Here is a 115,343-nt window from a genome sequence, read left to right as displayed (position 1 = left end):
CGGGCCGCGGTGGGTGCGTTTTCTGTCGCTCGGGCGACAAGAAACGCACCCACTACCGACAGCGGTCAGCAGACCGCGGCCAGGGCGTCGACGGCCTTGCGGGCGGCGATCAGCACCGGATCCCAGACCGGCGCGTACGGCGGTGCGTAGCCGAGGTCGAGCGCGCTCATCTCGTCCACCGTCATGCCGTTCCAGAGCGCGACCGCCAGCGTGTCGATCCGCTTGGCCGCCTCGGACCAGCCGACGATCTGCGCTCCGAGCAGCCGCCCGCTCGGTCGCTCCGCGATCAGCTTGACGGTCATGGGGCGGGCCCCGGGGTAGTAGCCGGCCCGGCTGGTGGACTCCGCGATCACCGACACGAACTCGTAGCCTGCGGCGGTGGCGTCGCGCTCCCGCAGGCCGGTGCGGCCGACCTCCAGGTCGCAGACCTTCGTGACGGCCGTGCCGATCACGCCCGCGAAGGTCGCGTAGCCGCCGCCGATGTTGATGCCGGCGACCCGGCCCTGCTTGTTGGCGTGCGTGCCGAGCGGAATGTGCACCGGCATCCCGCTCACCCGGTGCAGCGTCTCGACGCAGTCGCCGGCCGCCCAGAACCCGGGCAGCCCGGGCACCCGCATCCGCCGGTCCACCCGGATCGCGCCGGTCGGCCCGAGCGGCAGGCCGGCCGCTTCGGCGAGCGCGGTGTTGGGGCGTACGCCCAGGCCGAGCACCACGACGTCGGCCGGGATCGGCCCCTCGGCGGTGACCACGGCGTGGACCCGCCCGTTCCGTTCCTCCAGCCCGGTGACCCGCAACCCGGCGCGGGTCTGGATGCCGATGCCGGTCATCGCGTCGACGACCAGCTCGGCCATGTCGGCGTCCACCGTGGACATCGGCTGGTCGGCCTGCTCGATCAGGGTGACTTTGAGGCCCCGCACCATGAGCGCCTCGGCCATCTCCACCCCGATGTAGCCGCCGCCGACCACGACGGCGTGACGCGGCCGCGGGTCGCTCTCCAGCCAGTCGCGCAGCGCGGCGCCGTCGTCCAGGGTCTGCATCCCGAACACCCCGTCGGTGTCGTCCCGCGCCCACTCGGGTCGGACCGGCACCGCGCCGGTGGCGTACACCAGCTCGTCGAAGCGTTCCCGCACCTCGCCGCCGCCGATCAGGTCCCGGGCCATCACCTCGCGACGCTCGACGTCGATCGCGGTCACCTCGTGCCGCATCCGGACGTCCATCTGGTAGGTGGTGCGGAACGTCTCCGGTTCGCGTACGACCAGGGCGTCCGGCTCCGGGACCAGGCCGCTGATCCAGTAGGGGATGCCGCAGGCGGAGTAGGACGTGAAGTGCCCCCGCTCGAAGACGACGATCTCCAGATCGGCCCGGTCGCGGCGGCGGCGCGCCTGGGACGCCGCCGCCATCCCGGCGGCGTCGCCACCGACGACGATCAGACGTTGCGCCACGTCGTCATCCTGTCACGCCGCGCTCATCCGCGGGTCTGTCGCGCCACGTCCTGCACCACGTCCGAGAGTCGGCCACCGCGGCCGAACACCGCCCGCTGCCGCGCCGCGCCGCTGCCGTGTCGGCGCAGCCCGCTCAGCAGGTCGTTCACCTCGTCCCAGTCCCCGTGCTGCTCGATCGCCGGGCGGACCCGCTCGACGAACCCGTCCAGCAGCTCCCAGGCCGACCGCACCTCGCCCGTGGTCAGGTCCACCCCGCTGCCCTCCAGCCCGTCGTGCGCGGCCCGCCAGTGCGCGGCGACCAGCAGGTGGTGGTCGGTGCGGATCGCCGGACGCCCGGCGGCGATGTCGTCGATCGCGGTGGCGACCAGGGCCCGGACGAGGGCGGCGACCAGGACGGCGTCGTCCACCGACGGGCAGACGTCGCCGATGCGCAGCTCCACGGTCGGGTACTTGGCGGAGAGCCGGGCGTACCAGTAGAGCATCCCCTCGTCGAGCATCACGCCGCTGGAGATCAACTGGCGGATCAGCCGCTGGTAGTGCTCGTGCGACTCCAGGTACGGCGTCGGGGCGACCGAGGGCCAGCGCTCCCACTCGATCGACCGCCAGCTCGCGTAACCGGTGTCCTCGCCCTTGGCGAACGGGGAGTTCGCGGTCACCGCGTGCAGGATGGGCAGCCACGGCCGGACGTGGTTGAGCACCTGGACGCCGGTCTCCGGGTCGGGAATGCCCACGTGGACGTGCATGCCGTTGTTGCCGGGGCCGGGCACCAGCAGCCGGAACCGCTCGATCATCCGGTCGAAGCGGGGCTTGTCGACCACCGGGGGGACGGGGCCGTCCACGGGTCCGGTGCCGATCGCGAGCAGCCGTACGCCGGCCCGCTCGGCGGCGTCGGCGAGCGCACCCCGCAGCACCCCGAGCGAGTGCCGGATCGAGCGCAGCTCCAGGCCGGGCGGGGTGCCGATCTCGATCTGGCTGGTCTGGAACTCCCGCTCCACCTGCCCGCGCAGCTCGGCCGGCACCTGCTCCAGGACCAGGTCGACGGCGGGCACCGCGGCGCCGGTGTGCGGGTCGACGAGCAGGAACTCCTCCTCGACACCCACCGTGAGCAGGTTCGTCCCGTCGGCCGTCCCGCCTGGCGCCTCCACCAGCTGGCCGGTCATCACCATCACCGTCCGTTCCTCCCGGCCGCGGCCCGTCCGCGCCGGTCGAGCCGGTGGTTACCCAGGGTGGCGATGGCCGGAAACCCGACGCGGGCGCGTCGGCGGCGTGTCGCGCTCGCCCGAGCGGCGTGACAGCGGGTTCTAGCGTGGGACCCGTGCCGGGACCGTGGGGGATCGCGTTGGGGCTGTGGGCGTACGCCCTCACCCAGTTGGCCGCCGACCGGCCGGCCGTGCTCCTCGCGGGCGCCGCGCTCGGCGTGGCCGCTCTGCTCGCCGCCGTGCTCGCGGCGCGGGCGCTGGTCCTCGGCACCGCGCCGGGCGTGGCCCGGCGGGCGACGGGCCTGCGGGCACGGGCTCGTGACCGCCGTGTGCCGCGCCACGTCGACCCGGACGCGTCCGGGCGACCACGTCCTCGCGCACCGGGCGGCCGTCTCTCGGCCGCCTAGCACCGATCCACGCCGGTCCTCCGGCCGGTGCCGTGCGGCCGATTCCGCCGTTCTCCGTCCCGCCGGGCCGCCGTGCCCGGCCGGGACACCATCCGGAATCGGACCGAGGGACGTCCCATGCTCGCTTTCGCACCTCTGCACGACGCGGTCGGCGCCGCCGGCACCGCGCTCTCCGCCTTGACCACCCTGCTCGAACCGGTCGCCGGTGGCGCTGCCGCTGCCGCGGCCATCGTGCTGCTCACCGTCGTGGTCCGGCTGCTGATCTCCCCGCTCACCGTGGCGCAGGTCCGCGGCGAGCGCCGCCGGACCGCCCTCGCGCCGCGGGTGCGTGAGCTCCAGCGGCGGTACGCCGACGACCCGACGCGGCTCCAGTCCGAGCTCTTCGCGCTCTACCGGTCGGCGGGCGCCAATCCGCTCGCCGGCTGCCTGCCGCTGCTGGTCCAGGCGCCCTTCCTGATCGTGCTGTACCGGCTGTTCGCGACCGACGAGGGCGGCACCGGGCTGCTCGACGAGCGGTTGGCCGGGGTCCCGCTCGGTCACCACCTGGGCGACGGGCTGAGCGGGTCGGCCGGTCCGGTCTTCGCCGTCCTGCTGGCCGCGCTGGTCGCGCTCGCGTTCTGGTCATTCCGCCGAGCCCGGCGGGCAACGGCCGGCACGGGCGCGCCCGCCGAACCGACCGGGGGGCCGCGGACCGGCGCGCTCGCGGGTGCGACCCCCGGAGGGCCGGCGGCCGGGAACGGTGCGCCGGCCGAGGCGTCCGCGGTCGCCGCGCTCGGCCGGCTGCTGCCGCTGCTGCCCTTCACGACGGTGCTGGCAGCCCTGGTGCTGCCGCTGGCCGCAGTGCTCTACCTGGTGACCACCACGGCCTGGTCGGCGCTGGAGCAGGCGGTGCTCCGGCGGCACCGGCCGGTGCCGGTCGAGGCCGATATCGATCGACGTTGAGTTGGTGCCGGTCAGCGGCCGGCGGTCACCGACCGCCGGTCGCGCCGCGCACGCCGGCGGCGGGCCTTCTTCACCACCCACAACGCGATCATCACCACGAAGATCGCGATGATGCCGTAGTCGAACCAGTTGCTGTAGCGCTCGACCTGGTGCCACCGCGAGCCGAGCGCGTAACCGCCGCCGACGAAGATCGCGTTCCAGACGCCGCTGCCCAGTGTCGTCAACAGGACGAACTCGGGCAGCGGCATGCGGTTCGTGCCGGCGGGGACGGAGACCAGGCTGCGGACGACCGGCATCATCCGGCCGAAGAACACGGCCCAGCGACCGTAGCGCTCGAACCAGCGGTCGGCCCGCTCCAGGTCGTCCAGGTCCACGAGGGGCAGCCGGTCCAGCCATCGTTTGAGCCGGTCCTCGCCGATCACCGCACCCAACCAGTAGAGGATCAGCGCGCCGGCCAGGGAACCCGCGGTGGCGGCCAGCGCCACCACCACGACGGGGAACCGGCCCTCGCCGGCCAGGTAGCCGGCCATCGCCAGGACGATCTCGCTGGGGATCGGCGGGATGACGCTCTCCAGCGCGACCAGCAGCGCGACGCCGAGTATCCCGGCCGCATCGATCACCCCGGCCACCCAGCCGGTCAGCCCGCCGAGCTGGGCCGGGTCGACGTCCTGGGCGTACGACATGAGGATCCTTTCCGCGGGGGAGGGGATCGTCCACCTGTACCCCGCGGTCGGGCGCTCACACCTCGCGGTTCACTCCTCGGGATGCAGGGCCACGTCGGCCGGGCCACGCCGCCAGCCGGTGAACCGGACGGTCAGCCCGCCTCGCGTCGGGGAGCAGCAGAAGGGGCCCGCCAGGGTCGGGGCGTCCGGGGCGAGCGGCGCGACGCGGACGAGCCGCCACGGCTCACCGGCGACCCGGGCGCGGACCGTCAGCGCGTCACCGGAGCGGCTGGCGCGTACGGTCACCTCCCGCCCGGTCCACTCCGGCACCGGGGCCACCGACCAGTCCGAGAACTCCCGGGTCACCACCGCGCCGACCTGGGGCTGCCCGTCGCTGATCTCCACGCCGGCCTTGATCCAGGTGCGCTCGTCCACCCGGACCAGCACACCCGCCTGGTCGAACTGCTCGGTCCACTCCAGCCGGAAGCTCACCTCGACCGCCGCGCCGGTGGGAAACGGCGCGAGCAGGGCGGGCCCGTCGTCGTGGACGAAGCCGTAGCTCGTGTGCCGCCAGAAGTCGCTGCCCTCCGCCGGCTCCACCAGAAGGTCGCCCTCCGGGGTGTGCTCCGTCCGCACCGGCTGGTGCAGCCAACTCCCGGCGGACCAGTCGACCGGCTCCGTCCCGCTCCCGTCACGCATGCCGGCACGGTACCGCCCCGCGGCCGCGGGGTTTGCCGGGACGCCCGAGCGGAGAAGGGGTACGGGCATGGGTGACAGGTGGTATTCCGAGGCCGTCGTCTACTGCCTCGACATCGACACGTTCGCCGACTCGAACGGAGACGGGGTCGGCGACATCCGAGGGCTCATCGGCCGGCTGGACTATCTGGCCCGGCTCGGGGTGACCTGCCTGTGGCTGCACCCCGTCCACCCGTCGCCGGACAAGGACGACGGCTACGACGCGACCGACTTCTACAACGTCGACCCGCGCTTCGGCACCCTGGGCGACTTCGCCGAGCTGCTGCACCAGGCCCGCAACCGGGGCATCCGGGTGATCATCGACCTGGTGGTGAACCACACCTCCGACCAGCACCCGTGGTTCCAGTCCGCGCGGTCGTCGCCGGACTCGCCGTACCGGGACTGGTACGTCTGGTCCGACCACGAGCCCGCGGACCGCCACCAGGGCATGGTGTTCCCCGGCGAGCAGCACGAGACCTGGACGTACGACCGCACCGCGAAGGCCTGGTTCTACCACCGCTTCTACAAGTTCCAGCCCGACCTCAACATGGCCAACCCCGAGGTCCGCGCCGAGGTCAAGAAGATCATGTCCTTCTGGCTCCAGCTCGGTGTCTCCGGCTTCCGGATGGACGCGGTGCCGTTCATCATCGAGCTGACCGAGCCGGGCAACCCGGACTCGCCGAAGGACTTCGAGTTCCTCACCGAGCTGCGCCAGCACGTGCAGTGGCGCAGCGGCGACGCCGTCCTGCTGGCCGAGGCGAACGTCGAGCCCGACCAACTGCCCACGTTCTTCGGCGACGGCGGCGGGTCGGGCAACCGGCTGCACATGCTCTTCGACTTCATGCTCAACGGCCGGCTCATGCTCGCGCTCGCCCGGCAGGACCCGGAGCCGGTGATCGAGGCGCTACGGGACACCCCGACGCTGCCGGTCGGTGGCCAGTGGGCGACCTTCCTGCGCAACCACGACGAGATCGACCTGTCGCGGCTCACCGCCGAGCAGCGCAACGAGGTGTACGCGCAGTTCGGCCCGGACGAGGACATGCGCATCTACGACCGGGGCATCCGGCGCCGGCTAGCCCCGATGCTCGGCGGCGACCGGCGTCGCGTCGAGCTGGCGTACGCGTTGCAGTTCTCGCTGCGCGGCACGCCGGTGCTGCGTTACGGCGAGGAGATCGGCATGGGGGAGGACCTGTCGCTGCCCGGCCGGCAGTCGATCCGTACCCCGATGCAGTGGTCGTACCAGGAGAACGCCGGCTTCTCGACGGCCGAGCCGGAGAAGCTGGTCCGGCCGGTGATCGACAAGGGCGACTACGGCTACCAGAAGGTCAACGTCACCGCCCAGCGCGGCGACCCCCGGTCGCTGCTCGCCTGGTTCGAGCGCATGATCCGGACGCTGCGCGAGGCGCCGGAGATCGGGTCCGGCTCGACCACCCACATCGACGTGGCGACGCCGCCCGGGGTGCTGGCGCACCGGGCCGACGGGCACACCGGCACCATGGTCTTCCTGCACAACCTGGGCACCGAGGACGTTGAGGTGGACCTCAGCACGCTGGAGCCGGAGGCGGAGCTGCCGATCGACGTGCTGACCGACCGGGGCTACGGGGACGTCGGCAAGCTGAACGCGCTGAAGCTCGGCGGGTACGGCTACCGCTGGATCCGGCTGCGCCGGCGCGGCTGACGACGTGACGACGGGGGGCCACGGCGTGTGCCGTGGCCCCCCGTGATGGTGCGGGTGTTTCGTGTCGGTCAGCGCACGCCGAACGCGCGGATCACGGTCTGCGCGACCGAGTTGCCCGAACCGTCGGCGGCCCTGGCCCGCAGCGACACGAACGACGCGCCCTTCGGCGCCTTCAGCCGCGCCGTCCAGGAGCCGTCCTTCGTCCGGTCCACGGACTGCTTCTGCCAGGTCCGGCCGTCGTCGTACGAGACCTCCAGCTCGACGGTGCCGACGCTGCCGCCGCCGGTGACCCCGGCCAGGTGCGCGGCGGAGACGGTCAGGTCGGTGTTGCGCTTCGCGGTGCCGGCGGTGTCGGTGTCGACCGCGTAGTCGAGCTGGAGCAGCGGCAGGACGCTCGACTCCACGCCGGCGGCCGGCGCCTTCGACCGGAACCGCCACTCCGACTCGGTGCTCGCGGAGTACGGACCGGCCGTCGGATCCTGGGCGGTCCGGACCACCAGCCGGTACGGCAGGTCGCCCGGGCTCGGGGCGGTGCCGCTGATCCAGGTGCTGCTGCCCTCCGCGAGCAGCGTGTCCCCCTGGTAGAGCTGGTTGGTCTGGGTGGCGCCGTTGACCGCCATGCCGACGTGGTCGGCGCCGCCCCAGCCGGGCACGTCCATGCTGAGCGTGTCCCCGGCGCGGGTGGGTGCCTTGAAGTTGTTGTTCAGGTGCGGCCGCTCGATCGGCTCGAAGAACTCCTCCGCGCCGCTGCTGCCCGGCTGGTAGCTGGTCCGCGCGTCGATCTGGTACGTGCCCGCCTCGGCGTACGCCTCCTGGCCCCACTGGTAGAGGCCGCCGGTGGAGACCCAGTCGGTGCGTACCGGGGCGAGCGGCCGGTTGCTGGTGGCGCCGATGCCCCAGTCGGAGTAGGACGGCCAGTCGAACCGGAACTCGCCACCCCGCGTCTGGCCGGGCGGGAACGCGAAGCCGACGTCGACGCGGGCCAGGGTCTTCTTCGTCTCGGTGCGGGACAGCTCGCGGGGGATCCGGTTGTGGTGCGTCTGCATCACGTCGTACACGTAGTCGGCGACCGGTTGCGAGGTCACCTCGACCGTCGTCGTCTCCCGTTGGATCTGTCGGATCAGCGCCGCACCCTCGTCGGCGCTGAGCAGCGCCACCTCGATTGGCGTGGGGGTGGCCCAGCCGACCGAGTAGTCGCGGACCTCACGCCACGGGTGGTCGTTCACCACCAGCATCAGCTTCGCCCCGGCGGCGGTCGCCGCGGCCGCCTGCTCCGCGTCGGACACCTCCTCGACGTGGCGGACGACGACGACCTTGCCCCGGGCGTCCAACTTCGCGTAGTCGCCCGCCGCGCCGTTGCCGGCGTACACGGCGGGCAGCTTCCAGGTGCCCTTCGGCAGCTGCGTGGTGCCCTGCTGGCGGACCACGTCGTCGAAGTCGACGGCGCCGGTGCCGACGGCGAGCTCCGGCTGCTCCTTGCGCCAGCGGGCGGCGACGTAGAAGTCGCCGTGCTCGACCTGGCGGGTGCTCGGCGCCGCCCAGAAGCTGTCGTAGAAGACGCCGCCCTCGATGAAGGTGCGCCAGCGGCCCTCGCCCTGGGACCGGAAGTAGTCCAGGCGGGCGTACGTGTCGCTGGTCCGCTGCGGAACCAGCGACTCGATCCGGCGTACGGCGGTCCCGTCCAACCGGATCGTGGTGTCGGCGCGCAGGTCGATGTCGGGGTCGCCGAGCAGGGCCAGGCCGAGGGAGTTGGGCCCGTGCGCCCCGGTGATGTTCAGGAAGCTCATCGCCGAGTAGACGCCCTCGGGCAGGTAGACCTGCGCGACGCCGTGCTCGTCGGTGTTGAGGAAGCCCGGCCCGTACGCGCCGGGCTCGCCCAACTCGATCTGGGCGGGAGTCGGCCGGCCCTCCCGGTCGGTCACCTCGAAGCGCAGCCAGTGGTACGGCCGGAAGGTGCCGACGGCGATCGCGGTGCGGGCCAGCGCGGACCGGTCCGGCGCGGTGGCGACGATCTGCCCGGTGTACCGGCTGCCGATCGCTGCCCGGGTGGTGTCGGTGGTCAGCGTCACCGTGGCGCTGCCGTGCGCGGGCACGGTGACCCGCGGCGTGGAGAGGGTGAACAGGCCGCTGGGCGCGGTCGGCGCGTCGATCGTCAGCTCCAGGGCGATCGGCGCTCCGGTGGTGTTGGTGTACGTCACCGGGTGCGCCTCACCGCCCGCCCTGACGGTCTCGGGGCGCATCACGGTGTGGACGGTGCCGGTGGCGAAGATCGGGGCCTTCACCGCGTTGGCGACGTCGACCCGGCCGGTGCCGGCCTGGTACACGTCGTACTGCGGGGTGGCCTTCGTGGTGCTGACCAGCGCGTCCTTGAGCTGCTGGCCGGTCCAGTCCGGGTGTTTCGCGGCGAGCAGGGCGGCGGCGCCGGCCACGTGCGGTGCGGCCATCGAGGTGCCGTCCATGCTGCGGTAGGGACCGTCACCGGCCACGTACTGCGACCGGGCGGCGATCACCCCGAAGCCGGGGGCGGTCAGCTCCGGCTTGATGCCCTCGTCGCTGATCCGCGGACCCTGGCTGGAAAAGTACGCGAGTTCGTCGTCGCCCTCGACGGCGCCGACGGTCAGCGCCGCGTCCGCCGCGCCGGGCGCCGTGACGCTGTTCGGCGCGCCCCGGTTGCCGGCGGACACGACGAAGAGGGCGCCGGTCTCGGCGCTGAGCGTGTTGACCGCCTGGCTGAGGACATCGGTGCCGTCGCTGGGCTCGTTCGATCCGAGGCTCATGTTGATGACGCGGGCGTCGGCCTCGCGGGCCGCCCACTCCATGCCCGCGATGATCCAGGAGTTCTGGCCCTCGCCGTTGTCGCCGAGCACCTTGCCGACGAGGAGCCGGGCACCGGGCGCGACGCCCTTCTCCCGTCCGTCGGAGGCGGCACCGGTGCCGGCGATGGTCGAGGCGACGTGGGTGCCGTGGCCGGCGCGGTCGGTCACCTCCTCACCGGGCACGAAGGAGGCCGTGTCGGCGATCTGGCCGGCGAAGTCCGGGTGCGCGGCGTCGATGCCGGTGTCCAGCACGGCCACGCGCACGCCCGCGCCGGTGTCGCCGCCCGCCCAGACCTCGGGCGCGCCGATCTGCGCGGTGGTGTCCGCGAGCGCGGCGTGCACCCGCCCGTCCAGCCAGATCTTGGCGATGCCGCCGCCGAAGCGACCCGGGTCGCCGGCCGATTCGGCGGTCCTGCGGGTGGGGTCTGCCGTGATCGTGGCCCAGAACTCGTCGGCCCGGTCGCGCTCCTCGTGCAGAGCGGCGCCGGAGATGCTGCTCAGCGTGCGGGTGCGGGTCGCCCCGCTGGGCGCGGCGGCGCGCAGTCCGGCCGCGTCGGCGTAGGACACGATCAGCGGCAGGTGGTCGATGTGCGCGTCGTCGTACCCGTCGGCGATCAGGCGGGTGACGTTGAACAGTTGCTTGTCGAGGGTGTCCGCGGCCACGTAGGGGAGCACGGACTGGGGGTAGACGTACAGGTCGTCGCCGGCCGCCACGACCCGCGCCTGCGTGCGGCCACCGTCGGGCCGCCGGACGTCCAGCGTTCCGCCGTTCGCGGTGCGGCGGGTGGTGACCACGTCACCGGTGATCAGGGTGACCGAGTGGGCGCCGGGCGGGGTGGGCAGGTCGGTCGTCGGCGGGTCGGTGGGGCCGGGATCCGCCGGTCCGCCGGGGGCGGCCAGGGCGGGTGAGCCGCCGGCCGCCACGGCCGCGGCGAGCGCGGCGGCGAGCCACGCTCCGCGGGCACGGGAGAACTTCACCTGATGGGTTCCTTGTCTCGTTGTCTGCACCGGCCGCTGCGGACGGCAGCGGCCTCTCCGGCTGCGTGTCCCGGCACGGCCGAGCGCTGTGCACATGTCGGAGGGCGGAACGAGACGCTACGCGTGGAAGATCATTTCGTATAGGCGCGCAATGTAAAACGATGATCATCTCTGACGCCCGCCGGTCGGCGGGGGTTAAGCTCCTTCGATCGAGCTCAAGTTACCGGGAGGTAAGCATGTCGGAGGAGTCCCGCGTCGCCATCGTCACCGGCGCCGCGCGCGGCATCGGCGCGGCCACCGCACGCCGGCTCGCCGCCGACGGCCTGGCGGTCGCCGTGGTCGACATCGAGGAGTCGGCGACGAAGGAGACCGTCGACGCGATCGCCGCCGCCGGTGGCCGCGCCCTCGGTGTGGGCGCCGACGTCGCCGACCGTACGCAGGTGGAGGCCGCCGTCGAGCGCGTCGCGGCCGAGCTGGGCGCGCCGACCGTGCTGGTCAACAACGCGGGCGTGCTCCGCGACAACCTGCTGTTCAAGATGAGCGACGCCGACTGGGACACCGTCCTGGGCGTGCACCTGCGCGGTGCCTTCCTGTTCAGCCAGGCGACGCAGAAGCACATGGTCGAGCGGAAGTGGGGCCGGATCGTCAACCTGTCCAGCACGTCGGCGCTCGGCAACCGCGGCCAGGCCAACTACTCGGCCGCCAAGGCGGGCCTCCAGGGCTTCACCAAGACCCTCGCCATCGAGCTGGGCCCGTTCGGCGTCACCGTCAACGCGGTCGCGCCCGGCTTCATCGTCACCGACATGACGGCGGCCACCGCCGCCCGGATGAAGGTCGACTTCGAGGCGCTGCAGCAGCACGCCGCCGCCGAGATCCCGGTCCGCCGCGCCGGGCGGCCGGAGGACGTCGCACACACCATCTCGTTCCTGGCCAGCGAGGGCGCGTCCTTCGTGTCCGGCCAGGTCATCTACGTCGCCGGCGGCCCGAAGGACTGACCGGCCCCCGGACCGGGCGGGTGGCCGTCGCGCAGCCGGCGGCCACCCGACGCCCGTTTCAGCGCGCGGCCGTGCGGGTGCGCCAGAGCCAGAAGAGGCCGAGCAGCGGGAGCAGCAGCGGGATGTAGCCGTACCCGCTGCCGAACTGGGACCACACCGTCTCGTCCGGGAAGAGCTGCTTGTCGACGAGGCTCAGGACGCCCACCACGACCACCCCGACCAGCTCGACCGAGCAGCATGCCAGGGCCAACCGGCGTCCGGTGTGACCGGCCCGGGCCAACCCCACCGCCGCCACGATGTAGATCAGCGCGGCGAGCGCGGAGAGCAGGTACGCCACCGGCGCCTCGTCGAACTTCGTGGCGAGCTGCAGACCGGCCCGCGACGTCGCCGCGATCGCGAACAGGATGTAGACGGCGATCAGCAGCCGGCCGGGGCCGGCGTTCGTGGCCCGCCGCCGGGGCGCGGTCTCAACCACCGAGCACCTCCCAGGTCTGCTGGAGCCGCACCACGACCACCGGGGTCACCAGGCAGACCGCGCAGACGATCCCCGAACCCCAGCGGGTCGGCTCCATCCGGGCCAGCACGGCCGCCAGCGGCGGCAGGCACACCAGCGTCACCAGGTAGCCGAAGAAGGCCCCGGGCTCACCTGGCCGCTCGCCGCCGGCGACGGCGACGATCGCCACCACGGCCAGGGCGAGCAGCGCCAGCTCCAGCACGGCCAGCCCGATCAACTGCCCGCGGTCCGGCGGCCGGTTGCGCGCCGCGGCCACCAGCGCCCACAGCGCGGTTACGAGCGACAGCACGATCGACGCGGTGGCGAGGACTCCGTCCACCGGCGATCCCGCGGCGGCGGCACCGGTCATCGGGGCCACCCGGTCCTTGGCTCGGTCACCGGCACAGCCTACTAACCGTTGTAGTAACCGCCCCCGGACCCCGCCCCGCGACACCTGCCGGCGCCGGTCCACGGTGACGTCGGGCCCCGCCGCCACCAGCAACCGGGCCGTCGTACTAGCGTGGATCACGGGTCGCGGCGCCGCCGCGGCGTACGACGACGGCGGGAGTTCTCGTGCTGCGGTTCGGCTTGTTCGGCACCGGTCACTGGGCGACGGAGACGCACGCGGCAGCGCTCGATGCGCATCCGCGGGCCCAGCTGGTCGGCGTCTGGGGTCGCAACCCCGAGCGGGCCGCCGCCCTGGCCAACCGGTACGACGTGCCCGCCTTCGACGACGTCGACGCGCTCCTCGACGCGTGCGACGCCGTCGCCGTCGCCCTTCCGCCGGACGTGCAGGCGGACATCGCCGTCCGGGCCGCCACCGCCGGCCGGCATCTGCTGCTGGACAAGCCGCTGGCGCTCACCCTGGAGGACGCCGACCGGGTGGTCGAGGCCGCGCAGAGCGCCGGTGTCGCCTCGGTGGTCTTCTTCACCCAGCGCTACCAGCCGAACGTGACCGCGTTCCTCGCGGCGACCGCGGCGGCGGGCGGCTGGCAGCACGCCCGGGCGACCATGTTCACGTCGATCTACCAGCCGGGCAACCCGTACGGGGAGTCACAGTGGCGCCGTGACCACGGCGCGCTCTGGGACATCGGCCCGCACGCGCTGTCGATCATCCTGCCGGTGATGGGCCGGGTCACCCACGTCGCCGCGATGAACGGCCCGAGCGGAATCGTGCACCTGCTGCTCACCCACGACGGCGGCGCGACCAGCAGCGCCTCGCTGACCCTGGACGCGCCCCCCGAGGCCGCCGCCCGCGAGATCGTGTTCTTCGGCGAGAACGGCATCGAGGGCGCGCCGGCGCCGCAGACCGGCCCGGCGACCGCCTTCACCGTGGCGATCGACCAGCTGCTGGAGGAGGTCGAGGCCGGTACCCGGGACCACCGCTGCGACGTACGCTTCGGCCGCGAGGTGGTGGCCATCCTGTCCGCCGCCGAGACCGCCCGCGCCGAGTCCCGCACGGTCCCGCTCCCCGCCTGACCTCCGCCAGCCGCGCCCGTTCCCGGGCCTCCGCACGCCGCCCCCACCCCCGTTGATCATGACGTTGTTGCCGCCCGCCTCGGGTGGGGTGGGGGTAATTGGGTCGCGGGAGGGTGGGGGGCTGGTTAGCGTGCGGGCATGTTCACGCACGCCCTGATCGAGGTGGCCGGCACGCCGGCCGCCCGGGGCCCCCTGTTGGCGTCCCGTCCGCGAGTCCGGCGTCCGGCCCTGGCCGGCTTGGACGAGACCCGCGACTGACCGCAGGCGCACGTCCGCGCCGTCCCCAGGGCCGTCCGAGTCCCCGATCCTCTCGGACAGGCCCCACTTCGGGCTGCCTGTCCGCCCCGTCGCCGCACCGGCGACAGACAGGACGACGACACGTGGCGCCCCGCCGTACCCGAGCAACCGAACGCGACCGGTCCCGTCGCGTACTCTCCCAGAACTTCCTCGCCGACCCGGCCGCCGTCGCCCGGGTCGTCCGGTCGGCCAGACCGGATCCGCACGGCCTCGTCCTGGAGGTCGGGGCCGGTCGCGGCCAGCTGACCCGACCACTCGCCGCCGCGTGCGGGCGGCTGGTGGCGTACGAGGTCGACCCCGTTGCCGCCGCCGAGTTGGCCACGGTCTGCGCCGCGCTGCCGAACGTCCGGCTCCGGCAGGCCGACTTCCTCGCCACCGATCCGCCCGACGAGCCGTTCACCGTGGTCGGCAACATTCCCTGGTCGTTGACCTCGGCGGTGGTGCGCTGGTGCCTGGCCGCCCCGGGGCTGCGCGCGGCCACGCTGCTCACCCAACTGGAGTACGCGCGCCGGCGCGGCGGCGACTACGGCCGGTGGACGCGGCTGACCGTGCTGACCTGGCCCGAGTTCTCCTGGCGGCTGGCCGGTCGGGTGTCCCGCACCGCGTTCCGCCCGGTGCCCCGGGTCGACGCCGGGATCCTGCGCGTCGACCGGCGGCCGGAGCCGCTGCTGTCCCCGGCCGCGCTGCCCGCGTACCGGGGGATGGTGGAGCTGGGCTTCGGCGGCGTCGGCGGTTCGCTCGCGGCCTCGCTGCGGCGGCGTTACCCGCCGGCGCGGGTCGCGGCGGCGCTGCGGGCGACGCGGCTGGACCCGGGCACCCCGGTCGGCTACGTCTGGCCGGAGCAGTGGCTGGTCCTCTTCCGCCTGCTGCACGCCCGCTGAGCGACCGGGCGCGCCGACACGGGGTGCGCCGACGTCGGGCGCGCCGGCCTGCGGCGCGGGTGGGTATCGTCCCGCCCGCGCCGTCCGGCCGTCAGGTCACGGTGCCGAGCGCGTCCTGCAACTCGGCGGGGGATTCGAACTCCTCCACCGGCAACGCGCGCAACATCTGCAACATCTGCGTGCTCGCCCCGTTCTCCTGACCCCAGCGGACAAGGTCCTCGCGGGAGACCGGGTAGTCGAGCCCGGCCAGGTACTCCTGCCACTGCACCCCGGTGACGGTCATGTGCGGCGGCTACCCGTTCCGTCCGGCGACACACCGCCTGCGGTGCCTCGGGGGCGGCGGCTCCGGGCGGCGTGTCGGGGGCGGCACGCCGACGGTTTGCCCGCCGAGCCGCCGGGTAGCCGCGGGCATGCTGGTACAGCGGCTCGGCGCGCCGAGCGACTTCGACCCCCTGTTGGAGCGCGTCCGGAACGCCCGGGTGGTGATGATCGGCGAGTCGACGCACGGCAGCTACGACTACTACCGGCTGCGGGAACAGCTCACCCGACGGTTGATCGCCGAGTACGGCTTCTCGTTCGTGGCCGTCGAGGGGGACTGGCCGGACTGCGACCGGGTGCACCGGTCGGTGACCGGTGCCCCGGACGGGATCCCCGACCCGCAGGTCGCGTTGGAGCGCTTCGAACGGTGGCCGACGTGGATGTGGGCGAACGCGGAGGTGTCCCGGTTCTGCCGCTGGCTGCGCGCCTGGAACCTGGAGCGCCCGGAGGGGGAGCGCGCCGGCTTCCACGGGCTGGACGTCTACAGCCTGTGGGAGTCGATGCAGGCGATCTTCGACTACCTGGGCGAGGAGGACCCGGCGTCGCTGGAGCTGGCGCAGGACGCGTACCGCTGCTTCGAGCCGTACGGCAAGCGGGTGGAGGAGTACGGCGCCGCGAGTCGCTTCGTCTCCGCCCGCTGCGAGGAGGAGGTGGTCCGGCTGCTGGCCCGGACCCGGGAACAGGCCCTCGGCGACGGGCCGGGCTGCTTCTCGGCCTGGCAGAACGCCGAGGTGGTCGCGGGTGCGGAGCGGTACTACCGGGCGATGGTGGCCGGCGGCCCGGAGTCCTGGAACATCCGGGACATCCACATGCAGGACACCCTGGACCGGCTCCTCGACCGGTACGGCCCGGACGCGCGGGGCGTCGTGTGGGCCCACAACACCCACGTCGGCGACGCGCGGGCCACCGACATGGCCGGCGACGGGATGGTGAACATCGGCCAGTTGGCCCGGGAGCGGCACGGCGCGGACGCGGTCACGCTGGTCGGTTTCGGCAGCTACCGGGGCACGGCGGTCGCCGCGCCGCGCTGGGGTTCGCCGGCCGAGGCGATGGTGATGCCGCCGGCCCGGGAGGGTTCGATCGAGCGGCGGTTGCACGAGCTGCTGCCCGAGCGGGCGGTGCTGGTCTTCGGCGGCGACGACCAGCCCGGGTGGGTCACCGAGACCGTCGACCACCGGGCGATCGGGGTGGTGTACGACCCGACGTTCGAGTCGTGGGGCAACTACGTGCCGACCCGGCTGGGCGAGCGCTATGACGCGTTCATCTGGTGCGACGAGACCACGGCCCTGCATCCCCTGCCCGCACCCTCGATGACGGGCGAGTTGGAGACCTACCCGGCGGGCGTGTGACCCGCCGGGCAGGTGCTCGCGTCAGACCGGCGTCGGCGTCAGTCCGGCGTCGGCTCAGACCGACGTCGGCTCAGACCGGCGTCGGCGTCCGGTCGGCCAGGTGGGCGCGCAGGCCCTCGCCCTCGATGTCGACGTTCGGCAGGGCCTTCCCGAGCCAGCGGGGCAGCCACCAGGCGCGGGATCCGAGCAGGGACATCACGGCCGGCACGATCGTCATCCGGACCACGAAGGCGTCGATCGCCACACCCACGGCGAGCGCGAACCCGATCGACTTGATCACCGGGTCGTGCAGGAAGAACACGAAGCCGCCGAACACCGAGATCATGATCAGCGCGGCCGCGGTGACCACCCGCGCACCGTGCCCCATGCCGTTGATCGTCGCCTGCTGGGCCGTGTCGCCGTGGACGAAGTCCTCCCGCATCCGGGAGACCAGGAAGACCTCGTAGTCCATGGCCAGGCCGAACAGGATGCCGATGAGCAGGATCGGCAGGAAGCTGATCAGCGGACCCGGGTCGTCCAGGCCGACCAGGTCGGCCAGGTGGCCCTGCTGGAAGACCGCCACCGTGATGCCGAACGTGGCCGCGACGGTGAGCAGGAAGCCCAGCGCCGCCTTGACCGGCACGAGCAGCGAGCGGAACACCAGCATCAGCAGCAGGACCGAGAGCCCTACCACCAGCAGCAGGTAGACCGGCAGCGCGTCGGCGAGCTTCTCGGACACGTCGATGCCGATGGCGGTCGCCCCGGTCAGCAGGACGTCCGCGTCGCGGATCCCGGCCACCGAGTCGCGGATGTCGTGCACCAGCGTCTCCGTGTCGGCGTCCGTGGGGCCGGTCTTCGGCACCACGCCGAGCAGGGCGGTCCGCCCGTCCGGGCTGAGCTGCGGCGGTGCCACGGCGAGCACGTTCTCGGTGCGCTGGACCAGCGCGGTCACCTGGGGCACGGCAGCGGCGGTGGCCTGTGGGTTGTCGCCGGCCACGACGACGGCGAGCCGCCCGGTGAAGCCCGGGCCGAAGCCCTCGCTGATCAGGTCGTGGGACACCCGGGCCGACGAGCCGGCGGGCGCGGTACCGGCGTCGGGCAGGGCCAGCCGCATGTCCGGGGCGGGCACCGCGAGCAGCCCCAGGCCGAGCAGCCCGACCAGGATCACGGGTACGCGCAGCCGGGTGACCAGACGCGCCCAGCGGAAGCCGAAGCCGGACCGGTCCTCGGCCGCCGCGCCGTGGCCCGACTCCTCGCCCGCCGGGGTGTCGGTGACCGGCGCGGCCGGGACCGCGGAGCGCAGCCGGCGCGGGAGCACCCGGCGACCGGCGAAGCCGAGCAGCGCCGGCTGGAGGGTGAGCGCGACCAGCACGGCCACGGTGACGGTGCCCGCCGCGGCGAGACCCATCACGGTCAGGAACGGGATGTCGACCACGGCCAGACCGGCCAGCGCGATGACCACGGTCGCGCCGGCGAAGAGGACGGCGGAGCCGGCGGTGCCGACCGCCCGGCCGACCGCCTCGTCGGCCGGCAGCCCTTCGAGCAGGTTCTGCCGATAGCGGGACGTGATGAACAACGAGTAGTCGATGCCGACCGCCAGGCCGAGCATCAGCGCGAGGATGGGTGCGGTGCTGGTCAACTCGACGACGCTGCTGAGCGCGAACAGGCCGGCCATGCCGACGCCCACGCCGATCAGCGCGTTGAGCATGGTCATGCCGGCGGCCACGAGCGAGCCGAACGTGATGACCAGCACGACCGCGGCGACGAGCACACCGATCGCCTCGGTCGAGCCGACCTCCGGCTCGGCGTTGAGCACCTCACCACCGGAGGCGACCTGCCAGCCCTGCGCCTCGGCTGACGCGCCGACCCGCTCGTACGCGGTGCGCTGCGCGTCGTCCACCTCGTCCGCGCCGGTGGCGAACTGGACCTGCACCAGGGCGTACCGGCCGTCGGGGGAGACCGCGCCGACGGTGAACGGGTCGACCGCCCCGACCACGCCGGGCAGTGTGCTCGCCTCCTGGACGACCTCCTTGACCACGGCCTGGCCCTGTGGGGTGGTCAACTGGCCGTCGGCGGGCGCCTTCAGCGCGATGGTGCCGGTGGCGCCGCTGGCGGCCGGGAACTGTTCGGCGAGCAGGTCGAGTGCGCGCTGGGACTCGGTGCCGGGCATGGTGAAGTTGCTGGCCGTCGGACCGCGCAGGGTCGCCGCGGCCAGACCGAGGCCGACGAGCACGACGAGCCAGACCGCGACGACGAGTCGCCGGCGGCGCAACGAGCCCCGGCCGAGCCGGTAGAGCAGGGTCGCCATCAGGTGTCCTTGTCCTGGGTCGGGGATGGGTCGGGAACGGGTTCGAGGGCCCGCCGGGTGAGGGCGAGCAGGGCCGGGCGGAGCTCCTCCTCGGGGACGTCGACGAACTCGGCGCAGCCCTCGGAGATGCCGGCGAGCAGCACCAGCGCGGCGATCCGCGCGGCGGGGCGGTCGGTGTGCCCGGCGAGCGCGTCCAGCAGGCGTTCCGAGATCTGCTGGATGTGCGCGAAGGCGGGCTGCTGCAGCAGTTCGGGGAACTCGCCGCGGAGCAGGGCGATCTCCCGCCGGAAGCGGACCGCCAGGTCGACGAAGCCCTCGGCCGCGGCCTGCTGCGCTGCCGCGCCGGTGAGCGCCGCGAGCCGCTCGTCGAGCGCCCGCAGCACGGCGATGGCGGGGGCCATCAGCTCGGTGAGCAGGGCCTCCTTGTTGGCGAAGTGGTACAGCACGGTCGCCTTGGAGCAGCCCACCTCGGTGGCGATGTCCTGCAGCGACGTACCCCGGTAGCCGGTCGCCCCGAACAGTCGCGCCGCCGCCGCCAGGATCTCCCCGCGTGTCTCCGGTTCCGCCCGCCGCATCGTCGGTCACCTCCCGACGAACAAGCATGCCTGACCGATCGGTCAGACCCTGACCGATCGGTCAGATGAAGAGCGTGGCATTCCCCACAGGGTTGGGAGGTTTGAAAGCTCCGCGCGGGTCAGGCGGCGCCGCGGGCCGCCCGCTGAGCCTCGTCGTACGCGGCCCGGGCTGCGGCGATCGCGTTGCGGTGCCGCTCGGCCCAGTCGGTGAGGGCGACGAGTGACTCGTAGAGCTCCCGCGCGATCGGGGTGGCGACGTACTCGACCTTCGGCGGCACGGTCGGATACACGGTGCGGTGCAGCAGGCCGTCCCGCTCCAGGTTGCGCAGGGTCAGCGTGAGCATGCGGCGGCTGATGCCCTCGATGCTCCGCTCCAGCTCGGTGAAGCGCACCGGGCCCTGGGAGGCGGCCACCAGGATGCCGATGCTCCACTTGCCGCCCACCCGGTCGAGGACCTGTCGGACGGTGCAGGCCTGGGCCTGGGCCTGGCCGGGGGCGAGGGGCAGGTCGTCCGCGTCGCCGCAGTCGTCCACCCCGCCGAGGTCCTCGAACGCGTCGCTGTTCCCCTGGGACATCACCGTGCCTCCTCCCGCCCCCTCGGATGGTCACAGACGATGCCGTCGATAACAAAGTGTGCACCAAAGGAGGCGTCAGTTCAGGTCAGCTCTCACCGTTCTCCACCCAGATGTCGACCCTTCGCCACCTTCGTGCCCTACCGAACCGAGGACCTCGCCGGCGCGGGTCCTCGGTTCGGCGCATGGGGAGTCGGGAGCCACCCGAGACCGTCCTGTCGGTCAGCCGGCAGCCTCAAGGGCGGTGACCGTGTCTGCACCGCGGTTGGTCGTCCGCTCCCGCAGCAGGTCGACGATGGCCTGGTGCTCACCCCGAGCCGCGTCGACCGCCGGAGTGCCACCCCAACGGTCGACCGGAGCCGGATCCACGCCCTGGTCGAGGAGGTACTCGACGATATCGGTGTGCCCCTCGGAGGCGGCCAGGTGCAGCGCGGTGCGGCCGTCGTAATCGCCGTTGTTCGGATCGACGCCACCGGCGACGAGGGACCGGACTTCGTCCAGGTCACCCTGGCTGGCCGCCCAGCAGAGCCGGACCATGTCGTTCAGCGCGGACTCGTGCCTCCGCTTGCGCGGATCACGCTTGCCCGTGTTCTCGTTGTCCACCAGCCCGTCGAAGACGTGGAAGTTGTACTTCGACACCAGGCTGCGGCTGAACTCGATCCCGCGTACGGAGTTGCCGAGTGGGTCGAGCCGCGGTGACCAGATGCAGATCCCCATGACCTGGGGGATCACCAACATCAGCGCCCCGGAGACTCCGCTCTTGGCCGGAAGCCCGATGGAGAAGGCGAATTCTCCGGAGTAGTCGTACATGCCGCACGAGGACATCAACGACAGGCAGTGCTGGACGGTGTCGGTCGAGAAGATGCGACCGCCGCCCAGCGGCGAGACACCGCCGCCGGCGAGCGACGCCGCCACCACGGCCATCGACTCGGCATCGATCTCCAGGGAACAGCACTGGAAGTAGAACTCGAGTGTGTCGAGCAGGTCGGTGCCCGGCGGAAATGCATTGCTCTCCCGCATCGAGTAGCCCAGTGCGAAGTTCCGGTCGGCAGTCTGCCGCTCAGAAAGGTAGACCGCGTTGTTGAAGCCGATCCGCCCACCACCGGACAGTTTCCGCCAGGCGTTGGTGTAGTAGTCGAACCGGTCGGCGGAGGCGAGCCCGGGTTGAATGAGCGAGCAGCACATGATGGCACCCGAATTGATCATCGGGTTGTGCGGAAGGCCGTCGTTGTTGAGCGTCAGCTCGTTGAAGCCCCGCCCGCTCGGCTCCCGGCCGACGTGACGGTGGACGGTCTCGGCACCATGCTCCTCCAGCGCCAGACAGTAATTGATCGGCTTGCAGACCGACTCCACACAGAACCCGGTCCCCGAGTCGCCGAGGGCGAACCGCTGACCGTCGACCGTGCAGACCGCGATGGCCAGCTGGTCGGGGTTGACCCGGGCAAGCTGTGGGATGTAATCGGCGACCGCTCCCCGGTCGTCGTCGAGCAGGGACTTGTACATGTCGACCAGATCATCGGTGAAGCTGGCGAAGTCCGGGATCACCAGTTCACCGCGGAGGGCACGGGCGATGAGATCGTTGTCGCGCTGGCAGATGGTGACAAAGGTGTCCAGGTTCAGGCCGCGGGTGTCCCCGGACTCGGACCGGGCGTGGTTCAGTGTCGCCTGCAGACGGGGATCTGCCGTCGAGATCCCCGTCTGGCTGATCCGGTTGATCAGCTCCAGTTGCGAGATCGTCCCGTCCGCGGCGTGGCTGAACGAGTCGTACAGCTTCTGATAGGCGCCAGTCCTGTCCAGGGCCCTCGGATCAGTCGGCCGTGCGCTCGTCGAGGGACTTCTGTGCGCAATGGATGCGTTGGCCGTCCCGCTGACGGTCGACACGCCACTCCTGGTGGCCTTCCCTGCCATCGTTCTCTCCTCGTCCCGTGCCCCTCTCGGCTCAGCAGTCGTAGTACATGGCGAACTCGTGCGGGGTCGGGCGCAGACGCACCGGGTCGACCTCGTTGGCCCGCTTCCAGTCCACCCACGTCGAGATCAGGTCCGGCGTGAAGACGCCGCCCTCGAGCAGGTAGTCGTGGTCGGCCTCCAGCCGGTCGAGCACCTCCGGCAGCGAGCCCGGAACCTGCTTGACGTCGCCCCACTCCTCCGGCGGGAGGTCGTAGAGGTCCTTGTCGATCGGCGCGGGGGGTTCGATCTTGTTCTTGATGCCGTCGAGGCCGGCCATCAGCATGGCGGAGAAGGCGAGGTAGACGTTCGCGGACGGGTCGGGGACGCGGAACTCGACGCGCTTGGCCTTCGGGTTGCTGCCGGTGACCGGGATACGGGTGCAGGCGGAGCGGTTGCGCTGGGAGTAGACCAGGTTGACCGGGGCCTCGAAGCCGGGCACGAGGCGGCGGTAGGAGTTGACCGTCGGGTTGGTGAACGCCAGCAGCGACGGGGCGTGGTGCAGCAGGCCGCCGATGTACCAGCGGGCGGTGTCGGACAGGCCGGCGTAGCCGGTCTCGTCGTAGAACAGCGGCTCCCCGTTGAGCCAGAGGCTCTGGTGGGTGTGCATGCCGGAGCCGTTGTCGCCGAAGAGGGGCTTGGGCATGAAGGTGGCGGTCTTGCCGTTGGCCCAGGCTTCGTTCTTGACGATGTACTTGAACAGCTGCAGCTGGTCACCGGCGTGCAGCAGTGTGGAGAACTTGTAGTTGATCTCGGCCTGGCCGGCGGTGCCGACCTCGTGGTGGGACCGCTCGACGGTGAAGCCGGTGTCGACGAGCCGGCGCACGATCTTGTCGCGCAGGTCGGCGTAGTGGTCGACCGGTGGGACGGGGAAGTAGCCGCCCTTGTAGGCGGTCTTGTAGCCGCGGTTGCCGCCTTCTTCCTCGCGGCCGGTGTTCCAGGCGCCCTCGATCGAGTCGATGTAGTAGAAGGCCTGGTTCGCGGCGGTCTCGTGGCGGATCGAGTCGAAGATGTAGAACTCCGCCTCGGGGCCGAAGTAGGCGGTGTCGGCGATGCCGCTGGCGGCGAGGTAGGCCTCGGCCTTCTTCGCCACGTTACGCGGGTCGCGGGAGTACGCCTCACGGGTGAACGGGTCGTGGATGAAGAAGTTCAACGCGAGGGTCTTCTGCGCCCGGAACGGGTCGATGAACGCGGTGGCGACGTCCGGGAGCAGGAGCATGTCCGACTCGTGGATCGCCTGGAAACCGCGGATCGACGAACCGTCGAACGCGAGGCCGTCGGTGAACAGATCGTCGCTGACGGACTCCACCGGCAGGTTGAAGTGCTGCATCACGCCGGGCAGGTCACAGAAACGTACGTCGACGAACTTCACGTCCTCGTTCTTGAGGTATCGCAGGAACTCGTCACCGCTGGTGAACAAAACATTCTCCCTAGTGAGGATGGGTGCTGCCTCCAGGGATAACGCTGACGCGGTGTCGTTGTTCAAACTGCGGTCCGGAAAGTTGAGTCGGCATAATCGGCCACTTATGGGATCGCGAGGCCGAAAGACGGCAGAAACGATGTCTCGGCTCATCCAAGAATTCGAATCAATTTCGAGGGGTGCCCGACCTGTTTCTCGGCAGGGTCACGAACGCCCCGGGAAACAGGACATCGATCAGTCCAAGCATTGTGAGGGCGTCAGCGTCGTCATTCCTGCGGGACCGTCATGGGACCCGTTGTCCGTCGAGTGGGCGCCGGCAGCGACACCGAGGCGTTCGCGCTGCGGACAGCCGCGCGCCGGGGAGGCTTCCGGGCGCGGTGTGGGGTGTCCTGGGTCTCACACGCCTCGTCGCCGGTGCGGGTCGGGCGGCCCTCTCCGGCACACACGATAAAGGCCGCTGACCGGGTTCCCCTGGTCAGCGGCCTTTCCTGCTGGTCGAATCTGGTGCCCCCGGCAGGATTCGAACCTGCGCCCCCGCCTCCGGAGGGCGGTGCTCTATCCCCTGAGCTACGGGGGCTCAGCGACTTGAGAAGACTAGCAAACGTCCTCCCGGAACGCCGAATCGGTATCGCGCGTCGCCCTTCGCCCGGATCGCTGGCGGCCGAGCTGCTCGGCACGCCGGCCGCGTGATCTCTGGGCCGCGCCGACCGTGCCCTGGCACGCGACGGCGCGGCCGTGCGACCGGTCGTCAGGCGGCGACGGCGCGGCCGCAGCTGGGCAGCGGGTGGAGCACGATGCGTCGGGGCAGCCGGCGCGGCCACTCGTTGCGGGCCCAGGAGCCGTCCACGATCAGGTGCACCGTGCGCTGCTCCTCGCCGCTGAGCCGCAGCACGAAGTCGCGGGGGAGCGGCGGGTCGACGGTCGGCGTGGTGATCATGAACCGCACCCGTCCCCGGGACGAGACGGCGGAGATCACGTCGGCGGCCGGCATCGTGCCGCGCAGCCGGACCCGGCCGATCCAGTAGACCTCCGCGAGGTGCTCCTGCGCGGCCCGCGTGATCGCCGGGTACTCGCTGCGTACCCAGCGCTCGACCGCGCCGACGCAGAGCCCGCACGCGCGCTCTCGGGGCTCCCGCGGACCCAACCCCCAGGCCCGCAGGTACGCCCCGACGGCGCCGGCGTCCAGCGGCACGTCGAAGCGGCTCTGGATGAGGGCGGTGAGGCTCTGCCGCGTCCACAGCTCCTCGTCCAGGCCGAACTCGTCCGGGTGGACACCCCGCATCGCGTCGATCAGTTCGAGCTCCTGTTCGCGGCTGAGCATTCCCGGCTCGCCCTGCCGCTGTCCGCGACGGACGGCTGCCACCGCCCCGTCACCGCCGATGGTGTGGCGCCGGCACCAGCTGGTGACGGAACGCCGTGCGTCTCTGAGTGCAACCCCCACGTCCTGCGCAACGAGCCCGAATCGCATCTGGTCACGATATGTGTGGAGAAAACTCTCCAAGCCGCTCAATGGGTCACACCGGCCAAATCGCCCAAAGCCCCTTGGCGTCGGTCAGCGACCCCGGAACTCGCCCGACGTCGCCGTGCCGCGGACGCACGAGAGGCCCGCGTCCGCCGGTGTTCCGGCGACGACGCGGGCCTCTCGCAGAGGTGCGGCGGGCGGTGCCCGGGCTCAGCCGCCCAGGCGCTTGAGCGCGTTGCGCAGGTTGGTCAGGTCGGTCTGCTGGGTGTTCTTCATCGTCTGCGCCGTCCGGACCACGTCCGGTTCGTCGCTGGCGTCGAGCACCCCGTCGATCATGTGGATGCCGCCCAGGTGGTGCTTGATCATCATGTTGAGGAACAGCACGTCGAACTCCCGCCCCTGGGCGGCGCGCAACTGCTCCATCTCGGCCGGGGTGGCCATCCCCGGCATCAGCCCGTCCTTGACGGTGGCCATGCCCTCGGGCATCCAGGCCATCCGGGGCTGCGAGCCGGTCGGGTCGAGGCCCCACGACCGCAGCCAGGTCTGCATGGTGCCGATCTCGCCCTGCTGGCCGGTGGCGATGTCGCCGCCCATGCCACGGACCTCCGGGTCGGTGGCCCGCTGGAACGCCATCAGCCCCATCTCGACCGCCTGGGCGTGGTGCGCGCTCATGTCCCGGGCGAAGCCGGCCTCGACCGAGGCGTCACCCGGCCGGGTCAGCCGGGGCGTCAACAGGCCCCCGGCGTAACCCAGCAGGAGACCGACCACGACGGCGACGGCCACCAGGCCGTAGCGTCGGCCGGCGCCCCGGCCGCCGTCGGCGGCCGGGGTCTCGGGCGTGCTGTCCAGCGTCGCGGGAGCCGTCATGGCGAATCCTTACTGGGTGGGCATCTGCTGCTGGAGATCGTCACGCGGCGTCGTGCCGGTGGCGGTGATGCCCTGGTTGCAGAGCGCCGTCGGGCCCTCGATCGAGGCGTTGACGCGCAGGGTCTTGATGAACTCGTCGATCCGGCTGTCGTCGGCGTTGTCGACCTTGAGCTGGAAGCCCCAGGCCTGCAGCGAGATCGGCTTGTCGAGGCCCTCGAACGGGCTCATGAACGTCTTCTCGTTGCCGCGGACCTTCTCGGCGAGCTTGCTCACCTGGTCGGCCGGCAGGTCGGGGCGGTAGGTGATCCAGACCGCGCCGTGCTCGAGGCTGTGCACCGCGTGCTCGTTGGCGATCGGGGCGTCGTAGACGTCACCCATGCAGTTCTGCCAGGCCTGGTTGTGCGGGCCGGCCACCGGCGGAAGGATGTCGTACTTGATCTGGCCGGGCTGGTGGTTGCTGCCCTTGACCAGCTCCTTGTCCTTCTCGCGGTAGTTCACGATGCCGCTGATCGAGTCGGCCCGCTCCTCCCACGGCTTGGAGCCCTGGAACGCCGCCCAGCCGCCGTAGCCGATGATGCCCACGGCGAGCACGCCGACGGCGACGAAGAGCGCGATCGGGCCCCAGGAGCGACCCTGGCTCACCTTGACCGGGGTGACCGGCTTGCGGGGGCCCTTGCCGCCGCCGCGCGGGCCGCCCGCCGGCTTGCCTGCTCCGGCCTTGGCACCGGCCGCGGGCCGGCCGGCCGCCGGCTTCTTGCCCGTGCTGACCACGGTCGGGCGGCGCTGCTCGCCGCCCGGGGTGCTGATGCTCATCGTGCCTCGTCAGGTCGGTCGGTCAGGGGCGCCGGCGGGCCTCGTCCACATCCCGGGTCGCCGCCGCGGGCACCGAGTCTACCCCCGATAACATGGTTCGGTGACTCCCGCAGAACTCGCCGAGGTCGTCCTCGCCGCAGCCCACGCCGTGCTCACCGATCGGGGCCTGGACAGCTCCGTGCTGCCGGAGCGGACGACGGTCGAGCGACCCCGCAACCCCGAGCACGGTGACTACGCCTCGACGCTGGCCCTGCAGCTCAGCAAGAAGGTGGGGGTGCCGCCGCGCGACCTGGCCGGAGCGCTCGCCGAGCAGCTCAGCAAGGCGCCGGGGGTCAAGTCGGTCGAGATCGCGGGTCCCGGGTTCCTCAACATCCGGCTCGACGCGGCCGCCGCCGGGCAGCTGGCCCGCACCATCGTCGAGGCCGGCGCCGACTACGGCCGCAGCGAGCGGCTGGCCGGGCAGCGGATCAACCTGGAGTTCGTCTCGGCCAACCCGACCGGGCCGGTGCACATCGGCGGGGTCCGGTGGGCCGCGGTCGGCGACGCGCTGAGCCGGCTGCTGCGGGCCACCGGCGCCGACGTCGGCACGGAGTACTACTTCAACGACGCCGGCTCGCAGATCGACCGGTTCGCGCGTTCGCTGCTCGCCGCCGCCAAGGGTGAGCCGGCGCCGGAGGACGGCTACGGCGGGGCGTACATCGCGGAGATCGCCGCGGAGGTCCAGGCCCGCCGGCCGGACGTGCTGTCGCTCGACGACGCGGCGGCCCAGGAGGTCTTCCGGGTCGAGGGCGTGACGCTGATGTTCGACGAGATCCGCTCGTCGCTGCGCGACTTCGGGGTCGAGTTCGACACCTACTTCAACGAGAAGGACCTGCACGACCGGGGCGAGCTCGACCTCGCCCTGGCCCGGCTGCGGGAGCAGGGTCACATCTTCGAGGCCGACGGCGCGACCTGGCTGCGCACCACCGAGTTCGGCGACGACAAGGACCGGGTGCTGCGCAAGTCCAACGGCGAGTGGACCTACTTCGCCGCCGACTGCGCCTACTACCTCGACAAGCGCGAGCGGGGCTTCGAGCGGGTCGTGATCATGCTCGGCGCGGACCACCACGGCTACATCGGCCGGATGAAGGCGATGGCCGCGTGCTTCGGCGACGACCCGGAGCACAACCTGGAGATCCTCATCGGCCAGCTGGTCAACCTGGTCCGCGACGGCGCCCCGGTGCGGATGAGCAAGCGGGCCGGCACGGTGGTCACGCTGGAGGACCTGGTCGAGGCCATCGGCGTCGACGCGTCCCGCTACGCGCTGGCCCGCTACTCCAGCGACTCGCCCATCGACCTCGACGTCGAACTGTGGACGAAGGCCGGCAACGAGAACCCGGTCTACTACGTGCAGTACGTAGCGGCTCGGACGGCGAATCTGAGCCGCAACGCCGCCGATGTCGGGTTCACCCGTGGCGACGCTGCGGGCTTCCGGCCGGAGCTGCTCGACCACGAGAAGGAGAACGAGCTGCTCAAGGCGCTCGCCGAGTTCCCCGCCGTGGTCGCGGCCGCCGCCGAGCTGCGGGCGCCGCATCGGGTGGCGCGCTACCTGGAGGAGACGGCCGGGGCCTACCACCGGTTCTACGACAGCTGCCGGATCATCCCGCGGGGTGACGAGGAGATCACCGACCTGCACCGGGCCCGGCTCTGGCTGAACGACGCGACCCGCACCGTGGTCGCCAACGGTCTGCGCCTGCTCGGGGTCTCCGCCCCGGAGAGGATGTGACGGGTCATGCGGGCTCATGAGGCGGGTGCGCTGCACGGCGACATCGGTCACCGGGGTCCGGCGTGGCTGCGTACGCCGGTCGACGTCAACGCGCTGGTGCCGCAGCTGTGGCCGCGCAACGTCCAGCGGGGCGCGGACGGCGCGCTGACCGTCGCCGGGCTCGGCGTCCGCGAGCTGGCCGCCGAGTTCGGCACGCCGGTCTACGTGCTGGACGAGGACGACCTGCGCTCGCGCTGCCGCGACTTCCGGGCCGCCTTCGACGGCGTGGACGTCTACTACGCCGGCAAGGCGTTCCTCTGCCGCGCCGTGGTCCGCATGATCGACGAGGAGGGCCTGCACCTCGACGTGTGCAGCGGCGGTGAGCTGGCCACCGCGCTCGCGGCCGGGATGCCGCCGGAGCGGATCGGGTTCCACGGCAACAACAAGTCGATCGCCGAGCTGACCCGGGCGGTCGACGCCGGGGTGGGCCGGATCATCGTGGACTCGTTCACCGAGATCGATCGGCTCACCGCGCTGGCGCGCGAGCGGGGCGTCCGCCCCCGGGTGCTGGTCCGGGTGACGGTGGGCGTCGAGGCGCACACCCATGAGTTCATCGCGACCGCGCACGAGGACCAGAAGTTCGGCTTCTCGCTCGCCGGTGGCGCGGCGGCGGCCGCCGCGTTCAAGATCCTCGACGAGGACGTGCTGGAGCTGCGGGGCCTGCACTCGCACATCGGTTCGCAGATCTTCGACGCCAGCGGCTTCGAGGTCTCCGCCCGCCGGGTGCTCGGGCTCCAGGCGCAGATCCGCGACGCGCGCGGGGTGGAGCTGCCGGAGCTGGACCTGGGCGGCGGCTTCGGCATCGCGTACACGACGCAGGACGACCCGGCCGCGCCGCACGACCTGGCGAAGCGGCTCCGCAAGATCGTCGACTCGGAGTGCGAGGCCGAGCGGCTGGCCGTGCCGCACCTGTCCATCGAGCCCGGCCGCGCGATCGTCGGCCCGGCGGTGTTCACCCTCTACGAGGTGGGCACGGTCAAGGACGTGGACGGCATCCGCACGTACGTCAGCGTGGACGGCGGGATGAGCGACAACATCCGCACCGCGCTCTACGGGGCGTCGTACTCCGCCACCGTGGCGAACCGGACGTCGGCCGCCGAGCCGATGCTCGCCCGCGTGGTGGGAAAGCATTGTGAGTCCGGGGACATCGTGGTGAAGGATGAATTCCTGCCCGCCGACGTGCAGCCCGGAGATCTTGTCGCGGTGCCCGGCACCGGCGCCTACTGCCGGAGCATGGCCAGCAACTACAACCACGTGCCGCGCCCGCCGGTCGTCGCCGTGCGCGGCGGCCAGGCGCGCCTGATCGTCCGGCGGGAGACCGAAGAGGACCTGCTCGCATTGGATGTCGGATGACCTCACCTGTGCGCCTGGCGCTGCTCGGCTGCGGCACGGTCGGGAGCGAGGTGGTGCGGCTGCTGCACGAGCAGTCGGCCGACCTCGCCGCCCGGGTCGGTGCCCCGCTGGAGCTCGCCGGCATCGCCGTACGCCGGCTCGGCCGGGACCGCGGCGACCTGCCCGTCGACCCCGCGCTGTTCACCACCGACGCGCTCGGCCTGATCAAGCGGGACGACGTGGACGTGGTGGTGGAGGTGGTCGGCGGGATCGAGCCGGCCCGGGGCTGGCTCGTCGAGGCGCTGCGCGCCGGCAAGAGCGTCGTCACCGCCAACAAGGCGCTGCTGGCCGAGGACGGCGGCGCGCTGCACGACGCGGCCGCGGAGGGCGGCGGCGACCTCTACTACGAGGCGGCGGTGGCCGGGGCGATCCCGCTGCTGCGCCCGCTGCGCGAGTCGCTGCACGGTGACCGGATCAACCGGGTCACCGGCATCGTCAACGGCACCACCAACTTCATCCTCTCCGCCATGGACGCCACCGGCGCCGGTTTCGCCGAGGCCCTCGACGAGGCGACCGAGTTGGGCTACGCCGAGGCCGATCCCACGGCGGACGTGGAGGGCTTCGACGCGGCGGCCAAGGCGGCGATCCTCGCCTCACTCGCCTTCCACACCCGGGTCGGCGCGGCCGACGTGCACCGGGAGGGCATCACCGAGGTGACCGCCGCCGACGTGGCCAGCGCCAAGGCGATGGGCTGCACGATCAAGCTCCTCTGCATCGCCGCGCGCGGCGTCGACGCCGCCGGCGGGGAGACGGTCAACGTCCGCGTCCACCCGGCGATGATCCCGCTGACCCACCCGCTGGCCAGCGTCGGCGACGCGTTCAACGCGGTGTTCGTCGAGGCGGAGGCCGCCGGGCAGCTGATGTTCTACGGCCGGGGCGCCGGTGGGGCGCCGACCGCCAGCGCGGTGCTCGGCGACGTGGTCGCGGTCGCCCGCAACCGGCTCGCCGGGGTGCGCGCGGCCAGCGAGAGCGCGTACGCGGACCTGCCGGTGCGCCCCATGGGTGAGGCGCTCACCCGCTACCACGTCAGCCTGGACGTGGCCGACCGGCCGGGTGTGCTGGCCGCGGTCGCCGGGGTGTTCGCCCGGCACGACGTGTCGATCGCGACGGTGCGGCAGGGCTCGGCGGCCGGCACGACGGGCCGGGCCGCGGACGCGGAGCTGGTCATCGTCACCCACGTGGCACCGGACGCCGCGCTCGCCGCGACCGTCGGGGAGCTGCGCGGGCTGGACATCGTCCGGTCGGTGACCAGCGTGCTGAGGGTCGAGGGCGGGCTCTGAGTCGTTGAACCGGTGACGGCGGCGGCGACCACGGTGTCGCGGGCCGGGCTCGCGGCGGCGACCGGGAGATCGGTGGCCGCGACCGTGGCGCGGCCGGGCGGGGCGTCCCGCCAGGTGGTTACGCCGGCGCGCGGGCGACCGTGTTCCGGCAGGGTGGTCCACGCTGGGCGTGGTCCCGGCCCAGGGGCGACAGAGGCGAGGAGAGCGACATGTGGCGGGGTCTGATCGAGGCGTACCGGGACCGGCTGCCGGTCACCGCCAGCACGCCCGTCGTCACCCTGCACGAGGGGAACACGCCGCTGCTGCCGGCGCCGGTGCTCTCCGCGCGGCTCGGCTGCGACGTCTACCTCAAGGTCGAGGGCGCCAACCCGACCGGCTCGTTCAAGGACCGGGGCATGACGCTCGCGGTCTCCAAGGCGGTCGAGGCGGGCAACAAGGCGATCATCTGCGCGTCCACCGGCAACACCAGCGCCTCCGCCGCGGCGTACGCGGCCCGGGCCGGGTTGACCTGCGCCGTCCTGGTGCCCCAGGGCAAGATCGCACTGGGCAAGCTGGCTCAGGCGCTGGTGCACGGCGCGAGGCTGCTCCAGGTCAACGGCAACTTCGACGACTGCCTCGCGATGGCCTCCAAGCTCGCCCAGGACTACCCGGTGGCGCTGGTCAACTCCGTCAACATCGACCGGCTGCACGGTCAGAAGACCGCCGCGTTCGAGATCGTGGAGGCGCTCGGCGACGCGCCGGACATCCACTGCCTTCCGGTCGGCAACGCCGGCAACATCTCCGCCTACTGGATGGGCTACGCCGAGGACCTGGCCGACGGCCGGAGCACCCGGGCCCCGAAGATGTACGGCTTCCAGGCCTCCGGCGCGGCGCCGCTGGTGACCGGTGAGGTGGTACGCGAGCCGTCCACCATCGCCACCGCGATCCGCATCGGCAACCCGGCCAGTTGGACGCGGGCGATCGACGCCCGGGACGCCTCCGGCGGGTTGATCGCGGCGGTGACCGACCGGGAGATCCTGTCCGCGTACCGGCTGCTGGCCCGTGAGGTCGGCGCCTTCGTCGAGCTGGGCAGCGCGGCGAGCGTCGCCGGGCTGCTCCAGCAGGCGGCGGCGGGTCGGGTTCCGGCCGGCTCGCGGGTGGTCTGCACGGTCACCGGCCACGGCCTCAAGGACCCGGAGTGGGCGATCTCCACGGCGCCGTCCCCGACGACCATCGCCAACGATCCGCTGGCCGCCGCCCGCGCCCTCGACCTGGCCTGACCGGTAGCCGGGCTCTGGGCGGCCCAGGGCGTGTCCAGGGTGGGTTCAGGCGGGTTTCAGGTGCGGTGCGGGGCCCGCACCCGGCGGGGGCGGGCTTGATCGGGTCGGGCACACTCTCCTCCTGCCCCGCATTCTTTTCTAGGAGTGAGCCAGGCCGATGTCGCTGCTCGCCAGATTCAGTCTCGCCAACCGAGGGCTCGTCGCCCTCATCGCGGTGGTGACCACGGCGTTCGGACTGTTCGCCGTGCCGTCGCTGAAGCAGCAACTGCTGCCGTCGCTGGAGTTCCCGGCCGCGTTCATCGTGGCCCCGTACCCCGGTGCCGCGCCGGAGATCGTCGAGTCGCAGGTCGCCGAGCCGATCGAGAACAGCCTCCAGGGGATCCCCGGGCTGGACAAGGTCAGCTCGACCTCGCGGGAGGGCATGGCGACCGTCCAGGTCCAGTACGAGTTCGGCATCGACCTGGACGACGTCGTCAACAAGATGCAGACCGCGCTGAACCGGATCGACGCGCAGCTGCCCGCGAACGTGGACCCGCAGGTCATCGCCGGTAGCACCGACGACCTGCCCGCGGTCGTGCTGGCCGCGTCCGGCGGCGGCGACCAGCGTGCGCTGGCGGACAAGCTGCGCGGCAGCGTCCTGCCCGAGCTGGAGAGCATCGAGGGCGTACGCACCGTCGAGCTGACCGGCACCCGCGACGACGTCGTCACCGTCACGCCGGACCCGGCGAAGCTGGCCGCCGCGAAGCTGGACCCGAGCGCGATCGGCGCCGCCCTGCGGAGCAACGGCGTCGCGATCCCGGCCGGCACGGTCGCCGACGGCTCGCAGGCGCTCCCGGTGCAGGTCGGCACCCCGGTCGCCGGCCTCGACGACCTGCGCGGCATCGTGGTAGCCACCGGGCCGAACCCGGTCCGCCTGGCGGACGTCGCGACCGTCGAGCAGGACGTCGCCCCGGCGACCGCCATCACCCGGACCAACGGTCAGGACAGCCTCGGCATCGCGGTCACCGCCTCGCCGGACGGCAACGCGGTGGAGATCTCGCACGAGATCCGGGACCGCCTCGACGCCCTCACCGACGCCTCCGGCGCCGCGTTGACCGTGGTCTTCGACCAGGCGCCGTTCGTGGAGAAGTCCATCGAGAGCCTGACCACCGAGGGTCTCCTGGGCCTGGTCATGGCGGTCATCGTCATCCTGGTCTTCCTGCTGTCGGTGCGCTCCACGATCGTCACGGCGGTCTCCATCCCGCTGTCGGTGCTGGTCGCGCTGATCGCCCTCTGGATCGGTGACTACTCCCTGAACCTGCTGACCCTCGGCGCGCTGACCATCGCGGTGGGCCGGGTGGTCGACGACTCGATCGTGGTGCTGGAGAACATCAAACGGCACCTGGGGTACGGCGAGGCGAAGCGGGACGCGATCCTCGCCGCCGTCCGCGAGGTGGCCGGCGCGGTCACCGCGTCCACCCTCACCACGGTCGCCGTGTTCGCGCCGATCGCGCTGGTCGGCGGCTTCGTGGGGCAGCTGTTCGCGCCGTTCGCGATCACCGTGACGGTGGCGCTGCTCGCCTCCCTGCTGGTCTCGCTGACCGTCATCCCGGTGCTGGCGTACTGGTTCCTGAAGCCGTCGGGCGGCACGCCGGACGACGAGGCGGTGCGCCGGGCCGCGGAGGAGAAGGAGCTGCGCAGCCCGCTGCAGCGGGGCTACCTGCCGGTCATCGGGTTCGCGACCCGCGACCGGCGTACCCGCTGGATCACGCTGGGGCTCGGTGTCCTGGTGCTGTTCGGCACGTTCGGCCTGTCCCGGCAGTTGGAGACGAACTTCCTGGACGACTCCGGTCAGGACACCCTGAGCATCAGCCAGGAGCTGCCGGCCGGCACCAGCCTGGCCGCGACTGACGCGGCGGCCCGCAAGGTCGAGGCGGTGCTGGAGCGCACCGACGGCGTCGAGACGTACCAGGTGACGGCCGGCGGCGGCGACATGCCGTGGATGGGCGGCGGTGGCAACAACGTCGCCAGCTGGTCGCTCGCGTTGGGCGGTGACACCGACGCGAAGCAGATGCGGGAGCGCCTGCGTACGGAGTTCGCCAAGCTGGGCTCCGACGCCGGCGAGTTCACCTTCGGCGGTGGTCAGGACGCGGCGGCCAGCCAGCTGGAGGTGGTCGTCCAGGCCACCGACCCGGAGGTGCTGAGCCGGGCCGCGAAGGCCGCCCAGGACGCCCTGGCCGGTACGCCGGAGGTGGCGGACGTGACCAGCAGCCTGGCCGAGCAGGTGCCGCGAGTCGACGTCGCCGTGGACCGGGTCAAGGCGGGCCGGGCGGGCCTCACCGAGGCGGCGGTCGGTCAGCTGGTGGCGCAGGTGTTCCGGGGCGCCCCGCTCGGCCAGGTGACCGTCGACGGCGGTCAGCAGGACGTGGTGCTGCGGTTGGCCGCGACCGCCCCGGTCAGCGTCGACGAGCTGCGTGCGCTGCCGATCGGCCCGGTGAAGCTGGGTGACATCGCGACGGTGACCCGCGCCGAGGGCCCGCAGCAGGTGACCCGCATCGACGGCGAGCGCAGCGTCTCGGTGACCGGCACGGCCACCGGCTCGAACCTCGGTGCCACCACGAAGGAGCTGCGGGAGCGGCTCGACGCGATCGACGTTCCGGGTGCGACGTTCACCGTCGGCGGCGTCAGCGCCGATCAGGAGGACGCCTTCGCGGACCTGGGCCTCGCGGTCCTCGTCGCCATCGCGATCGTCTTCCTGATCATGGTGGCCACCTTCCGGAGCCTGACCCAGGCGCTGATCCTGCTGATCTCCATCCCGTTCGCGGCGACCGGCGCGATCGGCCTGCTGCTGGCCACCGGCACCCCGCTCGGCGTGCCGGCGCTGATCGGCGTGCTGATGCTGGTCGGCATCGTGGTGACCAACGCGATCGTGTTGCTGGACCTCGTCAACCAGTACCGGGCGCAGGGCATGGACGTCCGGGAGGCGGTGGTCGAGGGCGGCCGGCGACGGCTGCGGCCGATCCTGATGACCGCGGTCGCGACGATCTTCGCGCTGCTGCCGATGGCGTTCGGGCTGACCGGCGAGGGCGGCTTCATCTCGCAGCCGCTGGCGGTGGTGGTGATCGGTGGTCTGCTCAGCTCCACGCTGCTGACGCTGATCCTGGTGCCGACGCTCTACACGATGGTGGAGAACACGAAGGGGTCGCTGCGGGAGCGGCGAGAGCAGCGGCGGGGCGCGACGCCCACCCCGCCGGAGGCCACCGAGGCGCCGGCCGAGCCGGTCCTGGTGGGGGCGGGTGCCCCGGCGGCCGGGGCCACCGCGGACGCTCCCGCGCCGGCCGCGCGGCCCAAGCCGTCCGCCGCCCTGGTCGACGGCACGGACCAGTTCGAGGTGCTGCGCCTGCCCCGCAGCCGCACGTCGCCGCTGCCACCCAACGAGTAGGCACGTCGCCTCCGAACGCCCCCGGCGGGTTCCGACCCGCCGGGGGCGTTCCGCGTCCGGCGTCCGCGTCGGATCGCCGACGGAACGTGAGCGGTCGTGCGCCCATACTCGGGACGTCGGTGACAGGGGGCGGAGCAGGTGATGGCCAGGGGGCGGGGGATAGGGTCCTCCTCCGTGGCGTCCACCCTGTCCGTCCTCACCCGCAACCGGAACTTCCGCAACCTCTTCCTCGCCGAGCTGGTGGTCTTCGGCTCGGACTGGTTCGTCATGGTGCCGTTGCTGGTGCTGTTGCCGAAGCTGACCGGCAGCGGCGTGTGGGGGGCGCTGGTGCTGGCGGTGGACACCGGCATCGTGGCGCTGCTGCTGCCGTACACGGGCACGATCGCCGACCGGTTCGACCGGCGCAAGATCATGATGATCGCGAACATCGCCGCGCTCGTCGGGGTGCTGCTGCTGTTGGGCGTACGCGGTCCGGGCACCGCCTGGCTGGCCATGGTGGCGATCGGGGTGGTCGCCGTCGCCAAGGGCTTCTACTCACCGGCCGCCCAGGCCGCCCTGCCCAACGTGCTGGACCCGCACGAGCTGGCCGCGGGCAACGCGGTGGCAGGCTCCGCCTGGGGCACCATGACGGTGGTCGGCGCCTCGCTCGGCGGCGTGCTCAGCGCGCACGTCGGGCCGTACGCCTGCTTCTGGATCGCCGTGGTCGGCCTGGCGCTCGCCGCGGGCCTGGCCGCGACGATCCGCCGGCCGCTGCAGGCGCCCCGGGACCGGGACGCGCCGCCGCAGCGCGCCTTCGCGGCGGTGGCCGAGGCGCTGCGCTACATCGGGCACCGGCCGCGGGTGCTGGCGCTGGTCACGGTCAAGTCGGCGGTGGGTCTGGGCAACGGGGTGCTGACGGTCTTCCCGCTGCTGGCCGGCGTCTACGGCGCCGGGCCCGCGGGCGCCGGCCTGCTCTTCGCGGTACGCGGGGCGGGCGCCCTGGTGGGGCCGATCCTCATGCGTCGGGTGCTGACCAACCGGGCCTGGCTGCTGCCCGGGCTGGCGCTGTCGATGTCGCTGTACGGGCTCGCCTATCTCGGCACCTCGGCGGTGGGCTGGTTCCCGCTGGTACTGCTGCTGGTCTTCGTGGCCCACTTCGCGGGCGGCAGCAACTGGGTGATGTCGAACTTCGCCCTGCAGGGTGAGGTACCGGACCGGCTGCGCGGGCGGGTCTTCGCCACCGACATGATGCTGGCGACGCTGGCCATCTCGGTCAGCCAGCTCGCGGTGGCCGCGGTGGTCGACATCGTGGACGAGCGGGTGGTGCTGGCCGGCTGCGGGCTGGTCACCCTGGTGTACGCGGTGGGCTGGCGGATCGCCACCCGCAAGCTCTCACTCTCCGACCCGGCGCGCGAGCCGGCCCCGGAGGGGTCCGCCGGCGTGACCCGCTAGCGGAGCCTGCCAGCGCGGTCCCAGCGTGCGGGCGGGCGGCCGGATCGTCGGTCCCGAGCCCTAGCATGAGCCCGTGCCGACGAACTTCGCCACCGGACCGGTCCGGGTCCGGGTTCCCGCCACCAGCGCCAATCTGGGGCCGGGTTTCGACGCGCTGGGGCTCGCCCTCGGGCTCTACGACGACGTGGCCGCCGAGGTGGCGCCCGAGGGCGTCCGGGTGACGGTGACCGGGCAGGGTGCGGGCGAGCTGCCCGACGACGAGCGGCACCTGGTGGTGCGGGCGATGAAGGCCGCGTTCGCGCGCCTCGACGTCGAGCCGCCGGGGCTCGACGTGGAGTGCGTCAACCGCATCCCCCAGGCGCGCGGGCTGGGCTCCTCCTCCGCGGCCATCGTCGCGGGCGTGCTGCTGGCCCGGGCGTTGGTGACCGACGGCGAGCGGCGCCTGGACGACGCCGGTGTGCTCCGGCTCGCCGCCGAGCTGGAGGGCCATCCCGACAACGTGGCGCCCTGCCTCCTCGGTGGCTTCACCGTCGCCTGGACCGAGCCGACGGGCGCGCGGGCGATCTCCCGGCCGGTCGCGGAGGGCGTCCGTCCGACGGTCTTCGTGCCGGGTGAGCGGGGGCTGACCGCCGCCGCCCGCGCGGCACTGCCGGCCACCGTGCCGCACGGCGACGCCGCGTTGACGGCCGGGCGGGCCGCCCTGCTGGTGCACGCGCTCACCGACGATCCGGCTCTGCTGCTGCCCGCCACGGTCGACCTGCTGCACCAGGAATACCGCGCGCCCGGCATGCCCGCGACCGCCGCCCTGGTCAGCGCGTTGCGTGCGGCGGATGTGGCGGCGGTGGTCAGTGGGGCCGGCCCGACGGTGCTGGCACTGACCGAACCGCCCGCCGGGTTCGACCCGGGAACAGACTGGCAGGTCTGGCGGTTGCCGATAGATGTCAGCGGCGCCCGGGTTGCCCGGGGTAGACTTGGACACGCCGAGCGGGACCCTGTTGCCGCAGGTCGGAAGAGTTGATTACGCTCTAGACTTAGCACAGCCGCGAAGCATGCGATCTTCCTGCGGGTCGGCGCACCCCCGAAGCTCTCGGCGGTCAGCCCGTCACCCCTGCTAAAGGCTCACGCCGCACCGCAGTTTCCACAGGTCGCCGCAGACGGCGAGACCTGCTCACCGATGTTGGTGGGTTGGGAAACCGACCGGCTGCTGTGTCACAGACTCCCGCGACGCGTTCGTGCGATGCGGGTGCACCGAGGCCGCCCGGCCACCTGCTTGTCGATCCCGGGCAGTCCCGGCCTATCGAGGGAAGGAATCCATTGAGCGACACCACCGACGTGACGTCGGATGTTTCGAACGTCGCTGGCGATGCCACCACCGCCGCTCCCGCCCGTCGGCGGCGTAGCGGCACCGGTCTGTCGGCGATGCTGCTGCCAGAGCTTCAGAGCCTGGCCGCGTCGCTCGGCATCTCCGGCACGGCTCGCATGCGCAAGGGCGAGCTGATCAGCGCGATCTCCGAGCGGCAGGGCGGCGCCGCCGGCGGGACCCCTCGACCGCGGGCCGAGGTCGCGGCCGCGGCCGCTCCCGCTCGCGAGGTGCACGCCGAGGTCCGGGAGTCCGCCGAGCGGCCCGAGGCCGAGCGGCGCGCCACCGAGCCGGCGCCGGCCGAGTCCGAGGGCCGTGGTCGCGGCCGTCGCCGGACCAGCGAGGCCCGGACCAGCGAGGCCCGGACCAGCGAGGCGCGGGCCAGCGAGGCGCGCACCGAGGAGGCCGAGGCCGGCGAGCGCACCGACCGGGCCGAGGGCCGTGGCGGGCGTGACCGCAACGAGCGTGCCGAGCGCGGTGAGCGTGCTGAGCGCGGCGAGCGCGGTGAGCGTGGCGAGCGTGCTGAGCGCGGTGAGCGCAACGACCGGGGTGAGCGCAACGAGCGTGCCGAGCGCGGCGAGCGTGCTGAGCGCGGCGAGCGCAACGACCGGGGTGAGCGTGCCGAGCGCGGCGAGCGCGGTGAGCGCAACGACCGTGGTGAGCGCGGCGAGCGGGCCGACCGGAACGACCGCAACGACCGCAACGACCGGGGCGACCGGGGCCAGCGGGTCGAGCGTGACGCCGACGGTGACGAGGACGGCGAGGGCGGTGGCCGGCGCGGCCGGCGTAGCCGCTTCCGGGACCGTCGTCGCGGCCGGGGCGAGCGTGCCGAGGGTGGCGACGGCGGCGGCCGCGAGCCGCAGGTCGGCGAGGACGACGTGCTCGTCCCCGTGGCCGGCATCATCGACGTTCTCGACAACTACGCCTTCGTCCGGACGACCGGCTACCTCGCCGGCCCGAACGACGTGTACGTGTCGATGTCCCAGATCAAGAAGTACGGCCTGCGCCGCGGTGACGCCATCACCGGCGCGGTGCGGGCGGCCCGCGAGGGCGAGCAGCGGCGGGACAAGTACAACCCGCTGGTGCGGCTGGACACCATCAACGGCATGGAGCCGGAGGAGGCCCGGCGTCGGCCGGAGTTCTACAAGCTCACTCCGCTCTACCCGCAGGAGCGGCTGCGGCTGGAGACCGAGCCGCACATCCTGACGACCCGCGTGATCGACCTGGTCATGCCGATCGGCAAGGGCCAGCGGGCGCTCATCGTGTCGCCGCCCAAGGCGGGTAAGACGATGGTGCTGCAGGCGATCGCCAACGCCATCACGCACAACAACCCGGAGTGCCACCTGATGGTGGTGCTGGTGGACGAGCGGCCGGAAGAGGTCACCGACATGCAGCGGTCGGTGAAGGGCGAGGTCATCGCGGCCACGTTCGACCGTCCGCCGCAGGACCACACGACGGTCGCCGAGCTGGCGATCGAGCGGGCGAAGCGCCTGGTCGAGCTGGGCCACGACGTGGTCGTGCTGCTCGACTCGGTGACCCGGCTCGGTCGGTCGTACAACCTGGCGGCGCCGGCCAGCGGCCGGATCATGTCGGGTGGTATCGACTCCACGGCGCTCTACCCGCCGAAGCGTTTCCTCGGCGCGGCCCGCAACATCGAGAACGGCGGGTCGCTGACCATCCTCGCCACCGCGCTGGTGGAGACGGGTTCGATGGCCGACACGGTCATCTTCGAGGAGTTCAAGGGCACCGGCAACGCGGAGCTGAAGCTGGACCGGAAGATCGCCGACAAGCGCACCTTCCCGGCGATCGACATCCACCCGTCCGGCACGCGCAAGGAGGAGATCCTGCTCGCGCCGGAGGAGTTGGCCATCATCCACAAGCTCCGGAAGGTCCTGCACTCGCTGGACTCGCAGGCGGCCCTGGACCTGCTGCTCGACCGGCTCAAGCAGTCCCGGACGAACATCGAGTTCCTGATGCAGATCGCGAAGTCCACGCCGGGGGAGTGACCCCCGGGTCGGCACGGAGGTAAGGGGCACGGCCGTCGGGCCGTGCCCCTTCGCCGTACCCGGACCAAGCGGTCCGTCGCCCCCCGCGCGACCGCCGGCGCCCGAGACGGATGGCTGCAGCTTTCCTTCAGTTCATGCGGCAGGTATTGAAACTTCTATTCATCATCGGGTTGACTGTCGTCCATGCGTACCCGCAGACGATCCGCCCACCTCGCCGGCGTCCTGCTGTTGACGCCACTGCTCACCCTCACCGGCCCGCCGCCGGCCACCGCCGCGCCGGCCACCGTTACCACACCCGCCACCGCCGCCCCGGCGGAGGCTGTCGCTCCCGCCGGTGGGCTGGAGACCACGAAGACCACCCGGCCGGTCGCCCCCGGGGTGCGGCTGACCTCCTTCGACCGGTACGACGCCGACGGCTGGCTCCGCGCCGACGCGCTCACCGCCGACCTGACCGGCGGGGTCACCGTCGACTACGTCAACTCGGGGGCGGTGAGCCGGGCCGAGCCCCTGCGGGCTGCCGTGGACCGGACCCGCGCGGTCGCCGCCGTGAACGGCGACTTCTTCGACATCAACAACTCGGGAGCGGCGCAGGGCGTCGGCATCCGCGGCGGCGAGCTGATCCAGTCGGCGGTCGACGGTCACCGCAACGCCGTGACGGTGAGCGCCGAGGGCGTCGGCCGGGTGATCGAGGTGAACTTCGACGGCACCGCCACGCTGCCCGGCGGGCCGGTCACGCTGACCCAGTTCAACAACCTGGTGCGGACGGGCGGCATCGGTGCCTTCACCGCGCTGTGGGGGACGTACCCCCGGGAGCGTGCGGTCGTCGGCGCGGCCCGGATCACCGAGGTCGCCGTCGTCGGCGGCCGGGTGGCGAGCGTGGCCCCGGCGGCCGGCAGCGGCCCGATCGCCGCCGGCGCGACCGTCCTGCTCGGCCGGGAGGCCGGCGCCGACGCGCTCGCCGCGCTGCGCCCGGGCGACCCCGTGGACGTGACCTGGCGTCCGAAGGCGTCCGACGGCGGCAGCCTGCACACCGCGGTCGGCGGTGGCAACGTGCTGGTTCGCGACGGGGCGGTGCAGAGCATCGCCGACGCGTCGCCGGCGCCGCGTACGGCGGTCGGGTTCACCGCCGACGGCCGAAAGATGATCATGCTCACGGTGGACGGTCGCCAGGTCGACAGCCGAGGCGTCACCCAGACCGAGCTGGGCCGGATGATGGTCGAGCTGGGCGCGCACCACGCGCTCAACCTCGACGGCGGCGGCTCGTCGACGCTGCTGGCCCGGGAGCCGGGCGCGGCGGCGGTCCAGGTGGAGAACAGCCCCTCGGACGGTGCCGAGCGGGCCGTCCCCAACGGTCTCGCCCTCTACGCCCCGAGCGGCAGCGGCCGGCTCACCGGCTACTGGGTGGAGACGGCCAGCGACCCCACCGCGGCACCGGGTGTGTCGCCGGTGCGGGGCGGCCGGCCGGACCGGGTGTTCCCCGGGCTGACCCGCCGGCTCACCGCCGCCGGGTACGACGAGACGTACGGTCCGGCGACCGGCGCCCCGTCCTGGGGGGCGACCCCGGCGGGCAGCGGTCGGATCGGGCCCGACGGCGTGTTCCGCGCCGTGCGCCCCGGCGCGGTGACGGTCACCGCCGGGCGGGGGACGGCCACCGGCACCCTCGGCCTCACAGTCCTCGGCCCGCTCGACCGGATCGACTCCACGGTGGAGCGGGTGGGCCTGACCGGGCGTGACGGCAGCGCGCTGCTCGGCGTGGTCGGCTACGACGCGGAGGGGAACACCGCGCCGATCGAGCCCGCCGACCTGCGGCTGGAGTACGACCCCACCCTGCTGCGCGTCACCCCGACCGCCGACGGCAACCTGACCGCGACCGCGCTCGCCGACTCCGGAGCCGGTCTGATCACCGTCCACGTCGGACAGCACCGCACCGTGGTCCCGGTCACCGTCGGGCTGACCGACCAGCCGGTCGCAGGCTTCGACGACGCCGCCGCATGGACGTTCAGCCAGGCCCGGGCCAGTGGCTCGGTCGCGCCGGCGCCCGGCCACACCGGCACCGGGCTGAAGCTGTCGTACGACTTCAGTCAGTCCACCGGCACCCGGGCCGCGTACGCCGACCCGCCGGCCTGGATCGAGGTGCCCGGCCAGCCCCAGGCGTTCGGCCTGTGGATCCACGGCAACGGCACCGGCGAGTGGCCGAGCCTGCACCTGCACGACGCGCAGGACACCCAGCACGTGCTGCGCGGTCCGTACGTCACCTGGACCGGCTGGAGGTACGTCGAGTTCGCGGTGCCGGCCGGCGTGCAGTACCCGGTGCGCGTCCGGCGCTTCTACGTCGCGGAGACCAACGCCACGGCGCAGTACCGCAGCGAGGTCGTCATCGACGACCTGGTGGCCAAGGTGCCGCCGTCGGTGGACGTACCGGCCGAGGCGCCGCGTACCGACCGCGTGGTGGTCCGCGACGGCACGGTCGACGGCGCGCCGTGGCGGTTCGCGGTGATGTCCGACGCCCAGTTCGTCGCGGCCGACCCGGACAGCGACCTGGTCGCCCGAGCCCGCCGGACGCTGCGCGAGGTCAAGGCGGCGAAGCCGGACTTCCTGGTGATCAACGGTGACTTCGTGGACACCGCGTACCCGGCGGACTTCGCGCTCGCCCGGCGGGTGCTGGACGAGGAGTTGGGGGACGACCTGCCCTGGTACTACGTGCCGGGCAACCACGAGATCATGGGCGCCCCGATCACGAACTTCCGGGCCGCGTTCGGCGACACCGCCCGGGTCTTCGACCATCGGGGCGCCCGGTTCGTCACGCTGGACTCGTCCACCGGCTCGCTGCGCGGCGGCGGCTTCGACCAGGTGCGGATGCTGCGGCAGGCGCTCGACGGGGCGGCCACGGACCGGCGCGTCGGCTCGGTCGTCGTCCTGCACCATCACCCGCCCCGCGATCCCAGCCCGGCCCAGGCCAGCCAGCTCGGGGACCGCAAGGAGGCGGCGCTGCTGGAGGGGTGGCTCGCCGACTTCCAGCACCGCACCGGCAAGGGAGCGTTGTTCGTCGGCGGGCACGTCGGCACCTTCCACGCCGAGCGGGTCGACGGCGTGCCGTATGTGATCAACGGCAACTCGGGCAAGGAGCCGTCCACCCCGGCGGACCGGGGCGGCTTCACCGGCTGGACGGAGTTCGGGGTCGACCCTGTCACCCCGGCCGAGGCCGACCGGGCGCGGCGTGACCCCCGGGCCGAGGGGCCGCGCTGGGTGGACGCGGAGGTCCACGCGCACACCGACCGGGTCACGGTGGCGGCGCCGGCCAGCGTCGCGGTGGGCGCCCCGGCGCCGGTCACCGCCACGCTGACCCAGCCGGGCGGCCGTACGGTGCCGGTGGCGGCGCCGGTCAGCGCCGACTGGTCGGCGTCCCCGTCCGTGCACGTCGGTTCGGCCGCCGGCGTGCGTCCCCGGCACGCGGCCTGGTTCGACCCGGCGACCGGCCGGCTGACCGCGCTGCGACCCGGCGCGTCGGTGGTGCTGGCGGTGACCGTGAACGGTGTCCGGGCCGAGGTCACCGTGACCACCGCGCGGGCCGAGGCGCCGGCCGCGTGAGATCGGGGAGGGGGCCCGTGCCCCGGCGCGGGACCCCTCCCGACGCGTCAGAAGTCGCCCTCGGCCACCTGGAAGACGGTGAGCCCGAGGGACCGCCACATGCGGACCACCTGCATCCGGTCGTCGAAGACGCCCACCACCCGGTAGCGGTCCCGGATCTCCCGCTCGTAGATCTCCTGCTTCACCACCGAGTCCTTGCGGGAGTCGCCGAGCGCCCGCAGGTGCAGCGCCAGGTACGGCACCCGCACGTGCCGCTCCAGCCAGGCCACCGTGTCCGCCCGGGCGGAGGCGTCGCGGCCCGAGCAGAAGACGACGTCGTACCCGGCGGCGTGCATGGCCCGGACGGCCGCGATCACCGCCTCGTTGGGGCGGTCCTCGGCGACCCGGGTCATGTCGTACGGGCTGCGCGAGACGTTCAGCGCCACCGTGCCGTCGATGTCGACGAGGACGATCTCCGGCGGCCCGGCCGACGCCTCCCGTACGCGGGTCGGCCGTCCCGCGCGGGCCTGTGGCACCGGCAGCGGCAGCGGCCTCCCCTCCAGGTAGCGCTCGTGCAGGCGGCGGATCGCCGCCTCGCCGACCCGCTCCGCGTCCGGCCGGGCGGCGTCCCGGCGCAGACACTCCTCCAGCGGGACGTCGGTGAAGTCGTGCACCTCGAACTCGGCCCCGTGGCGGGCGGCCAGGTCGGCCCAGTCCCGCAGTGTCCGGGCCCGGAGGTTGGTGTCGTCCACGCAGACGTCGGCCCGGGCCCTCAGCAGCGCCTCGACCTGGGCCCGCTGGACGGTCGTCACCTGTGCCTCGGCCCACTGGGTGAACAACCGCTCGCCGTGCAGCATCCGGCGCAGATCGTCCCGGTTGACCCGGACCACGGACGGTTGGAGCGTCCGGGCGAAACTGGTCTTTCCGGAGGCGGGCAGCCCTCGGGTCGCGATCAGGCGGGGCACTCCGCTCACCTCCGTGTCGCCTCGACGTACGGCCGGCGGGCCGCCGTGCCCCGCGCGGGGCACGGCGAGGCTACCGCCGTGGCCGGTGAATGCCCGGCCGGAGGGCGGGAATGCGACGAGGACGCCGCGTGTTGTCGAAGCCGGACCAGCTGTGCGGCCCCCCGACGGGCCCGGCACACGCCCATGGCACACTGGTCAATCGGCCACCGGTTCCGGTTCACGCCCGAGCCCGTCGCGCGGTGCGACGGACGGTGACGGCGACCCGGCGACCACCGACGAAAGGACCGAGGCGACATGAAGCCCAACATCCACCCGGAGTACGTGACCACCGAGGTCCGCTGCTCCTGCGGCAACACCTTCACGACCCGCAGCACCGCCAAGGGCGGCGCGATCACGGTCGAGACCTGCAGCGCCTGCCACCCGTTCTACACCGGTAAGCAGCGCGTTCTCGACACCGCCGGTCGGGTCGCGAAGTTCCAGCAGAAGTACGCCAAGGTTCAGGCCAAAAAGGCCAAGTAACTGCTCGTTCGACGCCCGCGTCCGGTTTCCCACCGGGCGCGGGCGTCGTCCGTATGGCGCCCGTCTCGGCGTGTCACCCCGTCCCGTCCCCGCCGTCGAAGGAGCATCCGCAGCATGAGCAGCGAGCGTCTGGCCGCCCTCCTCGACGAGTACGCGGACCTGGAGAAGCAGCTCGCCGACCCGGCCATCCACGCCGACCAGGCGACGGCGCGCCGGATCGGCCGCCGCTACGCGGAGCTGGTCCCGCTGCACAAGGCGGCCGGTGAGCTGGCCCAGGCGCGGTCCGACCTGGCCGCGGCCCGGGAGCTGGCCGCCGAGGACCCGTCCTTCGCCGCCGAGGCCGAGTCGATCGCCGCCTCGTTGCCGGCACTGGAGGAGCGGCTCGCAGAGCTGCTCATCCCGCGCGACCCGCACGACGCCAAGGACGTCATCGTCGAGATCAAGGCCGGTGAGGGCGGCGAGGAGTCCGCGCTCTTCGCCGGAGACCTGCTGCGTATGTACACCCGGTACGCCGAGCGGCACGGCTGGCTCACCGAGGTGATCGACGCGCAGGACTCCGACCTCGGCGGTGTCAAGGACGTCTCGCTGGCGATCAAGACGAAGGGCGTCCCGGAGGGCGGCAACGGAGTCTGGTCCCGGCTCAAGTGGGAGGGCGGCGTGCACCGGGTGCAGCGCGTCCCGGTGACCGAGTCGCAGGGCCGGATCCACACCAGCGCGGCGGGCGTCCTGGTGCTGCCGGAGGCCGAGGACGTCGACGTCACCATCGACCCCAACGAGCTGCGGATCGACGTGTTCCGCTCGTCCGGCCCCGGCGGCCAGTCGGTGAACACCACCGACTCGGCGGTGCGGATCACCCACCTGCCGACCGGCATCGTGGTCTCCTGCCAGAACGAGAAGTCGCAGCTGCAGAACCGGGAGCAGGCGATGCGGATCCTGCGGGCCCGGCTGCTGGCCGCGGCACAGGAGCAGGCCGACGCGGCCGCCTCGGACGCGCGTAAGGCGCAGGTGCGGACGGTGGACCGCTCGGAGCGGATCCGCACCTACAACTTCCCGCAGAACCGGATCACCGACCACCGGATCGGCTACACCGCGTACAACCTGGACCTGGCCCTCGCCGGCGATCTGGACGGCGTCCTCGACGCGCTGGCCGAGGCCGACCGCACCGCCCGCCTCGCCGGTGACACGGAGCTGACCCGCCGCTGACCCGGGGGCCCGCCGCCCGCGCGGACGCGGCCGGGGTCAGGAGGCGCGCGGGCGGGACTTGGCGCGGAGCATCTCGCGGTCGGCGATCTCGAAGGCGGCGCTGAGCGCGTCGCGCAGTGCCGACCCGGTGCCGGCGACCTCGGCGAAGCCGATGCTCACCCCGACCGGGGTGCCCGGCACCAGCGCCTCCCAGTCCTCGCCGGCGACCGCCGCGCCGATCCGCCGGGCCACCTCGGCCGCCTCGGCCATGCCGGCGTCGGGCAGCACCACGACGAACTCGTCCCCGCCGTAGCGGGCCACGAAGTCGCCCCGGCGCATCACCCGGTTGATCACCCCGGCGATCCGCTGGAGCACCAGGTCGCCGGAGTGGTGGCCGTGCCGGGTGTTCACCGCCTTGAAGCCGTCCAGGTCGCAGACCCCGATCACCACGCGCTCGCCCCGCGACACCACGGCGGCGATGTAGCGCTCCAGCCGGCGCCGGTTGGGCAGCCCGGTCAGCGGGTCGGTCAACGCCTCACCCTCGTAGCGCGCCGCCTCCCGGCGCATCTCCTCGTGGTCGATCCGCGCGGCGATGCCGTCGATGTAGACGTCCCGAAGGCGGTCGTTGCGCTGCGCCGCGAGCCGGAACGCCAGCCGGTCGACCCGGTGCGCGGCGGCGTGGTCACCGGCCCGGGCGAGCGCGATGCTGCGCAGCCGGGCCGGCTCGGCCGCCCCGAGCGTCTCGTTCGAGACGTGGACGGAGTCCAGCCGGGTGACCGCCTCGATCGGCCGGCCGGCGGCGATGGCGAGGCACACGTGCCCGAGGTCGCGCATGTCCCGGGCGCGGGCGCTGTCACCGCCGTGGGCGAGCAGCCGCGCCGGGTCGGTGTCGCTGCCGGGCTCGATCTCGTCGCCCAGGGCGGCCCGCCGGGCGGCCGCGTAGCCGTAGGCGGCGAGGCTGCTCGGGCGCAGCTGGCCGGCCCGGCCGCTGCGCAGGAACCGGCTCAGGTCGGCGGCCACGTCGCGGAGCACCCGCAGGCAGCCGTCGCTGTCCCCGTTGTGGTCGAGCGCGACGGCGTTGCGCAGCCGGATGCCGGGCGCCGCGAAGGTCTCCTCGGGAATGCCGGCGGCCAGGCCGAGCTGGCGGGCGCGTTCGATCGCGCCGAGGGCGTAGCCGTGGAAGCTGAGGTAGGAGTAGGCCATGGCGAGGTCGTGCCAGCCCCAGGCGGTGTCCCGGTCCGGCTCCTCCACCGCGCCGAGCGCCCGGGCGGCCCGGACGAGGTGGGTGACGCAGCGGTCCAGCGCGCCCTGGTGGTGGGCGGCGAGCGCGGCGAGCGCGTTGAGGTGGCCGTGCAGGTAGGGCTCGGCGAGGTCGCGGACGGCCGCCGACGCCTCCTCGATCGCCCGGGTGAACTCGGCGGTGCGCCCGAGATTGATCAGAGCGGAGAGGCGCTGCACGAGGGCGTCGGCGCGGGTGCGCGGGTCGGTGGTGGTGCGAAGCACACGCTCCAGCACCGCGTAGCCCTCGGCGCTCCGGCTGGCCTCCTGCAACGCCCGTGCCTGCGTCAGCGCGTCAACCTGGTCTTCGACCCGGTCGAGCCAACCCACCAGCGACCTCCTGTCGGTGTGCGCCTGGACGCACCGGCTCGTGACGTGACCCGCGACGCTTCATGATTATGTCGTGACCATCGAGCCGCAACACCCGTCCGAAGGGTCGAAACGGTACCGGCCCTCGATGGCGGTGGCCAGAGCCGCACGGGCGCTGGCCGACGCCGGTGTGGAGGCGACCCGCGCGGAGGCCGAGCTGCTGGCCGCGTACGTGCTGGAGGTGCCCCGGGGGCGCCTGGCCCTCGCCGACGGGTTCGACCCCGACCAGCTGGCCGCCTTCGACGCCCTGGTCGCCCGGCGGGTCGCCCGGGAGCCGTTGCAGCACCTGACCGGCAGCGCCGCGTTCCGGCACCTGGAGCTGGCGGTCGGCCCGGGCGTGTTCGTGCCCCGTCCGGAGACCGAGCTGCTCGCCGGCTGGGGGATCGAGCGGGCCCGCCAGGTCGGGCCGCCGGGCCCGGTGGTCGTGGACCTGTGCAGCGGCTCGGGTGCGATCGCGCTCGCGGTGGCCCAGGAGCTGCCGACCGCGCGGGTGGTGGCGGTGGAGCGGTCCCCGGCGGCGCTGCGCTGGCTGCGCCGCAACGCGGCGGACCGGGCCGCCGCGGGGGACCGGCCGGTCGAGGTGGTCGAGGCGGACGTCACCGCCCCGAACCTGCTGGCGGAGCTCGTCGGCCGGGTGGACGTGCTGCTCTGCAACCCGCCGTACGTGCCGGCCGACACGGTGGTCCCCCCGGAGGTCGCCGGGCACGACCCGGCGGAGGCGGTCTTCGGTGGCGTGGACGGGCTCGCGGTGATCCGGCCGGTGATCGCGCGCGCGGCGGCCCTCCTGCGCCCCGGCGGGGTCCTCGGCGTCGAGCACGACGACACGCACGGCGCGGACGTGCCCGCGCTGCTCGTGGCGGACGGCCGGTTCGCCGACGTCGCCGACCACCCGGACCTGACCGGCCGGGCCCGATTCGCCACCGCGTCCCGCCGCTCGGACGGCCGTCGCCCCGACTCCGGCGGGGCGTGGCAGACTGGCTCCTCGTGATGCTCTACGACTGCCGGTCGCCCGCCGATCGGGACCGCGGCATCGCCGCGGCGATCGAGGCGGTCAAGAACGGCGAGCTGGTCGTCCTGCCGACGGACACGGTTTACGGCATCGGCGCCGACGCCTTCACCCCGTACGCGGTGAAGGCCCTGTTGGACGCCAAGGGCCGGGGGCGGCAGATGCCGCCGCCGGTGCTGATCGGGTCGCGGAACACCCTCGACGGCCTGGTCTTCTCGCTGCCCCGGGCGGCCCGCGACCTGGTCGAGGCGTTCTGGCCCGGCGCGCTGACGATCGTGGTCGAGCACTCGCCGAGCCTGCAGTGGGACCTGGGCGACAAGACCGGCACGGTCGCGGTCCGGATGCCGCTGCACCCGGTGGCGCTGGAGGTGCTGCGGGAGACCGGGCCGATGGCGGTCTCCTCGGCCAACAAGACCGGCCAGCCGGCCGCGGTCACCGCCGAGGAGGCGCGCGACCAGCTCGGCTACTCCGTCCGCGCCTACCTGGAGGCGGGCCCCTGCCCGGATCCGGTGCCGAGCACGATCGTCGACCTCACCGGTGAGGTGCCGCAGGTGCTGCGCCAGGGCGCGATTCCGCTGGAGAAGCTCCGCGACGTGGTGCCGGACATCGTCGAGGGGGCGTAGTGCCGCCGTTCACCGTCCTGCACGTCTGCATGGGGAACATCTGCCGGTCGCCGATGGCCGAGCGGCTGTTGGCGCTGGCCGTGCGGGATCGGCTGGCGCGGCGCGGCGTGGACCCGGCCGGCGTCGACGAGCTGGTGCACAGCCACAGCGCGGGCACCGGCGGCTGGCACGCGGGCGAGGAGATGAACCCGCCGGCGGCGCGGCAGGTGGTCACCCGGGGCGGTGACGTCGAGGGGTTCGCCGCCCGCAAGCTGCGCTCCGACCACATCGACGCCGCCGACCTGATCCTCACCGCCACCGCCGACCAGCACGAGTACGTGCTGGCGCTGCGCCCCGACGCGGCCGGGCGCACCTTCGTCCTGGGTGAGTTCGGCCGGCTGCTGGGCGCGGTGGACGCGGCCGGGCTGCCGCCCGGCGAGGCGACCCCGGAGGCCGTGTACGCGCGGGGCGTGGCGCTCGTGGCGGCGGCGCACGGGTCCCGGCGGGGCGCGGGGGCGCTCTCCACCGACGACCTGGACGATCCGTGGGGTCGCGGCGACCAGTGCTTCAGCCGGGTGGCCGACGAGATCGAGGAGACCGTGCAGCCGCTGGCGGCTGTGCTCCTGCCCTGAGCGCCGGTGGCTCGTCCCGCGCGTGAGTGACCGCCTCGCGAAATTCCTCCGGGTTTGGTGAAAACCGGGGGAGATTGGGGCCTTCCGGGTCATTCTGAACGGGTCCAAGCGTGACCGGCTCCTGCGGGGAGAGCTGATGATCCGGGCCCGACTCGACAAAGTGGTGACCGTGCTGATCGCCGGCGTGCTGGCCGGACTGGTGCTGGCCATGGCCGCCCTGCCGGTCGCGCTGGTGTTCGGGATCGGCTTCAGCGCGCTCTCCACGCCCTACTCGGAGCTGCCCAACACGCTGCGCACGCCGCCCACGGCCCAGCGCACCAACCTCTACGCCAACGACGGGACCACCCTGATCACGTCCTTCTACCAGGAGGACCGGGTGGACGTGCCGCTGCACGAGGTGGCGCCGGTGATGCGGCAGGCGATCGTCGCCGCCGAGGACGTCCGCTTCTACCAGCACAGCGGCGTCGACCTGCGCGGGGTGGCGCGGGCGTTCACGGTCAACCGGCGCGACGGCCAGACCCGCCAGGGCGCCTCGACGCTGACCATGCAGTACGTCCGGAACGTGCTCAGCAGCGACCCGCGGCTCACCGAGCGGCAGCGGCAGGCGGCGACCGAGGTGACGACCGCCCGCAAGGTCCAGGAGATGCGGTACGCGCTCGCCCTGGAGCGTGAGCTGAGCAAGGAGGAGATCCTCGCCCGCTACCTGAACATCGCGTACTTCGGTGCCGGGGCGTACGGGATCGCCGCGGCGAGCAAACGCTACTTCTCCACCGCACCGGCCGACCTGACCGCGGCCCAGTCGGCGCTGCTGGCCGGGCTGGTGCGCTCCCCGCACACCGACGACCCGATCAACGGCGACGCCGACGCGGCCCTGAGCCGCCGGGCGTACGTGCTGGACCAGCTGGTGGAGACCGGTCAGATCCCGCCCGAGCAGGCCGCGCGGGCCAAGGCCGAGCCGTTGGCCCTGCGCCCCAGCGAGACCCCCAACGACTGCACCGCCGTGCCGGGGGCGCACAACGACTGGGGCTTCTTCTGCGACTGGTTCACCCGGTGGTGGCGCACCCAGCCGGCGTTCGGAGCCACCGAAGAGGAGCGGTCGCTGTCCCTGCGCCGGGGCGGTTACTCGGTCGTCTCGTCGCTCGACCCGGCCGTGCAGCGGGCCACCGTCGAGCAGGTGCTGCGGGTCTACCCGGTGACCGACCGCCGGACGGCGCCGACCGCGGTCGTGCAACCCGGCACCGGGCGGGTGCTGGCGATGGCGGTCAACCGCACCTACAGCGTGGACGACAACCCGGCCGGGCAGAAGAACCGCCCCAACACCGTCAACCAGCTGGTGGCCGGCGGCGGGGCGATCAGCGGCTACCAGGGCGGGTCGACCTTCAAGCTGTTCACCATGCTGGCCGCGCTGGAGTCGGGGCTGCCGCTGCGGACCGTCTACGACGCGCCCGGCCGGCTGGTCACCCGCTTCCCGGTGACCGGGGAGGCGAGCTGCGGCGGCCGGTGGTGCCCGGAGAACGCCTCGACGTCGATGGACGGCCGGCAGGACATGTGGACCGCGTTCGGACGCTCGGTGAACACGTACTTCGCGTGGTTGACCGAGCGCGTGGGCGCCGACCGGGTGGTGGAGATGGCCGAGCGGCTCGGCATCACGTTCCGCGCCGACGAGGACGCCCGGCTGGCCCGCTACGGCGCGAAGGACTGGGGGCCGTTCACCCTGGGCGTCTCCGCCACCACACCGCTCGACCTGGCCAACGCGTACGCCACGGTGGCCGCCGAGGGCACCTGGTGCGCGCCGTCACCGGTGATGTCGATCAAGGACGCGGCCGGCCGGCCGGTGGACGCGGCGGCACCGGACTGCCGTCAGGTGCTCGACGCCGACGTGTCGCGGGCCGCGGTCGACGCGGCCCGGTGCCCGGTGGGCGACCAGTCGATGTACCACGGCTGTGACGACGGCGGCACGGCCGAGGACCTGCGCGGCCGGCTCGGCCGGCCGGTGGCCGGCAAGACGGGCAGCTCCGAGCGGTACGCCACGGAGACGGTCGTCGCGTTCACGCCGCAGCTGGCCGTGGCCTCGATGGCCGCGAACCCGGACGACCCGCGCGACCTGGTCGGTCAGGCCGTTCAGGCCCGGCTGGTGGAGGCGGTCGGTGAGGTGCTCTCGTTCGCCCTGCGCGACCAGCCGGTACGCGACTTCGTGCCGCCCAGCGAGCGGACCGCGTTCGAGGTCACCGGCGCCCGGGACGGGAACTGATCCCCACCGGCTCCTGCTCGGCGCCCCGGGCGATGTTGCGGGCCATTCCGCCGAACACGACCGCGTGGAACGGCGCCACCGCCTTCCAGTAGGCGTGCCCGGGCAGCCCGCGCGGCAGGAACACGGCCCGCTGCAGGTAGCGGCTGCGTCCGTCGTCGGTGGGCAGCACCCGCATCTCCAGCCAGGCCCGGCCGGGCAGCCGCATCTCCGCCCGCAGCCGCAGCAACTCGCCCGGCACGATCTCCTCGACCCGCCAGAAGTCCAGCGCCTCGCCGACCTGGAGCCGGTGCGGGTCGCGCCGCCCACGGCGCAGCCCGACGCCGCCGACCAGCCGGTCGAGCCAACCCCGCACCGACCAGGCGAGCGGGAACGAGTACCAGCCGTGCTCGCCGCCGACCCCCTCGACCACCTGCCAGAGCGCCTCCGGTGGCGCGTGCACCGCCCGCTCCCGCAGGTCCGTGTAGGCGGTGCCGCCGGACCAGGCGGGGTCGCTGGGCAGCGGCTCGGCCGGCGCGTCCGGGATGCTCGCGGTCGACCAGCGGGTCTCCACCTGCGCGTCGCGCACCTTGGCGAGCGCGAGTTCGACGGCGCGGTCGAAGCCGGTGAGTCCCTGCGGGGGGTCGGGCACGTACGCGGCGATGTCGTGCTCGTGGGCGACCGCCTCGTGAATGAGGCTCTCCACGAGCGGCGTCGCGATCTTGTTCGGCACCGGGGTGACCAGCCCGACCCAGTACGACGAGAGCTTCGGGCTCAGCGGCCGGACCGGCACGATGATCCGGGGACGCAGCCCGGCCACTCTGGCGTACCGCTGCATCATCTCGCCGAAGGTGAGCACGTCGGGACCGCCGATGTCGAACCCGCGGTTCACCTCGGACGGCAGGTCGGCGCAGCCGACCAGGTAGCGCAGCACGTCCCGGACCGCGATGGGCTGGATCCGGTTGCGCACCCAGCGGGGGGTCACCATGGCGGGCAGCCGCTCGGTCAGGTAGCGCAGCATCTCGAACGAGGCCGAACCGGAGCCGATGATCACCGCGGCCCGGAGCACGGCGGTGGGCACGCCGCTCTCCAGCAGGATCCGCCCGACCTCGGCCCGGGACCGCAGGTGCGCCGAGCCCGGTCCGCCGTCCTCGGCGGGCTGCGGGCCACCGAGGTAGACGATCCGGCGTACGCCGGCGGCCCGGGCGGCGGTGGCGAACGCCTCCGCGGCCTCGCGGTCGGTCTTCTCGAACCCGGCCTGGCCGAGGGAGTGCACCAGGTAGTAGGCGACCTCCACGTCGGCGAAGACGGCCGGCAGGGTCTCCGGCCGGCGCAGGTCACCCTCGACGACCTCGACCTGACCCGCCCACGGCACGTCCCGCAGCCGGCCGGCGTGCCGGGCGAGGCAGCGCACCTGGTGACCCTCCGCCAACAGCCGGGGCGCGAGCCGCCCGCCGATGTAACCCGTGGCGCCGGTGACGAGGCATCTCATGGTTACCAGTCTGGGGCCGCCTAGACTCCTTCGTCGTGGACACCGTGACGAGCACCTTCTGGGGGCCGGATTTCGACGAGCTGCGGGCGACCGACCCCGAGATCGCGGGTGTCGTGCTCGGTGAGCTCGACCGGCTGCGCGGCGGGTTGCAGCTGATCGCCAGCGAGAACTTCACCTCGCCGGCGGTGCTGGCCGCGCTCGGCTCGACGCTGACCAACAAGTACGCCGAGGGCTATCCGGGGCGGCGCTACTACGGCGGCTGCGCCGAGGTGGACCGGGCGGAGGAGATCGGCATCGCCCGCGCCCGGGAGCTCTTCGGCGCCGAGCACGCCAACCTCCAGCCGCACTCCGGCGCCAGCGCCAACCTGGCCGCGTACGCCGCCCTGGTGCAGCCGGGCGACACGGTGCTCGCGATGGACCTGCCGCACGGCGGCCACCTCACCCACGGCAGCCGGGTGAACTTCTCCGGCAAGTGGTTCGCCACGGTCGGCTACACCGTGCGGCCGGACACCGAGCTGATCGACTACGACGAGGTCCGCGACCTGGCCCTGGCGCACCGACCGAAAATGATCATCTGCGGGGCGACCGCGTACCCGCGGCTGATCGACTTCGCCCGGTTCCGGGAGATCGCCGACGAGGTCGACGCCTACCTCATGGTGGACGCCGCGCACTTCATCGGGCTGGTCGCCGGCGGGGCCATCCCGTCACCGGTGCCGTACGCCGACGTCGTCTGCTTCACCACCCACAAGGTGCTGCGCGGGCCGCGCGGCGGCATGATCCTCTGCCGGGAGTCGCTGGCCCAGCGGATCGACAAGGCGGTCTTTCCGTTCACGCAGGGCGGCCCGCTGATGCACGCGGTCGCGGCGAAGGCGGTGGCGCTGCGCGAGGCCGCCCAGCCGGAGTTCCGCGCGTACGCCACCCAGGTGGTCGACAACGCGCGGGCCCTCGCGGCCGGGCTGGCCGCCGAGGGGATGCGCCCGGTCTCCGGCGGCACCGACACCCACCTGGCCCTCATCGACCTGCGCGAGGTGGGGGTGACCGGCGCGGACGCCGAGGCCCGCTGCGACGCCGCCGGGATCACGCTGAACAAGAACGCGATCCCGTACGACCCGCAGAAGCCGATGGTCGCCTCCGGCATCCGGGTGGGCACGCCGAGCGTCACCACCCAGGGCATGCGCGAGGGGGAGATGCGCCGGGTGGCCGAGCTGATCGCCCGCGCGGTCCGGACCGACCCGGCGGCGGCCGGCGGCACCGACGAGCTGGCCCGGATCGGGGCCGAGGTGACCGAGCTGGTGACGGCGTTCCCGGCGTACCCCCGTGGCTGAGCCCACCGCCCGCGCGGCCGAGGCGGCCGAGGACCGGGGCTGGCGGCTGCGCCACCTGCCGGTGCTGCTCGCGGCCTCGGCGGTGATGGCCGCGCTCGCCGGGGTGGTCGGCGGGGCGACCCGCGGCGGCGACGCGGCGCTCGGCGCCGCCGTCGGGGTGGGGATCACGGCGCTCAGCTACACCATCACGACCGTCGTGCTGGCCTGGGCCGACTCCCGGGACACCCAGCTCGTGCTGCCGTTCGGCCTGGGGCTCTACGTCGCCAAGTTCACGCTGCTCGGCGCGGTCATGGTGGCGGTGGCGTCGACCGGCTGGCCCGGCCTGATCCCGCTCTGCCTGGGCATCGCCGCCGGGGTCGTGGTGTGGACGGGCGTGCACATCTGGTGGTTGACGACGGTGCACGCGCGGCGGATGCGAGGCTGACCGACCAGGAGGGACGCGCCCGTCCCACCTGTCGGTACGGCACGCCGATGTGTCCCCGATCGGTCATTCTCTCTCGCTCCGAAGGGGAGTACCGTGCCTCCAGACGAGTTCGCCCGCCCGTGTCCCACACAACCAGGTTGTGCGGGGGGTGAGGCACAGCCTCGTCCACTCGACTGATATCGTTCGCCCCGTCATGGCCGGTGACCAGAAACCCCCCAGCGCTGGCGGCCCGGGCGACGTTCCGTCCGGTGCCGGTCAGGGCTGGACCGCGCTCAGCTACCTGATCGCGGGCATGCTCGTGTGGGGTTTCATCGGCTGGCTGGTCGACCGGTGGTTGGACACCGGTGGTGTCGCCACCGGGATCGGCATCGTGCTCGGCATGGCCGGGGGAGTCATCCTGGTCATCCGCAAGCTCGGCACGCCTCAATAGGAAGGGACGCGGTGAACGGAGCGTCGAACGTCCTGGCACAGGGCGAAGTCAACTTCCCACCCAGTGTGGAGGACTTCTACCTGCCCAGCATCGTGCCGTGGGGCGCCCACAACAACTACTGGTTCACCAAGATCACGTTCATGGTGTGGCTGGCGGTCGGGATCCTGATCCTGTTCTTCCTGCTGAGCTACCGGAACCCGAAGCTGGTGCCGACCAAGAAGCAGTGGCTCGCCGAGTCGATCTACGGCTTCGTCCGCAACAACATCGCGGTCGACATGATCGGGCACGCGGGCGTGCGGTTCGCGCCGTACTTCACGACGCTCTTCTGCTTCGTGCTGCTCACGAACTTCTTCGCGATCGTGCCGTTCTTCCAGATCTCGCCGAACTCGCACATCGCCTTCCCGGCGTTCCTTGCGCTGATCAGCTACGTGCTCTTCAACTACGTCGGCATCAAGCAGCACGGCTTCGTCAAGTACTTCAAGAACGCGCTGGTGCCGCCGGCGCCCTGGTACATCCTGCCGCTGCTGATCCCGATCGAGGCGTTCTCGACTTTCCTGGTCCGGCCGTTCTCGCTGGCCGTCCGTCTCTTCGCGAACATGTTCGCCGGCCACATGCTCCTGCTGGTCTTCACGCTCGGCGGCTTCGCGATGCTCAACGCCAACGCGCTGCTGGCACCGATCTCGGTGGTGTCCTGGCTGATGACCATCGCGTTGACCTTCCTCGAGTTCCTGGTGATCGTCCTGCAGGCCTACGTCTTCACGGTGCTCACCGCCAGCTACGTGCAGGGCGCGCTCGCCGAGGAACACTGATCCACTCGCACCAACCGTTGTCGTCCCGCGTGAGAGTCACGCGTGATAACCAGGAGGAACCACACCAATGGACGCTAGCGTTCTCGCCGCGGTAGAGGGCAGCACCGCCGCCATCGGCTACGGCCTCGCGGCCATCGGCCCGGGCATCGGCGTCGGCCTGGTCTTCGCCGCCTACATCCAGTCGACCGCCCGCCAGCCGGAGTCGTCGCGGATGACCCTGCCGTACGTCTGGATCGGCTTCGCCGTCATCGAGGCGCTGGCCCTGCTGGGCGTCGCGTTCGGCTTCGTCTGGTCCGGCGCCTGATCCCGTCCCTGTAGACCGGGAGGTCATCCATGTACCAGCTGCTCGCCGCAGAGGGGGGTGAGGGTGGCCACAACCCGATTCTCCCGCTCTGGCAGGAGATCGTGGTCGGTGGCATCGCCTTCATCGTGCTCTGCTTCGTGCTGATGAAGTTCGTCTTCCCGCGCATGGAGCAGACGTTCCAGGCCCGGGTCGACGCCATCGAGGGTGGCATCAAGCGCGCCGAGGCGGCCCAGGCCGAGGCGGGCCAGCTGCTCGAGCAGTACCGCGCGCAGCTCGCCGAGGCGCGCACCGACGCCGCCAAGATCCGGGACGATGCCCGCGCCGACGCCGAGGGCATCCGGCAGGACATCCTCGCCAAGGCGCGCGAAGAGGCCGACCGGGTCATCCAGGCCGGCAAGGACCAGCTCGCCGCCGAGCGGGCCACCATCGTGCGCGAGCTGCGCGCGGAGGTCGGCACGATCGCGGTCGATCTGGCCAGCAAGATCGTCGGTGAGTCGCTCGCCGACGAGGCGCGTCGCAAGGGCACCGTCGACCGGTTCCTGAGCAGCCTCGAGAGCACGGGGGCCCGCTGATGCAGGCCGCCAGCCGGGAGTCGTACAAGATCGCGGCCGAGCGCCTCGACGCGTACGTCCGCGGCGCGGAGCCGTCGGCGGTGGCCACCACCGCCGACGACATCCTCTCCGTCGCCGCCCTGCTGCGGCGGGAGCCGCGGCTGCGCCGGGCGCTCTCCGACCCGGCCCGCTCCGGGGAGGACCGCGCCGGCCTGCTGGAGAACGTGCTCTCCGGCAAGATCGGCGCGGACGCCCTCGCCCTGGTCAGCGCGCTGGTCTCCGGCCGCTGGTCCGCGCCCTCGGAGCTGCTCGACGGCACCGAGCGGCTGGGCATCGAGGCGGTCCTGGCGGGCGCCGACATCGCCGGCGAGCTGGGCGAGGTCGAGGACGAGCTGTTCCGCTTCGGGCAGGTCGTCTCCGGCACGCCCGAGCTGTCCAACGCGCTCTCCGACCCGATGGCGCCGGTGCAGCAGCGGGCCGCCCTGGCCGACGAGCTGCTCGCCGGCAAGGCCCGTCCGGTCACCGGCTACCTCGTCGGGGCCGCGCTCGCCGGCTTCGGGGGGCGCTCCTTCGTCGGCGCGCTCACCCGGCTGGTCGAGCTGGCCGCCGATCGGCGGGACCGGCAGGTCGCGTACGTGACCGTCGCCGCCCCGTTGAGTGACGAGGAGGAGCAGCGGCTGGGCGCTCGCCTGTCCGCGATATACGGTCGGGAAGTGTCCGTCCGACAGACGGTGAACCCCGACGTTCTGGGTGGCGTGAGTGTGCGGGTCGGCTCCGACCTGTACGACGGGACCGTCCTTCGCCGCCTCAACGAGACCCGCAACGCGCTCGCGAAGCGCTGACCGGCTCCGCCGCTTAGCGCCCCGAACGACAGACGCCATTCGGACCGGTCGGTACTAGGTATCCCGGGCCCCTGATACATAAGGAAGCAGAGGATGGCCGAGCTGACCATCTCGACGGAGGAGATCCGCGGCGCCCTGGAGCGCTACGTCTCCTCCTACTCGTCCGCCGTCTCCCGCGAGGAGGTCGGCACCGTCGCGGACGCCGGCGACGGCATCGCCCACGTCGAGGGCCTGCCCTCGACCATGACCAACGAGCTCCTGGAGTTCGAGGACGGCACGCTCGGCGTGGCGCTGAACCTCGACGTTCGGGACATCGGCGTCGTCGTCCTCGGTGACTACAGCGGGATCGAGGAGGGGCAGCGCGTCAAGCGCACGGAGCGGGTGCTCTCCGTGCCCGTCGGCGACGCCTTCCTCGGCCGCGTGGTCAACGCGCTGGGCCAGCCGATCGACGGCCTCGGCGACATCGCCAACGAGGGCTACCGGGAGCTGGAGCTCCAGGCCCCCAACGTGATGTCCCGGCAGTCGGTGTTCGAGCCGCTGCAGACCGGCATCAAGGCCATCGACGCGATGACCCCGATCGGCCGGGGCCAGCGTCAGCTGATCATCGGTGACCGGAAGACCGGTAAGACCACGGTCGCCCTGGACGCGATCCTCAACCAGCGGGACAACTGGCGCTCCGGCGACCCGACGAAGCAGGTCCGCTGCATCTACGTCGCGATCGGCCAGAAGGCCTCCACCATCGCCTCCATCAAGGGGACGCTGGAGGAGGCGGGCGCGATGGAGTACACGACCATCGTCGCCTCGCCGGCCTCCGACCCGGCCGGCTTCAAGTACCTCGCGCCCTACACCGGCTCGTCCATCGGGCAGCACTGGATGTACGGCGGCAAGCACGTCCTGATCGTCTTCGACGACCTGAGCAAGCAGGCCGAGGCGTACCGGGCCGTGTCGCTGCTGCTGCGCCGCCCGCCGGGCCGCGAGGCCTACCCGGGTGACGTCTTCTACCTGCACTCCCGCCTGCTGGAGCGCTGCGCCAAGCTCTCCGACGAGCTGGGCGGCGGCTCGATGACCGGTCTGCCGATCATCGAGACCAAGGCGAACGACATCTCGGCGTTCATCCCGACCAACGTCATCTCGATCACCGACGGCCAGATCTTCCTGGAGACCGACCTGTTCAACCAGGGCGTCCGTCCGGCGATCAACGTCGGCACCTCGGTCTCCCGGGTCGGTGGCGCCGCGCAGGTGAAGCCGATGCGCAAGGTCGCCGGTTCGCTGCGGCTCAACCTGGCCCAGTACCGCGAGCTGGAGGCGTTCGCCGCCTTCGCCTCCGACCTGGACAAGGCCTCCCGCGCCCAGCTGGAGCGCGGCTCCCGCCTGGTCGAGCTGCTCAAGCAGGCGAACTACTCGCCGTACCCGGTGCAGGAGCAGGTCGTCTCCGTCTGGGCCGGCACCGAGGGCAAGCTCGACGACGTCCCGGTCGGCGAGATCCGTCGCTTCGAGTCCGAGTTCCTCCAGTACCTGCGGCACAAGCACGCGGGCGTCCTGGCCGGGATCGCGGACAACAAGTGGGACGACGACATCATCGCCTCGCTCGACGCCGCCATCACGGAGTTCAAGCAGGTCTTCCTCGGCAAGGAGGACGAGCGCCAGGTCAACGACGCGCCCGCCGCTCCGCTGGAGGGCGACGAGAACCGCGAGACGGTGACCCGGTTCCGCGACGGCGCGACCGACCGCCCGGCCGAGAGCTGATCCCGTGGCGGCCCAGGTACGCGTTCTTCGTCAGCGGATCCGTTCCGCCAAGTCGATGAAGAAGATCACCAAGGCGATGGAGCTCGTGGCGACGAGCCGGATCGCCAAGGCCCAGGCCCGGGTCGAGGCGTCCCTGCCGTACGCCCAGGCCATCACCGGCGTGCTCACCGCGCTGGCGTCCAACGCGCGGATCGACCACCCGCTGCTGACCCCGCGCGAGCGGGTTCGGCGGGCCGGCGTCCTGCTGGTGACCGCCGACCGGGGCCTGGCTGGCGGTTACAGCACCAACGCGATCCGGACGGCCGAGTCGCTGATCGCCCGGCTGCGGGCGGACGGCAAGGAGCCGGTCCTGTACGTCATCGGCCGCAAGGGCGTGACGTACTACCGGTTCCGCAACCGGCCGATCGAGGCGAGCTGGACGGGCTTCTCGGAGCAGCCGGCGTTCACGGACGCCCGCGAGGTGGGCGAGACGCTGATCAAGGCGTTCTCGTCCGGCGCGGACGACGTCGACGGCGGCGCCGGGGCGGACGGGGTGCTCGGGATCGACGAGCTGCACATCGTCTACACCGAGTTCCACTCGCTGATGACCCAGACGCCGGTCGCGAAGATCATCGGCCCGATGCAGGTCGAGGACCGTCCGCGGTCCGAGGGCCTGCTCCCGGCGTACGAGTTCGAGCCGGAGGCGGAGGCGCTGCTCGACGCGCTCCTGCCGCGCTACATCAACACGCGGATCTACGCGGCGTTGATCGAGTCGGCGGCGAGCGAGTCGGCGGCCCGTCGGCGGGCCATGAAGGCGGCCACGGACAACGCCGAAGAGATGATCGAGAAGTACACGCGTGAGATGAACTCGGCCCGCCAGGCCGGGATCACCCAGGAGATCAGCGAGATCGTCGGCGGCGCGAACGCGCTGGCCGCGTCGGGAAGTGAAGTGTGATGACTGCCCCAGTAGAGACCAAGACGGCCACCGGTCGCGTGGTCCGGGTCATCGGCCCGGTCGTCGACGCCGAGTTCCCGCGCGACGCCATGCCGGACCTGTTCAACGCCCTGCACGTCGACGTGACGCTCTCCGGCGGCGAGAAGACGCTGACCCTCGAGGTCGCCCAGCACCTGGGCGACAACGTGGTCCGCGCCATCTCGATGCAGCCGACCGACGGCCTGGTCCGCGGTTCGGTCGTGCGGGACACCGGCTCGCCGATCACCGTGCCGGTGGGCGACGCCGTCAAGGGCCACGTGTTCAACGCGATCGGTGAGGTCCTCAACCTGACCGAGGGCGAGACCCTCCAGGCGGACGACCACTGGCAGATCCACCGCAAGGCCCCGGCCTTCGCGGACCTGGAGCCGAAGACCGAGATGCTGGAGACCGGCATCAAGGTCATCGACCTGCTCGCCCCGTACGTCAAGGGCGGCAAGATCGGCCTGTTCGGCGGCGCGGGCGTGGGCAAGACGGTGCTCATCCAGGAGATGATCACCCGCGTCGCCCGCAACTTCGGTGGTACGTCGGTCTTCGCCGGTGTGGGTGAGCGGACCCGTGAGGGCAACGACCTCATCGCCGAGATGACCGAGTCCGGCGTCATCGACAAGACCGCGCTGGTCTACGGCCAGATGGACGAGCCGCCGGGCACCCGGCTCCGGGTCGCCCTCTCGGCGCTGACGATGGCGGAGTACTTCCGTGACGTGAAGAAGCAGGAGGTGCTGCTCTTCATCGACAACATCTTCCGCTTCACGCAGGCCGGTTCCGAGGTCTCCACGCTGCTCGGTCGGATGCCGAGCGCCGTGGGTTACCAGCCGACCCTGGCCGACGAGATGGGCGAGCTCCAGGAGCGGATCACCTCCGTCCGGGGCCAGGCCATCACCTCGATGCAGGCGATCTACGTGCCGGCGGACGACTACACCGACCCCGCCCCGGCCACCACGTTCGCCCACCTCGACGCGACCACCAACCTGGAGCGGTCGATCTCCGACAAGGGCATCTACCCGGCCGTGGACCCGCTGGCGTCCTCGTCCCGGATCCTCGCCCCGGAGTTCGTCGGCCAGGAGCACTTCGCGGTGGCCACCGAGGTGAAGCGGATCCTGCAGCGCTACAAGGACCTGCAGGACATCATCGCCATCCTCGGCATCGAGGAGCTCTCCGAGGAGGACAAGGTCACGGTCGGCCGGGCCCGCCGGATCGAGCGTTTCCTGTCGCAGAACACCTACGCGGCGGAGCAGTTCACCGGTGTGCCGGGTTCGACGGTCCCGATCAAGGAGACCATCGAGGCCTTCCGGAAGATCAGCGAGGGCGAGTACGACCACTTCCCTGAGCAGGCCTTCTTCATGTGCGGCGGTCTGGACGACCTGGAGCGCAAGGCACAGGAGCTCATGAAGGGCTGACCGCGCCCGATCAAAAAGAACGCCCCGGCATCGCCGGGGCGTTCTTTTGTTCATCTTCAGGCCCTATCATCGCCGCTGCCCAATCACTCAGGCTCGGCGCCCGGGTCGTGGTCCGTACCGCTCATCGCGCCGCGCCGGGATCGGGCGTCGAAACGTGCAACGTTTTCGGCCACCTGCGCCGTCTACATGGGCAGGCGCGACGAACGGAGAAGCTCGTGGGTAAGGCCGGCAAGAACGGCCGGAAGAAGTCCATCTGGCGTGGTGTGCCGCGGTGGGCCCGGGTCTGCACCGCCTTCGGCGTCGTGCTGATGATGCTCAGCGGCGGGTTGCTCGTCGGCAGCGAGGTGCTGCTGGCCCGCTACGAGGGCGCGGTGGGCAAGGCCGACCTCTTCGGCGACCAGGCCGCCGGCGCCAAGGAGCGCAAGAGCGACATCAAGGGACCGCTCAACATCCTGCTGGTCGGCATCGACCCGCGGAAGCCGGAGACCCCGCCGCTGGCCGACTCGATCATGGTGCTGCACGTGCCGGCCGAGCTCGACCGCGCCTACCTCTTCTCCATGCCCCGCGACCTCTACGTGGACATCCCGGCCTTCCCGCCGGCCCACTTCCGCGGCGAGCGCACCAAGCTCAACGCGGCGATGTCCTTCGGCAGCCAGATCCCCGGCCGGAACCCGGACGCGGCCCGCGGCTTCGAGCTGCTCTCCAAGACCGTGCAGAACGAGACCGGGATCAAGCGCTTCGACGCCGGCGCGATCATCAACTTCACCGGCTTCCAGAAGATCGTCGACGCGATGGGTGGCGTCGACATGTACATCGAGCGCGAGGTGCGCTCCGAGCACCGGGAGCCGAGCGGCAAGCACCGCGAGGGCAAGCCGGGCGGCGGCGGCTACATCGGTCCGCAGGCCGTCTACAAGAAGGGCAACCAGCACCTGAGCGGTTGGCAGGCGCTGGACTACGTGCGGCAGCGCTACCCGAAGAACGGTGTACCCGACTCCGACTACGGCCGGCAGCGCCACCAGCAGCAGTTCGTGAAGGCGATGGTGGGGCAGGCGTTCAGCGCCGACGTGGTGACCAACCCGATCAAGCTGGACAAGGTGCTTCGCGCCGCCGGCCAGTCCCTGATCTTCAGCGGTCGGGGCAACAGCGTGGTCGACTTCGGTCTCGCCCTGAAGAACATCCGCCCGAACGCCATCCAGATGATCAAGCTGCCCGGCGGCGGCGTCTACGAGGGCAGCAAGTACAAGGGCGAGCAGTTCCACGCCGGGGTCTCCGACTTCTTCGCCGCCCTGCACAACGAGCAGCTCGACCCGTTCCTGCTCGAACATCCGGAATTCGTGAACAAGACCAAGTAGGCGTGGCCCACCTCTCCGCCACCCGCGTTGGGTGCGCCGTGGCGGCGGGACTAGAATTTGCCCAACCCGCCGCCGCAGCAAGGAGACAGCGTGGCACAGCAGCTTCACGTCGAGCTCGTAGCCGTCGAGGAGAAGGTCTGGTCCGGCGAGGCCGAGATGGTCGTCGCCCGGACGACCGAAGGTGAGCTCGGCGTGCTGCCGGGGCACGCGCCGCTGCTCGGCCAGCTCGCCGAGCCCGGCCAGGTCCGCATCAAGCTCCCCGGTGGCCAGCAGGTCTCCTACGAGGTGGACGGCGGATTCCTCTCCGTGAGCGCCGAGGGCGTGACCGTCCTCGCCGAGAGCGCCACCCCGGTCGACGCCGCGCAGAGCCGCTGAGCCGACCCGTCGATGGAGATCGTCGAAGGGATCGGGATCGGCGTAGCCGTCGTTCTCGTCGCGCTCCTGATCCTCTTCGTCCGTCGAGCCCTGGTCACCCGTAGCGGTGGCATCATCCGGCTCAGCGTCCGGGTCTCCACGCTGCTCGACGGTCGGGGCTGGTCGCCCGGCTTCGGCCGCTTCGTCGGTGACGAGCTCCGCTGGTACCGGATGTTCAGCTTCGCGCTGCGCCCCAAGCGGGTGCTCTCCCGCAAGGGGCTGGCCGTGGAGCGGCGGCGGCTACCCGAGGGGCAGGAGCGGCTCTCCATGCCCGCCGACTGGATCATCCTCCGCTGTACCAGTCACCACGCTCCGGTGGAGATCGCCATGGCGCGATCCACGGTCACCGGCTTTCTCTCCTGGCTCGAGGCCGCCCCACCCGGGGCGGCCTCGCCGCGTCTGGCCTCCCAGGACTGGCCGGCCGCCTGACCGGCCGGCGTCGACGCCACCGGTTGGCGGAGGGCCTTGCCGCAGGAGCCGGCCGCGGCCACCCGGAGGAGGGGACGCGGCCGGTGGGAGGACCATCGCCCCACCGGTCGCTCCGTATCGTGGCCGGGTGACGGGTGTGCGACGCGGCTGGTGGCCGGAGCTGCTGCTCGGGCTGGTCGCGGCCGGCCTGGGGGTGGCCAGCACCCTGCTGGGCGCGCCCGGTCAGCCCCGGGAGGGCTGGGCGGTGGCCGTCCCGCTCGTCGCGGGGCTCGCCCTGGTGGGCGTACGCCGGCTGCCGTGGTTCGTCCTGGTCGGCGAGTGCGCGCTGCTCGTGGTCGCCGACGCGCTCACCGCCACCGCCACCGACACCCCGCAGCTGGCCGCGGCGGTCGCGCTGGGGTTCGTCGCCTACCGGGCCGACTGGCGCGGCACGGCCCTGGCCTACGCGCTGTTCTACGCCGCCACCCTCGCCGACGTGCTGGACCATGGCAACGCCGGTGTGCTCTCCGGAGGTCTCGGGGTGCTCCGGCTGGTCATGCTCACCGGGGTCACCGCCGCGCCGGTCGCCTTCGGGCGCTACCTGCGCGGGGTGCGCCACGCCGCGCAGGTCGCCGAGGACCGGGCCCGGGAGGCGGAGAGCCGCCGGGCGGTCGAGACCCGGGCGGCACGGTTGGCCGAACGGGCCGGCATCGCCCGGGACCTGCACGACATCGTGGCCCACCACATCGCGGCCATCGCCCTGCGCGCCGGTACCGCCCGCTACGCCGTCGAACGGACCGGGGACAGCGCCGAGGCGGTGGTGGTCCTCGGCGAGCTGCGGGACACCGCCGGACGGGTCCTCGACGAGCTGCGGGAGCTGCTGGAGGTGCTCCGCGACCCGGAGGCGGTCGAGCCGTCCGCCGGGCAGGTCGAGCCGGAGCAGGTGATCCGCGACGCCGAGCAGCAGGTCCGCGAGGCCGGGGTGGCGGTGCGGGTGACCATGTCGTCCGCGCTGACCGCCGCGCCGCTCGTGGTGCGGACGACCGCCGCCCGCGTCGTGCGGGAGGCGCTCACGAACACGCTCAAGCACGCCGGCCCGGGCGCCGCGGCCTCCGTCGACGTCCGGGCGGACGGCGGCGGCATGGTGGTGGAGGTACGCGACTCCGGTCCGGTCCGGCCCCGCCCGACGCTGCCGCCGTCCGGCCACGGTCTCGCGGGCATGCGGGAACGGGTGGGGCTGCTCGGCGGGACGCTCACCGCCGGGGCCGCCGAGGGCGGCGGGTGGCGGGTACGGGCGTGGCTACCGACCAGGGAGACCGGATGATCAGGGTGTTGGTGGTGAACGACCAGGCGTTGGTGCGAGCCGGCGTCGGTCTGCTGCTGCGCAGCGCGGGGGACTTCGAGGTGGTCGGCGAGGCCGGTGACGGGCACGACGCCGTACGCCTGGCCGAGCGGCTGCACCCGGATGTGGTGCTGATGGATCTGCGGATGCCGCGCGTGGACGGCATCGAGGCGACGCGGCGGATCCTCGACCGGCAGCCGGGTGCCCGGATCCTGGTCCTCACCACCTTCGCCGAGGACGCCGACATCTACGGCGCGCTCGGTGCCGGGGCGATCGGCTACCTGGTCAAGGACGGCGCTCCCGAGGAGCTGATCGACGCGGTCCGGCGGGCAGCCCGCGGCGAGCCGCTGCTGGCCCCGCCCGTCCTGGCCCGGATCGTGCACCGGGCGATCGCCGACCACGACCGTGAGCGGCGGCCGACCCCGCCTGACCCAGGGCTGCGGCTGCTCAGCCCCCGGGAGCGCGAGGTGCTGGCGCTGGTCGGCGCGGGCCTGTCCAACGCGGAGATCGGCGACCGGCTGCACCTCGGGGTGACGACCGTGAAGACCCATGTCTCGGCGACGATGGAGAAGCTGGACCTGCGCAACCGGGTGCAGGCCGCGGTGGTCGCCCACCGGTTGGGCCTCGTCGACGACGACTTCAACCCCGTGTCCGACCCCGACCCGACCGGCTGAGGTCCCGGCTCGGCTCGGCTCGGTCTCGGCCCCGTGGCCGGCCAGCCGGAGGAGGCGGACCGGCCGGCGGCAGGAGGGCGGCGCGGGGCGGTGTCGGCAGAGTCGGTCAGGTGACGTTCCTCGACTCGCTGACCGACCGGCTCGTCGGGCTGCCACCCGCCATGGTGCTGCTGGTCGCCGCCCTCGTCCTCGCCGGCGAGGTGGGCCTGCTCGCCGGGCTTGTGCTTCCCGCGGCCACCACCATGCTGACCGTCGGCCTGCTGGCCCGTACGGGCGAGGTGGACCTGACCGCCGCGCTCGTCGTCACCACGGTCGCCGCGTTCACCGGCGACCAACTCGGCTATCTGGAGGGGCGGCTGCTCGGCCCCCGGGTGCGGGCCGGCCGGCTCGGGCGACGGATCGGCGTGGAGCGGTGGCGGCGCGCCGAGTCCCTGGTGGCGAAGCGCGGCGGGTCGGCCGTGCTGGTGGGCCGGTGGACGGCGTTCGTGCGGACCCTGGTGCCCCGGGTGGCCGGTGCGGTGGGGCTGCCGTACCGGCGGTTCGTCCTGTTCGACGGGATCGGTGTGGTCGTGTGGGTGCCCGGAACGGTGCTGGTCGGCTACCTCGCCGGGGGCGCGCCGTCGGGGCCGTTGGCCGCCGCCGGCGGGGTGCTCGCCGTGGTGGTCGGGGGCCTGCTGGTGGCGCGTCGCCTCCGGGGACGCCGTCGGGCCCGGGCGACCCGGTCGTGCGCCGGGCGGGCGCGTCGCCCACCTGCCCCGGCCGGGGACGGGCCGCGCCCCCGCGGGCCGGGGCCGGGCCGGGGCGTACGCAGCCGGCGTGGCGTGCTGGACAGCCCCGAACACTGGCGTTGAGCCCGTGGCCCCGCCGGGGTCTGGCCGCCGTCAGAGCGGGTACTCAGACTCCGACGTGGTGCAGCGTGCCGGTGGTCAGCGGTTCCCGCCCGGGACCCATAGCACATCTCCGGCCGGATTGGCCGACCTTGACAGAATGAACAACAGGTCGGAGAGCCGGTTGAGATACTTGGCGGGGAGTGTGCTGGTCCGCTCCGGGTCATGGCTGACCAGCGCCCACGCGGTCCGCTCGGCCCGCCGAGCGATGGTCCGCGCCACGTGCAGCAGGGCCGCGCCCGGGGTGCCGCCGGGGAGGATGAAGGAGTCCAGCTTGCTCAGCCGCGCGTTGAACTCGTCGCACCAGCCCTCGAGGCGCTCGACGTACTCCTCGGTGACGCGCAGCGGCGGATACTTCGGCTCCGGCTCGACCGGGGTGGACAGGTCGGCACCCACGTCGAAGAGGTCGTTCTGGATCGACCCGAGCACGGTCCGCAGCTCGTCGTCGAGTTGGCCGAGGGCGAGGGCGACGCCGATCGCCGCGTTGCACTCGTCCACGTCGGCGTACGCGGCGATCCGTGGATCGGTCTTCGGGATTTGCTCGTTGTTGCTCAGCCTGGTCGTGCCGGCGTCGCCGGCCCTGGTGTAGATGCGCGTGAGGTGGACGGCCATGACGCACAGCCTACGGATACCTGACCTGACGATCCCGGTGCGGCCGGACGTCGCCCCCGGCTGGCCCGGCGCGGTCGGCCCGGGCGACGCGGGCGATCCGGCGGTCAACGACGTCGACGTCATCCGCGTGAGCGGAGGCGCCCGGCTGGCGGGCACGGTGCACGTGGTCGGGGCGAAGAACTCGGCGCTCAAGCTGATGGCGGCGGCGTTGCTCGCGCCGGGGCGCAGCGTGATCACCAACGTTCCCCGGATCACCGACATCGCGATCATGGGCGAGGTACTGCGCCGGCTGGGCTGTGACGTCCGGTTCGACGCGGACGACCCGGTGGACCCGATGGTCGCCGGTGGCGGGGTCGCCCGGTCCCGCTCGGTCTCCATCGACGTGCCGGACCGCCCGGGCGCGGAGGCCGACTACGACCTGGTCCGCCGGCTGCGGGCGTCGATCTGCGTGCTCGGCCCGCTGCTGGCCCGCCTCGGCCACGTACGGGTGGCCCACCCCGGCGGCGACGCCATCGGCTCCCGCGGCCTGGACATGCACATCTCGGGGCTGACCCGGATGGGCGCGGAGATCTCCGGCGAGCACGGGTTCGTCATCGCGTCCGCCCCGCACGGCCTGCACGGCGCGGAGATCACGCTCGACTTCCCGAGCGTGGGCGCCACCGAGAACCTGGTGATGGCGGCGGTGCTGGCGCGCGGCGCCACGGTCATCGACAACGCGGCCCGGGAGCCGGAGATCGTCGACATCTGCACGATGCTCCAGCAGATGGGCGCGCAGATCTCCGGTGCGGGCACCTCCACCCTGCACATCGAGGGGGTGCCCGGGCTGCGGCCGGTGCGCCACGCCACGGTGGGGGACCGGATCGTCGCCGGCACCTGGGCCTTCGGTGCCGCCATGACCCGCGGCGACGTGACGGTCACCGGGGTGGACCCCGAGTTCCTCCAGGTCGCGCTCGACAAGCTCGTCGCGGCCGGTGGGCTGGTGGAGACCCGGGCGGACTCCTTCCGGGTCCGGATGGACGAGCGGCCCGTCGCGGTGGACGTGGTGACGCTGCCCTTTCCGGGTTTCGCCACCGATCTGCTGCCGATGGCGATCGGGTTGGCGGCGGTGAGCGACGGCGCCTCGCTGATCACCGAGAACATCTTCGACGGGCGGTTCATGTTCGCCAACGAGATGATGCGGCTGGGCGCCGACATCAAGACCGACGGCCACCACGCCCTGGTCTGCGGCCGTGACCGCCTCTCCGGGGCGCCGGTGCGGGCCACCGACATCCGGGCCGGCGCCGGGCTGATCATCGCGGGGCTCTGCGCGGACGGCGTTACCGAGGTCTCCCACGTGCACCACGTCGACCGTGGCTACCCGGACTTCGTGGCCGACCTGCGGGCCCTCGGGGTGAGCGTGGAGCGGGGGACCGCGCCGGAGGAGCCCGATCTGACCATCTGACCCCGACCGGGCTTAGCAATCGTTCAGGCTCGCCGACTAGGGTGCTGGCAGACACTCAACCAGGCGAGGGGGAAGCAGATGGCGGGTCGACTCGCGGTCGTCGGGGCGGGGCTGATGGGCTCCGGGATCGCCCAGGTGGCGGCGCAGGCGGGCTGGCAGGTGACGTTGCGGGACCTGGACGACGCGGCCACCGGCCGCGGCATCGCCGGCATCCGGACGTCGCTGGAGAAGTTCGCCGAGAAGGGGAAGATCGCGGCCGACGACGTCGAGGCGACGCTGGGCCGGATCACCCCGACCACCGACCTGGAGGCCGCCGCGGACGCGGACATCGTGGTCGAGGCGGTGTTCGAGCGGCTGGAGGTCAAGCACGAGGTGTTCCGCGCGCTCGACAAGATCTGCAAGGCGGACGCCGTCCTCGCCACCAACACCTCGGCCATCCCGGTGACCCAGATCGCGGCGGTCACCGAGCGCCCGGAGTCGGTGGTCGGCACCCACTTCTTCTCGCCGGTGCCGATGATGAAGCTCTGCGAGCTGGTCCGGGGTTACAAGACCAGCGACGCCACGCTGGCCACGGTCAAGGCGTTCGCCGAGGAGATCGGCAAGACCGTGGTCGTGGTCAACCGGGACATCGCCGGTTTCGTCACCACCCGGCTGATCGCCGCCCTCGTCGTGGAGGCGGTGAAGCTGGTCGAGTCGGGTGTCGTGTCGGCCGAGGACCTGGACACCGCGTGCCGGCTCGGCTTCGGCCACGCCATGGGTCCGCTCGCCACCACGGACCTGACGGGCGTCGACGTGCTGCTGCACGCCGCGAAGAACATCTACACCGACACCGCGGACGAGAAGTTCTTCCCGCCGGAGCTGCTCCAGCGCATGGTCACCGCCGGTGACCTGGGCCGCAAGAGCGGCAAGGGCTTCTACACGTACTGATTCGGGGACGGGGGGTGGGCGCCGCGGCGCCCACCCCCCGTCGCGTCTCGACAGCGCGGCTCAGCCGTCGCGTCGGGTGGTCCAGCGGAACGTGGTGAGGCACAGCGCCAGGCCGATCACGCACCAGGCGCCGAGGACCAGGGCGACACGGCCCAGCTCGAACGACCCGCCCGGCTCCTGGCCGCCGAAGCTCTCCGGCAGGAACACCGCACGCAGCCCCTGGCACATCCACTTCAGCGGGAAGAGCGCCGCCACCTGCTGCATCCAGCTCGGCAGCTCGGTGAAGACGAAGAACACCCCGGAGATGAACTGGAGCACCAGCGCCACCGGCGTGACCACCGCCGAGCCGCTGCGCGCGGTGCGGGCCAGCGACGAGATCGCGATGCCGCAGAGCGTGCACGCGGTCACGCCGAGCACCGCGACCCAGACGAAGGTGAGCCACCGCCCGGCGCTGCCCGGCAGGGACGGGTCGAAGAACGCGACGGAGACGGCGAGCAGCAGCGCGGTCTCCGCGATCCCGATCGCCACCACCATGAGCACCTTGCCGGCGAAGTAGACCCACTTCGGCATCGGCGTGCCCCGGTAGCGCTTCAGCACCCCCCGGTCCCGCTCGATGGGGATCCAGATACCGAGGTTCTGGAAGCTGACCGTCATGAGACCGGTCGCGATCATTCCGGTGATGAAGTACTGCGTGTAGCTGACCCCGGGGGCGATCTCGTCACCGAAGATCGCCGCGAAGATCAGGATCATGATCACCGGGAAGCCCATCGTGAAGACGACGGACTCCCGGCTGCGCAGGAACTGCGTGATCTCCAGCCGGCCCTGCCGCAGCCCGAGCGCGACCGGGCCCACCCGGCGGGCCGGGGCGGCGGCGACCGGGGCCGCCGGCTTGGTGGTGGTGGTCATCGGTGTCCGATCATCGTGAGGTAGACGTCTTCCAGGGTCGGCCGGGTCACGGTGAGCCCGGGGACCTCACCGCCGTGGCGCGCGGCCAGCTCCGCCACCAACGCCGTCGGCGTCGCGCTCTGCACGCTCTCCAGCGTGCCCTCCGGCGTACGCCAGGAGACCGTCGCGAGCGCCTCCTGCCGATCGCCGAGCTGGTCCGGGGCGGCCACCTCGACCAGCCGCCCGCCGGCGATCACACCGACCCGGTCGGCCAGCGCCTCGGCCTCGTCCAGGTAGTGCGTGGTGAGCACGATCGTGGTGCCGGCGGCGGCCAGGTCGCGGATCAGCTCCCAGAACTCGCGGCGGGCCTCCGGATCGAAGCCGGTCGTGGGCTCGTCGAGGAAGAGCAGCTCGGGGCGGCCGATGATGCCCAGCGCCACGTCGAGGCGGCGCTTCTGGCCGCCGGAGAGGGTGTGCGTCCGGGCCCGGGCCTTGCCGGTCAGGCCGACGCGTTCGATCACCTTCTCCGGGTCGTCGGCGTCCGGGTAGAAGCCGGCGAAGTGCCGGACCACCTCGCCGACGGTCAGCTCGTCGAACTCGCCGGTGCCCTGGAGGACGATGCCCACCCGGGTCCGCCAGTCGGCCGCCGGAGCGGCCGGGTCGCTGCCCAGCACCGAGACCTCGCCGGCGTCCCGCTGCCGGTAGCCCTCCAGGATCTCCACGGTGGTGGTCTTGCCCGCCCCGTTCGGGCCGAGCAGGGCGAAGACCTCACCGCGACGCACGTCCAGGTCGAGGCCGGCGACCGCCGCCGTCCCGCCGTACGTCTTGCGCAGCCCTCGCACCGAGATGGCGAGCTCGTTGTCCATGCCGTCAAGTGTGCGACCTGGTCGGCGACGTGGACCGGGCGGGGTGTGGAGGTCGCCCCCATGTCGTGTCGTCCGTACCCGGACGTCCCCTCCATGGACGTGTGTGGTTTTCCACAGCCCGTTTTACTGAACGGTAACTTAGACTCCGGCCATGGACGAGAAGGCCCTCCCGGGGCGGTTGCCGGAGCGCGACCGACCGTGGGTGATGCGCACGTACGCCGGCCACAGCTCGGCCGCCGCCACCAACGCCCTCTTCCGCCGCAACCTCGCGAAGGGGCAGACCGGCCTCTCGGTCGCCTTCGATCTGCCCACCCAGACCGGCTACGACCCCGACCACGAGCTCGCCGCCGGTGAGGTCGGCCGGGTCGGCGTGCCCGTCGCCCACCTCGGCGACATGCGGGCCCTCTTCGACGGCATCCCGCTCGCCGAGATGAACACGTCGATGACGATCAACGCACCGGCGATGTGGCTGCTGGCCCTCTACACCACCGTCGGCGCGGAGCAGGGCGCCGAGCCGGTCCGGTTCGCCGGCACCACCCAGAACGACATCATCAAGGAGTACCTGTCCCGGGGGACGTACATCTTTCCGCCCGCCGCGTCGCTGCGGCTCACCGCCGACGTCGTCGCGTACACGCTGCGGGAGATGCCGCGCTGGAACCCGGTGAACATCTGCTCGTACCACCTCCAGGAGGCGGGCGCGACGCCGGTGCAGGAGGTCGGCTTCGCCCTCGCCACGGCGGTCGCCGTCCTCGACACCGTACGAGACTCGGGTCAGGTGCCGGCCGAGCGCATGGGCGACGTGGTCCAGCGGATCTCGTTCTTCGTCAACGCCGGGGTGCGCTTCGTCGAGGAGATCGCCAAGATGCGCGCGTTCGGCGCGCTCTGGGACGAGATCACCCGCGACCGCTACGCCGTGACCGACCCGAAGCAGCGCCGGTTCCGCTACGGGGTGCAGGTCAACTCGCTGGGCCTGACCGAGGCGCAGCCGGAGAACAACATCCAGCGCATCGTGCTGGAGATGCTCGGCGTGACCCTGTCCCGGGACGCCCGGGCCCGCGCGGTGCAGTTGCCCGCCTGGAACGAGGCGCTCGGCCTGCCCCGGCCCTGGGACCAGCAGTGGTCGCTGCGGATGCAGCAGGTGCTCGCGTACGAGTCGGACCTGCTGGAGTACCCGGACCTGTTCGAGGGTTCGCACGTGATGACCGCGCTGGTCGACGAGATCGTCGCCGGCGCCCGCGTCGAGCTGGACAAGGTGCTGGAGATGGGCGGTGTGGTCACCGCCGTGGAGACCGGCTACCTCAAGAGCGCCCTGGTCGCCGCGCTGGCCGAGCGGCGGCGCCGGATCGAGGCCGGCGCCGACGTGGTGGTCGGTGTCAACCGGTTCACCGAGACCGAACCGAGCCCGCTGACCGCCGCCGGTGCGGCGGCGGTCGAGCAGGTGGACCCGGCGGTGGAGGCGGACGCCGCGATCGGCGTACGCGAGTGGCGGGCCGGGCGCGACGGTGCCGCGGTCGACGCGGCGCTGGACCGGTTGCGGGCCGACGCGGCGACCACCGTGAACCTGATGCCGGCGACGCTCGCGTGCGTGCGGGCCGGCGTCACCACGGGGGAGTGGGCGGGCACGCTGCGGCAGGTCTTCGGCGAGTACCGGGCACCCACCGGCCTGGCCGCCGGGGTCGGGCCGGGCGCGGACCCGGGCCTCGCGGGCGTCCGGGAACGGGTCGCCGCCACCGCCCGTGAGCTGGGCGGCGGGCGACTGCGGCTGCTGGTCGGCAAGCCCGGCCTGGACGGGCACTCCAACGGCGCCGAGCAGATCGCGGTACGCGCCCGGGACGCCGGCTTCGAGGTGGTCTACCAGGGCATCCGGCTGACCGCCGGGCAGATCGTCGCGGCCGCGGTGGAGGAGGACGTCGACCTGGTGGGGCTGTCCGTGCTCTCCGGCTCGCACCTCGCGGCCGTGCCGGCCGTGCTGGACGGCCTGCGCGCGGCCGGCCGGGGCGACCTGCCGGTGGTGGTGGGCGGCATCATCCCGACCGGGGACGGCGAGCACCTGCGCGCCGCCGGGGTGGCCCGGGTCTTCACGCCGAAGGACTTCGCCCTCACCGGCATCATCGACGAGCTGGTCACGGTGATCCGGGAGGCCAACGGGCTGGCGTGAGCCGCCCTGCCGGTGCTGCGGCTCAGCGCTCGGCGTACGTCATGCAGTCGGCCAGGTCGTTGTCCGGGCCGACCCGGATGGCGGGGGCGTGACACTCCAGCTGCTCGTTGTGCCGGCAGTCGGCCCGCTGGCAGGCGCCCACCTGGGCGGTCAGGTCGGCGACACCGGCGCGCACCGGCAGTTCGACGAAGGTGTGGCAGTGCGCGTGGTCCGAGCTGCCGATCGTGATCGCGAAGGCGTGGCAGTCGCCGGTGTGGTTGTAGGCGCACGCCGCGACGACGCACTCCTCGACGTGGGGCATCTCGATCGCTGCGGTCATGTCGACCTCCTCGGTATTTGCCCCGATTTTAGGTCCGTGGAGGGCGGTCAGGCTGTCGGTTCCCCGTTCGCCAGGACCTCCGACAGCGGGGCCGGTCGCAGACCGCGCTCGGCCAGGCCGGCCAGGATGTGCGGCAGCGCCTCGTCGGTCATCGGCGCGTTGGCCTCGGTGACGTGCATGATGATCACCGAGCCGGGGCGCACCTGGGACAGGACCGCGCGCACCAACGGCCGCCACGCGGTCGCGAACGGGTCCCCGCTCACCACGTCGCCGTCCACCACCGTCACACCGAGCGGGGCGAGGGCGTTCAGTGCGGTGCGGTCGTGGCACAGCCCGGGGAAGCGGAAGTAGCGGGTCTGGCGGCCCCCGTACGGCGCGATCACGTCGAACGTCCGGGCCACGTCCGCGGTCATCCGCCGTTCCGCGATCCGGGGCAGGTCGTAGCAGTCCGGGGTGAAGGACTCGTGCCCGTACGTGTGGTTCGCCAGCTCGAACCGCGGGTTTCCGGCCAACCGCCGGGTCACCTCCGGATACTCCTCGACCCACTTGCCGGTCAGGAAGAAGGTCGCCGGCACCTGCCGCCGCTCCAACAGGTCGATGATCGCCAGGTTCGCGTACGACCGCACCGCACCGCTGCGCAGTTGGCGCCGCATCGCGTCGGTCAGGTCGGCGTCGAAGGTGAGCGCGACCTTGTTCCCCGTACGCGGCCCGTGGTCGACCACCGGCGGAAGCGTGCCGGGCGGGGTGGCACCGGGCGGTGTGACCCCACCAGCCGGCGGGGTCGCCTCCGGGGTGCCCGGGCCACCGGTGACCGGTACGTCACCGTCTGCGCCTGGTGCGCCGCTCGGGTCCGGTGTGGCAGGTGTGGCTGGCGCGCCGTTCGGGCCGCCGGGTGTGGCGGCGGCGCCCGGGGCCGTGGTGGCGTGGGGGAGCCGGGCGAGGCCGGCGCGCACCGGCTCGGGTCGGGGCGTGGGACCGGCGAGGAGAGCTGCCGCGGCCGCGAGCACGGCGAGCGTCACGGCGAGGGGAACGCGGAGGTTCTTCACGGACACCGGAGGATGATCTCAGCGGGGACCGTGTCGCGATGCCCCGCCCACGGCCCGACTGGGTGGTCGTGGGCGGTTTGGGCTGTGACCGGGGACATCCCCAGGCCGGAATCACGGCCGGGCCGCGGTCGTTGAACATGGTCCCTGCCGCGGCAGGGCCGACCCGAGCCCGATCGACCGGGCCAGAGTCGGAATGACGCCGGACCACCGGTCGTTGGACATGGACCCGGCGCGCTGCCGAGCCCGGAATGATGACGGGCTCGCGGTCGTTGGACATGGACCGACGCACGTGGCGAGCCCCGGAATGATGGTGGGCCGCCGGTCGTTGGATCTGGACCCGGCGCGTGTGTGCGGCACCCCCGCCGCCGCGGGCCGGAGCAATCCCCTTGTGACTTGGGCGCCGACGAGGTGCTTACACCTGCCTGACCGACCCCTATTCGGCGGCGGGTGTCAAACCCCCGAAGGAGCTACTCATCATGAACACGATCATGCGTAAGAGCGTTCTCGGTCTTGCTGGTCTCGCCTTCGCCGGCGGTGTCGTCGGCGGTCCGATCGCGGCGACGCACCACGCGCACTCGGTGGACATGAAGCCGGTGGCGGTCGTGCAGACCGACAAGGTCGACAGCGGCAAGCTGATCCCGCACGGTGTGCAGGGCGCGCAGTCGCACATCGACCTGAACGACGAGCAGATCGCGAACGTGAAGGCGATCATCGCCGCCACGAAGAAGTCGGGCATGGACGAGCGGGCCGCGGTCATCTCGATCGCGACGAGCCTGCAGGAGTCGAAGCTGGAGAACCTGGGTCACCTCGGTGACGCCAACGACCACGACTCGCTGGGCCTGTTCCAGCAGCGCCCGTCCAGTGGTTGGGGCACGCCGGAGCAGATCACCGACCCGGAGTACGCGACGATGGCCTTCCTGAAGGGCCTGAAGCAGGTCGACGGCTGGCAGGACATGCCGCTGACCGTGGCTGCTCAGACGGTGCAGGTGTCGGCCTACCCGGACGCCTACGCCCAGTGGGAGCAGCAGGCCGCCGACCTGGTCGCCCAGTACTGGAACAGCTGACCGACAGCACGGCAACAAGCCGCTGGCCGGCACCCCGAGTGTGGGGTGCCGGCCAGCGGCGTTTCCGGTTCAGACGCGGAAGCCGGCCGCCCGGGCCGCCTCCCGTTCCCGCCGGCGGTCGGCTCGACGACGCCGGAACCAGAACAGGTAGGCGACGAGACCGGCCAGGAAGAGCAGGACGAGCACCGGCAGCAGGATCGCCACCACCGACATCAGCACGCTGGTCGCGTCCTCGGCGGTGCTGGCCACGGGCGCGCCGACGCCGGCGGTGGTCGCGTTGATCACCGGGCGGGCGGCGGACTTGAGCAGGTGCACGCCGAGCGCGACGAGCACGCCGGTCACCACCGGAACCCACTGGTGCGACGAGAAGAAGGAGCCCGGGTCGCTCACCGTCACCGTCTCGGCGGAGGAGCCGGCGCCGAAGGCCAGACCGCCGGCGGTGGGGCGGACCACGGTCTGCACGACGTCGTTCACGTGATCGACCACCGGCACCTTGTCGGCGACCACCTCCACGGCGAGCAGCGCCGCCAGGATGACCATCACCCAGCCGTTGCCGAGCCACGCCCAGCCACTGGGCAGGTCGATCAGGTCCGTGTAGCGGGCCAGCAGACCCATGGTGAGCAGGGGGATGTAGGCGTTCAGACCCGCCGACGCGGCGAGCCCGGTTCCGGTGAGGACTTCGAACACGATCTCAGCATCCCACCGGCACGCCAGTGCCGCTCGCCGGCGTCGGCCCCCTCCTCGGCTACCCTCGTCGGGTGCGGTTGGTGATTGCGAAGTGCTCGGTGGACTACGTCGGACGGCTCTCGGCCCACCTGCCGCCGGCCACCCGGTTGCTCATGGTGAAGGCGGACGGCTCGGTCTCCATCCACGCCGACGACCGGGCGTACAAGCCGTTGAACTGGATGAGCCCGCCCTGCCGGCTGGAGGAGGCCCCCGGGGTGTGGCGGGTGGTCAACAAGGCCGGCGAGGAGCTGCGGATCACCCTGGAGGAGATCTTCCAGGACACGTCGTACGAGCTGGGCGTCGACCCGGGCCTGCGCAAGGACGGGGTGGAGGCGCACCTCCAGGAGCTGCTGGCCGCCAACCCGGAGACCCTGGGTGAGGGGTTCACGCTGGTCCGCCGCGAGTACATGACCGCGATCGGGCCGGTGGACCTGCTCTGCCGGGACGCCGACTCCCGGGCGGTCGCCGTCGAGGTGAAGCGGCGCGGCGAGATCGACGGGGTGGAGCAACTCACCCGTTACCTCGAACTGATGAACCGCGACCCGCTGCTCGCGCCGGTCACCGGCGTGTTCGCCGCCCAGGAGATCAAGCCGCAGGCCCGGGTGCTCGCCACCGACCGGGGCATCCGCTGCGTGGTCGTCGACTACGACAAGCTGCGCGGCATCGAGCGCGACGAGTTGACCCTGTTCTGACCGACGCCCTCCCCGCCGCGCCGAGGCGGGTCAGCGGCCGTACATCAGCTTGATGGCCTTGACGAGTCGGGCGACGTCGGCCGGGGTGCGCTCGAAAGTCATCGACGGCAGCAGCGAACGGGCCCGCCGCCGGGTGATCGACTTGGGTCGGCCGAACTCGCGCAACCCGTCCTCGCCGTGGATGCGGCCGAAGCCGGACTCGCCGACACCGCCGAACGGCAGCGTGGACATCCCGGCGAACGTCAGGGTCGAGTTGACCGACGCCATCCCGGAGCGCAGCCGCCGGGCGATCGCCACCGCGCGGCGCCGACCGAAGACGGCACCACCCAGGCCGTACGGGAGGGCGTTGGCCCGCGCGACCGCCTCGTCGGTGTCGCGGACACGATTGATGGTCAGCGTGGGCCCGAAGGTCTCCTCGCGGACGGCGGCCGAGTCCTCGGGCACGTCGATGAGGACCGTCGGCCGGACGTAGGGCGGCTGGACCGCGTCGGCGCCGCCCAACACCGCCCGGCCGCCTCGGGCCAGCGCGTCGTCGATGTGCCGGCGGATCACCTCCACCTGTGCCGGCATGGTGATCGGCCCGATGTCGGCGCCGTCGGGCCCGACGGTGAGCCGGCCCGCCCGGGTGACCACCTTGTCGACGAAGGCGTCGAAGACCGGCTCGACGGCGTAGACCCGCTCGATGCCGATGCAGGTCTGCCCGGCGTTGGTCAGCGCACCCCACACGCACGCCTCGGCGGCGGCGTCCAGGTCGGCGTCCGCGTCGACGATCATGGCGTCCTTGCCGCCCGCCTCCACGAGCACCGGGGTGAGGGACTCGGCGCAGGCGGCCATCACCTTCTTGGCCGTGGCCGTCGAGCCGGTGAAGGCGACCTTGTCGACGCCGGAGCGGCAGAGGGCGGCGCCCACGTCACCGAGCCCGTGCACGGCGGTGAACACGGGGTGCTCGGGCACCACCTCGGCGAGCGTGTCCACCAGCCACTGACCCACCGCCGGCGTGTACTCGCTCGGCTTGAACACGACCGCGTTGCCGGCGGCCAGGGCGTACGCGGCGGAGCCGATCGGCGTGAAGACCGGATAGTTCCACGGGCCGATCACCCCGACGACGCCGTGCGGCTGGTATTCGAGGTGGCCGGAGAACTCGGCGAGGATCAGCCGGGACCGCACCCGGCGGGGGCCGAGCACCCGGCGGGCGTTGCGGGCGGCCCAGTCGATGTGCTCGACCGCGGTGACGACCTCGACGACGGCGTCGGCGACCGGCTTGCCGCCCTCGACGTGCACCAGCTCGGCGAGCTGCTCGATCCGCCGGGCGACCAGCGACCGCCAGCGCAGCAGCCGCTCCCGACGGGCGGCGAAGCCCAACCCGGCCCACCACTGCCCGGCGGCGCGGGCCCGGTCGACGGCCGCCGCGACCTCGGCCGCGGTGGCGACGGGGAAGCGGCCGGCCTCGGCCCCGGTGGCCGGGCTGGTGGAGACCAGCAGGCCGTCGGAGACGAACGGGGCGCCGGGGACATGCACAGCCGTCATGGCGGAAGTCTAGACCCGAACATTACTCACCGGTAGGCCGTCGACCGGCCGAAATGTCCGGCGACGCGGCGCGTCCCGCCGCCTCCGTCGGGACCTGGCGGGACCATGGACCGGCCGCCCGAACCGGGGATCGGGAGCTGACCGCCCGGGGACACGAGGTGACCGCGCGGCCGTGGAGCGCGACTACCGTCTGGTGGCAGGCTGACGCGCGGGGTGACGGTGTGGGGTGGAGGGCTGAGTGTCCATGGAGGAGCGTCACGAACTGCTGCCGTTGTTGACGGTTGCCGGCGGTCCGATGCGGGGTGCGAGCTTCCGGCTGCGCCCGGCGCCGCAGGTGATCGGGCGTGCGCCCACGGTCGACGTGGTCGTCCACGACCCGCACCTCAGCCGCCGGCACGCCGAGGTCTGGCTGGCCCCCGAGGGCGCGTCGCTGCGGGACCTCAGCTCGACCAACGGCACCTGGCTCAACGACCGGCGGATCATCGACGTCGAGCAGCTCGCCGACGGCGATGTGATCCGGCTCGGCCGCACCGAGCTGCGCTTCTTCGACCCGGGGGTGGCGCGCACCGACCCCGTCGGGCTGAGCTTCGGCCTGATCCGTCGGGACCAACGCCCGACCCTGCCGCTGCCGGTGCCGCTGACGAGCCCGCCGACCGCCGTCCGCTGACCGGGCGGTCGCCACAGAGTCGCGCCGCCTCGGGTGGGGGTCACCCACATGGACCGGCGTCGGGCGGGGTGGCAGCATCCCGCGGATGGAGACCGAGCAGCGGATCGTCACGGCCAACGGCATCACCCAGGCGGTACGGGTCGCCGGGCCGCCGGACGGCGTACCGGTGCTCCTCGTGCACGGCAACTGCTCCTCCTCGGCGTTCTGGGAGCCGCTGGTCCGGCACCTGCCGGGCACGCTGCGCGTGGTCGCACCCGACCTGCGCGGCTACGGCGACACCGAGACCGCCCCGGTGAACGCCACCCGAGGGCTGCGCGACTTCGCCGACGACGTGGCCGCGCTGCTCGACGATCCCACCCTGTTCGCCGACGCGGACGCGCGGCCGGTGGTCGTCGGCCACTCGCTCGGCGGCGGCGTGGCCATGCGGCTGCTCGTCGACCACCCCCACCGGGTGGGCGGGCTGCTGCTCTCCGCGCCGGTCTCCCCGTACGGCTTCGGTGGCACCCGTGACCTGGCCGGCACCCCCACCACGCCCGACTTCGCCGGCACCGGCGCGGGAACCGCCAACCCCGACTTCGTCGCCCGGCTCGCCGCGAAGGACCGGAGCGAGGACGCCCCGACGAGCCCGCGCAACGTGCTGCGGACCGCGTACGTGGCGGACGCCGCCTCGCTCGGCGCGGACGAGGACCTGCTGCTCGACAGCCTGCTCACCACCGCCACCGGGGACGACAACTACCCGGGCACGGCCGTCACCTCGGCCGACTGGCCGGGCACCGCGCCCGGCGAGCGGGGCGTGCTCAACGCGCTCGCACCGACGTACTTCCGGATCGCCGACGAGCTGGTCGGAGTGCCGACGAAGCCCCCGGTCACCTGGGTGCGCGGCGACGCCGACGTGATCGTCTCCGACACCTCGCTGTTCGACCTGGCGTACCTCGGCTCGCTGGGCGTGGTGCCCGGCTGGCCCGGCGCCCAGGACTGCCCGCCGCAGCCGATGGTCGGCCAGACCCGGGCGGTGCTGGAGCGCTACACGGCCGCCGGTGGGAGCCACCGCGAGGTGGTGCTCCCGGGATGTGGGCACAGCCCGCACCTGGAGCGGCCGGCGGAGTTCGTCGCCGAACTACTGGCGCTCGCCGCCGTCCCGACGGCCTGACGCCGCCGCCCCTGCCCGAACCGGGCGCGGTGGGTGAAATATGCCACGACGTCTCGACAACCGAGCGTCACATGGCAGACTCGCGCGTAACTTAGCGGCCGTTCAATCGGCCGCGCTGGAGCAGCCTGTTGGGGAGGCCGGTCGTGGCGCGCGAGTTCACCAGCGTTGGCGTCGTGGGGCTGGGCACGATGGGTGCCGGCATCGTCGAGGTGTTCGCCCGCAACGGCCTGGCGGTCGTCGCCGTCGAGATCTCCGAGGGGGCGCTGGAACGTGGCCGCGCCAACCTCACCGGCTCCACCGACCGGGCGGTCGCCAAGGGCAAGCTCGACCCGGCCGACCGGGACGCGCTGCTCGGCCGGGTGACCTTCGCGGTCGGCCTCGACGCCCTCCACTCGGTCGACCTCGTCATCGAGGCCGTCCCCGAGCACCTGGACCTGAAGCAGCGGATCTTCGCCGAGCTGGACCGGGTCTGCAAGCCCGAGGCGATCCTCGCCACCAACACCTCGTCGCTGAGCGTCACCGAGATCTCCGTCGCCACCACCCGGCCCAATCAGGTCATCGGCATCCACTTCTTCAACCCCGCTCCGGTGATGAAGCTGGTCGAGGTCGTCCGCACCGTGGTCACCTCGGCCGACGTGGTCGCCGACGTGGAGGCGCTCTGCGCCCGGCTCGGCAAGGTCGACGTGACCATCAACGACCGCGCCGGCTTCATCGCCAACGCCCTGCTCTTCGGCTACCTCAACCACGCCGTCGGCATGTTCGAGGCGCACTACGCCAGCCGCGAGGACATCGACGCCGCCATGAAGCTCGGCTGCGGCCTGCCGATGGGGCCGCTCGCGCTGATGGACCTGATCGGCCTCGACACCGCGTACGAGATCCTCGACACCATGTACCGGCGCGGCGGGCGGGACCGCCGGCACGCCCCGGTGCCGCTGATCAAGCAGATGGTCACGGCCGGTCTGCTCGGCCGCAAGTCCGGCCGGGGCTTCTACACGTACGAGCGGCCGGGCTCCCCGGTCGTCGTACCGGACGAGGCGACGCCGGTGGCCACGGGCGCCGCGCTCGCCGACGGCGCCCGCGCCATCACCAAGGTCGGCGTGGTCGGCTCCGGGACGATGGCGACCGGCATCATCGAGGTCTTCGCGAAGGCCGGCTACGAGGTGGTTTCGGTGACCCGGGGCGCGGAGAAGTCCGCGAAGGTCTGCGACGCCGTCAAGACCTCACTCACCAAGGGCGTGGTGCGCGGCAAGCTGAGCGAGGACGACCGGGACGCCGCGCTCGGCCGGGTCACCTGGTCGGCCACCCTCGACCACCTCGCCGACGTCGACCTCGTGGTCGAGGCGGTGGTCGAGGAGTTGAGCGTGAAGAAGGCGCTCTTCGCCAGCCTCGACGAGATCTGCAAGCCGGGCGTCGTGCTCGCCACGACCACGTCCTCGCTGCCGGTGATCGACGTCGCGATGGCCACCCAGCGGCCCGCCGACGTGGTCGGGCTGCACTTCTTCAACCCGGCCCCGATCATGCCGCTGGTCGAGGTGGTGCGGACCATCCGGACGTCGCCGGAGACCACCGCCACCGCCCGGGCGGTGTGCGCCGCGCTCGGCAAGACCGCCGTGGTGTGCGGGGACCGCTCCGGGTTCATCGTCAACGCGTTGCTCTTCCCGTACCTCAACGACGCGGTGAAGATGCTGGAGGCCAGCTACTCCACCGCCGACGACATCGACCACGCGATGAAGCTCGGCTGCGGCTACCCGATGGGCCCCTTCGAGCTGCTCGACGTGGTCGGTCTGGACGTGTCGCTGGCCATCCAGCGGGAGCTCTACCTGGAGCTGCGCGAGCCGGGCTTCGCCCCCGCGCCGCTGCTGGAGCACCTGGTCACCGCCGGCTATCTGGGGCGCAAGACCGGCCGGGGCTTCCGGGACCACACCCACCGCTGACCCGGGTCGACACCGCTCCTCGCCGCGGTCGTCACGGCCGTCGGCGCCCGCCAGCCGGCGGACGACCTTGGCGAGGCCGCGACCTGGGAGTGACCGTAACCTTGGGTACGTGAGTCCTCGTCGTAACCGTCCCCGCCGGGACGACGCCGCCCACGTGGACGCGGAGCGGGCCCGGCAGGGCGTCGAATCCGTGCAGCAGTGGCGCGACGGCGAGTGGCAGGTACGCGGGATCAGCGGCGGCTCGTCGGTCAAGACGTACCGCTGCCCCGGGTGCGACCAGGAGATCCGCCCCGGGGTCGCGCACGTGGTGGCGTGGCCGGCGGACGGGCGGGGTGACCTGACCGACCGCCGGCACTGGCACAGCGGTTGCTGGCGGGCGCGGGAGCGGCGCGGCCCGGTGGTCCAGCGGGGGCGCGGCGCGCCCCGCTACGGCTGAGCGATCTGGATCACGTCGTTTGCTCCCCGGACGGGCGGCGGCGGCGAGTTCGGGCCAGACTTGAGCGGTGAGCACAGCGATCCGCGCGTCGTCCATCCTTCCCGGCCGCCGGGAGGACATCGAGCTGCACACGGCCGACGGGCTGCGGCTGGTCGGTGAGCTGGCCCGGCCGGTGGACCGGGAGCCGGTGGCCACCCTGGTCTGCCTGCACCCGCTGCCCACCCACGGCGGGATGATGGACAGCCACGTGTTCCGCAAGGCGGCCTGGCGGTTGCCGGCCCTGGCCGACGTCGCGGTGCTCCGGTTCAACACCCGAGGCACCAGCAGCGTGCGCGGCACCAGCGAGGGGGCGTTCGACAACGCGGTCGGGGAGCGCTTCGACGTGGCCGCCGCGATCGAGTACGCCGAGTTCCACGAGCTGCCCGACATCTGGCTCCTCGGCTGGTCCTTCGGCACCGACCTGGCCCTCAAGCACGGCTGCGACCCGGCGGTGAGCGGCGCGATCCTGCTCTCCCCGCCGCTGCGCTACTCCAAGCCGGAGGACCTGGCGCAGTGGGCGCGCTCCGGCCGCCCGCTGGTCGCGCTGGTGCCCGAGTTCGACGACTACCTGCGCCCGGAGGAGGCCCGGCAGCGGTTCGCCGCGGTCCCGCAGGCCGAGGTGGTGGGGGTGCCCGGGGCGAAGCACCTGTGGGTCGGTGACGCCGAGCGGGTGCTCGACGAGGTGGTCCGGCGGGTCAACCCGGCCGTCCCGCTGCCGCTGCCCACCACCTGGGACGGCCCGATGGAGACCGGCGACGTCAGCGCGTACGCCGACCGCACGGTGGCCTCGTTCGCGGACCGACCGGTGCCGGGGCCGCCGCAGGCGAAGGCCGGCTGACCGGCGTCACCGCGACTGCTGTCGGGGCAGCACCACCTCGCGCAGGATGAGTTGGATGGCGGCGACCGTCGGAATGGCGATCAGCGCGCCGACCACGCCGATGAGGGCGACCCCCAGCAGCGCGGCGAGCAGGGCGGCGACCTCGTTGACCTGCACCGAGCGGCGCATCACCTTCGGGTAGATGAGGTAATTCTCCACCTGCTGGTAGACGAGGAAGAACACCGCGCAGGCGATGCCGGCCGACAGGTCGGTGGCGAAACCGACGAGACTCACGATCACCGCGCCGAGGGTGGCGCCGATCTGCGGGATCAGGTCGGTGACCGCGACCACCACCGCCAACGCGATCGGGTAGGCCAGCCCGACGATCAGCGCGAAGATGAACGTGCTGAGCCCGGCCAGCACCGCGATGCACAGCGCGCCGACCATGTACGCGCCGACCTTGGCCAGGATCTCGTCGCCGATCAGCTGCACCCGCTCCCGCCGGGACCGGGGCACCAGGGCGTAGCCGAGGGCGCGGAGCCGGTTGAAGTAGGCCAGGAAGTAGATGGTCAGCACCAGCACCGTGAGGATCCGGAAGATGGTGCCGAAGATCAGCTGAGCGCCGCCGAGCACCCCGCCGAGCGCCCGACTCACGGTCTCCGCGTTCACCGCCCCCTGCACCCGCTGCACCAGGTCGTACCGCTCGACGAGGTCGTTGACCGTCTCGTTGCGGCGCAGGTCCTGCACCAGGTGCGGTAGCTGTTCGACGAACTGGCCGGACTGGGTGACGATCGGCGGCACCAGCGCCACCACGCCGCCGCAGAGCAGCAGCACCACGGTGAGGGCGACCACGCTGACGGCCAGGCCGTGCGGCAGGCCCCACTTCCGCAGCCGGGCCACCGCCGGGTTGAGGCCGACCGCGAGGAAGAGCGCGATGAGGACCAGGACCAGGATGCCGGCCGCGTTGCGTACGCCGAGATAGAGCGTGTACGCCGACAGCACGCCGAGCGCCCCGGTGAAGCCCAGCAGGAAGCTGTTGCGGCGCAGCGGCCGCCCCGGTGGGCCGAAGCGCCCGGTGCCGGCGCCCGGCGGCGGGTCGAACGGTGCGGTCGACGGGTCGTCCGCCGGCGGATCGTGCGGTGTCGCCTCCGTGCCCGGGCCGGGGGTGTGCCGTCGCGGGCGGGCCCGCTCCGGGTCGGGATGCTCCCCGTCCCCGCGGCCCGGTCCGTCGGCCCTCGGCCCGTCCTGCGTCACCAGATCCTCCGGTCAGGTCCCGCGGCGAGGCCGCCCGATCCTCGGCCGGCGCGTCCCCGCACCGGCCCTGCCCGAGACTACTGGTCACCCCTGTCCCGAAGCATCCGCTCTCACCGACAGTCGAGCCGCCCTCGTCACCGCCTTTCGCGCACACGGTGGTCGGCCGCCCTCGGGTCGCGGGCATCGGAGGGCGGCGTCCGACATTCAGCCGGGCCGCGATCGCTCTGCCGCCGCACCACGGGGCAGCGACGCGGCGGAGTCGGGTCGGCGGACCACATCCGACAAGGGCGATGACTCTGCGGCATATTCATGACGCAGATTCATCGCCCTTGTCTGTCGAGGTCTCCCGGCGGCGAGATCGGTGGCGGCGAGCACCGGAGGGGCCGAGCGTGCGCCCGTCACTCCTTCTCGACGGTCACCGTGTTGGGCTTCGCGGCACGCTCGTCGGTGGTGGGCTTGCTGGGCCGCTTCCCGTTCTCGCCGGTGCTCTTGATCTTCGTGGGGGTGGCGCCACGGCCACCCTCGCCGGGCACGGCGGCCACCGTCGGCTCGCCGTCCGCGGCGGCGCCGGGAGCCCCGTCGTCCACGGTGGTCACCGGCTCGGCCACCGGCCGCGCCTTCGGCTGGCCGGCGTCCTTCGACGCGCTCTCGACCTTCGCGGCCGCCGGCGCGGCCCCGGCGGCCTCCGCCGCCGCGTCGGCGCCGGGCTGCTTCGCCGAGCCGCCGGACGCTACCGTGCCGACGGGCTGCGGCGTGCCGGCGCCGGACTGCGCCGTCGCGGCGACGGGCTGGGGCGTGCCCGCGCCGGGCTGCGCGTTGGGGTCACCCGGTCGGGAACCCACGGCCGGCTTCGCCGTCGGGTCCCCGCTCGTGTCCTTTCCGGCGTCGACGGGTCGGGCCGCCACGGCCGGACCGGCGGCCGAGGCGGGGCTGACCGCACCGGCCGGCGGCGGGGAGGTGGGACCGTCCCCACCGGGCATGGCCAGCGACTGCAGGCGCAGGTCGGCCAGCTTCCGCTGCAGCTCATCCGACTCCTGCCGGGACTTCCAGGTCTCCTGCCGCAGGTCGGCGAGCTGCTGCTGGGCCTGGGCGATCTCCAGCATCACCTGGGCGAGCTGCTGCCGGCCGGCGGCGACCTCCTGTTGCGTCGCCGCAAGGTGCTGCTGGGTGGTGGCGAGGGCCTGCTGGGTCGTCGCCGCGTACTCCTCGAACTGCCGCCGGGACGCCGAGACGTGCTCGTCGGCGGTGCGCCGCTTCTCGCTCGACTCGCTCTCCGCCTGGCGCAGCAGCTCGGTTGCCTGCTCCTCGGCCTGCTGGCGCAGCGTCGCCGCGTCCCGCTCCGCCGCCTGACGGACGCGGTCGGCGCCCTGCTCGATCTCGTTCTTGCGGGTCGTGTACTCGGCCTCCAACTGGTCCCGCCGAGAGGTGAAGGAGGTCTCCAACTCCTCCTTGCGCGCGCGGAACTCCGTCTCCAGCTCCTGGCTGCGGGCGGTGTGAGCGGTCTCCAGCTCCTGCTGGCGGGCCTTGTACTGCTTCTCCAACTCGTCGCGGCGCGTGGCGAACTCCTGATCGGCGGTGGCGCGGCGCTGTGCGAGCTCCCGGTCGGCGGCCTCGCGACGGGAGTTCACCTCCTTCTCCACCCCGGCCCGCCAGGCCCCCAGCTCCTGCTGGGTCTGCGCCCGCGACTGCTGCACGTACGCCTCGGTCTCACTGCGCATCCGCTGCACGTACGCCTCGGTCTCGGCGCGGCTGCGCTTGGCCGCCTCAGCGGCCTGCGTGGTCAGCCGCTCCGCCTCCTGCTGGGCCTTCGCCCGGGTGGCGCGACCCGCCATCGAGGCGTCGTCGATGATCTGCTTGGCCTCCCGCTGCGCCTTCGCGTGGGTGGCCCGTCCCGCCTCGGTGGCCTGGTCGACGAGGCGCTTGGCCTCCTGCTGGGCCTTGGCGTGCACCTCCTTGGCGGCGTCGCGCAGCTGCGTCGCCTCCTGCTGCGCCTTCGCCAGAGCCTCCTTGGCCGCCTCCCGCAGCTTGGTGGCCTCCTGCTGCGCGCGGGTGTGGATCTCCTTCGCGGTCTCCCGCAGCTGGGTCGCCTCCTGCTGCGCCCGGGTCAGCTCGTCCTGGGCGGTGCGCCGCAGCTTCGCGGCCTCCTCCTTGGCCGTGCGCAGGGCGGTCTCCGACTCGGCCTTGCGGGCGGCGGCCTGCCGCTCCTCCTCGGCCCGCCGCGCGGCCAGGGCGATCTCGAAGTCCTTCAGCGCCTTCTCGGCCTGCTCGCGCGCGTCCTCGATGATGTGCTCGGCCGCGGCCCGGCGGGAATCGATCTCGTCGTTGGCGACGCGGAGAATGTCCTCGGCCTGCTCCTCGGCGAGACTGAGGATCTGCTCGACGCGTGGGCCGAGATGTTTGAACGAGGCCCGGTCGACCACGCCGATCTGCTTGCGCACCTGGGCGAGATCCCGTTGCAGGACCTCCACCTGGCCGGCGAGCTTGTGGATCTGTGTGTACGCCTGCTCCCGCTCGGCGGCGAGCGTCGCGATCTCGTGCTCCGCACGCGCGACGTACCGCTCCACCTGCTTCTTCTCGTACCCCCGCAGAGCGGACTCGAAGCTGGGCTCCGTGGCCACGTCCCCGCCGAGAGCGAACAGTTCCTCGCCGTGCGACATGCCCTCATCCTCACACGCAACGGCCCCTGCTGGGGCGATACGGACGCCCCTGTTGGGACCTACTTCACTCGGGTCGTACCGGGGGATATCAGTGGGTGGGAAAAAGCATGCGGCGCGGGGCCGCACCGGTTGTCCGGTGCCGCCCCGCGCCGCGTCATGCCCCGACCTGGCGGTTCGTCAGCTGGCCGTCTCGGCGGCCACCTTGTCGCCGCCGGCCTTCTCGGCCTCCGGCTTGGCGTTCGCGCCGGCTGGCACGCCCGGGACGATGCCGGCGAGGCCGGACAGCATCTGACCGAGCTGCGAGGTGACGGCATCCTTCTGACGGGTGAGGTCCTCGACCTCGCGGCGGGCGGCCTGCGTGGTCAGCTCCGCCTCGGTGCGCGCCTCGCTGAGCAGACGCTGCGACTCGGCCTTCGCCTCGTTGAGGGTCTTCTCGGCCAGGGCCTTCGCCTTGTCGACGGTCTCGTTGGCGGTGCGCTCCGACTCGACCCGGCGCGCCTCGGCCCGCTGCTCGATCTCCTTCGCCCGCTCCTGCGCGGCCCGCGCCCGCTGCTCGGCCTCGCTGACCAGCTTCTGGGTCTGCGCCACCTGGGCGGCGTGCCGCTCGGACTCCTCGCGCTCGGCCTTCTCGCGCCGCTCGGCGAGCTGGAGCTCCAGGGCCTGGAGGTCCTTGTCCCGCTTGTCGCGGGCGTCGGTCAGCAGCTTCGTCGCCTCGGCCCGCTTCTCCTCGGCCTCCCGCGCCGCCTTGGCCCGCTGCTGGGTGATCTCCCGCTCGGCGGTGGCCCGCAGGGTCGCCACCTCCCGCTCGACGGTCGACTTCAGCTCGGCGACCTCGTGCGCGGTGACGGTGCGCAGCTGCTTGGTCTCGCGCTCGGCGTCGGCGCGCAGCGTGTCGGCCTCACGGCGGGCCTGCACCCGGACCTCGGCGGCCTCCCGCTCGGCGGCGGTGCGGACGTTGCCCGCCTCGCGCTCGGCGGTCGCCTTCATGGCGGCGGCCTCGGCGCGGGCCTTGTCGGTGATCTCACGCGCCTCCAGGCGGGCGGCGGAGAGGATGCCCTCCGACTCGCGCTTCGCCTCGCTGCGGTGGTCGTTGGCCTGCTCCTCGGCCAGCCGGAGGATCTGCTCGACGCGGGTGCCGAGGCCGGAGAGGGTCGGCCGGCTGTTCTCCTCGAGCTGCTTGTTGGTGTCGGTGAGCTTCTGCTCCAGCGCGCTCATGCGCTGCTCGGCCTGGCGGAGGCGACGCTGCGCGTCGTTCATCCGCTGCTCGGCCTCGGCACGGGCCTGCTCGGACTGGGTCAGCGCGGCGGTCATCCGGCCGATGAAGTCATCGACCTGGTGCGTGTTGTATCCGCGCAGGCCAACGGTGAAATCTGGCTGCGAGTTCGCGTTATCGAAGAACGCGAGAGGGGAGGACTGCTGCTGGGGCATTGGGACATACTGGCAGACGCCCCAGGGTGCTTCGCAAGAGCGGTACGAACCTTTCGCGTCCTCTTTACATGGTCAACTCCTGCCCGACGGGGCGACCGGGCCGGACCGCGATCTTGGCTGCTCCCGGGCGGGCGCGGCGGCACGGGGCGGAGCGCGGAAAAGGGTCGCGGCGGTCACCCGCGACCCTTTGTCCGGCCTACCTCGGGATCGCACGAAAGGCTCTCAACCACCCGCGCGAAAGACGTATCGCGTCCGCCCCAATGGTCAGCCGCCGCTCCACCGGACGGCGGCCGGAGCGCTCCCCGTCGTCGGGCTCCGCGCCGCCGCGACGGTCAGTGACCGCGGAAGCGGTTGATGGCGGTCTCGTGCCGGGCCCGCAGCTCCGGGTCGCGCACCCCCAGGCCGTCGCGCGGCGCGAGGCAGCGCACGCCGACCTTGCCCTGGTGGGCGTTGCGGTGCACCTCGTACGCGGCCTGGCCGGTCTGCTCCAGCGGGTACGTCTTCGACACCGTCGGATGCACCCGACCCAGCGCGACGAGCCGATTGGCCTGCCACGCCTCGTGATAGTTGGCGAAGTGGCTGCCGACGATCCGCTTGAGGTGCATCCACAGGTAGCGGTTGTCGTACTGGTGCTGGAAGCCGCTGGTGGACGCGCAGGTGACGATGGTGCCGCCGCGTCGGGCGACGTAGACGCTGGCGCCGAAGGTCTCCCGGCCCGGGTGCTCGAAGACGATGTCCGGGTCCTCGCCGCCGGTCAGCTCGCGGATGCGCTCACCGAAGCGCCGCCACTCGTCCTGGTCCTGGGTCTCCTCGTCCTTCCAGAATCGGAATCCCTCGGCGGCGCGGTCGATGACCAGGTCGGCGCCCATCTTCCGGCACAGCTCGGCCTTCTCCGGCGAGGAGACGACGCAGACCGGGATGGCGCCACCGTTCAGCGCCATCTGGGTGGCGTAGCCGCCGAGGCCGCCGGAGGCGCCCCAGATCAGCACCACGTCGCCCTGCTTCATGTTCGCGCCGTGGTGGGACACCAGCTGCCGGTACGCCGTCGAGTTGACCAGCCCCGGGCTGGCCGCCTCCTCCCAGCTGAGGTGTCGCGGCTTGGGCATCAGCTGGTTGGCCTTGACGACCGCCAGCTCGGCGAGCCCGCCGAAGTTGGTCTCGAAGCCCCAGATCCGCTGCTGCGGGTCGAGCATCGTGTCGTCGTGGCCGGCGGCGTCCTCCAGCTCCACGGAGAGACAGTGCGCGACCACCTCGTCGCCGGGCAGCCACCGGGTCACGCCGGGGCCGGTGCGCAGCACGACGCCCGCGGCGTCCGAGCCCACCACGTGGTACGGCAGGTCGTGCCGTCGGGTCAGGTCCGAGAGCCGCCCGTAACGCTGGAGGAACCTGAAGGTGGAGAGCGGCTCGAAGATGCTGGTCCACACGGTGTTGTAGTTGATGGCGCTGGCCATCACCGCGATCAGCGCCTCGCCGGGGCCGAGCTCCGGGGTGGGCACCTCCTGGACGTGCAGCGCCTTGCGCGGGTCCTTGTCCCGGGTCGCCATGCCGTCGAACATCCGGGTCTCGTCGGCCCGTACGACCACGCCCCGGTAGGTCTGCGGCACCGGAAGTCCGGCGAGGCCCGCGAGTTCGCGGTCCGGGTCGTTGGAGTCCTCCGCCGCCATGATCGTTTCGAGGATGTCCTGCACGGTGACCTCCCGTTCGTCCGCACCCGCGCGGGGCCTGGGTGCTGCCATCGTCGGCGCCGGTGCGACCGGCCGCCATGTCGTCGTCCGACACAACCGGCCGCCGGGGTCGCGTTCCTGTTGGAGGCGGACGTTACTGAACGGTAGCTAGGGCGGGAAGTCCTCTGTGAAAAATCGCATCGGCCGATGCGTGAAGGTGCCCGGGAGAACGTTGCACCGTGCAGTGACGTGCTCCCGGGGCCCGTTCCACGACGTCGGCGGCTCTTCGCGACCGGCCCGGCGGGACCGCCCGCCGGGCCGGTCGACGGTCAGTGGCCGGCGGCCGGCTCGACCAGCTCGACCAGGACGCCACCGGCGTCCTTCGGGTGCACGAAGTTGATCCGCGAGTCGGCGGTGCCGCGCCGCGGGGTGTCGTAGAGCAGCCGCATCCCGCGTTCGCGCAGAGCCGCGCAGGCCGCGTCGATGTCGACCACCGTGTACGCCACCTGCTGCACGCCCGGGCCGTTGCGGTCCAGGAACTTCGCGATGGTGCTCTCCGGCGAGAGCGGGGCGAGCAGTTGGACGCAGCCGCCCTCGGTGGTCGGGCCGACGGCCAGCATCGCCTCCCGGACGCCCTGCTCGGCGTTGGTCTCGGTGTGTACGCAGCGCATGCCGAACGTCCGCTGGTAGAAGTCGATCGCGGCGTCCAGGTCGGCCACGGCGATCCCGACGTGGTCGATCCGGCGCAGCCCGATGTCTGTGACGTAGTCCGCAGCGGGCTCGACGGGGGAGTTCTCAGCCATGGCGCTAGTCTGGCCGAACAATCGTTAAGGCGTACAGGTCGGCACCCCCCTCGGAGGCAGGTATGGCTTCGGTGATCATCAGCGGCGCGCGGACCCCGATGGGGCGCCTGCTGGGCAACCTCAAGGACCTTCCGGCCACGAAGCTCGGCGGCATCGCCATCAAGGCCGCCCTGGAGCGGGCCGGTGTGAGCCCCGACCAGGTGCAATACGTGATCATGGGGCAGGTGCTCCAGGCCGGCGCCGGCCAGATCCCGGCCCGTCAGGCGGCCGTCGAGGCGGGCATCCCGATGTCCGTGCCGGCGCTGACCATCAACAAGGTCTGCCTCTCCGGTCTGGACGCGATCGCCCTGGCCGACCAGCTGATCCGGGCCGGCGAGTTCGACGTGATCGTGGCCGGCGGCATGGAGTCGATGACCAACGCCCCGCACCTGCTGCTGGGCCAGCGCGGCGGCTACAAGTACGGCGACGTGGTGGTCAAGGACCACATGGCGCTGGACGGGCTCACCGACGCCTGGGACTGCTGCTCGATGGGTGAGTCCACCGAGCGGCTCGGCGCGAAGCACGGCATCTCCCGCGAGGAGCAGGACGCGTTCGCCGCGGCCAGCCACCAGCGGGCCGCCGCCGCGCAGAAGAACGGCCACTTCGCCGACGAGATCACCCCGGTGGTCATCCCGCAGCGCAAGGGCGACCCGCTGGTCATCAGCGAGGACGAGGGGATCCGGCCGGACACCACCGTCGAGTCGCTGGGCAAGCTGCGGCCGGCGTTCACGAAGGACGGCACCATCACCGCCGGCAGCTCCTCGCCGATCTCCGACGGAGCCGCCGCCGTCGTCGTGATGAGCAAGGCCAAGGCCAAGGAGCTGGGGCTGACCTGGCTGGCCGAGGTCGGCGCACACGGCAACGTCGCGGGCCCGGACAACTCCCTGCACTCGCAGCCGTCGAACGCGATCCAGCACGCCCTGCGCAAGGGTGGGCTGAGCGTCGCCGACCTCGACCTCGTCGAGATCAACGAGGCGTTCGCCCAGGTCGGCGTCCAGTCGATCCGCGACCTCGGGATCAGCCCGACGAAGGTGAACGTGAACGGCGGGGCCATCGCGCTGGGCCACCCGATCGGCATGTCCGGCGCCCGCCTGGTGCTCACGCTCGCCCTGGAACTCAAGCGTCGGGGCGGCGGCACGGGCGCGGCGGCGCTCTGCGGCGGCGGCGGGCAGGGCGACGCCCTGATCATCCACGTTCCGGCAGCGGGCGAGTGAGCGGAACCATGGCCGACGCCCCGACCGCCGACGCCGTCCCGGTGCGGCGCAGTCGGGACGTACCCCTGCTGGTCGAGCGGGCCCGCGCGGGTGACCCCCGCGCGGTGGCCCGCCTGATCACCCTCGTGGAGAACGGCGACGAGGTGCTGCGGGACATCGCCGCGGCGCTGGCGCCGTACGCCGGTCAGGCCCAGGTGGTCGGGCTGACCGGCTCGCCCGGGGTGGGCAAGTCGACCACCACCAACGAGCTGGTCCGCGCGCTGCGGACGCGGGGGCACCGGGTCGGGGTGCTGGCGGTCGATCCGTCCAGCCCGTTCACCGGGGGCGCGATCCTCGGCGACCGGGTGCGCATGCAGGACCACGCCACCGACCCGGGCGTCTACATCCGCTCGATGTCCAGCCGGGGCCACCTCGGCGGGCTGGCCGCCGCCACGCCGCAGGCGGTGCGGGTGTTGGAGGGTGCCGGCTGCGACGTGGTGCTGGTGGAGACCGTCGGGGTCGGGCAGGCCGAGGTGGAGGTGGCCTCGCTGGCCGACACCACGCTGGTGCTGCTCGCGCCCGGAATGGGCGACGCGATCCAGGCGGTCAAGGCGGGCATCCTCGAGATCGCCGACGTCTTCGTGGTCAACAAGGCCGACCGGGACGGCGCCGACGCGACCCATCGCGACATCCAGGGCATGATCGCGCTGGGCGAGCGCGGCCCGGGCGACTGGCGTCCCCAGGTGGTGCGGGCCGTCGCCGCGCGGGGCGAGGGGATCGACGACATCGCGGCGGCCATCGACAAGCACCGCGGGTGGCTGGTCGAGCACGGTGAGCTGCGCCGTCGGCAGGAGGCGCGGGCCGCCGCCGAGATCGAGGCCATCGCGCTGGGCGTGCTGCGCGACCGGATGGGCTCGCTGCGCGACGGTACGGAGCTGCCGTCGCTCGCGGCCAGGGTGGCCGAGGGTGCGATCGACCCGTACGCCGCCGCGGACCAGCTGCTGGAGCAGCTCGGGAGCTGACCGGTCCACTGCGGACCCTCCCGCCTTAGTACGCTCGCACCGCCCCTCGGAACCCCGGGGGGCGGTGCGACGTTTTGGGGGAGACCATGGCTGACGAGGCGACGCAGGCGCAGTCGGTGACAGCGGTTCCGGCGACGGGTGGGACGACGTCCGTCGACGACGACGTGCTGGAGAAGATCGCGGTGGCCGCTGCCCGGGCGGTGCCCGGTGTGACCGACCTGGGCGGGGACGCGGCGCGGATGCTCAACTCGGTGCTCGACCGGATCGGCCTGGACGACGTCGGCGACGCCACCCGTGGCGCCTCGGCGAAGGTGGTGAACGGCGGTGCCGTGATCGACCTGTTCATCGTCATCGAGGCCGGCCGCACGGTGCCGGAGGTGACCGAGGCGGTCCGCGCGAAGGTGACCGAGGCGGTCGAGGCGTACGGGCTGCGGGTCGACGCCGTCAACATCCGCGTCGACGACGTGGCGCTCGCGGAGCCGCCGGCACCGACCGCCTGACCAGGTTACCCACGGGTACCAGTTTACTTAGCGATCGTTCAGGCCGGGGCTCTACACTCGACGTGCAGTCGAGCTCGAGGAGGAGCCCCGCCCATGAACGCCGACGAGATCGCCGCCGGACGGGCCCGCTGGCAGGCCCGGTACGACGCCGCGCGCAAGCGGGACGCGGACTTCACCACCCTCTCCGGGATGACCGTCGACCCGGTCTACGGGCCGCCGGAGGGCGTCGCCTACCCGGGCTTCGAGCGCATCGGGTGGCCGGGCGAGTACCCGTACACCCGGGGTCTGTACCCGACCGGCTACCGCGGGCGGACCTGGACCATCCGGCAGTTCGCCGGCTTCGGCAACGCCCGGCAGACCAACGAGCGCTACAAGATGATCCTCGGGGCCGGCGGCGGCGGGCTCTCCGTCGCCTTCGACATGCCGACCCTGATGGGCCGTGACTCCGACGATCCGCAGTCGCTCGGCGAGGTCGGCCACTGCGGCGTCGCGGTGGACAGCGCCGCCGACATGGAGGTGCTGTTCGACGGCATCGACCTGGCCGGCGTCACCACCTCCATGACCATCTCCGGCCCGGCGGTGCCGGTCTTCTGTATGTACCTGGTCGCCGCCGAGCGGCAGGGCGCCGACCTGTCGAGCCTGGACGGCACGCTCCAGACCGACATCTTCAAGGAGTACATCGCGCAGAAGGAGTGGCTCTTCGACCCGGAGCCGCACCTGCGTCTCATCGGTGACCTGATGGAGTACTGCGCTCGGGAGATCCCGCGTTACAAGCCGCTCTCCGTCTCCGGCTACCACATCCGCGAGGCCGGCTCGACCGCCGCGCAGGAGCTGGCGTACACGCTGGCCGACGGGTTCGGCTACGTCGAGCTGGGCCTCTCGCGCGGGCTCGACGTCAACGTCTTCGCGCCCGGGCTGAGCTTCTTCTTCGACTCGCACGTCGACTTCTTCGAGGAGATCGCCAAGTTCCGGGCCGCCCGCCGCATCTGGGCCCGCTGGCTGCGCGACGTGTACGGCGCCACCAGCGAGAAGGCCCTCTGGCTGCGGTTCCACACTCAGACCGCCGGTGTCTCGCTGACCGCTCAGCAGCCGGTGAACAACGTCGTGCGTACGGCCGTCGAGGCGCTCGCCGCGGTGCTCGGCGGGACCAACTCGCTGCACACCAACGCCCTGGACGAGACCCTGGCCCTGCCCACCGACGAGTCCGCCGAGATCGCCCTGCGTACGCAGCAGGTGCTGATGGAGGAGACCGGGGTGACGAACGTGGCCGACCCGCTGGGCGGCTCCTGGTACGTCGAGGCGCTCACCGACAAGATCGAAGCCGAGGCGGAGGAGATCTTCGCCCGGATCCGGCAGCTCGGCGGCGAGGGCCCGCACCAGATCGGCCCGATGACCTCCGGCATCCTGCGCGGCATCGAGGACGGCTGGTTCACCGGCCACATCGCCGAGTCGGCCTTCGTCTACCAGCAGGCCCTCGAGAAGGGCGACAAGAAGATCGTCGGGGTCAACTGCCACACCGGCACGGTCGCCAAGGACCTGGAGATCCTCCGCATCTCGCACGAGGTGGAGCTCGAGCAGCGGCGGATGCTGGCCGAGCGGAAGTCCGGCCGGGACGACGCCGCCGTGAAGGCCGCGGTGGCCCGGATGGTCGAGGTCAGCCGCACCGGCGAGAACATGATCCCGGCGATGCTCGACGCCGTCCGGGCGGAGGCCACGCTGGGCGAGATCTGCGACGCCCTCCGCGCCGAATGGGGCACCTACCGGGAACCCGCCCGCTTCTAACTCCCGCCCCCCGTCCCCGCCCTCCTCTCCACGCGCGATCTTGCAGTTTCGGCCCCCGACAAAAGCCGCGGAAGCCCCGTAGCGCGGGCCGGAATCGCACGATCACGGGGAGGGGGGCGGTGGTGTCCGGGGAGGGGCGGTGAGCAGGGTGAGAACTGCAACTGTCGCCGTCGCGGTTGATCTGAGTTCGGCGGCGTCCGTGCGAGACTAGGTAACCATGAGCGACCCACGGATCACCTCGTCGATCTTCACACGCGGCGCGGTCGACCTCAGCGCGCTGCGCACCCCTGCCCCGACCGCCACGCCGGCCCAGGCGGGGCCGCCGGCGGGAGCCCCCGGCGGTGCCGTGGGCGGCGCCGGCGTCACCGTCATCGACGTGACCGAGGCGACCTTCCAGACCGAGGTGCTGGAACGGTCCCTGACCACACCGGTCGTCATCGACTTCTGGGCCGAGTGGTGCGAGCCGTGCAAGCAGCTGTCCCCGGTGCTGGAGCGGCTGGCGGTCGAGGGTGGCGGCGCGTGGGTCCTTGCCAAGATCGACGTTGACACCAACCCGCGGATCGCGCAGATGTTCCGGGTGCAGGGCATCCCGATGGTCTACGCCGTGATCGGCGGGCAACCCGTCGACGCGTTCTCCGGCGTGGTGCCCGAGGCGCAGCTGCGGCAGTGGATCCAGGCCGTGCTCAAGGCCGGTGGCGTGACCGTCGCCGAGGCGACCGACCCGCGGCTCGACGAGGCTGACGACGCCCTGATGAGCGGCGATCTCGACGCCGCCGAGCGGGCGTACCGCAAGATCCTGGCCGACGCCCCGGCGGACGCCGCGGCCGAGGCCGGTCTGGCGCAGGTCGGCCTTGCCCGCCGGGTCGCCGGGGCGGACCCGCGGGCGGCGCTCGCCGCAGCCGACGCCGACCCGGCCGACGTGGACGCCCAACTCCTCGCCGCCGACATCGAGGTGCTGAGCGGCCTGGCCGAGCAGGCCTACCAGCGACTGGTCGGTGTGGTGCGGCGCACCGCCGGCGACGAGCGGGAGAAGGTACGCCAACACCTGGTCGGTCTCTTCACCATGGCCGCCCCGGAGGACCCCGCGGTGGCTGCGGCCCGGCGGGCCCTGGCCAGCGCCCTGTTCTGAGCAGCGACACGGTTCCGAGCACGTAGCACGCCAGCGCGGGCCGGCGTACCGGCCGGCCCGCCCGACCTTCGAGGACGGGAGCTCATGATGCGCCGGATCGCCGTCCTCGACGCGCCGACAAATCTGGGTCTGCGACCGCCCACGCCCAGTTCCGTCCCCGGCTGCGGCAAGGCGCCCGGAGCGCTGCGCGACCACGACCTGCTGGCCCGGCTGAGGGCCCGGGACGCGGGCTGCCTGACCCCACCCCGCTACGACCCGGGCGACTGGCGACCCGGCGACGGGGTGTGCCACGCCCGGGAGATCGGGGACTATTCGCTGGCGCTCGCCGACCGGATCGGATCCATCATCGACCGGGGCGAGTTCCCGCTGGTGCTCGGCGGAGACTGCTCCGTCCTGCTCGGCTCCGCGCTGGCCATGCACCGGCTCGGTGAGGCGGTCGGCGGTCGTATCGGCCTGGTCTTCGTCGACGGGCACTCCGACTTCCGCCACCCCGGCAACGCGTCCTACGTGGGCGCTGCCGCCGGTGAGGACCTGGCCCTGGTCACCGGCCGGGGGCAGGCCGACCTGGCCGCGATCGAGGGGCGCCGGCCCTACTTCCGCGACATCGACGTGGTGGTGCTCGGCATCCGGGCCCAGGACGAGTACCGCCTCGATCTCCAGGCCGCCGGCATCATCACCCGCCCGGTGCCCGCGCTGCGCGCCGAGGGCGCCGCCCGCACCGCCCAGTGGGCGCACGAGCAGCTCGCCGACTGCGCGGGCTACTGGGTGCACATCGACGTGGACGTGCTCGACCCCGCGGTGATGCCGGCCGTCGACGCGCCCGACCCCGGCGGCATCGCCTTCGCCGAGCTGGAGATCCTGCTCGCCGGCCTGGTCGACACCCCGCACTGCCTCGGCGTCGAGCTGACGGTTTTCGACCCCGACTACGACCCGGACGGTACGTACGCCGCCGAGATCGTCAACACCGTGGTGGCCGGGCTGGCCCCGGTGACCGCGCCGGAGGCGGTACCGCCCCGGCTGCTTCCGGGCCCGTCCGCCGCGCCCGCCCCCCGCCGGGGCAACGGCCGCCCCGTCATCCCGCCGGTGGCCGCCGGTGCCGCCCCGGCTGTTGCCGTCCCGCCGCTGCCGGAGGTGGCCGTCCCCGACCACGGCGACGCCCAGGCCCGGACCGTCGACGCCGACGAGCCGGACCCGGTCGTTGCCTTCGGGCTGGAGCCGGTGGGCCCTCCCGCCTCGGCCGGTCCCGGCCGCCTCCGCCGACCCCCGGCCACTGCCGCCGGCCCGGCTTCGGGCTCGGGGTCGGCGCCGGCCGCGATCGGCGGATCGGCGCCGCTGATGGAGGCGCCGGAGCCGGACAACGGTCCGCCGCCCGACGAGGACACGCCCCGCTCGGCCGCCGGCTTCGCCTGATTCTCCGACCGGCCAGCACGTCCTCTCCGACCGGCCAGCACGTCGCGCTGCCGGTGTCGGTGTCGGTGCCTGTCGCGGCGGCGATGGCTGCTGCGGGCGGTGGCGGCTGCGGGCGGTGGCGGCCGGTTGACCACGGTGGCGAAGTGGCCCGTGGAGACTGTCGAGCTGCCCCATATCTGAGACGGTCTGCGCGGACGGGTGGGCCACGACAAGATCCACTCCGTTTCCTTGATGTCGCGGGGTCCTCGGCGGCCGGACACCACGACATCAAGGAAACGGAGTCGATCAAGCGACGGGGCGGCCGGAGTGCGCCGGGCAGGGCGCGCAGGGGCGGGGCGCGCAGGGCAGCGGCGGGGCGCGCCGGGCGGGGCCGCGCCGGGCAGGGCGTGCCGGGCCGCCTGAACCGGTCGAGTGTTGGCCGGGGCCGCGCACGCCTGGCCGGCTGCGCTGGCTCGGGTGTGTGGGTCGCGGGGTGCCGGGGCCGGGCAGGCCGGGCGGGCTGCGCCGGCTCAAATGCGCCGGTCCGGGGTGTCGGGCTGCCCTGTGTCGGGCTGCCCTCCGCCGGGCCGCCTGTGTCGGGCAGCCTGCGCCCAGGGCCCCGGCGCGGGCGGGTCGGCCGGGGTCCGTGGGTGCGGTGTGCCGCCGCTCGGGCGGGTCAGCGGGGGAGGGCGCGGAGGAAGCGCTCAGCGATCGGGACCGCGGAGGCGGTGCTCGACCCGCCCTGCTCGACGAAGACGGCGAACGCCACGTCGCCCTGCCAGCCGACGAACCAGGCGTGGGTGTGGGCGGGGTTGTTGTCGTACTCGGCGGTGCCGGTCTTGCCGTGGACCGGCTGGCCGGGCACGTCCTTCAGGGCACTGCCGGTGCCGGCGGTGACCACCTCCCGCATCATCGCCCGGACCGCGTCGACCGACTCCTGCTTGAGCTGGGGGCCGGCGCCGGCCGGCTTGGCCGGGGCCGGCTCCAACAGCAGCTTCGGCTGCTCGAAGCGGCCCTTCGCGACGGCCGCGGTGGCGGCGGCCATGGCCAGCGGGCTGACCACGGTGGTGCCCTGACCGAACGCGGCGGCGGCCTGCTCGGCCCCGGACCCGTTGGCGGAGACCTTGCCGCTGAACGCGTCGACGCCGAGGTCCCACTGGCCCTCCAAGCCCAGCGAGCGGCCGGCGACGGCCAGCCCGTCGGCACCCAGCTTCGGGGCCAGGGCCGCGAAGGCGGTGTTGCAGGACTTGGCGAAGTCGGTGCGGAACGGCACCGGCCCGAGCGCGAAGTTGTCGGAGTTCTTGAACGAGCGGCCCTCCACCGTGAAGGTCTTCGGGCAGTCGACGGTCGCGTCCGGGGTCACCGCGCCCTTGTCGAGCAGGCCGAGCGCGCTGACCATCTTGAACGTCGAGCCGGGCGGCACCTGGGCGGTGAAGGCCAGGTTCTCGCCGGTCGGGCCCGGGCCGTTGGCGGCGGCGAGCACGGCGCCGTCGCTGATGCGTACGGCCACCAGCGCGGAGCGCCGTGACTCGCCGCGCAGCGCCGCATCGGCCGCGTTCTGGGTGGCCACGTCGAGGGTGGTCTTCAGCGGCTGACCGGGCTCGGCCTTGTGCTGGAACACCTCGGTGCCGGTGGGCACGAGCTTGCCGTCCTCGCCGGCGTGTTCGAGGATCACGCTGAGGCCGGGCTTGCCGCGCAGCCGCTCGTCGTAGCGACCCTGGAGGCCGCCGTGGCCCACCAGGTCACCGGCGACGTAGCGGTCGGGGTGGGCGGTCAGGTCGTCGGCCTGCGCCGGGTCGACCGAGCCGAGCAGCGCGCGGGCGAACTCCCGGGTGGGGGCGAGGTCCAGCTTCTCGGACTGGAACTTGGTGCCGGGCAGGTCGTAGATGCGCGGCTTGATCTGCCGGTACGCCTCGTCGCGCAGCGTCACGACCTCGACGAACGCGCCCGGGTCGGCCTCGGCGAGCCGCTTGGGCAGGTCGGCGAGGTCCACCGCAGGCACCAGCGCCGGGCGGATCGCCCGGAACGCGGCGTCGAGCTTGCCGACCAGGTCCTTGACGTCGGGGACCTGGTTGGGCTGGACGCCCACCCGGACCACCGGTCGGGGCGCCACGATCGGCTGGCCCGCCCCGTCGAGCACACCGGCGCGCGGGCTCGGGTCCCGCCGCAACCCGAACCGGTCGCCCTCGGTGAGGTTCTCGTGCACCACCCGCGGCTCCCAGATCACCTGCCACTGGTCGTCGTCGCCCCGGGTCAGCCGCACCTCCCGGTCGTACGCCCAGGGAATGCCACCGGGCAGCGTCCACTCCACGCGGATGCCGGCGGTGGCGATGTCGGCGGTGATCTTCGGGTCGCCCCGGCGGCTCAGCTTGGGCGGGGTGGCCGACAGTTCGCCGGCGAGCTCCTTGAGCTGCTGGCTGACCTTGGTCGCGGGGATCTTGGCGCCGGCCGTGTCGACCAGGCCGACCGCCTGGAGGTCGCCCTTGCGCCAGCCGTCCAGGAAGGCGTCGACGCTGCGCTCCGGGCCGTCGCTGTCCGAGCAGGCGGTGAGCCCGCCGGCGGCGAGCGCCGCGGTGAGGAGCACGACGAGCGGAGCGCGGAGACGGTAACGCCCGGAACGGGGGTACGACAGGTGCATGGAGCGGGTCCTTCCGATCATCGAGCTCTCCTGCACGCTAGTACGCGCGTGCTGTCCCCACTGTCCCGTGATGTGCGGCGACGTGCGAAAAGACGGACCGGCGACAGTGTGATGAACATCGCGCGGCGGGGTACACCGCAAGCGGCCTACCTCGGACCCGCAACGGGTGAAAGGACAAAGTCCCGATCCGGACGTCCGGCTGGTGGTCCGCCAACGAAGGGCAACAACGGCAGGGCCTAGGCTGGGCGGAAGAATGACCCACAACGCGGTGGGTCGAGGGGAGTGGCACCGATGGACCGGCGTCCGGCGATCAAACCGGAACCCGACCTCCGGCAGGTTGACACCGGCCGGGACGACGACAGCTTCGATTCGGCGACCGACGGGGACGGCTACGGCCGGCTCGACATGGGCGTTACCGGGCTGACCGGGTCGAGCATCGACACGATTTACGACCTCGGCCTACCGGCGGAGGCTCTGGCCGACGACGCGGAGGATTCCGAGCTCGACGAGCCGGTACCCAACGCGGAGCGCCTGGTGGCCCAGGCCGTCACGCTCGCCGGGGACGACCATGACGCGGCGACCCTGGTCAGCCGCTTCTGGCGGTTCGCGCCGGACGAGGAGCTGATCGGCTTCACCGCCGAGGAGATGCTCGACGCGGCCCGCGCGCACCGCGAGCTGGCCGCCCAGCGGGTGCCGGGCGAGCTGAAGCTGCGCATCCACGAGCCGGACGCCGAGCAGCACCACAGCGTGATCGAGATCGTGACGGACGACATGCCGTTCCTGGTCGACTCGGTGACGGCTCTGCTCAACTCCTACCACCTGGACGTCCACCTGCTGGTCCACCCGCTGCTGGTGGTCCGCCGGGAGCCGCTCGGCCTGCTGACCGAGGTGGCCGCGGACGTGGAGCCGGACGACGCGATCGCCGGTGACCTGGTGGAGAGCTGGATGCGGATCGAGATCGATCCGGTCCGCGACGCCGCCGAGCGGGACCGGCTGCGCCGCGAGCTCCAGCGGGTCCTCACGGACGTGCGGGAGGCGGTGGAGGACTGGCCGAAGATGCGCCAGCGCGCCCTCTCGATGGCCGATGAGCTGGCCGCCGCCCGCACCAGCGACAACCGTCCGCCGGTGCCGGAAAAGGACATCACCGACTCGGTGGAGCTGCTCCGCTGGCTGGCCCAGGACCACTTCACGTTCCTCGGCTACCGGGAGTACCGGCTGGTCGAGGGCGGGTCGGACGGCCCGGCGCTGGAGGCGGTGCTCGGCACCGGTCTGGGCATTCTGCGGCAGGACGCGCCGGACGCGCGGACGCTGGCCTCCATGACGCCCGAGGCGCACGAGAAGGTGCTGGAGAAGCGCCTGCTCATCATCACGAAGGCCAATTCGAGGGCGACGGTCCACCGGTCGGCCTACCTGGACTACATCGGCTTCAAGGTGTTCAACTCCGACGGCGAGGTCGTCGGGGAGCGCCGCTTCCTGGGCCTGTTCTCGACGGCCGCGTACCGGACGAGCGTGCGGGAGCTGCCGGTGGTCCGCCGCAAGGTGGCCGAGGTGCTGGACCGCTCCGGTCTGAGCATGCGCAGCCACTCCGGCAAGGACCTGCTCCAGATCCTGGAGACCTACCCGCGCGACGAGCTGTTCCAGATCAAGACCGACGACCTGTACCACGCGGTGATCGGTGTGCTGCGCATGGCGGGCCGCCGGCAGCTGCGGGTCTTCCTGCGCCGCGACGCGTACGGGCGCTTCATTTCCTGCCTGATCTACCTGCCCCGGGACCGGTTCACCACGCAGAACCGGCTGCGGATGCAGGACATCCTGCTGCGGGAGTTGAACGGCGTGGGGGTGGACTACACCACCCGGGTCACCGAGTCGATGCTCGCCCGGGTCCACTTCATCGTCCGGACCGACCCGACCAAGCCACCGGGTGACGTCGACGCCGACCTGCTCGCCGAGGAGTTGGCCGACGCGACCCGGTTGTGGGACGACGACTACCGGCTGGTGCTGGAGCGCAAGCTCGGCGACGAGCAGGCCAAGCACCTCTTCGCCCGGTACGCGGACGCGTTCCCGGAGGGCTACAAGGACGGTCACACGCCCTACGAGGCGATGAAGGACCTGGCGAAGCTGGAGCTGCTGGAGGAGCCCGGCCAGCTGGAGATGCACCTGTTCCGCAAGCAGCTCGCACCCCGGGCGGGCGCCCGGACGCCGGGTGACCTGGACGAGACGCTGGACGTCCGGTTCAAGGTCTACCGGTACGGCGAGCCGATGATGCTCTCCGCCGTGCTGCCGGTGCTGCACTCGCTCGGCGTGCGCGTCATCGACGAGCACCCCTACGAGGTCGACCGGATCGACGGCCGCATCTGGCTGTACGACTTCGGCCTGCACCTGCCCGAGGGGCACCAGGAGCTGGCCGAGGTGCGCCCGCACGTGGAGAACGCGTTCGCGGCGGCGTGGCGGGGCGAGGCCGAGGTCGACGGGTTCAACGAGCTGGTGCTGCGGGCCGGGCTCACCTGGCGACAGGTGGTGGTGATCCGCGCCTACGCGAAGTACCTGCGGCAGGCGGGCACGGTCTTCTCGCAGGACTACATGGAGCAGACCTTCATCGCCTACCCGCGCATCGCCGAGCTGCTGGTGGAGCTCTTCGAGACCCGGTTCGCGCCCGGCGAGGCCGACACCGAGCAGCGGCAGCGGCGCAGCGGCGAGCTGGTGGAGACCATCCGCGAGCAGCTCGACGACGTGGCCAGCCTCGACCAGGACCGGATCCTGCGGTCGTACCTGACGTTGATCCAGGCCACCCTGCGCACCAGCTTCTACCAGCGGCGCGAGGACGGGCGGCCAAAGTCGTACGTGGCGCTCAAGCTCGACCCGCAGGCCATCCCGGACCTGCCGGCGCCGCGACCGAAGTTCGAGATCTTCGTCTACTCGCCCCGGTTCGAGGGCGTGCACCTGCGGTTCGGGCCGGTGGCCCGGGGCGGTCTGCGCTGGTCGGACCGGCGGGAGGACTTCCGCACCGAGGTGCTCGGCCTGGTCAAGGCGCAGATGGTGAAGAACACCGTCATCGTGCCGGTGGGCGCCAAGGGCGGCTTCGTGCTCAAGCAGAAGCCGGGGGATCGGGACGAGGCGGTCATCTGCTACAAGCAGTTCGTCTCGGCGCTGCTCGACGTGACGGACAACATCGTGGGCGGGCAGATCGTGCCGCCGGTCGACGTGGTCCGGCACGACGGCGACGACCCGTACATGGTGGTCGCCGCGGACAAGGGCACCGCCACCTTCTCCGACATCGCCAACGAGGTCTCCACGGCGCACAGCTTCTGGCTCGGTGACGCGTTCGCGTCCGGCGGCTCCGCGGGCTACGACCACAAGAAGATGGGCATCACGGCCCGGGGCGCGTGGGAGTCGGTCAAGCGGCACTTCCGGGAGCTGGGGCACGACACCCAGACCGAGGACTTCACCGTGGTCGGCGTCGGCGACATGTCCGGCGACGTCTTCGGCAACGGCATGCTGCTCTCCGAGTACATCCGGCTGGTGGCCGCGTTCGACCACCGGCACATCTTCCTCGACCCGGACCCGGACGCCGCCACGTCGTACGCCGAACGGAAGCGGCTGTTCGACCTGCCGCGGTCGTCCTGGGAGGACTACAACCCTGAGCTGATCTCGGCCGGGGGCGGCGTCTTCTCGCGTACCGCCAAGTCGATCCCGGTCACGCCGCAGGTCCGCGCGGCGCTCGGGCTGGACGACGCCGCGGACCAGATCTCCCCGCAGGAGCTGATGCGGGCGATCCTCACCGCGCCGGTCGACCTGTTCTGGAACGGCGGCATCGGCACGTACGTCAAGGCGTCCAGCCAGACCAACGCGGAGGTGGGCGACAAGTCCAACGACGCGATCCGGGTGGACGGCAAGAGCCTGCGCTGCCGGGTGGTCGGCGAGGGCGGCAACCTGGGCTTCACCCAGCTCGGCCGCATCGAGTACGCGTTGACCGGTGGCCGGATCTACACGGACTTCATCGACAACGCGGCCGGCGTGGACACCTCGGACCACGAGGTGAACATCAAGATCCTGCTGAACAGCGCGGTCGGCGACGGTGAGCTGGACACGTCCGAGCGCGACGAGCTGCTGGCCGGGATGACCGACGAGGTCGCCGAGCTGGTGCTGCGGGACAACTACGACCAGGCGCGGGCGATCAACAACGCCCAGGCCCAGGCCGCCTCGCTGCTCCCGGTGCACCGCCGCATGATCAACGAATTGGAGCGGTCCGGCGCGCTGGACCGGTCGCTGGAGGCGCTGCCGCCGGACGAGGAGCTGGCGGTACGGGTCGAGTCCGGGCTGACCGCGCCGGAGTTCGCGGTGCTGCTCGCGTACGTGAAGATCGTGCTGGAACGGGACATCCTGGCCGAGGGCCTGGCCGACGAGGAGTGGACGACCGACGTCCTGGTCAACTACTTCCCGACCCCGATGCGCGAGCGCTTCGCCGACCGGATGTCGCGGCACCGGCTGCGCCGGGACATCGTGACCACGGTCCTGGTGAACGAGGCCATCAACCGGGGTGGCATCTCGTTCGTGTTCCGGGTGGTGGAGGAGACGGCCGCCTCGGCGGCGGATGTGCTCCGGGCGTACGTGGTGGTCCGCGAGGTCTTCGGCCTGCGGGAGCTGTGGGACGCGGTCGAGGCGTTGGACAACAAGGTCTCGCCCGAGCTGCAGACCAGCGTCTACCTGGACACGCGGCGGCTGCTGGACCGGGCCGTGCGGTGGCTGGTGACCAACCGCCGTTCGCCGATCGACGTGCCGTCGGAGATCCGGCGCCTGCGGGACGGGGTGGCCCGGCTCCTGCCGGGGTTGGAGAACCTCTTCTACGGCAGCGAGCGTGAGGCCATCACGGCGCACATCGACTCGATGACCGAGCGGGGGCTGCCGCGGGAGCTGGCTGAGCAGGCGACCCGCCTGATGTACAGCTTCGGCCTGCTCGACGTGGTGGAGACCGCGACCAGCAGCGGCCGGGACGTCGGCGAGGTGGCGTCGGTCTACTTCGTCCTCTCCGACCTGTTCCGGGTGGACTCGCTGCTGTCGAAGATCTCCCTGCTGCCGCGGGAGGATCGCTGGCAGACGCTGGCCCGTATGGCGTTGCGCTACGACCTGTACGCCGCGCTGGCCGCGCTCACCGCCGAGGTGCTCGGCTCCACGCCGGACAGCCTGCCGCCGCAGGAGCGGGTGCACCAGTGGGAGCAGTCGAACGCGACCTCCATCCACCGGGCGCAGCGGGCGATGGGCGAGTTCGACGAGTCGCGGGCGGACCTGGCCGCGCTGTCGGTGCTGCTGCGTCAGATCCGCACGCTGGTGCGGACCTCCGCCGCGGCCTGAGCCACGGACGCGGTCCGGCCGGTCGGTGCACACCGACCGGCCGGACCGTTTCGTGTCTCCTCAGGTCACCAGGCTGGCGAAGACGATGACGTTGTTCAGGTAGCTGCGCGCGGTCTCGTCGAACAGGCCCCCGCAGGTGACGACCCGCAGGCCGGGCCGGTCACTGGGGCCGTAGACCAGCTCGGTGGGGAAGGCCGTCTTCGGGTACGACCGGACCGAGTCGACCCGGAACGTGAGCGTCCTGCCGTCCGCCCGCTTCACCGTGAGGGTGTCGCCGGCCTGCATGGCGCCCAGGTCGAAGAAGACCGCGGGCCCGAGCTTGGCCGAGTCGACGTGCCCCATGACGACGGCGTTGCCGATCTCGCCGGGGCTCGGCCCGGGCTCGTACCAGCCGGCGAGCTGCGCCTGGTCCAGCGGGGGCACCTGGACCGTGCCGTCGGGGTTGGTGCCGAGCGACATGATCTGCGCGTCGACCCCGATCCGGGGAATGGTGATCGTGGTGGGCGCGGAACGGGGGAGGCCGGTCGGCGTGGGAGCGCCCTCGGCCGGCTGGTCCGCCTCGGTGGGCCCGGTGCCCGCGGGGGCCGCCTGCGCCAGGGGCTGCGGCGGCCGGGGCGCGGGCGGGGGCTTCATGGCGGCACCGATCATGCCGGCGCCGGTCATCGCGACCAGGAGGAGGACGACGGCGGTGCCGGCGGCGCGCCACGGTTTCCCGTGACGGCCGCCGGCCCGTGTCGCCGTCCCGTCAGACGAGGGACTCATCGGTCCGCCGGCGACGCATCAGCACGATCCCGCCGAGCGCGGCAGCGCCGAGCAGGCTCGCCCCACCGGCGGCCAGGCCCCGGTCGGTGCCACCGGTCATGCCGCCGTCTCCGGCGTCGACCCCACCGTGCGGCAGCACGATCAGCTCGCCCTCGCCGCACGAGCCCTTGAGCTCGTACTTGCCCGGCTTGGCGTGCTTGTCGACCTTGGCCTCGCCGTAGTAGACGAAGTCGCGCTTGTGCTCCCAGCCGTCCTCGCCCTTGCCGTAGTCGCCGGACTCCTCGCCCTCCCAGCCGTTCTCACGGTCCTTGGAGTCCCACGAGCCGTTCTCGTCCGAGCCGTACTCGTCCGAGCCCTTCTCGTCGTGGCCCTTCGAGTCCTTGTCCGACTTCCAGTCCGAGCCGTTCTCCTCGGAGCCGTACTCGCGGTCCTTGGAGTCCCACGAGCCGTTCTCGTCGTGGCCCTTCTCGTCCTTCTTGTCGCCCTTGTCGCCCTTGTCGCCGCCGCGGTCCTCGGCGTCCTGGCCGTGCTCGTAGCCCTGCCAGTCCTTGCGGTCCTCGCCCTTGCCCGAGTCCGCGGCGCCGCCACCCTGGCCGTACGACTGCTCGCCGTTCTCGTCCTTGCCGTTCTGGTCCTTGCCGTGCTCGTCCTTGCCCTTGTCGTCCTTGCCGTGCTCGTCCTTGCCCTTGTCGTCCTTGCCGTTCCAGTCCTTGCCGTGTTCGTCCTTGCCCTTGTCGTCCTTGCCGTGCTCGTCCTTGCCGTCACGGTCGTAGGAGTTCTCGTCGCCCTCGCGCCAGTCGCCGCGCTCGTCGCCGCGGTCGCCCTTGACCGGCTTCAGGTCGACCTTGCCGGTGACCTTTGACCAGACGAAGGCGTGTTCCTGCTTCTCGGAGCAGATCTCGAGGAGCTTGACCTCCTCGCCGGCCTTCACGACGTGCGGCTTGGCGATGACCTTGCCATCCCGGTCCTTGCCGTCGTGGTGACCGTCCGCGAACGCGATCCCCGGCGTGAAAACCAGGAGGGACGCGCCACCGAGGGCGGCGCCCGCGACGACCTTCCCGAGCATCTTCTTAGCCATGACCTGCGTCACTCCATCCCCTGTTGTCCTGAACTCGGCGACACCCGAGCTAAGGCCGACGTTAGACCGTTTCATGAGCTATGAAGGGAAAGATTCGTGTTTCTACGTTTGTTGGCAGTAGGACCTGTAAGCGCGGTAGACCCCGTTTCGCGGCATCGGGGCCCGGTCCACACCCGTTTGGGTACCCGATCCCCGTTCCTGCCCCGCGCTGCGTCGGCGTCGGGAGCAGCTATCGAGGGATTGCTATGGAAGCGCTCCCATGCAAGAATCGCCCCACGCGGTTTGGGGAGCCACACCGCGCAGGCAGGGGTCGAGGGCAACCGGTCCGCCGGAACGACACATTCCTGCCGCCGGTCGACCGGACCCGGTCGACCCGCACCACCACCAACACCGCCCGTCCGGGTCGGGCGCCCCCAAGAATCCCGTCGGTGCCGGCGGCCGTCCCCGGGGACGGCCATCGGGCCACCTCGCCGGGCCGTATCCCGGACCCGGACTCGCCCAAGGAGATCTGTGGCATGAATGTGTGGAGAAGGCTGTCCGGCCCACGCCGGGCGCTCGCGCTCGCCGGCGCGGGAACCCTGGTGGCCGGCGGGCTGGTGACCATCCCGGTCACCGTGGCGCACGCGGCGACCCAGTGCGACGTGACCTACTCGACCAACGACTGGCCGGGCGGGTTCACCGCGAACATCACCATCAGGAACGTCGGCGACCCGATCAACGGCTGGACGCTGGGTTGGACCTTCCCGAACGCCAGCCAGCGGGTGCAGCAGGGCTGGTCAGCGCAGTTCACCCAGTCGGGCAGCCAGGTCACCGCGCGCAACCTGTCGTACAACGGCAGCATCGCCACCGGCGCCTCGACCAGCATCGGCTTCAACGGGGCGTGGAGCGGGAGCAACCCCAAGCCGACGGCGTTCACCCTCAACGGCGTGACCTGCAACGGCGGAACCACGCCCCCCACCGACCCGCCGCCCACGGACCCGCCGCCCACCGACCCGCCGCCGCCCGGCACCAAGGTCGACAACCCGTACGCCGGGGTGCGCGGCTACGTGAACCCGGAGTGGAAGGCCAAGGCGGACGCCGAGCCGGGCGGCAGCCGGGTCTCCAGCAACCCGACCGCGGTCTGGCTGGACCGCATCGCCGCCATCAACGGCACGCCGGACAGCAGCTCCAACGGGGCGTTCGGGGTCCGCGACCACCTCGACGAGGCGCTGCGGCAGGGCGCCGGCTACATCCAGTTCGTGATCTACAACCTGCCCGGGCGGGACTGCTCCGCGCTCGCCTCCAACGGCGAACTCGGGCCGGACGAGCTGCCCCGCTACAAGGCCGAGTACATCGACCCGATCGCCGCGATCCAGGCCGACCCGAAGTACGCCAGCCTGCGGATCATCAACATCATCGAGATCGACTCGTTGCCGAACCTGGTCACCAACACCTCCGGTCAGCCGGGCGGTACGGCGATGTGCGACACGGTGAAGGCCAACGGCGCCTACGTCAACGGCGTGGGCTACGCCCTCGCCAAGCTGGGCGCGATCGGCAACGTCTACAACTACATCGACGCCGGCCACCACGGCTGGCTCGGCTGGGACAGCAACTTCGGTCCGACCGCCGACCAGCTGAAGGCAGCCGCCGTGGCGTCCGGCAGCACCGTGCGCAACGTGCACGGCTTCATCGTCAACACGGCCAACTACTCGGCGCTGCGGGAGCCGTACGTCAAGATCACCGACACGGTGAACGGTCAGACCGTGCGGCAGTCCCGGTGGATCGACTGGAACCAGTACGTCGACGAGCTGTCGTTCGCCCAGGCGTTCCGGCAGAAGCTGGTGTCGGTCGGCTTCGAGTCCGGCATCGGCATGCTGATCGACACGTCCCGCAACGGCTGGGGCGGCACCGCCCGGCCCACCGGCCCGGGCGCCACGACCAGCGTCGACACCTACGTCAACGGTGGCCGGATCGACCGCCGGCTACACGCCGGCAACTGGTGCAACCAGGCCGGCGCCGGCCTCGGCGAGCGGCCGAGGGCCAACCCGGAGCCCGGCATCGACGCGTACGTCTGGGTCAAGCCCCCGGGTGAGTCGGACGGCTCCAGCCGGGAGATCCCGAACAACGAGGGCAAGGGCTTCGACCGGATGTGCGACCCGACCTACGGCGGCAACGCCCGCAACGGCAACAACCCGACCGGCGCCCTGCCGGACGCGCCGATCTCCGGCGCGTGGTTCTCCGCCCAGTTCCAGGAGCTGATGCGGAACGCCTACCCGGCCCTGTGAGGGTGCCGCCCGCCTGCCGCCGGCAGTAGGTGAGGCACTCCGGCGGCAGGCGTCCCGGGTCCCCGGCCCGACCAGCTGCGGCGGTCGGGCCGGGGACCCCACGGGTACGGGTCAGGGGAGGGTCTTCTCCACCGCCGCCTGCCCCAGCTCGGCGAGGTCCCGCCGCGCCCGCTCCAGGTTCTCCGGCGTCACGTCCTGACCCCGCGCCATCACCAGGTCCTCGGGGTCCCAGGGTTGCTCCCCGCCGGTGCGGATGTTGTCCCCACCCGCACCCGTCCCGGTGCCGGTGGCCCCGGTCCCGGCCGCGTACGGGTCGCCGATGATGTCGTCGGTCGGCGCGCCCTGGTCACCGGTGTCACCCGGCTCCGTGAAGGCCGGATTGTCCCGGTCGGCGCCGCCGCCGGTCATGAGCTGCGGGACGGTGCTGTCGTCGTCCACCGCGGCGGCCATCTCGGGGCTCTCCTCCAACGGCGGTTGCCGGTCACGATCGGTCATGCTGCTGCCCTCCTGTCCCGGCGCGGTCCTGACCCCTTCCGGCGTACCCCGTGCGGCGGCCCTCATGCCCGCGCGGGCGTCAGCGCTCGCCGTCCGGGGGACCGACCACCCCGCGCTCCTCCGGACTGGCGGGCGGTTCGGCCGGGCGCAGCCACTGCCAGAGGAGCATCAACAGGCCGAACCCGAGCATGGCCAGGCCGGCCCAGAGGTTGATCCGTACGCCCTCCGCCTTGTCGATCTCGGCCTGGCTGTCGAACACCCCCACCAGGGTGACGATGATCCCGTACACCGCGAAGAGGCCGCCGATCACCCGACGGAGGTCGAACAGGCGCGCGGCGGCCGAGCGCCGCTGCTCCGCCTCGGCCCCGGTGACGTGCGGATCGCGGGCCGGCTCGCTGCGGTTGTCCATCTCGCGATTCCCTTTCCTAGAAGACCGGGATGTAGAAGACGATGGCGAGCGCCACGGCGATCACGCCGAGCAGCACGGGGGAGCGGTACCAGACCTGGTCCCCGGCGAGCACGTCGGACTTCAGGTCGATGCCGCCGGTGCCGTAGACCAGCCCGCGCAGGTCCTCGTCGCGCTTCGGCGCGGTCAGCGGGGTGAGGATCGCGGCGACCACGGCCGCCGTGCCGAACGCGATGCCGGCACCCCAGAAGCTCTCCTCCAGGTCGGAGTTGAAGTGGATGACTCCGCCCTTGTAGAGGAGGTAGGTGGCGAGCGCGGCCAGCGTGCCGAGCAGCAGGGACCAGAAGCCGGCGAGCGCGGTCATCCGCTTCCAGAACATGCCGATGATGAACGTGGCGAACAGTGGCGCGTTGAAGAGCGAGAACAGCGCCTGGATGTAGTTCATGATGTTGCTGAACCCGGCCGCGATGAAGGCGGTGCCGATGCCGATCACGACGGCGCCGATGGTGGCGTACCGGCCGACGCGGATGTAGTAGTCGTCGGACCGGTCCCGGCGGACGTACGCCTGCCAGATGTCGTACGTGAAGACGGTGTTGAAGCCGCTGACGTTGGCCGCCATGCCGGCCATGAACGAGGCGAGCAGGCCGGTCACCGCGACGCCGAGCACGCCGTTCGGCAGCAGGTCCCGCATCAGCAGCGGGATCGCGTTGTTGTACTGGAGGTCGCCGCTCGGCGCGCCCAGTCCCTCGACGGTCACCAGGGCGATCAGGCCGGGGATCACGGTGACGGCCGGGATCAGCAGCTTCGGGTACGCCGCGATGATCGGCGTACGCCGGGCCGCGCTCATGTTCTTCGCCGACAGCGCCCGCTGCACCTCCGCGAAGTTGGTCGTCCAGTAGCCGAAGGAGAGGACGAAGCCGAGGCCGAAGACGATGCCGATCCAGTGGGCGCCCAGCGGGTTGGCCGTGGTGGTGGTGTCCTGCCAGGCGTGCAGGCCGGCCTCCCCGAGCTTCGACTCGCGGACCTTGTCCATCAGACCCGAGACGCCGCCGACCTTCACGAGACCGATCACGGTGACCGGGATCAGACCGGCGAGGATCACGAAGAACTGGAGCACCTCGTTGTAGATCGCGCCGGAGAGGCCGCCGATGGTGATGTAGGCCAGCACGATGGCCGCGCCGACGATGATCGCCACCCAGAGCGGCCAGCCGAGCAGCGCCTGCATCACCAGGGCCAGCGCGTACAGGTTGACGCCGGCGATCAGCACCTGGGCGACCGCGAAGCTGATCGCGTTCAGCAGGTGGGTCGGACGGTTGAACCGCAGCCGCAGGTACTCGGGGACGCTGCGCACCTTCGACCCGTAGTAGAAGGGCATCATCACGATGCCGAGGAAGACCATCGCCGGCACGGCGCCGATCCAGTAGTAGTGGACCGTCATGATCCCGTACTGGGCGCCGTTCGCGGCCATGCCGATGATCTCCAGCGCGCCGAGGTTCGCCGAGACGAAGGCCAGCCCGGTGACCCACGCCGGCAGCGAGCGGCCGGAGAGGAAGAAGTCGACGCTCGTACGGATCGCGCGCCGGGCCGCTATACCGACGCCGAGGACGGTGACGAAGTAGAGCCCCAGGAGGGTGTAGTCGAGGGCGTTCATGTTCAACCGGAGTCCGCCGCCGTCCATCCCGTCACCTTTCGTCGCCGCGTCGCATGTCTGTGCTGCGCGCGCCGTATTACCCCTGGCCGCGAAATTCCACGCCCGCGTGACCTTCCGGTGCGGGATGGCCCGGTTCGCCCGGATCCGCGGGTCGAACGGGCGCGCGGGGGCGGGGCCCCCCCCCCCCCCCCCGCGCCCCCCGGGCCCCCCCCCCCCCCCCCCCCCCCCCCCGGCCCCCCCCCCCCCCCCCCCC

The 115,343-nt window shown here is 72.4% G+C and carries 93 protein-coding genes and 1 tRNA gene; 56 read left to right on the top strand and 38 right to left on the bottom strand.

The annotated features are described in order from the left end of the window. Positions 1 to 65 precede the first annotated feature (65 nt). Together ACIBTV_RS11785 and ACIBTV_RS11780 are read right to left on the bottom strand one after the other, a co-directional pair. Positions 66 to 1,442, bottom strand: coding sequence for an FAD-dependent oxidoreductase (locus ACIBTV_RS11785; RefSeq protein WP_396703965.1), 1,377 nt, complete (start codon positions 1,440 to 1,442; stop codon positions 66 to 68). A 23-nt stretch (positions 1,443 to 1,465) separates the two neighbouring features. Beyond that, positions 1,466 to 2,602: a glutamate--cysteine ligase gene (locus ACIBTV_RS11780; RefSeq protein WP_396703964.1), complete on the bottom strand. Its 1,137-nt coding sequence runs from the start codon at positions 2,600 to 2,602 to the stop codon at positions 1,466 to 1,468. A gap of 155 nt (positions 2,603 to 2,757) precedes the next feature. Between ACIBTV_RS11780 and ACIBTV_RS11775 the strand changes: the two genes are divergently transcribed. Both ACIBTV_RS11775 and ACIBTV_RS11770 read left to right on the top strand, forming a co-directional pair. Then, the gene (locus ACIBTV_RS11775) at positions 2,758 to 3,048 is read left to right on the top strand and encodes a DUF6412 domain-containing protein (protein WP_396703963.1); all 291 of its coding nucleotides are present in this window, start codon (positions 2,758 to 2,760) and stop codon (positions 3,046 to 3,048) included. A 117-nt stretch (positions 3,049 to 3,165) separates the two neighbouring features. Then, the gene (locus tag ACIBTV_RS11770; protein ID WP_396703962.1) at positions 3,166 to 3,990 is read left to right on the top strand and encodes a YidC/Oxa1 family membrane protein insertase; all 825 of its coding nucleotides are present in this window, start codon (positions 3,166 to 3,168) and stop codon (positions 3,988 to 3,990) included. Positions 3,991 to 4,001: 11 nt separating this feature from the next. Here the strand turns inward: ACIBTV_RS11770 and ACIBTV_RS11765 are convergent, their stop codons facing one another. Continuing rightward, positions 4,002 to 4,673 carry a DedA family protein gene (locus tag ACIBTV_RS11765; RefSeq protein WP_396703961.1) on the bottom strand — a complete coding sequence of 224 codons (672 nt, stop codon included), beginning with the start codon at positions 4,671 to 4,673 and terminating at the stop codon, positions 4,002 to 4,004. 69 nt (positions 4,674 to 4,742) lie between these two features. After that, positions 4,743 to 5,351: a DUF1349 domain-containing protein gene (locus tag ACIBTV_RS11760; RefSeq protein ID WP_396703960.1), complete on the bottom strand. Its 609-nt coding sequence runs from the start codon at positions 5,349 to 5,351 to the stop codon at positions 4,743 to 4,745. A gap of 67 nt (positions 5,352 to 5,418) precedes the next feature. Here ACIBTV_RS11760 and ACIBTV_RS11755 point away from each other — a divergent pair, with 67 nt between their 5' ends. Further along, positions 5,419 to 7,065: an alpha-amylase family protein gene (locus ACIBTV_RS11755; RefSeq protein WP_396703959.1), complete on the top strand. Its 1,647-nt coding sequence runs from the start codon at positions 5,419 to 5,421 to the stop codon at positions 7,063 to 7,065. Between the two features lie 68 nt (positions 7,066 to 7,133). Here the strand turns inward: ACIBTV_RS11755 and ACIBTV_RS11750 are convergent, their stop codons facing one another. After that, a complete protein-coding gene (locus ACIBTV_RS11750) occupies positions 7,134 to 10,859 on the bottom strand; it encodes a S8 family serine peptidase (protein WP_396703958.1) in 3,726 nt (1,241 codons plus the stop codon). 236 nt (positions 10,860 to 11,095) lie between these two features. Between ACIBTV_RS11750 and fabG the strand changes: the two genes are divergently transcribed. After that, positions 11,096 to 11,854: a 3-oxoacyl-ACP reductase FabG gene (gene fabG / locus ACIBTV_RS11745; protein WP_396703957.1), complete on the top strand. Its 759-nt coding sequence runs from the start codon at positions 11,096 to 11,098 to the stop codon at positions 11,852 to 11,854. A 58-nt stretch (positions 11,855 to 11,912) separates the two neighbouring features. Here the strand turns inward: fabG and ACIBTV_RS11740 are convergent, their stop codons facing one another. Then, positions 11,913 to 12,329 carry a hypothetical protein gene (locus ACIBTV_RS11740; protein ID WP_396703956.1) on the bottom strand — a complete coding sequence of 139 codons (417 nt, stop codon included), beginning with the start codon at positions 12,327 to 12,329 and terminating at the stop codon, positions 11,913 to 11,915. Further along, positions 12,322 to 12,717, bottom strand: a complete 396-nt coding sequence (locus ACIBTV_RS11735) for a hypothetical protein (RefSeq protein ID WP_396703955.1) — start codon at positions 12,715 to 12,717, stop codon at positions 12,322 to 12,324. Before ACIBTV_RS11735 ends, ACIBTV_RS11740 begins: the two co-directional genes overlap by 8 nt. A gap of 206 nt (positions 12,718 to 12,923) precedes the next feature. Here ACIBTV_RS11735 and ACIBTV_RS11730 point away from each other — a divergent pair, with 206 nt between their 5' ends. Then, a complete protein-coding gene (locus tag ACIBTV_RS11730) occupies positions 12,924 to 13,826 on the top strand; it encodes a Gfo/Idh/MocA family protein (protein ID WP_396704026.1) in 903 nt (300 codons plus the stop codon). A 380-nt stretch (positions 13,827 to 14,206) separates the two neighbouring features. Continuing rightward, positions 14,207 to 15,004 (top strand): ErmE/ErmH/ErmO/ErmR family 23S rRNA (adenine(2058)-N(6))-methyltransferase, encoded by a 798-nt coding sequence (gene erm / locus ACIBTV_RS11725; RefSeq protein ID WP_396703954.1) that lies wholly within the window; start codon positions 14,207 to 14,209, stop codon positions 15,002 to 15,004. A 91-nt stretch (positions 15,005 to 15,095) separates the two neighbouring features. Here erm and ACIBTV_RS11720 read toward each other — a convergent pair whose 3' ends face one another. Beyond that, positions 15,096 to 15,287, bottom strand: coding sequence for a DUF2795 domain-containing protein (locus ACIBTV_RS11720; RefSeq protein WP_396703953.1), 192 nt, complete (start codon positions 15,285 to 15,287; stop codon positions 15,096 to 15,098). A gap of 127 nt (positions 15,288 to 15,414) precedes the next feature. Here ACIBTV_RS11720 and ACIBTV_RS11715 point away from each other — a divergent pair, with 127 nt between their 5' ends. Beyond that, positions 15,415 to 16,671: an erythromycin esterase family protein gene (locus tag ACIBTV_RS11715; RefSeq protein ID WP_396703952.1), complete on the top strand. Its 1,257-nt coding sequence runs from the start codon at positions 15,415 to 15,417 to the stop codon at positions 16,669 to 16,671. A 70-nt stretch (positions 16,672 to 16,741) separates the two neighbouring features. Here the strand turns inward: ACIBTV_RS11715 and ACIBTV_RS11710 are convergent, their stop codons facing one another. The 9 genes from ACIBTV_RS11710 to ACIBTV_RS11670 form a co-directional block, all read right to left on the bottom strand. Further along, positions 16,742 to 18,958: an MMPL family transporter gene (locus ACIBTV_RS11710; RefSeq protein ID WP_396703951.1), complete on the bottom strand. Its 2,217-nt coding sequence runs from the start codon at positions 18,956 to 18,958 to the stop codon at positions 16,742 to 16,744. Continuing rightward, positions 18,958 to 19,533 carry a TetR/AcrR family transcriptional regulator gene (locus tag ACIBTV_RS11705; RefSeq protein ID WP_396703950.1) on the bottom strand — a complete coding sequence of 192 codons (576 nt, stop codon included), beginning with the start codon at positions 19,531 to 19,533 and terminating at the stop codon, positions 18,958 to 18,960. The genes ACIBTV_RS11710 and ACIBTV_RS11705 overlap by 1 nt, the downstream gene beginning before the upstream one ends. A gap of 119 nt (positions 19,534 to 19,652) precedes the next feature. After that, positions 19,653 to 20,108: a winged helix-turn-helix transcriptional regulator gene (locus tag ACIBTV_RS11700; RefSeq protein ID WP_396703949.1), complete on the bottom strand. Its 456-nt coding sequence runs from the start codon at positions 20,106 to 20,108 to the stop codon at positions 19,653 to 19,655. Between the two features lie 219 nt (positions 20,109 to 20,327). Beyond that, positions 20,328 to 22,013, bottom strand: a complete 1,686-nt coding sequence (gene glsA / locus ACIBTV_RS11695) for a glutaminase A (protein WP_396703948.1) — start codon at positions 22,011 to 22,013, stop codon at positions 20,328 to 20,330. A 31-nt stretch (positions 22,014 to 22,044) separates the two neighbouring features. Continuing rightward, complete coding sequence (gene glnA, locus ACIBTV_RS11690) at positions 22,045 to 23,469, bottom strand: type I glutamate--ammonia ligase (protein WP_396703947.1); 1,425 nt, start codon at positions 23,467 to 23,469, stop codon at positions 22,045 to 22,047. A 502-nt stretch (positions 23,470 to 23,971) separates the two neighbouring features. Further along, a tRNA-Arg gene (locus tag ACIBTV_RS11685) sits at positions 23,972 to 24,046 on the bottom strand. A 171-nt stretch (positions 24,047 to 24,217) separates the two neighbouring features. Next, entirely contained in the window at positions 24,218 to 24,910 is a 693-nt protein-coding gene (locus ACIBTV_RS11680; protein ID WP_091599438.1) for a winged helix-turn-helix domain-containing protein, read from the bottom strand. Positions 24,911 to 25,141: 231 nt separating this feature from the next. Next, the gene (locus ACIBTV_RS11675; protein ID WP_396703946.1) at positions 25,142 to 25,798 is read right to left on the bottom strand and encodes a DUF305 domain-containing protein; all 657 of its coding nucleotides are present in this window, start codon (positions 25,796 to 25,798) and stop codon (positions 25,142 to 25,144) included. Between the two features lie 9 nt (positions 25,799 to 25,807). Next, positions 25,808 to 26,611 (bottom strand): DUF3105 domain-containing protein, encoded by an 804-nt coding sequence (locus ACIBTV_RS11670; RefSeq protein ID WP_396703945.1) that lies wholly within the window; start codon positions 26,609 to 26,611, stop codon positions 25,808 to 25,810. Between the two features lie 100 nt (positions 26,612 to 26,711). On the opposite strand from ACIBTV_RS11670, the gene argS reads away from it, so the two are divergent. The 9 genes from argS (at position 26,712) to ACIBTV_RS11625 (ending at position 44,152) form a co-directional block, all read left to right on the top strand. Continuing rightward, positions 26,712 to 28,376 carry an arginine--tRNA ligase gene (argS, locus tag ACIBTV_RS11665; RefSeq protein WP_396703944.1) on the top strand — a complete coding sequence of 555 codons (1,665 nt, stop codon included), beginning with the start codon at positions 26,712 to 26,714 and terminating at the stop codon, positions 28,374 to 28,376. Between the two features lie 6 nt (positions 28,377 to 28,382). Next, positions 28,383 to 29,768 carry a diaminopimelate decarboxylase gene (gene lysA / locus ACIBTV_RS11660; protein ID WP_396703943.1) on the top strand — a complete coding sequence of 462 codons (1,386 nt, stop codon included), beginning with the start codon at positions 28,383 to 28,385 and terminating at the stop codon, positions 29,766 to 29,768. Positions 29,769 to 29,776: 8 nt separating this feature from the next. Continuing rightward, positions 29,777 to 31,087, top strand: a complete 1,311-nt coding sequence (locus tag ACIBTV_RS11655) for a homoserine dehydrogenase (RefSeq protein ID WP_396704025.1) — start codon at positions 29,777 to 29,779, stop codon at positions 31,085 to 31,087. A gap of 209 nt (positions 31,088 to 31,296) precedes the next feature. Next, on the top strand, positions 31,297 to 32,346 hold the full coding sequence (thrC, locus tag ACIBTV_RS11650; RefSeq protein WP_396703942.1) for a threonine synthase: 1,050 nt from the start codon (positions 31,297 to 31,299) through the stop codon (positions 32,344 to 32,346). 157 nt (positions 32,347 to 32,503) lie between these two features. Next, entirely contained in the window at positions 32,504 to 35,767 is a 3,264-nt protein-coding gene (locus tag ACIBTV_RS11645) for an efflux RND transporter permease subunit (RefSeq protein WP_396703941.1), read from the top strand. A gap of 174 nt (positions 35,768 to 35,941) precedes the next feature. Next, a complete protein-coding gene (locus tag ACIBTV_RS11640) occupies positions 35,942 to 37,198 on the top strand; it encodes an MFS transporter (RefSeq protein ID WP_396703940.1) in 1,257 nt (418 codons plus the stop codon). Between the two features lie 73 nt (positions 37,199 to 37,271). Then, positions 37,272 to 38,216 carry a homoserine kinase gene (thrB, locus tag ACIBTV_RS11635; protein ID WP_396703939.1) on the top strand — a complete coding sequence of 315 codons (945 nt, stop codon included), beginning with the start codon at positions 37,272 to 37,274 and terminating at the stop codon, positions 38,214 to 38,216. A 296-nt stretch (positions 38,217 to 38,512) separates the two neighbouring features. Beyond that, positions 38,513 to 40,564 (top strand): transcription termination factor Rho, encoded by a 2,052-nt coding sequence (rho, locus tag ACIBTV_RS11630; protein ID WP_396703938.1) that lies wholly within the window; start codon positions 38,513 to 38,515, stop codon positions 40,562 to 40,564. Positions 40,565 to 40,747: 183 nt separating this feature from the next. Next, the gene (locus ACIBTV_RS11625; protein ID WP_396703937.1) at positions 40,748 to 44,152 is read left to right on the top strand and encodes a phosphodiester glycosidase family protein; all 3,405 of its coding nucleotides are present in this window, start codon (positions 40,748 to 40,750) and stop codon (positions 44,150 to 44,152) included. Positions 44,153 to 44,199: 47 nt separating this feature from the next. Here the strand turns inward: ACIBTV_RS11625 and ACIBTV_RS11620 are convergent, their stop codons facing one another. Beyond that, complete coding sequence (locus ACIBTV_RS11620) at positions 44,200 to 45,096, bottom strand: AAA family ATPase (RefSeq protein ID WP_396703936.1); 897 nt, start codon at positions 45,094 to 45,096, stop codon at positions 44,200 to 44,202. A gap of 294 nt (positions 45,097 to 45,390) precedes the next feature. Here ACIBTV_RS11620 and rpmE point away from each other — a divergent pair, with 294 nt between their 5' ends. Together rpmE and prfA are read left to right on the top strand one after the other, a co-directional pair. Next, positions 45,391 to 45,615 carry a 50S ribosomal protein L31 gene (gene rpmE, locus ACIBTV_RS11615; protein WP_091595512.1) on the top strand — a complete coding sequence of 75 codons (225 nt, stop codon included), beginning with the start codon at positions 45,391 to 45,393 and terminating at the stop codon, positions 45,613 to 45,615. 114 nt (positions 45,616 to 45,729) lie between these two features. Then, on the top strand, positions 45,730 to 46,818 hold the full coding sequence (prfA, locus tag ACIBTV_RS11610) for a peptide chain release factor 1 (protein ID WP_396703935.1): 1,089 nt from the start codon (positions 45,730 to 45,732) through the stop codon (positions 46,816 to 46,818). 36 nt (positions 46,819 to 46,854) lie between these two features. Here prfA and ACIBTV_RS11605 read toward each other — a convergent pair whose 3' ends face one another. Next, positions 46,855 to 48,405 carry a diguanylate cyclase domain-containing protein gene (locus ACIBTV_RS11605; protein WP_396703934.1) on the bottom strand — a complete coding sequence of 517 codons (1,551 nt, stop codon included), beginning with the start codon at positions 48,403 to 48,405 and terminating at the stop codon, positions 46,855 to 46,857. Positions 48,406 to 48,532: 127 nt separating this feature from the next. On the opposite strand from ACIBTV_RS11605, the gene prmC reads away from it, so the two are divergent. From prmC to ACIBTV_RS11585, 4 genes are all read left to right on the top strand, one after another. Next, on the top strand, positions 48,533 to 49,432 hold the full coding sequence (gene prmC, locus ACIBTV_RS11600; protein WP_396703933.1) for a peptide chain release factor N(5)-glutamine methyltransferase: 900 nt from the start codon (positions 48,533 to 48,535) through the stop codon (positions 49,430 to 49,432). Further along, positions 49,432 to 50,073: an L-threonylcarbamoyladenylate synthase gene (locus ACIBTV_RS11595; protein ID WP_091599441.1), complete on the top strand. Its 642-nt coding sequence runs from the start codon at positions 49,432 to 49,434 to the stop codon at positions 50,071 to 50,073. Before prmC ends, ACIBTV_RS11595 begins: the two co-directional genes overlap by 1 nt. Next, the gene (locus tag ACIBTV_RS11590) at positions 50,073 to 50,684 is read left to right on the top strand and encodes a phosphotyrosine protein phosphatase (protein WP_396703932.1); all 612 of its coding nucleotides are present in this window, start codon (positions 50,073 to 50,075) and stop codon (positions 50,682 to 50,684) included. The genes ACIBTV_RS11595 and ACIBTV_RS11590 overlap by 1 nt, the downstream gene beginning before the upstream one ends. A 136-nt stretch (positions 50,685 to 50,820) precedes the next feature. Then, positions 50,821 to 52,935, top strand: a complete 2,115-nt coding sequence (locus ACIBTV_RS11585; protein ID WP_396703931.1) for a transglycosylase domain-containing protein — start codon at positions 50,821 to 50,823, stop codon at positions 52,933 to 52,935. Here the strand turns inward: ACIBTV_RS11585 and ACIBTV_RS11580 are convergent. Then, positions 52,910 to 54,403, bottom strand: a complete 1,494-nt coding sequence (locus ACIBTV_RS11580) for an SDR family oxidoreductase (protein WP_396703930.1) — start codon at positions 54,401 to 54,403, stop codon at positions 52,910 to 52,912. The genes ACIBTV_RS11585 and ACIBTV_RS11580 overlap by 26 nt on opposite strands. A gap of 35 nt (positions 54,404 to 54,438) precedes the next feature. Here ACIBTV_RS11580 and glyA point away from each other — a divergent pair, with 35 nt between their 5' ends. The 16 genes from glyA (at position 54,439) to ACIBTV_RS11500 (ending at position 68,245) form a co-directional block, all read left to right on the top strand. Further along, the gene (gene glyA, locus ACIBTV_RS11575) at positions 54,439 to 55,728 is read left to right on the top strand and encodes a serine hydroxymethyltransferase (protein WP_396703929.1); all 1,290 of its coding nucleotides are present in this window, start codon (positions 54,439 to 54,441) and stop codon (positions 55,726 to 55,728) included. After that, positions 55,721 to 56,152, top strand: coding sequence for a hypothetical protein (locus tag ACIBTV_RS11570; protein ID WP_396703928.1), 432 nt, complete (start codon positions 55,721 to 55,723; stop codon positions 56,150 to 56,152). The genes glyA and ACIBTV_RS11570 overlap by 8 nt, the downstream gene beginning before the upstream one ends. A gap of 193 nt (positions 56,153 to 56,345) precedes the next feature. Further along, complete coding sequence (locus ACIBTV_RS11565; protein WP_091595528.1) at positions 56,346 to 56,582, top strand: AtpZ/AtpI family protein; 237 nt, start codon at positions 56,346 to 56,348, stop codon at positions 56,580 to 56,582. Between the two features lie 11 nt (positions 56,583 to 56,593). Continuing rightward, positions 56,594 to 57,391, top strand: a complete 798-nt coding sequence (atpB, locus tag ACIBTV_RS11560) for a F0F1 ATP synthase subunit A (RefSeq protein WP_396703927.1) — start codon at positions 56,594 to 56,596, stop codon at positions 57,389 to 57,391. A 67-nt stretch (positions 57,392 to 57,458) separates the two neighbouring features. Continuing rightward, positions 57,459 to 57,695 carry an ATP synthase F0 subunit C gene (locus ACIBTV_RS11555; protein WP_091595532.1) on the top strand — a complete coding sequence of 79 codons (237 nt, stop codon included), beginning with the start codon at positions 57,459 to 57,461 and terminating at the stop codon, positions 57,693 to 57,695. Positions 57,696 to 57,724: 29 nt separating this feature from the next. Then, positions 57,725 to 58,267: a F0F1 ATP synthase subunit B gene (locus tag ACIBTV_RS11550; RefSeq protein WP_091595534.1), complete on the top strand. Its 543-nt coding sequence runs from the start codon at positions 57,725 to 57,727 to the stop codon at positions 58,265 to 58,267. Continuing rightward, positions 58,267 to 59,088, top strand: a complete 822-nt coding sequence (locus ACIBTV_RS11545; RefSeq protein WP_396703926.1) for a F0F1 ATP synthase subunit delta — start codon at positions 58,267 to 58,269, stop codon at positions 59,086 to 59,088. The genes ACIBTV_RS11550 and ACIBTV_RS11545 overlap by 1 nt, the downstream gene beginning before the upstream one ends. 93 nt (positions 59,089 to 59,181) lie before the next feature. Then, positions 59,182 to 60,834: a F0F1 ATP synthase subunit alpha gene (gene atpA, locus ACIBTV_RS11540; RefSeq protein ID WP_396703925.1), complete on the top strand. Its 1,653-nt coding sequence runs from the start codon at positions 59,182 to 59,184 to the stop codon at positions 60,832 to 60,834. Between the two features lie 4 nt (positions 60,835 to 60,838). Next, positions 60,839 to 61,768 carry a F0F1 ATP synthase subunit gamma gene (locus tag ACIBTV_RS11535; RefSeq protein ID WP_396703924.1) on the top strand — a complete coding sequence of 310 codons (930 nt, stop codon included), beginning with the start codon at positions 60,839 to 60,841 and terminating at the stop codon, positions 61,766 to 61,768. After that, positions 61,768 to 63,204, top strand: a complete 1,437-nt coding sequence (gene atpD, locus ACIBTV_RS11530) for a F0F1 ATP synthase subunit beta (protein WP_091595542.1) — start codon at positions 61,768 to 61,770, stop codon at positions 63,202 to 63,204. Before ACIBTV_RS11535 ends, atpD begins: the two co-directional genes overlap by 1 nt. 215 nt (positions 63,205 to 63,419) lie before the next feature. Continuing rightward, entirely contained in the window at positions 63,420 to 64,556 is a 1,137-nt protein-coding gene (locus ACIBTV_RS11525; RefSeq protein WP_396703923.1) for an LCP family protein, read from the top strand. Positions 64,557 to 64,646: 90 nt separating this feature from the next. Further along, positions 64,647 to 64,931 carry a F0F1 ATP synthase subunit epsilon gene (locus ACIBTV_RS11520; RefSeq protein WP_091595546.1) on the top strand — a complete coding sequence of 95 codons (285 nt, stop codon included), beginning with the start codon at positions 64,647 to 64,649 and terminating at the stop codon, positions 64,929 to 64,931. Positions 64,932 to 64,943: 12 nt separating this feature from the next. Next, a complete protein-coding gene (locus ACIBTV_RS11515) occupies positions 64,944 to 65,399 on the top strand; it encodes a DUF2550 domain-containing protein (RefSeq protein WP_091595548.1) in 456 nt (151 codons plus the stop codon). 127 nt (positions 65,400 to 65,526) lie between these two features. Next, positions 65,527 to 66,702, top strand: a complete 1,176-nt coding sequence (locus ACIBTV_RS11510) for a sensor histidine kinase (RefSeq protein WP_396703922.1) — start codon at positions 65,527 to 65,529, stop codon at positions 66,700 to 66,702. Continuing rightward, positions 66,699 to 67,394 (top strand): response regulator, encoded by a 696-nt coding sequence (locus tag ACIBTV_RS11505; protein WP_396703921.1) that lies wholly within the window; start codon positions 66,699 to 66,701, stop codon positions 67,392 to 67,394. The genes ACIBTV_RS11510 and ACIBTV_RS11505 overlap by 4 nt, the downstream gene beginning before the upstream one ends. Before the next feature lie 110 nt (positions 67,395 to 67,504). After that, positions 67,505 to 68,245 (top strand): DedA family protein, encoded by a 741-nt coding sequence (locus ACIBTV_RS11500; protein WP_396703920.1) that lies wholly within the window; start codon positions 67,505 to 67,507, stop codon positions 68,243 to 68,245. 75 nt (positions 68,246 to 68,320) lie between these two features. Here the strand turns inward: ACIBTV_RS11500 and ACIBTV_RS11495 are convergent, their stop codons facing one another. Further along, on the bottom strand, positions 68,321 to 68,893 hold the full coding sequence (locus ACIBTV_RS11495; protein ID WP_396703919.1) for a cob(I)yrinic acid a,c-diamide adenosyltransferase: 573 nt from the start codon (positions 68,891 to 68,893) through the stop codon (positions 68,321 to 68,323). Between ACIBTV_RS11495 and murA the strand changes: the two genes are divergently transcribed. Both murA and ACIBTV_RS11485 read left to right on the top strand, forming a co-directional pair. Further along, the gene (gene murA, locus ACIBTV_RS11490) at positions 68,892 to 70,334 is read left to right on the top strand and encodes a UDP-N-acetylglucosamine 1-carboxyvinyltransferase (protein ID WP_396703918.1); all 1,443 of its coding nucleotides are present in this window, start codon (positions 68,892 to 68,894) and stop codon (positions 70,332 to 70,334) included. The genes ACIBTV_RS11495 and murA overlap by 2 nt on opposite strands. A gap of 78 nt (positions 70,335 to 70,412) precedes the next feature. Further along, positions 70,413 to 71,261 carry a 3-hydroxyacyl-CoA dehydrogenase family protein gene (locus ACIBTV_RS11485; protein ID WP_396703917.1) on the top strand — a complete coding sequence of 283 codons (849 nt, stop codon included), beginning with the start codon at positions 70,413 to 70,415 and terminating at the stop codon, positions 71,259 to 71,261. A gap of 60 nt (positions 71,262 to 71,321) precedes the next feature. Here ACIBTV_RS11485 and ACIBTV_RS11480 read toward each other — a convergent pair whose 3' ends face one another. After that, positions 71,322 to 72,167: an ABC transporter permease gene (locus tag ACIBTV_RS11480; RefSeq protein ID WP_396703916.1), complete on the bottom strand. Its 846-nt coding sequence runs from the start codon at positions 72,165 to 72,167 to the stop codon at positions 71,322 to 71,324. Then, positions 72,164 to 73,012, bottom strand: coding sequence for an ABC transporter ATP-binding protein (locus ACIBTV_RS11475; protein ID WP_396703915.1), 849 nt, complete (start codon positions 73,010 to 73,012; stop codon positions 72,164 to 72,166). The genes ACIBTV_RS11480 and ACIBTV_RS11475 overlap by 4 nt, the downstream gene beginning before the upstream one ends. A 151-nt stretch (positions 73,013 to 73,163) precedes the next feature. Here ACIBTV_RS11475 and ACIBTV_RS11470 point away from each other — a divergent pair, with 151 nt between their 5' ends. After that, positions 73,164 to 75,170: a protein meaA gene (locus ACIBTV_RS11470; RefSeq protein WP_396703914.1), complete on the top strand. Its 2,007-nt coding sequence runs from the start codon at positions 73,164 to 73,166 to the stop codon at positions 75,168 to 75,170. 22 nt (positions 75,171 to 75,192) lie between these two features. Here ACIBTV_RS11470 and ACIBTV_RS11465 read toward each other — a convergent pair whose 3' ends face one another. Both ACIBTV_RS11465 and ACIBTV_RS11460 read right to left on the bottom strand, forming a co-directional pair. Then, on the bottom strand, positions 75,193 to 75,489 hold the full coding sequence (locus ACIBTV_RS11465) for a DUF1540 domain-containing protein (protein ID WP_396703913.1): 297 nt from the start codon (positions 75,487 to 75,489) through the stop codon (positions 75,193 to 75,195). 47 nt (positions 75,490 to 75,536) lie between these two features. Then, positions 75,537 to 76,541 (bottom strand): polysaccharide deacetylase family protein, encoded by a 1,005-nt coding sequence (locus tag ACIBTV_RS11460; protein ID WP_396703912.1) that lies wholly within the window; start codon positions 76,539 to 76,541, stop codon positions 75,537 to 75,539. A 470-nt stretch (positions 76,542 to 77,011) separates the two neighbouring features. On the opposite strand from ACIBTV_RS11460, the gene ACIBTV_RS11455 reads away from it, so the two are divergent. Then, positions 77,012 to 77,599, top strand: a complete 588-nt coding sequence (locus tag ACIBTV_RS11455) for a hypothetical protein (protein WP_396703911.1) — start codon at positions 77,012 to 77,014, stop codon at positions 77,597 to 77,599. Positions 77,600 to 77,668: 69 nt separating this feature from the next. Here ACIBTV_RS11455 and ACIBTV_RS11450 read toward each other — a convergent pair whose 3' ends face one another. Further along, positions 77,669 to 78,286 (bottom strand): DUF4126 domain-containing protein, encoded by a 618-nt coding sequence (locus tag ACIBTV_RS11450; protein ID WP_396703910.1) that lies wholly within the window; start codon positions 78,284 to 78,286, stop codon positions 77,669 to 77,671. Between the two features lie 71 nt (positions 78,287 to 78,357). On the opposite strand from ACIBTV_RS11450, the gene nucS reads away from it, so the two are divergent. Next, positions 78,358 to 79,017 (top strand): endonuclease NucS, encoded by a 660-nt coding sequence (gene nucS / locus ACIBTV_RS11445; RefSeq protein ID WP_396703909.1) that lies wholly within the window; start codon positions 78,358 to 78,360, stop codon positions 79,015 to 79,017. A 30-nt stretch (positions 79,018 to 79,047) separates the two neighbouring features. Here nucS and ACIBTV_RS11440 read toward each other — a convergent pair whose 3' ends face one another. Continuing rightward, entirely contained in the window at positions 79,048 to 80,544 is a 1,497-nt protein-coding gene (locus ACIBTV_RS11440) for an aldehyde dehydrogenase family protein (RefSeq protein WP_396703908.1), read from the bottom strand. 244 nt (positions 80,545 to 80,788) lie between these two features. Here ACIBTV_RS11440 and ACIBTV_RS11435 point away from each other — a divergent pair, with 244 nt between their 5' ends. The 5 genes from ACIBTV_RS11435 (at position 80,789) to ACIBTV_RS11415 (ending at position 85,608) form a co-directional block, all read left to right on the top strand. After that, positions 80,789 to 81,211: an FHA domain-containing protein gene (locus ACIBTV_RS11435; protein WP_396703907.1), complete on the top strand. Its 423-nt coding sequence runs from the start codon at positions 80,789 to 80,791 to the stop codon at positions 81,209 to 81,211. Positions 81,212 to 81,296: 85 nt separating this feature from the next. Further along, a complete protein-coding gene (locus ACIBTV_RS11430) occupies positions 81,297 to 82,361 on the top strand; it encodes an alpha/beta fold hydrolase (protein ID WP_396703906.1) in 1,065 nt (354 codons plus the stop codon). Between the two features lie 143 nt (positions 82,362 to 82,504). After that, positions 82,505 to 84,295 (top strand): 3-hydroxyacyl-CoA dehydrogenase family protein, encoded by a 1,791-nt coding sequence (locus ACIBTV_RS11425; RefSeq protein ID WP_396703905.1) that lies wholly within the window; start codon positions 82,505 to 82,507, stop codon positions 84,293 to 84,295. A gap of 109 nt (positions 84,296 to 84,404) precedes the next feature. After that, positions 84,405 to 84,731: a hypothetical protein gene (locus tag ACIBTV_RS11420; protein ID WP_396703904.1), complete on the top strand. Its 327-nt coding sequence runs from the start codon at positions 84,405 to 84,407 to the stop codon at positions 84,729 to 84,731. A gap of 67 nt (positions 84,732 to 84,798) precedes the next feature. Next, complete coding sequence (locus ACIBTV_RS11415; RefSeq protein ID WP_396703903.1) at positions 84,799 to 85,608, top strand: alpha/beta hydrolase; 810 nt, start codon at positions 84,799 to 84,801, stop codon at positions 85,606 to 85,608. A gap of 6 nt (positions 85,609 to 85,614) precedes the next feature. Here ACIBTV_RS11415 and ACIBTV_RS11410 read toward each other — a convergent pair whose 3' ends face one another. The 5 genes from ACIBTV_RS11410 to mce all read right to left on the bottom strand — a co-directional run bounded on the left by ACIBTV_RS11410 (position 85,615) and on the right by mce (position 93,393). Next, positions 85,615 to 86,841, bottom strand: a complete 1,227-nt coding sequence (locus ACIBTV_RS11410) for an AI-2E family transporter (protein WP_396703902.1) — start codon at positions 86,839 to 86,841, stop codon at positions 85,615 to 85,617. A gap of 398 nt (positions 86,842 to 87,239) precedes the next feature. After that, positions 87,240 to 89,498 carry a hypothetical protein gene (locus tag ACIBTV_RS11405; protein ID WP_396703901.1) on the bottom strand — a complete coding sequence of 753 codons (2,259 nt, stop codon included), beginning with the start codon at positions 89,496 to 89,498 and terminating at the stop codon, positions 87,240 to 87,242. 177 nt (positions 89,499 to 89,675) lie between these two features. Further along, the gene (locus ACIBTV_RS11400) at positions 89,676 to 90,926 is read right to left on the bottom strand and encodes a cell division protein DivIVA (protein WP_091595591.1); all 1,251 of its coding nucleotides are present in this window, start codon (positions 90,924 to 90,926) and stop codon (positions 89,676 to 89,678) included. Positions 90,927 to 91,258: 332 nt separating this feature from the next. Further along, positions 91,259 to 92,614: a crotonyl-CoA carboxylase/reductase gene (ccrA, locus tag ACIBTV_RS11395; protein WP_396704024.1), complete on the bottom strand. Its 1,356-nt coding sequence runs from the start codon at positions 92,612 to 92,614 to the stop codon at positions 91,259 to 91,261. 305 nt (positions 92,615 to 92,919) lie between these two features. Further along, on the bottom strand, positions 92,920 to 93,393 hold the full coding sequence (gene mce, locus ACIBTV_RS11390) for a methylmalonyl-CoA epimerase (protein ID WP_396703900.1): 474 nt from the start codon (positions 93,391 to 93,393) through the stop codon (positions 92,920 to 92,922). Positions 93,394 to 93,455: 62 nt separating this feature from the next. Between mce and ACIBTV_RS11385 the strand changes: the two genes are divergently transcribed. The 6 genes from ACIBTV_RS11385 (at position 93,456) to ACIBTV_RS11360 (ending at position 100,468) form a co-directional block, all read left to right on the top strand. Further along, positions 93,456 to 94,646: an acetyl-CoA C-acetyltransferase gene (locus tag ACIBTV_RS11385; protein ID WP_396703899.1), complete on the top strand. Its 1,191-nt coding sequence runs from the start codon at positions 93,456 to 93,458 to the stop codon at positions 94,644 to 94,646. 8 nt (positions 94,647 to 94,654) lie between these two features. Further along, entirely contained in the window at positions 94,655 to 95,647 is a 993-nt protein-coding gene (gene meaB, locus ACIBTV_RS11380; protein WP_396703898.1) for a methylmalonyl Co-A mutase-associated GTPase MeaB, read from the top strand. 86 nt (positions 95,648 to 95,733) lie between these two features. Then, positions 95,734 to 96,147, top strand: coding sequence for an Asp23/Gls24 family envelope stress response protein (locus tag ACIBTV_RS11375; RefSeq protein ID WP_396703897.1), 414 nt, complete (start codon positions 95,734 to 95,736; stop codon positions 96,145 to 96,147). Positions 96,148 to 96,240: 93 nt separating this feature from the next. Then, positions 96,241 to 97,929 carry a methylmalonyl-CoA mutase gene (locus ACIBTV_RS11370; RefSeq protein ID WP_396703896.1) on the top strand — a complete coding sequence of 563 codons (1,689 nt, stop codon included), beginning with the start codon at positions 96,241 to 96,243 and terminating at the stop codon, positions 97,927 to 97,929. A 217-nt stretch (positions 97,930 to 98,146) separates the two neighbouring features. After that, entirely contained in the window at positions 98,147 to 99,058 is a 912-nt protein-coding gene (locus ACIBTV_RS11365; protein WP_396703895.1) for a tetratricopeptide repeat protein, read from the top strand. A gap of 84 nt (positions 99,059 to 99,142) precedes the next feature. Next, positions 99,143 to 100,468 (top strand): arginase family protein, encoded by a 1,326-nt coding sequence (locus ACIBTV_RS11360; protein WP_396703894.1) that lies wholly within the window; start codon positions 99,143 to 99,145, stop codon positions 100,466 to 100,468. A gap of 655 nt (positions 100,469 to 101,123) precedes the next feature. Here the strand turns inward: ACIBTV_RS11360 and ACIBTV_RS11355 are convergent. Then, positions 101,124 to 103,085 carry a penicillin-binding transpeptidase domain-containing protein gene (locus ACIBTV_RS11355; RefSeq protein WP_396704023.1) on the bottom strand — a complete coding sequence of 654 codons (1,962 nt, stop codon included), beginning with the start codon at positions 103,083 to 103,085 and terminating at the stop codon, positions 101,124 to 101,126. 291 nt (positions 103,086 to 103,376) lie between these two features. Between ACIBTV_RS11355 and ACIBTV_RS11350 the strand changes: the two genes are divergently transcribed. Continuing rightward, positions 103,377 to 108,434 (top strand): NAD-glutamate dehydrogenase, encoded by a 5,058-nt coding sequence (locus ACIBTV_RS11350; RefSeq protein WP_396703893.1) that lies wholly within the window; start codon positions 103,377 to 103,379, stop codon positions 108,432 to 108,434. 60 nt (positions 108,435 to 108,494) lie between these two features. Here the strand turns inward: ACIBTV_RS11350 and ACIBTV_RS11345 are convergent, their stop codons facing one another. Further along, positions 108,495 to 109,196, bottom strand: a complete 702-nt coding sequence (locus ACIBTV_RS11345) for a class F sortase (protein ID WP_396703892.1) — start codon at positions 109,194 to 109,196, stop codon at positions 108,495 to 108,497. Continuing rightward, entirely contained in the window at positions 109,180 to 110,274 is a 1,095-nt protein-coding gene (locus ACIBTV_RS11340) for a hypothetical protein (RefSeq protein WP_396703891.1), read from the bottom strand. Before ACIBTV_RS11340 ends, ACIBTV_RS11345 begins: the two co-directional genes overlap by 17 nt. 515 nt (positions 110,275 to 110,789) lie before the next feature. On the opposite strand from ACIBTV_RS11340, the gene ACIBTV_RS11335 reads away from it, so the two are divergent. Further along, positions 110,790 to 112,538 carry a glycoside hydrolase family 6 protein gene (locus tag ACIBTV_RS11335; protein ID WP_396703890.1) on the top strand — a complete coding sequence of 583 codons (1,749 nt, stop codon included), beginning with the start codon at positions 110,790 to 110,792 and terminating at the stop codon, positions 112,536 to 112,538. 111 nt (positions 112,539 to 112,649) lie between these two features. Here the strand turns inward: ACIBTV_RS11335 and ACIBTV_RS11330 are convergent, their stop codons facing one another. From ACIBTV_RS11330 to ACIBTV_RS11320, 3 genes are all read right to left on the bottom strand, one after another. After that, positions 112,650 to 113,033 carry a hypothetical protein gene (locus tag ACIBTV_RS11330; protein WP_396703889.1) on the bottom strand — a complete coding sequence of 128 codons (384 nt, stop codon included), beginning with the start codon at positions 113,031 to 113,033 and terminating at the stop codon, positions 112,650 to 112,652. Between the two features lie 79 nt (positions 113,034 to 113,112). After that, positions 113,113 to 113,442, bottom strand: coding sequence for a hypothetical protein (locus ACIBTV_RS11325; protein ID WP_396703888.1), 330 nt, complete (start codon positions 113,440 to 113,442; stop codon positions 113,113 to 113,115). 16 nt (positions 113,443 to 113,458) lie between these two features. Next, a complete protein-coding gene (locus ACIBTV_RS11320) occupies positions 113,459 to 115,117 on the bottom strand; it encodes a sodium:solute symporter family protein (RefSeq protein WP_396703887.1) in 1,659 nt (552 codons plus the stop codon). Between the last annotated feature and the right edge of the window lie 226 nt (positions 115,118 to 115,343).

Source organism: Micromonospora sp. NPDC049366 (assembly GCF_044466625.1).
In the GTDB taxonomy this organism is placed as follows: domain Bacteria; phylum Actinomycetota; class Actinomycetes; order Mycobacteriales; family Micromonosporaceae; genus Micromonospora.
The sequence above is the reverse complement of the archived record's forward strand: the minus strand, read 5'-3'. Positions and strand labels throughout refer to the sequence as shown.

Coding starts and splice junctions, on each gene's coding strand:
- ACIBTV_RS11770 (WP_396703962.1), top strand. CDS start 3,166: ATGCTCGCTTTCGCACCTCTGCACGACGCGGTCGGCGCCGCCGGCACC.
- ACIBTV_RS11700 (WP_396703949.1), bottom strand. CDS start 20,108: ATGTCCCAGGGGAACAGCGACGCGTTCGAGGACCTCGGCGGGGTGGAC.
- ACIBTV_RS11370 (WP_396703896.1), top strand. CDS start 96,241: ATGAACGCCGACGAGATCGCCGCCGGACGGGCCCGCTGGCAGGCCCGG.
- ACIBTV_RS11405 (WP_396703901.1), bottom strand. CDS start 89,498: ATGTCGCACGGCGAGGAACTGTTCGCTCTCGGCGGGGACGTGGCCACG.
- lysA (WP_396703943.1), top strand. CDS start 28,383: ATGCGGGCTCATGAGGCGGGTGCGCTGCACGGCGACATCGGTCACCGG.
- ACIBTV_RS11400 (WP_091595591.1), bottom strand. CDS start 90,926: ATGCCCCAGCAGCAGTCCTCCCCTCTCGCGTTCTTCGATAACGCGAAC.
- ACIBTV_RS11595 (WP_091599441.1), top strand. CDS start 49,432: ATGCTCTACGACTGCCGGTCGCCCGCCGATCGGGACCGCGGCATCGCC.
- ACIBTV_RS11440 (WP_396703908.1), bottom strand. CDS start 80,544: ATGACGGCTGTGCATGTCCCCGGCGCCCCGTTCGTCTCCGACGGCCTG.
- ACIBTV_RS11335 (WP_396703890.1), top strand. CDS start 110,790: ATGAATGTGTGGAGAAGGCTGTCCGGCCCACGCCGGGCGCTCGCGCTC.
- rpmE (WP_091595512.1), top strand. CDS start 45,391: ATGAAGCCCAACATCCACCCGGAGTACGTGACCACCGAGGTCCGCTGC.
- ACIBTV_RS11385 (WP_396703899.1), top strand. CDS start 93,456: ATGGCTTCGGTGATCATCAGCGGCGCGCGGACCCCGATGGGGCGCCTG.
- ACIBTV_RS11555 (WP_091595532.1), top strand. CDS start 57,459: ATGGACGCTAGCGTTCTCGCCGCGGTAGAGGGCAGCACCGCCGCCATC.
- ACIBTV_RS11720 (WP_396703953.1), bottom strand. CDS start 15,287: ATGACCGTCACCGGGGTGCAGTGGCAGGAGTACCTGGCCGGGCTCGAC.
- ACIBTV_RS11545 (WP_396703926.1), top strand. CDS start 58,267: ATGCAGGCCGCCAGCCGGGAGTCGTACAAGATCGCGGCCGAGCGCCTC.
- ACIBTV_RS11475 (WP_396703915.1), bottom strand. CDS start 73,012: ATGGACAACGAGCTCGCCATCTCGGTGCGAGGGCTGCGCAAGACGTAC.
- ACIBTV_RS11355 (WP_396704023.1), bottom strand. CDS start 103,085: ATGCACCTGTCGTACCCCCGTTCCGGGCGTTACCGTCTCCGCGCTCCG.
- ACIBTV_RS11505 (WP_396703921.1), top strand. CDS start 66,699: ATGATCAGGGTGTTGGTGGTGAACGACCAGGCGTTGGTGCGAGCCGGC.
- ACIBTV_RS11755 (WP_396703959.1), top strand. CDS start 5,419: ATGGGTGACAGGTGGTATTCCGAGGCCGTCGTCTACTGCCTCGACATC.
- ACIBTV_RS11580 (WP_396703930.1), bottom strand. CDS start 54,403: ATGAGATGCCTCGTCACCGGCGCCACGGGTTACATCGGCGGGCGGCTC.
- atpA (WP_396703925.1), top strand. CDS start 59,182: ATGGCCGAGCTGACCATCTCGACGGAGGAGATCCGCGGCGCCCTGGAG.
- ACIBTV_RS11360 (WP_396703894.1), top strand. CDS start 99,143: ATGATGCGCCGGATCGCCGTCCTCGACGCGCCGACAAATCTGGGTCTG.
- ACIBTV_RS11375 (WP_396703897.1), top strand. CDS start 95,734: ATGGCTGACGAGGCGACGCAGGCGCAGTCGGTGACAGCGGTTCCGGCG.
- ACIBTV_RS11670 (WP_396703945.1), bottom strand. CDS start 26,611: ATGAGCATCAGCACCCCGGGCGGCGAGCAGCGCCGCCCGACCGTGGTC.
- ACIBTV_RS11550 (WP_091595534.1), top strand. CDS start 57,725: ATGTACCAGCTGCTCGCCGCAGAGGGGGGTGAGGGTGGCCACAACCCG.
- ACIBTV_RS11340 (WP_396703891.1), bottom strand. CDS start 110,274: ATGGCTAAGAAGATGCTCGGGAAGGTCGTCGCGGGCGCCGCCCTCGGT.
- ACIBTV_RS11455 (WP_396703911.1), top strand. CDS start 77,012: ATGAACACGATCATGCGTAAGAGCGTTCTCGGTCTTGCTGGTCTCGCC.
- ACIBTV_RS11480 (WP_396703916.1), bottom strand. CDS start 72,167: ATGACCACCACCACCAAGCCGGCGGCCCCGGTCGCCGCCGCCCCGGCC.
- ACIBTV_RS11715 (WP_396703952.1), top strand. CDS start 15,415: ATGCTGGTACAGCGGCTCGGCGCGCCGAGCGACTTCGACCCCCTGTTG.
- prfA (WP_396703935.1), top strand. CDS start 45,730: ATGAGCAGCGAGCGTCTGGCCGCCCTCCTCGACGAGTACGCGGACCTG.
- ACIBTV_RS11345 (WP_396703892.1), bottom strand. CDS start 109,196: ATGAGTCCCTCGTCTGACGGGACGGCGACACGGGCCGGCGGCCGTCAC.
- ACIBTV_RS11330 (WP_396703889.1), bottom strand. CDS start 113,033: ATGACCGATCGTGACCGGCAACCGCCGTTGGAGGAGAGCCCCGAGATG.
- ACIBTV_RS11430 (WP_396703906.1), top strand. CDS start 81,297: ATGGAGACCGAGCAGCGGATCGTCACGGCCAACGGCATCACCCAGGCG.
- thrC (WP_396703942.1), top strand. CDS start 31,297: ATGTGGCGGGGTCTGATCGAGGCGTACCGGGACCGGCTGCCGGTCACC.
- ACIBTV_RS11565 (WP_091595528.1), top strand. CDS start 56,346: ATGGCCGGTGACCAGAAACCCCCCAGCGCTGGCGGCCCGGGCGACGTT.
- fabG (WP_396703957.1), top strand. CDS start 11,096: ATGTCGGAGGAGTCCCGCGTCGCCATCGTCACCGGCGCCGCGCGCGGC.
- ACIBTV_RS11465 (WP_396703913.1), bottom strand. CDS start 75,489: ATGACCGCAGCGATCGAGATGCCCCACGTCGAGGAGTGCGTCGTCGCG.
- ACIBTV_RS11625 (WP_396703937.1), top strand. CDS start 40,748: ATGCGTACCCGCAGACGATCCGCCCACCTCGCCGGCGTCCTGCTGTTG.
- ACIBTV_RS11365 (WP_396703895.1), top strand. CDS start 98,147: ATGAGCGACCCACGGATCACCTCGTCGATCTTCACACGCGGCGCGGTC.
- ACIBTV_RS11675 (WP_396703946.1), bottom strand. CDS start 25,798: ATGACGGCTCCCGCGACGCTGGACAGCACGCCCGAGACCCCGGCCGCC.
- ACIBTV_RS11350 (WP_396703893.1), top strand. CDS start 103,377: ATGGACCGGCGTCCGGCGATCAAACCGGAACCCGACCTCCGGCAGGTT.
- ACIBTV_RS11705 (WP_396703950.1), bottom strand. CDS start 19,533: ATGCGGCGGGCGGAACCGGAGACACGCGGGGAGATCCTGGCGGCGGCG.
- ACIBTV_RS11320 (WP_396703887.1), bottom strand. CDS start 115,117: ATGGACGGCGGCGGACTCCGGTTGAACATGAACGCCCTCGACTACACC.
- mce (WP_396703900.1), bottom strand. CDS start 93,393: ATGGCTGAGAACTCCCCCGTCGAGCCCGCTGCGGACTACGTCACAGAC.
- glsA (WP_396703948.1), bottom strand. CDS start 22,013: ATGGCAGGGAAGGCCACCAGGAGTGGCGTGTCGACCGTCAGCGGGACG.
- ACIBTV_RS11710 (WP_396703951.1), bottom strand. CDS start 18,958: ATGGCGACCCTGCTCTACCGGCTCGGCCGGGGCTCGTTGCGCCGCCGG.
- prmC (WP_396703933.1), top strand. CDS start 48,533: ATGGCGGTGGCCAGAGCCGCACGGGCGCTGGCCGACGCCGGTGTGGAG.
- ACIBTV_RS11760 (WP_396703960.1), bottom strand. CDS start 5,351: ATGCGTGACGGGAGCGGGACGGAGCCGGTCGACTGGTCCGCCGGGAGT.
- ACIBTV_RS11495 (WP_396703919.1), bottom strand. CDS start 68,893: ATGGCCGTCCACCTCACGCGCATCTACACCAGGGCCGGCGACGCCGGC.
- ACIBTV_RS11325 (WP_396703888.1), bottom strand. CDS start 113,442: ATGGACAACCGCAGCGAGCCGGCCCGCGATCCGCACGTCACCGGGGCC.
- ACIBTV_RS11765 (WP_396703961.1), bottom strand. CDS start 4,673: ATGTCGTACGCCCAGGACGTCGACCCGGCCCAGCTCGGCGGGCTGACC.
- ACIBTV_RS11780 (WP_396703964.1), bottom strand. CDS start 2,602: ATGACCGGCCAGCTGGTGGAGGCGCCAGGCGGGACGGCCGACGGGACG.
- atpD (WP_091595542.1), top strand. CDS start 61,768: ATGACTGCCCCAGTAGAGACCAAGACGGCCACCGGTCGCGTGGTCCGG.
- ACIBTV_RS11515 (WP_091595548.1), top strand. CDS start 64,944: ATGGAGATCGTCGAAGGGATCGGGATCGGCGTAGCCGTCGTTCTCGTC.
- ACIBTV_RS11735 (WP_396703955.1), bottom strand. CDS start 12,717: ATGACCGGTGCCGCCGCCGCGGGATCGCCGGTGGACGGAGTCCTCGCC.
- ACIBTV_RS11645 (WP_396703941.1), top strand. CDS start 32,504: ATGTCGCTGCTCGCCAGATTCAGTCTCGCCAACCGAGGGCTCGTCGCC.
- ACIBTV_RS11585 (WP_396703931.1), top strand. CDS start 50,821: ATGATCCGGGCCCGACTCGACAAAGTGGTGACCGTGCTGATCGCCGGC.
- murA (WP_396703918.1), top strand. CDS start 68,892: ATGACGCACAGCCTACGGATACCTGACCTGACGATCCCGGTGCGGCCG.
- meaB (WP_396703898.1), top strand. CDS start 94,655: ATGGCCGACGCCCCGACCGCCGACGCCGTCCCGGTGCGGCGCAGTCGG.
- ACIBTV_RS11470 (WP_396703914.1), top strand. CDS start 73,164: ATGGACGAGAAGGCCCTCCCGGGGCGGTTGCCGGAGCGCGACCGACCG.
- ACIBTV_RS11485 (WP_396703917.1), top strand. CDS start 70,413: ATGGCGGGTCGACTCGCGGTCGTCGGGGCGGGGCTGATGGGCTCCGGG.
- ACIBTV_RS11435 (WP_396703907.1), top strand. CDS start 80,789: ATGGAGGAGCGTCACGAACTGCTGCCGTTGTTGACGGTTGCCGGCGGT.